98 protein-coding genes (2 of these 98 cut by a window edge) are annotated in these 115,343 nt (G+C 41.0%); 68 read left to right on the forward strand and 30 right to left on the reverse strand.

Features of this window, described 5'->3' with window-relative positions; genetic code table 11:
- The 3 genes from purL to CH352_RS04845 all read right to left on the reverse strand — a co-directional run.
- On the reverse strand, nt 1-642 hold the 5' portion of the coding sequence (gene purL / locus CH352_RS04835) for a phosphoribosylformylglycinamidine synthase subunit PurL (protein WP_100705415.1). Its footprint begins 1,590 nt before the window's first position; 642 of the gene's 2,232 nt are visible here — the first part of the coding sequence; it begins with the start codon at nt 640-642; the stop codon falls past the left edge of the window.
- A gap of 70 nt (nt 643-712) precedes the next feature.
- Nucleotides 713-1,192 (reverse strand): flavin reductase family protein, encoded by a 480-nt coding sequence (locus CH352_RS04840; protein WP_100705414.1) that lies wholly within the window; start codon nt 1,190-1,192, stop codon nt 713-715.
- 57 nt (nt 1,193-1,249) lie between these two features.
- Nucleotides 1,250-2,740: an amidase gene (locus CH352_RS04845; protein WP_100705413.1), complete on the reverse strand. Its 1,491-nt coding sequence runs from the start codon at nt 2,738-2,740 to the stop codon at nt 1,250-1,252.
- A gap of 207 nt (nt 2,741-2,947) precedes the next feature.
- On the opposite strand from CH352_RS04845, the gene CH352_RS04850 reads away from it, so the two are divergent.
- Together CH352_RS04850 and CH352_RS04855 are read left to right on the forward strand one after the other, a co-directional pair.
- Nucleotides 2,948-3,916, forward strand: a complete 969-nt coding sequence (locus tag CH352_RS04850) for an ankyrin repeat domain-containing protein (RefSeq protein ID WP_100705412.1) — start codon at nt 2,948-2,950, stop codon at nt 3,914-3,916.
- A 147-nt stretch (nt 3,917-4,063) separates the two neighbouring features.
- The gene (locus CH352_RS04855; RefSeq protein WP_100705411.1) at nt 4,064-5,767 is read left to right on the forward strand and encodes an HsdM family class I SAM-dependent methyltransferase; all 1,704 of its coding nucleotides are present in this window, start codon (nt 4,064-4,066) and stop codon (nt 5,765-5,767) included.
- A gap of 6 nt (nt 5,768-5,773) precedes the next feature.
- Here the strand turns inward: CH352_RS04855 and CH352_RS04860 are convergent, their stop codons facing one another.
- Nucleotides 5,774-6,199 (reverse strand): MarR family winged helix-turn-helix transcriptional regulator, encoded by a 426-nt coding sequence (locus CH352_RS04860; RefSeq protein WP_008594860.1) that lies wholly within the window; start codon nt 6,197-6,199, stop codon nt 5,774-5,776.
- A gap of 16 nt (nt 6,200-6,215) precedes the next feature.
- Nucleotides 6,216-6,680 (reverse strand): MaoC family dehydratase, encoded by a 465-nt coding sequence (locus CH352_RS04865; protein ID WP_008594866.1) that lies wholly within the window; start codon nt 6,678-6,680, stop codon nt 6,216-6,218.
- Between the two features lie 337 nt (nt 6,681-7,017).
- Between CH352_RS04865 and CH352_RS04870 the strand changes: the two genes are divergently transcribed.
- From CH352_RS04870 to CH352_RS04935, 14 genes are read left to right on the forward strand one after another with little or no spacing between them, the layout of a single operon-like run.
- Nucleotides 7,018-7,395 (forward strand): NADH-quinone oxidoreductase subunit A, encoded by a 378-nt coding sequence (locus CH352_RS04870; protein ID WP_036089115.1) that lies wholly within the window; start codon nt 7,018-7,020, stop codon nt 7,393-7,395.
- A complete protein-coding gene (locus tag CH352_RS04875) occupies nt 7,386-7,946 on the forward strand; it encodes an NADH-quinone oxidoreductase subunit B (protein WP_100705410.1) in 561 nt (186 codons plus the stop codon). Before CH352_RS04870 ends, CH352_RS04875 begins: the two co-directional genes overlap by 10 nt.
- On the forward strand, nt 7,943-8,464 hold the full coding sequence (locus tag CH352_RS04880) for an NADH-quinone oxidoreductase subunit C (protein ID WP_100705409.1): 522 nt from the start codon (nt 7,943-7,945) through the stop codon (nt 8,462-8,464). Before CH352_RS04875 ends, CH352_RS04880 begins: the two co-directional genes overlap by 4 nt.
- 10 nt (nt 8,465-8,474) lie before the next feature.
- The gene (locus CH352_RS04885) at nt 8,475-9,689 is read left to right on the forward strand and encodes an NADH-quinone oxidoreductase subunit D (RefSeq protein WP_100705755.1); all 1,215 of its coding nucleotides are present in this window, start codon (nt 8,475-8,477) and stop codon (nt 9,687-9,689) included.
- On the forward strand, nt 9,689-10,168 hold the full coding sequence (locus CH352_RS04890) for an NADH-quinone oxidoreductase subunit NuoE family protein (protein WP_100705408.1): 480 nt from the start codon (nt 9,689-9,691) through the stop codon (nt 10,166-10,168). Before CH352_RS04885 ends, CH352_RS04890 begins: the two co-directional genes overlap by 1 nt.
- A gap of 11 nt (nt 10,169-10,179) precedes the next feature.
- Entirely contained in the window at nt 10,180-11,475 is a 1,296-nt protein-coding gene (gene nuoF, locus CH352_RS04895) for an NADH-quinone oxidoreductase subunit NuoF (RefSeq protein ID WP_086448364.1), read from the forward strand.
- Nucleotides 11,476-11,478: 3 nt separating this feature from the next.
- On the forward strand, nt 11,479-12,537 hold the full coding sequence (gene nuoH, locus CH352_RS04900; protein WP_100705407.1) for an NADH-quinone oxidoreductase subunit NuoH: 1,059 nt from the start codon (nt 11,479-11,481) through the stop codon (nt 12,535-12,537).
- Entirely contained in the window at nt 12,531-13,142 is a 612-nt protein-coding gene (locus CH352_RS04905; RefSeq protein WP_100705406.1) for an NADH-quinone oxidoreductase subunit J family protein, read from the forward strand. Before nuoH ends, CH352_RS04905 begins: the two co-directional genes overlap by 7 nt.
- Nucleotides 13,139-13,474, forward strand: coding sequence for an NADH-quinone oxidoreductase subunit NuoK (gene nuoK / locus CH352_RS04910; protein WP_020768973.1), 336 nt, complete (start codon nt 13,139-13,141; stop codon nt 13,472-13,474). Before CH352_RS04905 ends, nuoK begins: the two co-directional genes overlap by 4 nt.
- A 4-nt stretch (nt 13,475-13,478) precedes the next feature.
- Nucleotides 13,479-15,410, forward strand: coding sequence for an NADH-quinone oxidoreductase subunit L (gene nuoL, locus CH352_RS04915; RefSeq protein WP_100705405.1), 1,932 nt, complete (start codon nt 13,479-13,481; stop codon nt 15,408-15,410).
- Nucleotides 15,411-17,060: a complex I subunit 4 family protein gene (locus tag CH352_RS04920; protein ID WP_100705404.1), complete on the forward strand. Its 1,650-nt coding sequence runs from the start codon at nt 15,411-15,413 to the stop codon at nt 17,058-17,060.
- Complete coding sequence (locus CH352_RS04925; protein ID WP_100705403.1) at nt 17,057-18,535, forward strand: NADH-quinone oxidoreductase subunit N; 1,479 nt, start codon at nt 17,057-17,059, stop codon at nt 18,533-18,535. Before CH352_RS04920 ends, CH352_RS04925 begins: the two co-directional genes overlap by 4 nt.
- Nucleotide 18,536: 1 nt before the next feature.
- The gene (locus tag CH352_RS04930; protein ID WP_100705402.1) at nt 18,537-19,049 is read left to right on the forward strand and encodes an SseB family protein; all 513 of its coding nucleotides are present in this window, start codon (nt 18,537-18,539) and stop codon (nt 19,047-19,049) included.
- A 24-nt stretch (nt 19,050-19,073) separates the two neighbouring features.
- Nucleotides 19,074-19,694: a hypothetical protein gene (locus CH352_RS04935; protein ID WP_100705401.1), complete on the forward strand. Its 621-nt coding sequence runs from the start codon at nt 19,074-19,076 to the stop codon at nt 19,692-19,694.
- On the opposite strand, the gene CH352_RS04940 is transcribed toward CH352_RS04935, so the two are convergent.
- Nucleotides 19,678-20,193, reverse strand: a complete 516-nt coding sequence (locus tag CH352_RS04940) for an MAPEG family protein (protein WP_243396218.1) — start codon at nt 20,191-20,193, stop codon at nt 19,678-19,680. The two genes, CH352_RS04935 and CH352_RS04940, sit on opposite strands and share 17 nt — an antisense overlap.
- Before the next feature lie 83 nt (nt 20,194-20,276).
- Here CH352_RS04940 and CH352_RS04945 point away from each other — a divergent pair, with 83 nt between their 5' ends.
- A complete protein-coding gene (locus CH352_RS04945; RefSeq protein ID WP_100705400.1) occupies nt 20,277-24,116 on the forward strand; it encodes a PAS domain S-box protein in 3,840 nt (1,279 codons plus the stop codon).
- A 15-nt stretch (nt 24,117-24,131) separates the two neighbouring features.
- On the opposite strand, the gene CH352_RS04950 is transcribed toward CH352_RS04945, so the two are convergent.
- The 3 genes from CH352_RS04950 to thiL are packed head-to-tail and all read right to left on the reverse strand — an operon-like array spanning nt 24,132 to nt 27,603.
- Nucleotides 24,132-25,295, reverse strand: coding sequence for a DUF418 domain-containing protein (locus CH352_RS04950; protein WP_100705399.1), 1,164 nt, complete (start codon nt 25,293-25,295; stop codon nt 24,132-24,134).
- A 9-nt stretch (nt 25,296-25,304) separates the two neighbouring features.
- Nucleotides 25,305-26,633, reverse strand: a complete 1,329-nt coding sequence (locus CH352_RS04955) for an MFS transporter (RefSeq protein ID WP_100705398.1) — start codon at nt 26,631-26,633, stop codon at nt 25,305-25,307.
- Nucleotides 26,634-26,682: 49 nt separating this feature from the next.
- Nucleotides 26,683-27,603, reverse strand: coding sequence for a thiamine-phosphate kinase (gene thiL / locus CH352_RS04960; protein ID WP_100705397.1), 921 nt, complete (start codon nt 27,601-27,603; stop codon nt 26,683-26,685).
- 58 nt (nt 27,604-27,661) lie between these two features.
- Between thiL and CH352_RS04965 the strand changes: the two genes are divergently transcribed.
- Nucleotides 27,662-28,306 (forward strand): YceI family protein, encoded by a 645-nt coding sequence (locus tag CH352_RS04965; protein WP_100705396.1) that lies wholly within the window; start codon nt 27,662-27,664, stop codon nt 28,304-28,306.
- A 49-nt stretch (nt 28,307-28,355) separates the two neighbouring features.
- Here CH352_RS04965 and CH352_RS04970 read toward each other — a convergent pair whose 3' ends face one another.
- The 4 genes from CH352_RS04970 to CH352_RS04985 all read right to left on the reverse strand — a co-directional run bounded on the left by CH352_RS04970 (nt 28,356) and on the right by CH352_RS04985 (nt 31,234).
- The gene (locus tag CH352_RS04970) at nt 28,356-28,916 is read right to left on the reverse strand and encodes a hypothetical protein (protein ID WP_243396216.1); all 561 of its coding nucleotides are present in this window, start codon (nt 28,914-28,916) and stop codon (nt 28,356-28,358) included.
- A gap of 207 nt (nt 28,917-29,123) precedes the next feature.
- Nucleotides 29,124-29,702 (reverse strand): hypothetical protein, encoded by a 579-nt coding sequence (locus tag CH352_RS04975; protein ID WP_243396215.1) that lies wholly within the window; start codon nt 29,700-29,702, stop codon nt 29,124-29,126.
- A 111-nt stretch (nt 29,703-29,813) separates the two neighbouring features.
- Complete coding sequence (locus tag CH352_RS04980; RefSeq protein ID WP_243396214.1) at nt 29,814-30,449, reverse strand: hypothetical protein; 636 nt, start codon at nt 30,447-30,449, stop codon at nt 29,814-29,816.
- Nucleotides 30,450-30,550: 101 nt separating this feature from the next.
- Nucleotides 30,551-31,234 carry a hypothetical protein gene (locus CH352_RS04985; RefSeq protein WP_125169469.1) on the reverse strand — a complete coding sequence of 228 codons (684 nt, stop codon included), beginning with the start codon at nt 31,232-31,234 and terminating at the stop codon, nt 30,551-30,553.
- Between the two features lie 138 nt (nt 31,235-31,372).
- Between CH352_RS04985 and CH352_RS04990 the strand changes: the two genes are divergently transcribed.
- From CH352_RS04990 to mpl17, 6 genes are all read left to right on the forward strand, one after another.
- A complete protein-coding gene (locus CH352_RS04990) occupies nt 31,373-32,152 on the forward strand; it encodes an LA_0442/LA_0875 N-terminal domain-containing protein (RefSeq protein ID WP_425268937.1) in 780 nt (259 codons plus the stop codon).
- A 67-nt stretch (nt 32,153-32,219) separates the two neighbouring features.
- Complete coding sequence (rplM, locus tag CH352_RS04995) at nt 32,220-32,669, forward strand: 50S ribosomal protein L13 (protein ID WP_100705391.1); 450 nt, start codon at nt 32,220-32,222, stop codon at nt 32,667-32,669.
- A gap of 13 nt (nt 32,670-32,682) precedes the next feature.
- The gene (gene rpsI, locus CH352_RS05000; RefSeq protein WP_100705390.1) at nt 32,683-33,081 is read left to right on the forward strand and encodes a 30S ribosomal protein S9; all 399 of its coding nucleotides are present in this window, start codon (nt 32,683-32,685) and stop codon (nt 33,079-33,081) included.
- Nucleotides 33,082-33,164: 83 nt separating this feature from the next.
- On the forward strand, nt 33,165-35,924 hold the full coding sequence (alaS, locus tag CH352_RS05005; protein ID WP_100705389.1) for an alanine--tRNA ligase: 2,760 nt from the start codon (nt 33,165-33,167) through the stop codon (nt 35,922-35,924).
- A 1-nt stretch (nt 35,925) separates the two neighbouring features.
- On the forward strand, nt 35,926-36,420 hold the full coding sequence (locus tag CH352_RS05010) for a YajQ family cyclic di-GMP-binding protein (RefSeq protein ID WP_086448387.1): 495 nt from the start codon (nt 35,926-35,928) through the stop codon (nt 36,418-36,420).
- Nucleotides 36,421-36,457: 37 nt separating this feature from the next.
- On the forward strand, nt 36,458-36,853 hold the full coding sequence (mpl17, locus tag CH352_RS05015; protein ID WP_100705388.1) for a cell surface protein MPL17: 396 nt from the start codon (nt 36,458-36,460) through the stop codon (nt 36,851-36,853).
- Nucleotides 36,854-36,959: 106 nt separating this feature from the next.
- On the opposite strand, the gene CH352_RS05020 is transcribed toward mpl17, so the two are convergent.
- Together CH352_RS05020 and CH352_RS05025 are read right to left on the reverse strand one after the other, a co-directional pair.
- Nucleotides 36,960-37,379 (reverse strand): lipoprotein, encoded by a 420-nt coding sequence (locus CH352_RS05020; RefSeq protein ID WP_100705387.1) that lies wholly within the window; start codon nt 37,377-37,379, stop codon nt 36,960-36,962.
- 17 nt (nt 37,380-37,396) lie between these two features.
- Entirely contained in the window at nt 37,397-38,017 is a 621-nt protein-coding gene (locus CH352_RS05025; RefSeq protein WP_207766640.1) for a hypothetical protein, read from the reverse strand.
- Between the two features lie 95 nt (nt 38,018-38,112).
- On the opposite strand from CH352_RS05025, the gene CH352_RS05030 reads away from it, so the two are divergent.
- From CH352_RS05030 to CH352_RS05105, 16 genes are all read left to right on the forward strand, one after another.
- A complete protein-coding gene (locus CH352_RS05030; protein WP_100705385.1) occupies nt 38,113-39,690 on the forward strand; it encodes a M16 family metallopeptidase in 1,578 nt (525 codons plus the stop codon).
- Nucleotides 39,687-41,120 carry a M16 family metallopeptidase gene (locus tag CH352_RS05035; RefSeq protein ID WP_100705384.1) on the forward strand — a complete coding sequence of 478 codons (1,434 nt, stop codon included), beginning with the start codon at nt 39,687-39,689 and terminating at the stop codon, nt 41,118-41,120. Before CH352_RS05030 ends, CH352_RS05035 begins: the two co-directional genes overlap by 4 nt.
- Entirely contained in the window at nt 41,120-41,950 is an 831-nt protein-coding gene (locus CH352_RS05040; RefSeq protein ID WP_100705383.1) for an MBL fold metallo-hydrolase, read from the forward strand. The genes CH352_RS05035 and CH352_RS05040 overlap by 1 nt, the downstream gene beginning before the upstream one ends.
- A 3-nt stretch (nt 41,951-41,953) precedes the next feature.
- Nucleotides 41,954-42,640: an O-methyltransferase gene (locus CH352_RS05045; RefSeq protein ID WP_100705382.1), complete on the forward strand. Its 687-nt coding sequence runs from the start codon at nt 41,954-41,956 to the stop codon at nt 42,638-42,640.
- Nucleotides 42,641-42,694: 54 nt separating this feature from the next.
- Complete coding sequence (locus CH352_RS05050; RefSeq protein ID WP_100705381.1) at nt 42,695-43,450, forward strand: hypothetical protein; 756 nt, start codon at nt 42,695-42,697, stop codon at nt 43,448-43,450.
- 134 nt (nt 43,451-43,584) lie between these two features.
- Nucleotides 43,585-44,904 carry an N-acetylmuramoyl-L-alanine amidase gene (locus CH352_RS05055; protein WP_423789683.1) on the forward strand — a complete coding sequence of 440 codons (1,320 nt, stop codon included), beginning with the start codon at nt 43,585-43,587 and terminating at the stop codon, nt 44,902-44,904.
- A 306-nt stretch (nt 44,905-45,210) separates the two neighbouring features.
- The gene (locus tag CH352_RS05060) at nt 45,211-48,342 is read left to right on the forward strand and encodes an Lcl domain-containing protein (protein WP_165780143.1); all 3,132 of its coding nucleotides are present in this window, start codon (nt 45,211-45,213) and stop codon (nt 48,340-48,342) included.
- Nucleotides 48,343-48,600: 258 nt separating this feature from the next.
- Nucleotides 48,601-50,097, forward strand: a complete 1,497-nt coding sequence (locus CH352_RS05065; RefSeq protein WP_100705752.1) for a TolC family protein — start codon at nt 48,601-48,603, stop codon at nt 50,095-50,097.
- A 29-nt stretch (nt 50,098-50,126) separates the two neighbouring features.
- Nucleotides 50,127-51,905 carry an Ig-like domain-containing domain gene (locus CH352_RS05070; RefSeq protein ID WP_100705378.1) on the forward strand — a complete coding sequence of 593 codons (1,779 nt, stop codon included), beginning with the start codon at nt 50,127-50,129 and terminating at the stop codon, nt 51,903-51,905.
- Nucleotides 51,906-52,604, forward strand: a complete 699-nt coding sequence (locus tag CH352_RS05075) for a lipoprotein (protein ID WP_100705377.1) — start codon at nt 51,906-51,908, stop codon at nt 52,602-52,604.
- 114 nt (nt 52,605-52,718) lie between these two features.
- Nucleotides 52,719-53,210, forward strand: a complete 492-nt coding sequence (locus CH352_RS05080; RefSeq protein ID WP_125169467.1) for a tetratricopeptide repeat protein — start codon at nt 52,719-52,721, stop codon at nt 53,208-53,210.
- Nucleotides 53,211-53,264: 54 nt separating this feature from the next.
- Nucleotides 53,265-54,785: an efflux RND transporter periplasmic adaptor subunit gene (locus tag CH352_RS05085; RefSeq protein WP_100705375.1), complete on the forward strand. Its 1,521-nt coding sequence runs from the start codon at nt 53,265-53,267 to the stop codon at nt 54,783-54,785.
- Complete coding sequence (locus tag CH352_RS05090) at nt 54,786-57,875, forward strand: efflux RND transporter permease subunit (RefSeq protein WP_100705374.1); 3,090 nt, start codon at nt 54,786-54,788, stop codon at nt 57,873-57,875. It abuts the gene before it with no gap.
- Between the two features lie 5 nt (nt 57,876-57,880).
- Nucleotides 57,881-60,814 (forward strand): efflux RND transporter permease subunit, encoded by a 2,934-nt coding sequence (locus CH352_RS05095; RefSeq protein WP_100705373.1) that lies wholly within the window; start codon nt 57,881-57,883, stop codon nt 60,812-60,814.
- A 169-nt stretch (nt 60,815-60,983) separates the two neighbouring features.
- Nucleotides 60,984-61,811, forward strand: a complete 828-nt coding sequence (locus CH352_RS05100) for an MORN repeat-containing protein (RefSeq protein WP_100705372.1) — start codon at nt 60,984-60,986, stop codon at nt 61,809-61,811.
- A 2-nt stretch (nt 61,812-61,813) separates the two neighbouring features.
- Entirely contained in the window at nt 61,814-62,503 is a 690-nt protein-coding gene (locus CH352_RS05105; RefSeq protein ID WP_100705371.1) for a hypothetical protein, read from the forward strand.
- A 229-nt stretch (nt 62,504-62,732) separates the two neighbouring features.
- Here CH352_RS05105 and CH352_RS05110 read toward each other — a convergent pair whose 3' ends face one another.
- Entirely contained in the window at nt 62,733-63,677 is a 945-nt protein-coding gene (locus CH352_RS05110) for a hypothetical protein (protein ID WP_125169466.1), read from the reverse strand.
- A gap of 349 nt (nt 63,678-64,026) precedes the next feature.
- On the opposite strand from CH352_RS05110, the gene CH352_RS19245 reads away from it, so the two are divergent.
- Complete coding sequence (locus CH352_RS19245) at nt 64,027-64,353, forward strand: GIY-YIG nuclease family protein (protein WP_100705369.1); 327 nt, start codon at nt 64,027-64,029, stop codon at nt 64,351-64,353.
- Nucleotides 64,354-64,525: 172 nt separating this feature from the next.
- On the opposite strand, the gene CH352_RS05120 is transcribed toward CH352_RS19245, so the two are convergent.
- Nucleotides 64,526-65,065 (reverse strand): hypothetical protein, encoded by a 540-nt coding sequence (locus tag CH352_RS05120; protein ID WP_100705368.1) that lies wholly within the window; start codon nt 65,063-65,065, stop codon nt 64,526-64,528.
- Nucleotides 65,066-65,372: 307 nt separating this feature from the next.
- Here CH352_RS05120 and CH352_RS05125 point away from each other — a divergent pair, with 307 nt between their 5' ends.
- The 11 genes from CH352_RS05125 to CH352_RS05175 all read left to right on the forward strand — a co-directional run bounded on the left by CH352_RS05125 (nt 65,373) and on the right by CH352_RS05175 (nt 84,414).
- Nucleotides 65,373-68,054, forward strand: a complete 2,682-nt coding sequence (locus CH352_RS05125; RefSeq protein ID WP_243396211.1) for an Lcl domain-containing protein — start codon at nt 65,373-65,375, stop codon at nt 68,052-68,054.
- A gap of 116 nt (nt 68,055-68,170) precedes the next feature.
- A complete protein-coding gene (locus CH352_RS05130) occupies nt 68,171-68,641 on the forward strand; it encodes an Lcl C-terminal domain-containing protein (protein ID WP_165780142.1) in 471 nt (156 codons plus the stop codon).
- Nucleotides 68,642-68,667: 26 nt separating this feature from the next.
- Nucleotides 68,668-78,528, forward strand: a complete 9,861-nt coding sequence (locus tag CH352_RS05135) for a TIGR04388 family protein (RefSeq protein ID WP_125169465.1) — start codon at nt 68,668-68,670, stop codon at nt 78,526-78,528.
- 45 nt (nt 78,529-78,573) lie between these two features.
- Nucleotides 78,574-79,125: a hypothetical protein gene (locus tag CH352_RS05140; RefSeq protein ID WP_125169464.1), complete on the forward strand. Its 552-nt coding sequence runs from the start codon at nt 78,574-78,576 to the stop codon at nt 79,123-79,125.
- A gap of 33 nt (nt 79,126-79,158) precedes the next feature.
- On the forward strand, nt 79,159-79,596 hold the full coding sequence (locus tag CH352_RS05145) for a hypothetical protein (RefSeq protein WP_100705364.1): 438 nt from the start codon (nt 79,159-79,161) through the stop codon (nt 79,594-79,596).
- A 349-nt stretch (nt 79,597-79,945) separates the two neighbouring features.
- Complete coding sequence (locus tag CH352_RS05150; protein ID WP_100705363.1) at nt 79,946-80,158, forward strand: hypothetical protein; 213 nt, start codon at nt 79,946-79,948, stop codon at nt 80,156-80,158.
- A 5-nt stretch (nt 80,159-80,163) separates the two neighbouring features.
- A complete protein-coding gene (locus CH352_RS05155; protein WP_100705362.1) occupies nt 80,164-80,703 on the forward strand; it encodes a hypothetical protein in 540 nt (179 codons plus the stop codon).
- A gap of 288 nt (nt 80,704-80,991) precedes the next feature.
- The gene (locus CH352_RS05160) at nt 80,992-81,531 is read left to right on the forward strand and encodes a hypothetical protein (protein WP_243396210.1); all 540 of its coding nucleotides are present in this window, start codon (nt 80,992-80,994) and stop codon (nt 81,529-81,531) included.
- A 46-nt stretch (nt 81,532-81,577) separates the two neighbouring features.
- Nucleotides 81,578-82,207: a hypothetical protein gene (locus CH352_RS05165; protein WP_100705361.1), complete on the forward strand. Its 630-nt coding sequence runs from the start codon at nt 81,578-81,580 to the stop codon at nt 82,205-82,207.
- Nucleotides 82,208-82,569: 362 nt separating this feature from the next.
- Nucleotides 82,570-84,045 (forward strand): MASE3 domain-containing protein, encoded by a 1,476-nt coding sequence (locus CH352_RS05170; RefSeq protein WP_100705360.1) that lies wholly within the window; start codon nt 82,570-82,572, stop codon nt 84,043-84,045.
- Nucleotides 84,046-84,051: 6 nt separating this feature from the next.
- Entirely contained in the window at nt 84,052-84,414 is a 363-nt protein-coding gene (locus CH352_RS05175; RefSeq protein WP_100705359.1) for a response regulator, read from the forward strand.
- Between the two features lie 10 nt (nt 84,415-84,424).
- Here the strand turns inward: CH352_RS05175 and CH352_RS05180 are convergent, their stop codons facing one another.
- The 3 genes from CH352_RS05180 to CH352_RS05190 are packed head-to-tail and all read right to left on the reverse strand — an operon-like array spanning nt 84,425 to nt 87,156.
- Nucleotides 84,425-85,858 (reverse strand): OmpP1/FadL family transporter, encoded by a 1,434-nt coding sequence (locus tag CH352_RS05180; protein WP_100705358.1) that lies wholly within the window; start codon nt 85,856-85,858, stop codon nt 84,425-84,427.
- Nucleotides 85,859-85,909: 51 nt separating this feature from the next.
- Entirely contained in the window at nt 85,910-86,269 is a 360-nt protein-coding gene (locus CH352_RS05185) for a hypothetical protein (RefSeq protein ID WP_100705357.1), read from the reverse strand.
- Entirely contained in the window at nt 86,266-87,156 is an 891-nt protein-coding gene (locus CH352_RS05190; RefSeq protein WP_100705356.1) for a patatin-like phospholipase family protein, read from the reverse strand. Before CH352_RS05190 ends, CH352_RS05185 begins: the two co-directional genes overlap by 4 nt.
- A 211-nt stretch (nt 87,157-87,367) precedes the next feature.
- On the opposite strand from CH352_RS05190, the gene CH352_RS05195 reads away from it, so the two are divergent.
- Genes CH352_RS05195 through CH352_RS05205 form a run of 3 tightly spaced genes read left to right on the forward strand, consistent with a single transcriptional unit; the run spans nt 87,368 to nt 91,248 of the window.
- Nucleotides 87,368-88,996: an FAD-binding dehydrogenase gene (locus CH352_RS05195; RefSeq protein WP_100705355.1), complete on the forward strand. Its 1,629-nt coding sequence runs from the start codon at nt 87,368-87,370 to the stop codon at nt 88,994-88,996.
- Nucleotides 88,997-89,012: 16 nt separating this feature from the next.
- Nucleotides 89,013-90,746, forward strand: a complete 1,734-nt coding sequence (locus CH352_RS05200; RefSeq protein WP_100705354.1) for a thiamine pyrophosphate-binding protein — start codon at nt 89,013-89,015, stop codon at nt 90,744-90,746.
- 10 nt (nt 90,747-90,756) lie between these two features.
- Nucleotides 90,757-91,248: a copper resistance protein CopD gene (locus tag CH352_RS05205; protein WP_100705353.1), complete on the forward strand. Its 492-nt coding sequence runs from the start codon at nt 90,757-90,759 to the stop codon at nt 91,246-91,248.
- Between the two features lie 23 nt (nt 91,249-91,271).
- Here CH352_RS05205 and CH352_RS05210 read toward each other — a convergent pair whose 3' ends face one another.
- Entirely contained in the window at nt 91,272-91,856 is a 585-nt protein-coding gene (locus tag CH352_RS05210; protein WP_243396209.1) for a Crp/Fnr family transcriptional regulator, read from the reverse strand.
- 253 nt (nt 91,857-92,109) lie between these two features.
- Between CH352_RS05210 and CH352_RS05215 the strand changes: the two genes are divergently transcribed.
- Genes CH352_RS05215 through CH352_RS05245 form a run of 7 tightly spaced genes read left to right on the forward strand, consistent with a single transcriptional unit; the run spans nt 92,110 to nt 98,295 of the window.
- Nucleotides 92,110-92,556, forward strand: coding sequence for a c-type cytochrome (locus CH352_RS05215; RefSeq protein ID WP_100705351.1), 447 nt, complete (start codon nt 92,110-92,112; stop codon nt 92,554-92,556).
- A gap of 54 nt (nt 92,557-92,610) precedes the next feature.
- Nucleotides 92,611-94,491, forward strand: a complete 1,881-nt coding sequence (nosZ, locus tag CH352_RS05220) for a Sec-dependent nitrous-oxide reductase (RefSeq protein ID WP_243396234.1) — start codon at nt 92,611-92,613, stop codon at nt 94,489-94,491.
- 12 nt (nt 94,492-94,503) lie between these two features.
- Nucleotides 94,504-95,112 (forward strand): hypothetical protein, encoded by a 609-nt coding sequence (locus tag CH352_RS05225; RefSeq protein WP_100705349.1) that lies wholly within the window; start codon nt 94,504-94,506, stop codon nt 95,110-95,112.
- On the forward strand, nt 95,099-95,536 hold the full coding sequence (locus tag CH352_RS05230; RefSeq protein WP_100705348.1) for a nitrous oxide reductase accessory protein NosL: 438 nt from the start codon (nt 95,099-95,101) through the stop codon (nt 95,534-95,536). Before CH352_RS05225 ends, CH352_RS05230 begins: the two co-directional genes overlap by 14 nt.
- A complete protein-coding gene (locus CH352_RS05235; protein ID WP_100705347.1) occupies nt 95,520-96,806 on the forward strand; it encodes a nitrous oxide reductase family maturation protein NosD in 1,287 nt (428 codons plus the stop codon). The genes CH352_RS05230 and CH352_RS05235 overlap by 17 nt, the downstream gene beginning before the upstream one ends.
- The gene (locus tag CH352_RS05240) at nt 96,803-97,513 is read left to right on the forward strand and encodes an ABC transporter ATP-binding protein (RefSeq protein ID WP_100705346.1); all 711 of its coding nucleotides are present in this window, start codon (nt 96,803-96,805) and stop codon (nt 97,511-97,513) included. Before CH352_RS05235 ends, CH352_RS05240 begins: the two co-directional genes overlap by 4 nt.
- A complete protein-coding gene (locus tag CH352_RS05245; RefSeq protein WP_100705345.1) occupies nt 97,510-98,295 on the forward strand; it encodes an ABC transporter permease in 786 nt (261 codons plus the stop codon). Before CH352_RS05240 ends, CH352_RS05245 begins: the two co-directional genes overlap by 4 nt.
- Nucleotides 98,296-98,347: 52 nt before the next feature.
- Here CH352_RS05245 and CH352_RS05250 read toward each other — a convergent pair whose 3' ends face one another.
- The 6 genes from CH352_RS05250 to CH352_RS05275 form a co-directional block, all read right to left on the reverse strand.
- Entirely contained in the window at nt 98,348-99,505 is a 1,158-nt protein-coding gene (locus tag CH352_RS05250) for a transporter (protein ID WP_100705344.1), read from the reverse strand.
- Between the two features lie 61 nt (nt 99,506-99,566).
- A complete protein-coding gene (locus tag CH352_RS05255) occupies nt 99,567-100,349 on the reverse strand; it encodes a hypothetical protein (protein WP_100705343.1) in 783 nt (260 codons plus the stop codon).
- A gap of 79 nt (nt 100,350-100,428) precedes the next feature.
- Nucleotides 100,429-100,881 (reverse strand): LIC_11090 family protein, encoded by a 453-nt coding sequence (locus CH352_RS05260; RefSeq protein ID WP_100705342.1) that lies wholly within the window; start codon nt 100,879-100,881, stop codon nt 100,429-100,431.
- Nucleotides 100,882-100,975: 94 nt separating this feature from the next.
- A complete protein-coding gene (locus tag CH352_RS05265; protein WP_100705341.1) occupies nt 100,976-101,965 on the reverse strand; it encodes a sterol desaturase family protein in 990 nt (329 codons plus the stop codon).
- 76 nt (nt 101,966-102,041) lie between these two features.
- Nucleotides 102,042-103,220, reverse strand: coding sequence for an NnrS family protein (locus CH352_RS05270; protein WP_100705340.1), 1,179 nt, complete (start codon nt 103,218-103,220; stop codon nt 102,042-102,044).
- 59 nt (nt 103,221-103,279) lie between these two features.
- Entirely contained in the window at nt 103,280-104,404 is a 1,125-nt protein-coding gene (locus CH352_RS05275) for a hypothetical protein (RefSeq protein ID WP_100705339.1), read from the reverse strand.
- Nucleotides 104,405-104,582: 178 nt separating this feature from the next.
- Between CH352_RS05275 and CH352_RS05280 the strand changes: the two genes are divergently transcribed.
- The 4 genes from CH352_RS05280 to CH352_RS05295 all read left to right on the forward strand — a co-directional run bounded on the left by CH352_RS05280 (nt 104,583) and on the right by CH352_RS05295 (nt 108,957).
- On the forward strand, nt 104,583-105,857 hold the full coding sequence (locus CH352_RS05280; protein ID WP_100705338.1) for an SMP-30/gluconolactonase/LRE family protein: 1,275 nt from the start codon (nt 104,583-104,585) through the stop codon (nt 105,855-105,857).
- 96 nt (nt 105,858-105,953) lie between these two features.
- Entirely contained in the window at nt 105,954-106,748 is a 795-nt protein-coding gene (locus tag CH352_RS05285) for a helix-turn-helix transcriptional regulator (protein WP_208861346.1), read from the forward strand.
- An 86-nt stretch (nt 106,749-106,834) separates the two neighbouring features.
- A complete protein-coding gene (locus CH352_RS05290) occupies nt 106,835-107,722 on the forward strand; it encodes a M24 family metallopeptidase (protein ID WP_100705337.1) in 888 nt (295 codons plus the stop codon).
- Nucleotides 107,719-108,957 carry an SMP-30/gluconolactonase/LRE family protein gene (locus tag CH352_RS05295; protein ID WP_100705336.1) on the forward strand — a complete coding sequence of 413 codons (1,239 nt, stop codon included), beginning with the start codon at nt 107,719-107,721 and terminating at the stop codon, nt 108,955-108,957. The genes CH352_RS05290 and CH352_RS05295 overlap by 4 nt, the downstream gene beginning before the upstream one ends.
- Nucleotides 108,958-108,987: 30 nt before the next feature.
- On the opposite strand, the gene CH352_RS05300 is transcribed toward CH352_RS05295, so the two are convergent.
- Nucleotides 108,988-109,515 carry a hypothetical protein gene (locus tag CH352_RS05300; protein ID WP_100705335.1) on the reverse strand — a complete coding sequence of 176 codons (528 nt, stop codon included), beginning with the start codon at nt 109,513-109,515 and terminating at the stop codon, nt 108,988-108,990.
- Between the two features lie 81 nt (nt 109,516-109,596).
- Nucleotides 109,597-111,654, reverse strand: coding sequence for a PP2C family protein-serine/threonine phosphatase (locus CH352_RS05305; RefSeq protein WP_100705748.1), 2,058 nt, complete (start codon nt 111,652-111,654; stop codon nt 109,597-109,599).
- Between the two features lie 136 nt (nt 111,655-111,790).
- Here CH352_RS05305 and CH352_RS05310 point away from each other — a divergent pair, with 136 nt between their 5' ends.
- Together CH352_RS05310 and CH352_RS05315 are read left to right on the forward strand one after the other, a co-directional pair.
- Nucleotides 111,791-113,650: a PAS domain S-box protein gene (locus tag CH352_RS05310; RefSeq protein WP_100705334.1), complete on the forward strand. Its 1,860-nt coding sequence runs from the start codon at nt 111,791-111,793 to the stop codon at nt 113,648-113,650.
- The gene (locus tag CH352_RS05315) at nt 113,647-114,852 is read left to right on the forward strand and encodes an EAL domain-containing response regulator (RefSeq protein WP_100705333.1); all 1,206 of its coding nucleotides are present in this window, start codon (nt 113,647-113,649) and stop codon (nt 114,850-114,852) included. Before CH352_RS05310 ends, CH352_RS05315 begins: the two co-directional genes overlap by 4 nt.
- 61 nt (nt 114,853-114,913) lie before the next feature.
- On the opposite strand, the gene CH352_RS05320 is transcribed toward CH352_RS05315, so the two are convergent.
- A protein-coding gene (locus CH352_RS05320; protein WP_100705332.1) for a glycosyltransferase family 2 protein crosses the window boundary here: on the reverse strand, nt 114,914-115,343 show its 3' portion. Its footprint extends 302 nt past the window's final position; 430 of the gene's 732 nt are visible here — the last part of the coding sequence; its start codon lies beyond the right edge, outside the window; its stop codon occupies nt 114,914-114,916.

A 115,343-nucleotide genomic window follows, 5' to 3' on the forward strand; every position in this document is an offset into this window, starting at 1 on the left:
ACCTGTGGTGGAGCCGACGATGAATACCGCGTTACCCACCTTTCCTCCGGTGGTTGCGCTTGCCATCTGGTCATGTCTGACAATTCCAACAGTCATCGCATTCACTAAAGGGTTCTTGGAAAAACATTCGTCTATGAACAGTTCTCCACCTGAGACCGCGATACCTAATGAGTTACCGTAATCTCCGATCCCTTTGACCGCTCTGGATAATAAGTATTTATTTCTAGGTTCGTCCGGGTTGCCGAATCTAAGAGAGTTTAAAGATACGATGGGTCTTGCTCCCATTGTAAAAATATCTCTCATGATCCCGCCCACTCCTGTGGCTGCACCTTGGTAAGGTTCCACTGCAGTAGGGTGATTATGACTTTCTATTTTGAAAACAACTGCCAGTCCTTGGCCAATGTCCATGGCTCCGGCATTCTCTTCTCCCGCTTGGGCCAAAAGTTTATCAGACTTTGTTGGAAGAGTTTTTAATTGAAGGATAGAATTTTTATAAGAGCAATGTTCCGACCACATTGCGGAGAAAATTCCGAGTTCTGTGGAGTTAGGGGTTCTGCCTAGGATTTCCTGGATTTTGCTAAATTCTTCTGAGGTAAGACCGTGTTCGAGAGCGTCTTGGAGGGAGACGGATTCTTTTTCCATTACGGGACCAGTTTTTCTGACTTGGCCCCCAATGAAAACTATTTTAGAGCGGAAATACCGCCCTTATGGTTCAGATATTGTAGTAGTTCCTACGGTAATACAAAAGAGGTCTTTTAGAGTCATCGGATACGGCAGATATGACTCTACCGATCACTATCGTATGATCTCCTCCATCCACTTGTTTTTCCAGTTCACATTCTATCCTGGCCAAGGTGCCGTTTAAGAAAGGCACTCCGTTATGCCCCAGATCGCAGGCTAGTTTTTGGATCAGTTCATGTTTGTCTATTTTGCCGGACGCAAATTGGTTGGAAAGTTCCTGTTGGTCTGAAGATAGAATATTCACTGTAAATAGACCGGAAGCAAGCAATGGATCGTGACTTGCTATGTTCTTTTGGAGATTAAAAAGTACCAGAGGTGGATCTAAAGAAAGTGAGCTGAAACTGCTAACGGTCAATCCTCCGGCTCTAGTGGTATCGGAAAAAGTCACCACAGTTACCCCGGATGCAAAATGAGAGAGTGAATTTTTGAATTCGTCCGCGCTGAAAGACATAGTAAGTAGATCCTTTTTTTTGATCCTATTTGTAAAGTGAATTGTCCTAAAAAATTTTTAGGACTTCTTAATATCCGCCCAAGGTCTTTCCTTTTCCAATTGTCCCGCTAGTCGGAAGAGTATATCTTCTCTTCCTCTTTTGGAAGTGAATAACATCCCGATCGGTAGACCAAGAGTCGTTTTAGAAAGAGGAACAGACATGGAAGGCTGCCCCGTAAGATTTGCTAACTGAGTGAACGGAGTTCTAGAAAGATTTTTTTCCACAAGCTGGTCCACCATACCGGTGGCCAAAAGTAATTTACCTGTTCCTATTCTTCCGATGATCTGCATTGCAATTTCTTCATATAGTTTAGGAGCAAGTTCTCCGATTTTAGCAGGAGGTTCTGCAGTGGTCGGGGTCAAATATAGATCATAATTTTCTAAAAAGGTTTCCGAGATATAAGCGGCTTCGTCCCAATACCGAATTGCAGATACAAATTCTCCCGCGGATATGGATCGTCCTAATAATCCTAAGATCCAAGTTGTGGATTCCACATCTCCCATCTTCGCTTTTCTACCCAAAACTTTGTCCAAACGAGAGATCTCGGAAGCGACTTCTCCGAAATACATGGTCACATACGCCTTTGCTATACGTTTTCCGTCCACCTGAGGAGAATTTTCTTCTAATTTATGGCCCAATGATTTTAAGAGTTTCACTGTGTCGTGTAACGCGTCTATGTGATCTTGGTTCACCGGTGTCCCGATCGGAGAAGCGAATGAATATGCTATCTTAAGTTTGCCCGGCGACTTCTTCGCCTCGGAAAGATAAGAAGTTTTATTTTTCTCCATAGAAAATGCTTCTTCTATCCCTGCACCTGAAACTATATCTAAAGCGGCTGCGCTGTCTCGAACGGATTTAGTAAGAACATGATCTTGAGAAGCACCTTGCCAAACTCTTCCGTAAGGACGAACTGGAACTCTTCCTCTACTAGGTTTTAATCCGAATAGTCCACAATAGGCAGCAGGGATCCGAATCGATCCTCCACCATCTGAACCTGTTGCAATAGAACTCATTCCGGATGCAACTGCAGCTCCCGCTCCACCGCTAGAACCGCCAGGAGTTCTTTCCGGGTCCCAAGGATTTCGAGTTGGTCCATGAAACTTTGGCTCAGTAATTCCCATTAAAGCAAATTCAGGAGTATTCGTAGTGCCTATAAAAAGAAATCCGGCATTCCTAAGCTTAGAAACAAATACACTGTCCTCGGATGGAATATAATTCTTGTAAGCCCTGGAACCTGAAGTGATGTTTTGTCCCTTCACATGATGTAATAGATCCTTAATGAGAAGTGGAACTCCGTAAAAAGGTCCCTTAGGTATCTTACCTGATCTCAACTCTTCCCTTGCTTTGTCGATCGTGTTCAAGACGACAGCGTTCAGTTCCGGATTGAATCTATCTATCTTAGATTCAGAAAAATCTAATAATTCCTTGGGCTGGATCTTCTTCTTTCTGATTAAATCAGCAAGACCGATAGTATCATAAGAATCGAATGGGAATTTTGTACTGCTCATATTCTTCCGCCAGAAGGGATTTAGGACTCGGTCGAAGTGGCAAATCCGAGGCAGAATCCTGGGAACCATTTACCGAATAAAACGCTCTAAGGGAGAGAGGCATAAGGCCTAGCCCACTAGGGTCAAGGATATTCCCCAGCCAAAGGGAATTTTCATTTATAGAATCGCAGCTAAAATCAGGATGGGTAAATATCGGTGATCGGAATAATGGATTTATTGGCAAAATACGGCAAACTTAGACGCGGAAGCTGGGCGGTGCTCGTTTTCGTATTCAGTTTGGCAATTGAAGCCGATACCGAGCTGGACAAGCAATTTTTATCCGCGGTTAAAGAAGGGGACCTTCGCAAGGTAGAATTACTTTTGACCCAAGGCGCCACAGTGGACGCTAAGGATGATGATGGTCGCACGGCTATCATGCTCGCAGAAGGTGAGGACGTAGTCGAGTTTCTCATCAAACACGGAGCAAATATTAACGCCCAAGATGTGGATGGGAATTCCGTATTATTCTATCGTTTACTTCCCATCTTAAAAGTAAAAATTCCGGATATGGACGATCTTGCCGAAGCAAAACGATTGATCGAGTCCGGCGCATTAGTAGAATACACCGCTCGAAAAGGTGAGGATCAAAAACCGGTTTCCCTTCTCAATATGGCGATCCGGAACCAAAGCCTAGTTTTAGTAAAATTTCTGATAGAGAACGGTGCTAACCCAAATCATGATCCGGGCGGGATCGAAGAATATCCACTCTTCTTAGCCGTGGGAGGCGCTTCTTCTCCTTCTAATTTGGCGATCGCAGAATATTTGTTAGCGAATGGTTCAAAAGCAGTGTTCACTAGCAGATTAAAAGATGTTCACACTCCTAATGGGACTCACCAAGTCGGTGCAAGAAACGCTTTTCATTATGCTACAGAGGCTAAACAAACTGACCTGAAAATTTTGGATGTTTTAGCTAAAGCTGGAACAAATCTAAATCATAGAGACGCAGAAGGAAAAACTCCTCTTATCGAAGCCATCCTGAGAAAAAATATTTCTGCAGCTCAAAAATTGATCCAACTCGGATCAGACCTTACACTTGCGGATAACCAAGGTAAGACGGCACTAGATCTGGCAAAAGAATATCATCTGGATGAAATAGAGCGGATTTTGGCCGAAAAACTTTCCTCCAAGACACAATAATTCAAAATCTTTTTAGTATACAGTTTTTAGAGTATACCGAAGTAACTTTTAGGTATACGATTCTTTTTTCTAAAAACCTCTAACAATTGTAAGGTTGTCATGTAGATTCGTCGTCATATCAACGTTATATAGGCGAAAATTTCTTTCATGATCGTTCCATGCGAAGACCCTCCTCTAGAAAATCCGGATACTAAAGCCAAAGAGAAAGCTTTAGGACAATTCTTCACGCCTTCTGCTTTAGTGAGTCCTATGTTGGAATGGGTTTCCGAAACCAAAGCCGCTTTAGAAGGAAAAAAACTAAAAGTTTTGGATCCGGGAATGGGAGAAGGAATTTTTTTCCAAGAATTCCAGGATCGTTTTCCAAAATTAGATAGTGAGTTTCATGGTTGGGAGATCGATCCAGTCCTACATGAAAAGTGTATACAAAACCTGGAGAGAGCCGGTATATCCAAAAATCGTTTTCATTTGGTGTTAGGGGACTTCCTACAAAACGAAAAGAAAGAAAACTACGACATCATACTATGCAATCCTCCGTATCTCCGCCTCAGCCATTCTAAACACGGGAAAAAATTGATCCGTCAATTCGCGGAGGACATTAAAGATGAGATTCCAGGTACTGCAAACTTATATGTCTTCTTTCTACTCCGTATACTAAGGATTTTAGGACCCGGAGGAAGGGCTTCCATACTTGTGCCTTACGAATTCTTGAACGCTGGATACGGAGTTCCGATAAAAAAAGCGATTATTCAATCCGGATATCTTCGTCGTATACTTATCTTAGATTCTTCCTGGTCTTTGTTCACTGGAGCTGTAACTTCTTCCTGTATACTATTCTTGGAGAATTCAAGAACGAACGAAGAAGGTTTTCTTTGGTCTAGGACTTCATCATTCATTAAAGGAGAAAGTATAGAGCTATCCGAAATGGTCTGGAGAAAAATCCGTCCCGATGCCGAGGCAAAGTGGACTAGATTATTGAGCGACGACTCGGAACCGATACAAAACATAAAAAATGATGATAAAAATTCACCTAACAATAATTATGTGACTATGTCCGAAGATATTAGTCAAGGATGGGTCCCTATTAAGGAATTCGGAAGTTTTAGAAGAGGAATCGCGACAGGGGACAACGGATATTTTCTTTTATCCGAAAAAGACGCTTCGAACTTATCCATTCCTCGAAACTATCTCAGGTCCTCAATTCCGAAAGCTCAGTACGCACTTTCTCCATTTTTTACCGGAGATGATTGGATCACTTTGAAGTCCCAAGGAGCCAAGGTATGGTTACTCGACGCAAAGGAAGTCCCGAACAATAATGAACAAGAAGGTATTAACAAATATCTGGAGGAAGGGATCAAACGAGGTGTGCCTAAACGTTTTCTTCCTTCCAAAAGAAAGCCTTGGCATTCTCAGGAAAACAGAGGGCCCTGCAGGATCTTAGCCACTTCATTTCATAGGGAAGAAGTTAGATTCGTGTTCAACCAAAGCCCTGCAGTTCATCTCACTTGTTTTCACGGATTTTCCGCGAAACCGGAGTATGCTCATTTCGAAGAATATTTATTTGCTTATCTGATCACTCCTCATGTTCGCAAAGAATTGGAATCTAGAACTAGGGAATACGCTCAAGGGCTACGAAAAGTAGAACCGGGAGATCTGAATTCTCTTCTTGTTCCCGATTTTAGAAAATTAAAAGAAGCGGAGAAGGAGAAGATCGGAAAATTACTCCATAATTATAGGAATATGATCCGTCCTTGGACTCCAGGTCGTAGACAGAAAGGGGAAAAAGGTATCAGAAACCCGGATGAAGAAGCGATACTTAAGAGTATCGAGACCGAATTCTTAACCGGGTTGTAAGAGTAACTACTTTAGATTTTTATAAAGTTTGTCTAAAAGCCGGACCAGGTCTTTCTTTTCCGGCTCGGTAAAACCTTTATAAAGACCAGCAAGCAATGATCTGGAGATCCCGAGCATAACAGGTCGGATCGAGTAGGCTTTGCGGGTAAGTTGCAGGTTGACCACTCTTTGGTCCTGAGTATCTCTGACCCGTTCCACATAACCAAGATCTTGCAGTTTATCCACAAGTGCTGTCAGAGTGGATTTATCCCTATCTATCATCCGAGCGATATCTTGCATCGGAACCCTTTTCGACATTGCAAGCGCGAATAGAATATCCGCATGAGTAGTGGTCAATTGGCCCAGACCCTTGTCTTTCAGTTCCGAATTCAAACGTCTATGGAATTCGTCCCTGATCCTAGAAATCAGATAAATGATCGTACGAGGATTCATTTTGAATACCTGCCGATTAGGCGAATTGGTAAAGATAGATCACTTCGCCGATAGCAGCAGGTTTTGCAGCACCTTCTACTTCGAAGCTGAGCTTTAAGGTCATTCTTGCGGTCCCTCTCAGGTCCTTCAATTCCACCAATTCCGCTCTAAGTTTCAGCTTGGAACCCACCTTAACTGGATCTAAAAAGCGGAGCTTTTCCATTCCGTAGTTGATCCCCATTTTGATGTTTCGTAATTCTAAGATTTGGCTCAAAAGATAAGGAGCCATAGAAAGTGTAAGATAACCGTGAGCGATAGTAGTCCCGAAAGGGGATTCTTTAGCGGCTCTTGCAGGATCTGTATGGATCCATTGGTGGTCCAGAGTCGCGTTTGCGAATGTGTCGATCTGTGCCTGGGTGATTTCGTGAGCGTCGGATACGCCTAATTCTTTTCCTTCGTATGCTTGTAATTCTGCGAAGCTGGATAGTACGAGTTTAGCCATTTAATTTTGTCCCTGGTATCTATATGTCCAATACCCTATGGCCTTAAATAGTTTTGTCACCAACTTTTTGGGAAAAACCAGAACGACTGTTCTGTTGGAGATTCAATTTTTTTGGGATGCCGAGACACAGTATTTTAGGAAAACTTAAAGTTCTTTTCGGAGCGATAGAACACTCGTTCTGCTTTTTTGGTTTCTATTGAAAAACGTTCTCATTTCGGAAAAAGGTTAATTGTAAAATTCGAAAATGATAGAATTCGGTCTTCCGATCTCTTCCAAAGGCCCCTTTCGGGATTTTAGATTGACATAGGTGAGTATGGGAGTTTGATAGAAGTTAGATATGGGAAGTTCGCCGGACCACCTAGGCCCCCTGCTGATTCAATTCCTCTTGGGAGTAGGATTCTCCGCTCTCATACTCGGACTCGCATTCCTTCTAAACCCCAAAAAAAAATCCAAACCTCACGACACTTTTGAGTGCGGGGTACCGTATTACGGGGATGCAAAGGGATTGTTTAATATCAAGTTTTACTTAGTCGCAGTTCTGTTTATACTTTTCGATATAGAAGCGATCTTTCTTTTCCCGTACGCCGTGAATTTAAAATCATTCAAAGAGGCGGGACTTGGTAATTTTCTTCTGATAGAGATGTTTGTTTTTATTTTCACCCTCGTGGTTGGACTGTATTATATTCGGAAGAAGGGGGCCTTAGAATGGGATTAAATGAACAACTTGCTCAGCCCGGATCGTCTTACGGAGATTCTTTTCAGATCGCTACGGTTGATTCCGTCATCAATTGGGGAAGAAGCTACTCCTTATGGCCTTATCCTTTCGCGACTGCATGTTGCGGGATAGAATACATGAGTACTGCGTGTGCGGACTACGATATCGCCAGGTTCGGAGCAGAAAGACCTTCTTTCTCTCCTAGACAGGCGGATATGATCTTAGTTCTTGGGACTATCACTTACAAAATGGCTCCGGTGCTTCGCGAAATTTACGACCAATTGGCCGAGCCCAAGTTTGTGATCAGCTATGGGGCCTGCGCTTCTTCCGGTGGAATGTTCCATGCTTACTCTGTTCTGCAGGGAATCGATAGGATCCTTCCAGTCGATCTATATGTTCCGGGTTGTCCCCCTAGACCAGAAGCACTTTTGGACGCTGTAATCAAACTTCAGGAAAAAGTAAAAACCCAAGGGTTAGAAGCCAGAAGACAGGAAGTAATGGATAAGATCCGGGAAATGAACGAAAGAAACAAACCCCTGGTCGTCCAATGAAAGAAACAATCCAGAGTTTCCTAAAAGACAAATTTTCTTATTTTATTTCCAAGGAAGAAGAAATACTCACGAATCTTCCTACATTCTTCTTGAAACCGGAAGGAATTGTCCCTGTTCTTTCCACTTTAAAGACAGCTCCCGGGATTGAACTGAATTATCTAAACGATCTGACTGCAATAGATTGGCTGGGTAAAAAAACTCCCAGATTCGAAGTCTGTTACCTTCTCCGCTCCGGAAACAAATCTTCCACAAGAGTACAATTCCGCGTAGCATTGGAAGAAGGTGAAGAAGTTCCAAGTATTATTAACATCTTCAAAGGTGCCAATTGGCCGGAGAGAGAAGTTTACGATCTTTTCGGTATCCGTTTTACAGGCCATCCTAGAATGGATCGTCTTATCATGCCTGATAATTTCCAAGGTCATCCATTAAGAAAAGATTATCCTTTAGAAGGTTTCGGTCAGGACTATCTGGTAGAAGACCTTCTCACCATTCACTTAAAAGAAGATATGGAGGCTTAAGATGACAGCGATGTACGAAAAAACCGCGGAACATTTCAGCCTCAAACAGAAAAAGCTCCCGGAAGGACATCTACTTGTGAACTTGGGACCTTCTCACCCTTCTACTCATGGGATCTTGCAGAATGTGATCCAACTGGATGGGGAAAGAGTGGTGGATGCAGAATCTGTGATCGGCTATGTGCATCGCAGTTTCGAAAAATTAGGAGAACGTTATACTTATAATCAGTTCTTAGTTTGCACCGACAGGATGAATTACGTATCCACTCCTTTGAATAATATAGGATGGATCTTAGCTGTCGAAAAAATGCTCCAGATAGAAGTTCCGGATAAAGTAACTTACGTGCGTATGATCGTTTCCGAACTTTCTCGAGTAATGGACCATATTATCTGCAATGGTATTTTGGGAGTGGATCTTGGGGCATTCTCCGGGATGTTGCATTTATTCCATCATAGAGAGAATATCTATCAGGTCCTGGAAAAACTCACAGGCGCAAGACTTACCACTACATTCTGCAGAGTTGGCGGACTCGAAAAAGATATTTATCCTGAGTTTGAAAAAGATGTTAAGACGATCATCAAGGGTCTTCGTCCTGCGATAGAAGAGTTTCAGTCTTTATTAATAAATAATAGGATCTTTATGGATAGAACGGAAGGTATCGGAGGGATCTCGGCTGAGAACGCGATCTCTTACGGTTATTCCGGTCCTAATTTGAGAGCAGCAGGAGTTCCCTGGGACACTCGTAAGGACGATCCTTATATGTTCTATGATAAGGTCGACTTTGATATTCCTGTGGGAGAGGACGGTTCCGTTCTTCATAGGACTCTTGTTCGCATGGAAGAGATGAGACAATCTCTTCGTATCGTGGAGCAGCTCATCAATGGTCTTCCTACAGGTCCGCATCACGCAGATATTCCTCATATTTATCTTCCTGATAAGAGCAAGGTTTATAAGAATATGGAAGAGTTGATCTACCATTTCAAATTGATCATGCACGGGATTAAAGTCCCTAAAGGAGAATATTATATGGCGACCGAAGCTGCTAACGGTGAACTCGGATTTTATATCGTTTCCGAAGGGGAGAAGTCTCCTTGGAGAGTGCATGTTCGTAGGCCATGTTTCTGGTTTTATCAGTCTTTTCCTGAATTAGTAAAAGGTTCACTTCTTGCGGATACGGTCGCTACGATGAGTTCTATGAATGTGATCGCAGGGGAGCTGGACTGCTGATGAGTTATCAATTTTCTTCCCAATCGGTTGCCAGACTGGACAAACTATTGGAGATGTTCCCGGATAAAAGAAGTGTGATCCTCCCTGGGTTGTACCTCCTACAAAAAGAACAAGGGTTTGTAGATAGAGAAGGAATGGAAGCGCTTGCGGAGAAGATAGGTTCTCCTATTTCTCTTGCTCAAGTATATGGTGTTGCTACCTTTTATACCTTATACAACAAAAAGCCTGTAGGAAAGTATCATATCCAGATTTGTGGGACTTCTTCTTGTTATATGAGAGGAAATGATAAACTCGAAAAGCATATCTGCTCTAATCTCGGAATAGAATTGGGAGAAACTACTCCCGATAAGAAATTCACTTTGGAAGAAGTGGAATGTCTGGGTGCATGTGGATACGCTCCAATGGTCCAGATCAACGATGCATATTATGAAAATCTAACGTTCGAAAAAATGGATGAGATCCTGAAGGATTTGACCTAAGGGGAAACGTTATGGCAGAAATGAAAATCCTAACTAAATTTATAGACGATCCCCGTTCGAACGAATTGGAATTTTACGAATCGGTCCACGGTTACGACGGGATGAAAAAGGCGCTGTCAATCGCGCCGGAAGAAATTATAGAGATCGTTAAAAAATCAGGTTTGAGAGGAAGAGGGGGAGCCGGTTTCCCTACAGGACTCAAATGGTCCTTTATTCCTAAAGATATTCCAAAACCCAAATATTTGATCTGTAATGCGGACGAGGGAGAACCTGGAACATTCAAAGATCGTAAACTAATAGAGAACCTTCCCCACCAGATCATTGAGGGGATGGTAATTGGTGCAAAGGCGATCGGTGCAAACAAAGGATTTTTTTATATCCGTGGAGAATTTAACAAAGGGATCGATTCCATGCAGAAGGCAATCGATGAGGCCTATGCAAAAGGATATCTTGGTAAGAATATCTTAGGTAGCGGATTCGATTTTGATCTGGTACTGTATGCTGGAGCAGGTGCTTATATCTGCGGAGAAGAAACTGCACTCATCAATTCTTTGGAAGGTCGTAGGGGTCATCCAAGATTAAAACCTCCATTTCCTGCGGTTTCCGGTTTATATCGTTGTCCTACTGTGGTTAATAACGTGGAAACTTTTTCCACTGTTCCTCATATTTTGGACAAGGGTGCTGACTGGTATTCTAAGATCGGGACTGAAAAATCTCCAGGAACACGTTTATTCTCCGTTTCCGGTCATGTGAAAAGGCCTGGAGTTTATGAGATAGAATTAGGAACTCCTTTATTAGAATTAGTGAATGATCTTTGCGGTGGAATGCTGGACGACGTCCCGTTAAAAGCGGTGATCCCAGGCGGTTCTTCCGTTCCGATCCTTACCGCAGAAGAGTGTAAAACTGCAAATATGGATTTCGAATCCATGGCGGCTCATAAGACGATGCTTGGTTCCGGAGCGGTGATCGTGATCGGCGAGGGCACTGATCTTGTGGAAACCACGTATCGATTTGCAAGATTCTACGCGCATGAATCCTGCGGACAATGTACTCCTTGCAGAGAAGGTACTCATTGGGTAAGGGACCTGCTACATAAGATCAGAGAAGGAGAAGGAACGAGTGCGGACTTGGATCTTATTCTTTCCTTAGCTAGAAATATGGAAGGTGGAACAACCATCTGTCCTCTTTCTGATGCCTGTGTAGGGGCGGTCAGACCGACTATCTTAAAATTCAAACATGAATTCGAAGCCAGATTAAAAGACAAAGCAGGCAAAGAAGAACAAATTCCTGCTCGGACTGGAGTCTGAACCATGGATTGGAATTTAGTTCTACTCTGGTTATTAAAAAGTGCGCTTTTTTTCTTAGTGTTCATTACTGCTTGTGCATATTATACATTAGCAGAACGTAAAGTAGCCGGATTTATCCAGGACAGAAAAGGCCCGAACCGTGCGGGGCCTCTCGGTCTATTGCAACCTTTGGCGGACGGGATCAAGTTTTTAACCAAGGAAGAGATCTTTCCTCAGAATGTGAACAAGGTCATGTATTTGGTCGCTCCTGCGATCTCTATGACCTGTGCTATTATGGCCTGGGCTGTGGTTCCTCTGGGTGGAACGGTTATGTTACCTGAATGGCTTGCGAAAGAGATCGGTTCTCCATATTTAGATCTTCAAATTGCAAATCCTGATACGGGGATCTTGTTTTTATTTGCGATCTCCAGTCTTTCAGTTTATGGGATCATTTTAGCGGGTTGGTCCAGTAATAATAAATATTCTTTGATCGGCGGGATCCGCGCGACGGCTCAGATGATCAGTTACGAGTTGCCTCTTGGTCTTTCTGTGGCGTCTATCGTGATCTTGACCGGATCTTTAAAACTCACCGATATCAATGATGCTCAGATCGGCCTTTGGAATATTTTTAAACTTCCTGGCTTTATTGCGTTTTCCGTTTTCGTAGTCGCAATGTTTGCAGAAACAAATCGACTTCCTTTCGACTTGGCCGAAGCCGAATCCGAATTGGTAGTAGGGTTTCATACGGAATACGGAGCATTCAAATTCGCATTATTCTTCATCGCAGAATACATGAATATGATCACTATGAGTTGTGTGGTTACCATTTTATTCTTTGGTGGATATCATCTACCTTTCGGTTGGTTAAGCGGCTCTATCTGGCAAGCTTGGGCTGGACTCGGGTTTTTCGCCCTTAAGGTCCTATTTTTCGCATTTTTATTCATGTGGGTAAGATGGACCCTGCCTAGATTCAGATACGATCAGTTGATGACGATCGGCTGGAAAAAAATGATCCCTTGGGCTGTGGCAAATATTTTGATCGCAAGCGTTTACGTTGGTTTGGATGGTTTCTGGAAATGGTAGGGATATTCGATAATCCGGGGCTTCTGCTCTTTTTTATATTTAGCGGAGTATTGGTTGCCGGAGCCCTAGGAGTTGTTTTCCATCCGAATCCTATTAGCTCAGCTGTTTTACTTGTGCTTTCTTTTTTTGCGTTAGCCGGAATTTATGCGGTCATCGGTTCCGTTTTTGTGGCTACCATGCAAGTTTTAGTTTACGCGGGCGCTATCATGGTGCTTGTAGTTTTCGTTCTGATGCTTCTCTCCTTGCATGACGAAGGAATTGCAAAACTTTGGAATCATCCTCTCAAAAAAGTTTTGGTTCTTTCTGTGGTTGTATTACTTGCAATCGTGCTTATCCATTCCGTAAAGGAAGGTATTCCGAATACGGAAGCTTCTCCTAAAGGATATTCCGAGTCTGGTTCTTACGAGTATACATTATCCAAATCGGAAGAAGGAAAGGTCGGCGTGATTGCGGAAGGGAATACTGCTGCGGTGGGAAGTTCCATGTTTTTGGATTACCTTCTTCCTTTCGAAATCGTTTCCATATTACTTTTAGCCGCCGTACTCGGTGCGGTTATATTAGGAAAAAAGAATTTAGGTAAAAAAACAGAAGAAGGGGAGCCATGAATCCGGGAATTCTGAAACCAACTCTTGCAGGAATTCCAGTGGAATATCTGCTTATTCTTGCCTGTATTATTTTTTCCATCGGTGTCGCCGGTGTTTTATTTAGAAGAAGTGCGGTTGTCATCTTCATGAGTATAGAACTCATGCTGAATTCCGTAAATTTGGTATTCGTTGTTTTTTCAAAATCGCTTCATCAGGTGCAGGGAGAAGTGGTAGTTTTTTTTGTGATGGCAATCGCCGCCGTGGAAGCGGCGATCGGTTTGGCTTTAGTGGTCGCAATTCACAGAAAGAAAAAGACGAGTTTCGTAGACGAAATGAATTTAATGAAATGGTAATGCGATGAGTTGGGAAATCCTAATATCCGTTCTAGTTTTTTCTCCTCTTCTTGGATCCGTATTAAATACATTATTCGGAAGATATTGGAAGGGTTTTTCCGGTGCGATCGGGACCTTATTGTCTTTTGTTGCTTTTGCTGCGAGCGTATTCGCTTATCTGCAATTTCATCCTTTAGAAAGACAGGATGCTCAAATTGTAACTCTATTCAATTGGGTAGAAGTCGGGAATTTTAAAGCGGATCTTGCTTACCAAGTAGATCAACTTTCTCTTTTTATGGCTCTGATCATCACTGGGATCGGAAGTTTGATCCATTTATATTCGATCGGATATATGAAAGGAAACCCTGGGATCGGAAGATTTTTTTCCTATCTGAACTTATTCGTATTTTTCATGCTCCATTTGGTTTTAGCGGAAAACCTGGTAGTTCTATTCTTCGGTTGGGAAGGCGTGGGACTTTGTTCTTATCTTCTGATCGGTTTTGATACTCATAAAGAAAATGCAGCACAGGCAAGTATTAAGGCTTTCGTTACAAATAGGATCGCTGACTTAGCAATGATAGGTGGGATTGCTCTCACTTATTGGCTTTCTGGTTCTGTTTCTTTTATTGCAATTTCTGAATCTTTGCCTCAAGCAAAGTTTTTACTGAATGCACTTCCCTTTGTCGCGATTTGCTTCTTTATAGGCGCAATGGGTAAGTCTGCTCAGTTCCCATTCCATGTTTGGTTGCCGGACGCAATGGCTGGACCAACTCCGGTTTCCGCTTTGATCCACGCGGCAACAATGGTGACTGCTGGACTATTCCTGATCGCAAGATTGAATTTTATTTTTATCTTAGTTCCTAAAGTAGGTTTTTGGATCGTTTGTATCGGAACATTCACCGCGTTCTTCGCAGCGACCATCGGTGTTTATCAAAACGATATCAAAAAAGTTTTAGCTTATTCTACAGTTTCTCAGCTGGGTTATATGTTTGTCGCAATGGGAACAGGAGCATATGTAGCTGGACTCTTTCACTTATTGACTCATGCATTTTTCAAGGCGCTTCTTTTCTTGGGTTCCGGTTCCGTAATCCATGGCTTGTCCGATGAGCAGGATTTGAGAAGAATGGGGGGACTTAAAGATCAGATGAAGATCACTTGGTGGACCTTCCTCTTGGGAACCTTGGCCATTGTAGGAGCTCCACCATTTAGTGGATTTTTCTCTAAAGATTTGATCTTAGAAAAGGCATTCTATTTTCATCCGGTATTTTTCGGGATGGGAATCGCTACGGCTTTCTTAACTACATTCTATATGTTTCGCCTAACGTTCTTGGCATTTACCGGAAAATCAAGAGTCTCTTCTCATGTGCATCCTCATGAATCTCCTTGGACCATGACCGTACCTTTGGTGATCTTGGCATTGGGTGCCGCATTCTCCGGATATTTATTGGTTCCCGAATCTTTAGGTGGTGGAATTGATTTCTTAGAGAAATACTTCTCACCTGTTTTTGCGAAAGGATTACTGTATTATTCTCAGCAACAGGGGGCTTTGGAAGTCCATCATTTGAGCCATGAGTTGGAACTCCTACTAGCTGGATTTTCCTTAGGAGCGATTTTACTTGGGGTCGGGATTTACTGGTTCTTTTTCGGTAAAAAAGAGAAACTACCTTCAGATGAATCTTCATATACAGGTTGGAGAATTCTTCCTGCAAACAAATACTACATAGATGAAATTTTTAAAAACGTTTTGATCGGGCCGATTTCTGCTTTCTCTGAATTTTTATCTGAAGTGGTGGAGAAACGTTTGATAGATAAAGTTTTAACCGGAACTGGAAAGTTTTCCGGAGGAATCTCTTCATTCCTACGTAGGATCCAGACAGGAACAGTAGTAGATTACGCTTTTCTAATTGTCTTAGGGACTGTTTTGATTTTGTCCGTATTCTTATGGAGGGGAATCTAAGTGCCCCAGTACTATTTAAGCATTCTGTTATTTTTGCCCGTTTTAGGGATCCCTTTTTTATTCATCTCTAAAAATGAAAAATGGGTTCGCGTTTGGTCTTCGATCGTAACTCTCGGAGTTCTCGCGATGACGATTCCTCTCTTTTTGGAATTTCTAAAAGGGGACAGTGGTTTTCAATTTTCTCATCGTATCTGGAACTTTATAGAATTACAGTCAGGAGGACTGGACTATCATATTGCGATAGACGGGTTCTCTTTGCTGTTAGTCACGATGTCGGCTCTTCTATTCTTTCTTTCGGCTTTATCCGCTTTTTCTAATGTAAAGGAAAGGGTCAGAGAATTTTTTATACTTCTTCTTTTGGTAGAAACAGGAGTGATCGGAGTATTTCTTTCGGTCAACCTGATCCAATTTTACGTTTTCTGGGAATGGATGGTTCTACCTTTCACGTTGATGGTGGGAATTTGGGGAGAGAAGGGGAGAATTAAGGCTGCAATGAAGTATCTGGTATTCTCATTTACCGGATCCGTTTTCATGTTAGCGAGTATTTTGGTATTATATCATTACACTCACACATTCGATTTGGAAGAATTGGCAGTGGTCTCTTTGAATTCTATTCCTGCAAATATTAAGTTTTGGTTATTTGTCGGATTTAGTTTTGCATTTGCGATCAAGGTACCTTTATTTCCTTTTCACACTTGGATGCCTGATGTTCACGAAGAAGCGCCGACTGTCGGGTCCGTTGACTTGGCGGGTATTCTCTTAAAGATCGGACTATTCGCATATGTTAGAGTGGCGATCCCACTTTTCCCTCAGGTATTTTTAGAATATCGTAATCTACTTACCGCTCTTGCAGTTGCAGGAATTGTTTACGGGGCTCTCGTTGCGCTAACCCAGAAAAACAGCAAACGTCTGGTAGCTTTCTCTTCTCTTTCGCATATGGGATTCTGCATCTTGGGAATCTTGACTCTCACGGAAGAAGGAGTAGCAGGCGGAATGCTCCAAATGGTGAATCATGGATTCACCTCCGGGCTTTTGTTCTTTATATTAGGATTCTTGCATGAAAGAACTGGAACCAACGAATTGAAGGATTATTCCGGTCTTGCTAAATCCGCTCCATTTTTGGCAGTAACGATCGGCCTTGCTGCTTTTGCGAGTGCTGGGCTTCCCGGCACAAATGGATTTGTAGGAGAATTTTTAGTCCTAATCGGAACTTTCAAATATAGCCTTCTTTACGGATTTTTAGCGGGCACTGCAGTGATCTTTGCGGCTGGATATATGTTATACTTTGCTCGAAACTTGCTCTTTGGAGAACCGAATTCCTTATCTTCCGGTCTTTCTCCTTTAAATGTGCGAGAGAAGTTTATAGTCTCTATAGTTGCAGGAATTATAATATTAACCGGGATTTTTCCGAACATTCTACTGACTTATTTAAAACCTAGCGCGAGAGTCGTGTTGAATCTGACTTCTAAGCAGGCTCTACAAGAAAGAGCCTTTTTGGAACAAGAAGGTAATTTGAGAAACACCAAGAAGAAATTTATAAATTATAGGACCCTGGGTGCAGAGCCTCCTAGTTATGAGGATAGGATCAGTTCCGGAAGAGGAACGGGGATCCCCGGTAAAAAGACAGTGTCCCAAGAGGCGGAAGAATGAATTTAATTCCAAATTCCAACGATCTAATTTCTATTCTTCCTATCTTGGTTCTTTCAGGAGGAGGGATCTTATTACTCGGATTGCAATTCATTTTCCAAGGATTCGAATTTAGGATCGTCAGATTTACTTCCGGTCTGGTTTTGATCGCCGCATTCTTTTCTTTGTTTATTTCTCAGTCAAATCCAGGACTTGGATCTTATTTTTCAGGACATTATGAAATTTCCACCTTAGGTTTTTGGTTTGGGGCGTTGTATTTAGTCGCAGCATTCTGCACCGTTCTTGCTTCTCCAAGAGTATTAGAACAACATAATATGGAATTTCCTGAATTCTATCCTCTTCTTCTTTTCTCGGTGGTTGGAATGTTCCTGATGACTTCCGGAACAGATACGGTTACCATCTTCGTCGGATTAGAATTGATGTCGGTTTGCTTGTATGTTCTGGTAGGAATGGCAAGAAGTGACGTGTATTCTTTAGAAGCCAGCTTGAAGTATTTTCTTTTGGGAAGTTTTTCCACAGGATTTTTCTTATTCGGAATGGCGTTTTTGTTCGGTGGATCCGGAACAACCCATTTACAAGATTCTTTAAAACCTTTGCTTAGTTCGGGATTTGATTCCAATTTTACAAAGATCGGATTATTACTTTTATTAACCGGGATCTCATTCAAGATCGCGTTGTTCCCGTATCACTCTTGGACACCTGATGCTTACGAAGGTGCACTAACTCCTGTTACCGGATTTATGGCCACGGCATCTAAGTCCGCTTCCATGGGATTATTGCTTGTCGTTTTTTCAAAATTTCCTGCTCCAATTTCCGGTGGAGAATGGACCTGGATCATGGGAATTTTAGCACTCATGTCGATGACTTACGGAAACTTTGTGGCTTTAAAGCAAACAAGTTTAAAGAGAGTTTTGGCATATTCTTCCATTGCTCATGCCGGCTATGTGGTCGCAGGAATTTCTTTGGGCGGAAAAGAAGAAGCATTATTTTATCTGATCATTTATTCTTTCATGAGTTTGGGGGCATTTGCAGTCCTTTCTTTCTTAGAAGAAGGCAATCAGCACGTAACGTATGATTCCATCGCCGGACTCGCAAAATCCAGGCCTTGGACTAGCTTTGTATTATTCATCTTCTTCCTTTCCTTAGCTGGAATTCCTCCTTTGGGCGGATTCTGGGCAAAATTATTTTTATTCCAAAAGATCGCAGAAGGAACGGATTTGATCTCAAGATGGTTACTCATCGGAGGGATCGCAAACTCCGCATTAGCGTTATATTATTATGTAAAAGTGGGAATATTCGCCTACATGAGATCTGAAGAAGGAGAAATTTCTAAATTAGATTCTCCTAAAGCAAGTTACGGTGTCATATTCGTATCTGCAATTTCTTTGGCGGCAGTATTAGTGGGATGGTATTTTATCCAGCCTAAGGATCTGAATAATTTAAAGTTCGCAAGCAAGTCCGCAGAATTACAAAAGTAAGATGTCTAGTTTCAAAAACGTTCTATCCTCCATTAAAGAATATTTTGAGCCTATCCCCAAGTTTGACGGAGAAAATGCTAATTTCAGAGAGGCGATCTATCTCTATTCTAAAAATCGTTCCGAGAAGAATTTAGAAAAACTTTCTGCCGAACTTACCAAAGCTTATTTTTTGATCCCTCATGCTGGAGCGGAAGCAACGGCTAAAAAGGCAAAACCTAAAAAGAAAGCAGCTGCTAAAAAAAAGAAGAAAAGCCCTAGTAAAAAAGGACCGGAACCTATCGTATTATTATACGTAAGCGATGAACGTGGCAGAGTATTCTTGCCCGCATTTTCCCATCCTTCCGAATCAATCCGCTATTTTAAAAAAGAGACCGCGCTTGTTCCTATCACAGCAAAAGAATTATGGGCCTTGGGCCTACAGAACAAGGGAGTTTCTGGGGTGGCTATAGATCCGGGCTCTACGTTATGGTTGCTCTCTAGAGAACATTTGGAATTGTTGCAAAAAGAAAAATAATCTCTCTTTTTAGCGAACTCACCCATGTATTCTTCTTTTCGAATATATACTTTTCACCTTCTTCTCTTATCCGTCTTATCCACGAACTGTATCCTTATTTCTAGATCGGAACTTTCTTCTCCCTCTAGCTTGAACGAGGGAAAAGTATTAAAACATTATAAAAAAGTTTCTATTAAAGTGATCTATATTCCCGAAAAGGATGATCGCGCTTATAATCTGGAAGAAGAAGAGCAGAAAAGTAGGGAAGAAATTTGGACGGAACTTTTGGTTTCCGCATATGAGGACTCTGGGTTGTTTAGAGAGGTGGTTACTTCTACTGATGGGGATCTGAAGGTCCAAATTAAGATCGTAGAATCGCAAGCGGAAGATCGGGGAATGGATTACGTATTTTCCAAAGGTTGGGGTTTTCGCCCATATAGAGAAGAAGGCTCGTTTGCAATGAGTACTGACTTTTACAATTCTAAGGGCGAACTTTTAGGTTCAGTAGACTTAACGGAAACATACGATTTCTATTATCAGGTTTTCTTTATATTCCTGGCACCTTTCTATTCTCCCGGCGGAGAATACGAAAGGTTGGGACGTTTTATGGGATTAAAAACTTTAGATAGGGCGTTATCTAAGGAAATTTTTATCCCCAAAAAATGATCTCCAAAAACTTGCCGAAATAGTTTACCCAAATCCCAAACAAGACCAAATTACTCACCGCAAAGATGGCCAATCTGTGGATAACGTTGTTATAAGTGAGATGGATTAGGCTATGTAAAACTCTAAGTCCCACATAGACCCAAGATAGTCGAAAATTCATTGGATCGCTAAAATTCGTTAGATATTGTATGAGACTGATCAAGTAGAACAATAGTGGCATTTCCAATAAGTTCATATAATTCCGATTTGCAATAGTTACCCACCCCGGAACATTTTTGGATTCTCCAAACTTGAAATCGTCCGGGATTACCTTACCGATGAAGCCTGCATAAAAACGTCGGATAGGTATTTGCAATAATACGAGAAAAGTCAGTAGAGCTAACGCTCCGATCGGAAGAAGCCAATATTCTTTCTGCATTTCTGAACCTTTTGGATCGAAAAGAATTTTATATGGAATAGTTTCGTTTTTAATCTGCAAGCAAAAGATGATAAATTTCATACGGTTTCTTTTTCATTTTCATTGACTCGCGACGTTTCTTCGGTAGTTTTAAAGCCCTTTCAATTCGTCTCTTACTTATAAAAATGCGGGAATCACTCGAAAAGGCAGTTTATCGACAGATACAATCCGATTGGGAAGTTTTCCAATTTGTCCAAACCGAAGGGATGGATGGGATTTGGGCCTTGGATCTTTCGGATCGAACTAGATTTTGGATCAATCCTAAATTCAGATCCGTCTTAGGGTTTCCTGCACAGGATCAAGATCTTGCCTCCCTTTCTTGGAAGGATCTCTTTTCAAAAAAGGATGACGAGCTGATCAATCATCAGTTGGGGAAGACTTCGGAATCTGCAATTATTCCTATCCGCTATAAGACTCTTTTCGGTTCCGAGGTGGAGACGGATACTAAACTAAAAATCTGCAAAGATCCATCCGGTGATCATATATGTATTGGGGGGATTCGGGTCGTAAAAGGATCTGAGTTGAATTCCATAAAAATGGAATTGGACTTTCTTTCTTTGATCAACGCTTTGCCGGATATGATCGGCTATTGGGATTCTAAACTCATCAATAGATTAGCGAACGATGCATATCAAAATTGGTTCGGAATAGACGCCAAAAAGATAGTGGGCTTGCATATGAGTGCGGTTTTAGGTGATGAGCTATTCAAATTAAATTTTCCTTATGTTCAAAATGTTTTGAAAGGTGAAACTCAATTATTTGAAAGAAGAATTCCTTCACCCGACGGAGAAAGTTTTAGATATTCTTTAGCAAAATATATACCGGATTTTAGGAATGGGGAAGTAGTCGGTTTTTCCGTTATAGTAAGCGATATTTCGCAAATTAAGAATGCAGAGGCAGCGAATCTAAAACTAGCAAGGATCGTGGAAGCTTCCGACGACGCGATCATCGGGAAAGATCTGGATGGAACGATTAACTCCTGGAACCGTGGTGCCGAAAAGATATTCGGCTACAGCTCCAAAGAGATTTTAGGATCAAATTTTGATAGATTGGTTTCAAAAGAATCCAAGAATTTGGAATCCAAAATCAATCAAAAGGTGATCTCTGAAAAAGAGACATCTAGTTTCGAATCCGTACGCAAATCTAAGGATGGTCATTCTATCGAGATGTCCATTACTCTTTCTCCAATGTTTGATTCAGAAGGGAAGATTATCGGTTCTGCAGAAATCGCCAGAGATATCGGTGAAAGAAAAAGAATGGAGAGCTCATTTAGGAGCGCTTTCGAATATTCTGCAATCGGCATGGCAATCCTGGATCCGAAAGGGAGATGGATCCAGGTAAACGGAAATTTGATCAAATTGTTAGGATACGATTGGGAAGAATTATCCAAACTGACCTTTAGGGATATAACCTATCCGGACGATATCGGAAAGGATATGCAGTTGCTAAAGGAAACTTTAGAAGGAAAACGATCAGGATATCATTTAGAAAAACGTTATATTAAGAAAAACGGAGAGATCATCTGGATACTTCTCTCTGTGGCTTTGGTGCGCGATGCCGACGGAATGCCTAACCACTTTATCTCTCAGATCATGGACATCGATGAGATTAAAAAAACGGAAGAACAATTACGTCATGCCAAGGAGCTTTTAGAGCAGACGAATAAAATGGTTAAGATCGGTGCCTGGGATATGGATCTCAAAACCGATGACCAAACCTGGTCCGGTGTAATGAAAGAAATGTTCGAAGTCCCTATGGATTTTGAGCCGGATAAAGAGGGAGTATTAAGATTTGTTAAAGAAGGAGATATCCGAAATCAAATTAGAGAATTGATAGATAGGCTTAAAATAATGGGCGAGCCGTACGATCTGGAGATCCAGATTATTACTGCGAAAGGGAAAGAACTTTGGGTCAGGACCGTAGGTAACGCAGAGTTTGAAAACGGAGAATGTGTCCGGATCTACGGAGCATTTTATGATATCGATAAGAGAAAAAAAGCGGAGCTGGAATTATTTAGAGAAAAATCCAGGTTATCCGCATTTGTCGAACATGCTCCTGCCGCAGTCGCCATGTTCGATACGGAGATTAAATACGTTGCCGTAAGTGAAAGATGGTTATCAGAATACCATTTGTTCGGAAAAAATATCATAGGACTTTCGCATTACGAAGTATTCGGAAATATTTCGGAAGAATGGAAAAATATACATCGAAGATGTTTATCCGGAGAAGTTTTAAAGAATGATGAAGATGTATGGAGACCAGATGGTTGGGAGCATGATCAATATCTTCGCTGGGAAGTAAGGCCCTGGTACCAGTTGGACGGTTCCATAGGCGGGATCATGATGTTCACTCAAGACATCACAGAAAGTTGTCTACAAAGGGAAGAATTAAGAAAAGCAAAACTAGTTGCCGAACAAGCAAATAGAGCTAAGTCGGACTTCTTGGCAAATATGAGTCACGAGATACGGACTCCTCTGAATGGGATCATAGGGTTCTCAGATCTTTTACTACGGACTTCCATGGATTCTACTCAACATCAATATATGATGACCGTATTCCAATCCGCCGAGTCTTTACTGGATATTATTAATGATATATTAGATTTTTCTAAGATTGAAGCGGGAAAGTTAGAGTTATCTTATGAAAAGACAAACCTTTTGGAACTTTGTAGCCAGATCGTAAATACGATCAAGTTCCAAGCTCAAAAAAAAGGATTGGAAGTTATCGTAAATGTTGCTTGGGATGTACCCAGATTCGTAAAAGTGGATAGTGTTCGGCTTAGACAGGTAATAGTAAATCTATTCAGCAACTCCGTAAAATTTACGGAAGAAGGTGAAATCGAATTAAAGATAGAACTTCTCAAAAAAAATTCCGAAACAGAAGGAGAGTTCAGATTCTCGGTAAGAGATACGGGAATCGGGATCGCGCCTGATGCGAGAGATAAAATATTCGAAGCATTCACCCAGGGAGATGTTTCTACCACTCGTAGATTTGGGGGCACAGGCTTAGGGCTTGCTATCTCTAATAAACTTTTATCTATGATGGGAAGCGGACTCCAGTTAAAGAGTGAGTTAGGAAAAGGAAGTATATTCTATTTCGATCTAAAACTGAATATCTCCGAAATAGTGGGAGAAGATTGGATCAGACTTCGTTCTATCAAAAAGGTTTTGGTTGCGGATAAAGATCAAGAAAACATAAAATTGATCGGAGAAATGTTATCTATGCAGAATATTCCCGCGGACTTCTCCAAAAACGGAGAAGAGATGTTACAAACATTATCCAGCGGAAATAGATACGATATGATCTTGATGGATTCCAACATGCCGGAAGGAGACGGCCTGGAGTTAGTCCGAAAAGTAAGAGAAGATCTAAAGATCAGAAGCGAGGACCAACCGATCGTACTGATCGTGAATCCAGAAGAAGGAGAATCATTTACGGAAAAATCCAGAAAGTTGGGGGTCCAAGAGGTGATCTCTAAACCGATCCATATGCAGAAATTATTCGATATTCTTGCTAGAAATCAGATCTTTAAGGAACCTTTTGAGTTTCCTTTGAATAGAAGAGATCAAGAAGGTGCTCCTAGCATTCATAAAACCGCAACCGTCTTAATTGCAGAAGACAATTCAGTAAATATGATGCTCGCTAAAAGTATCGTTAAAAAAATCCTTCCGAAGGCAAAATGTATAGAGGCTCAAACAGGAAGAGAAGCAGTCGATAAATTTAGAGAAATTAACCCTGATCTGATCTTTATGGATATCCAAATGCCTGAAATGAATGGATATGAGGCTACTAAAGCAATTCGCGTTCTGGAAAAAGACGGACGTAGGGTCCCAATCATTGCAGTGACTGCCGGTATAGTGTCCGGAGAAAGAGAAAGATGTTTAGAGGCTGGGATGGATGATTATATCAGTAAGCCAGCGGTAAAAGCGGATTTTGCTCGGATTATCTTTCGTTGGATGAGTTGATCATCACTTAATTTTCTAAAAGATCTTGATAATCTTCCAATAGGTCCAAGATCTCAAGATCCATTCCATAGGACCTAAGTTGAAATATCTTTTCCATGCTAAGGAAAATGCTCCAAAGAAAATCCAAATCGGAACAGTCAATAGCAGAACGATATAACTACCTAATTGATCAAAATACCCGAGTCCCCAACCGCAAAAGATCCACGTGCAAACTAAAGATTCTCCCAAATAACAGGTCAAAGAAAATTTTCCCATTGCCTCAAACCAGATCCGATCTGCAAAACTTCTTCCTGAGTTATAATAATTCCCGAGCAAATACACATAACAGAATGTGAGTGCAGGGGCGCTAAAAGTATCCGAGATTGCGTAGATAATTTTCAAGAATATGCTTGGATTTTCCGGGAGAATATGACGAGAATATAATGTATAAACAAGATTTCCTAAGATCCCAAAGAGTAACGCCCAAGGAAAATATTTTTTAAATCCTGGTTTGATTCTCTCCCAGTCAGTAAAGAGCGAATTTTTGGCTGCATAAAAACCCAAACAGAACATGGAGAAAACTGTCGGCCATTGATAAAATACCAAAAATGGAATGGAGAGAATAGTATCCTTCGTCCTTTGTACATTACTTTCCCAGAAACCTCCTAAATATGCCTTTCTAGTTTCTTCCAATAGACGGGGAAGATTTGCCGTCAGTTGAGATTTTAATTCTACTTCTGCCAAACTCATTCCTATTCTGCAAAACACAGCTATCACTAAACATAATAGGGAAAGTTTTAGCAACCAGGAGGAAGATTTGTTTCTCAAAAACCAGAGCAATGCTCCTAAAATTGAATAAGAAAGAAGAATGTCCCCGATAAATAAGAAAACTCCATGCAGAAGTCCTAATATTCCTAAACCTAATATCCTTCTGAAATATCTGGATTTTGAGTTTGCTTCCGTATTATTCTCCAATTGGATAAAAAAACCATAACCGAATAAAAAGGAGAATAATACATAAAATTTTGATTCAAAGAAAAACGCCACGATCCAAGAGCCTACGGAATCCAATAGAGTGGAATTTTCCCCCAAGGAAGCTACTATAAACATCGGTTTTGAAAAATAAGGTAGGTTGACAACGAGTATCCCTAAAAGTGCAAATCCTCGTAAAAAGTCGATGAATCCGATCCTGTTTTTCATATTTATCCTTTAGTGTTTCGGTTTCCAGTTCCAGGTGAATGCAAGCAGAATTATGGCCAAGATGGCGGAAATAAATATTATAGATATTGAATATTCCCAGCGAAACCAGGAGAAGGAACTCATCCATCCTAAACCTTTAGAAAGCGCTGTTCTTCCTAAATAACCGAATAGGCCGATAAATCCTGCCGCTGTCCCGACCGCTTTTTTAGAAGTGAAATCCAGTCCAGCTACTCCGAGTAACATAACAGGTGGATATATAAAAAATCCGACCACACCGAATAGTGTAAGATCCGCCCATAAATATCCTGGCGGAACAAGTAAGATCCCGAACAATGCGAATAAGATTGGTACCATACAGACCAAGCTGACTAATCCTCTTTTTCCTCCCACCTTGTCGGAATACCAACCGACAAGCAAAGTGGAACCTATTCCCGCGAATTCATAGATTAGAGTGCTGATCCCTCCTTTTTCTAAGCTGGCTCCTTTAGCGAACTTTAAGTAAGAAGGACCCCAATCCGTAAGACTATACCTCACTATGTACACGAAAAAATTTGCTATGGCAAAGACCCAAATATACTTATTTAAAAGTACTAGATCTATAAAAATTTCCTTAAAGCTGAGTTCTCTTTCTGATTCTGAAACTTTTGCTGAGTCGGTTTCTGTTCCGGTATATTCTTCAATGGAGGGAAGTCCGACAGATTGAGGAGTATCCAATAATCTAAAATACAAATAGATGGCAGTTAAAAATGAAAGTGCTGCAGGAATATAAAATGCGTTTCTCCATCCAAACCAGGAGGCACTATAAGCTGCGATCACTCCAACCAATCCGCCTCCAACGTTATGTGCGATGTTCCAGACTGCGAATTTTTCCCCTCTTTCTTTGACGGAAAACCAGTGACCTAAGGATCTTCCGCAAGGAGGCCAACCCATCCCTTGAAATAAACCGTTGAGTCCCCATAAAATCAAATGTGTTTGGTAATCGGAAGAAGCTCCGAAGCATATATTACAAATCCCTGTTAGGATAAGACCTAATGGCATGAAGACTTTCGGATTACTTCTATCCGATAGAGCTCCCATTAGGAATTTTCCGATCCCGTAGGAGATAGCAGTGATCGCTAAAATATTTCCGATTTGTTCTTGGGAATAAGAGAGTGCTTGTCCAATTTCCTTGGAAACTACCGGAAAATTGTTCCGGACAGTATAAAAGACGGAATATCCGAGAAAAGTGGCTTCTAAAATTCTCCAACGAAACTTTGGATATATGGAACGGATCTCCGACTCGGAGCGTAACGGTTTAGGCGGACTAGGTAGAATCCAGGATAGTAGACCTTTTCTCATCGATCGGGAAGAATGATTGGTATATGTCGGACGCACAAGTAGAATTTGATTAAAAATGCCTAAATCCGGATTCTTTAGGAGAGTAAGATTTTCCTTCGTAAGAGTATCTTACTTGGGGAGATTCACCTTTTTCCAAAGCAAAGACGGTTCCTATCTTACTGATAGAGATCCCTTCCCAGGACGAAGGTAGTTCGTCAGGAGATAAAAATAAGAGTTCTAATTCTTCACCTGAAGTTAAAACTCCTTCTATCCCGATAGCTTCTTTAACTCCATTCTCGAAAGGGAGTTTATCCAGATCTAATTCCATCTTAACCCCGGAAGATTTAGCTAATTTGAATACATCTTGTTTGAGTCCATCGGTCAGATCCATTCCTGCATGTATTCTGTTTCTTGAATATAAAGAACGGCTTAAGTTCAATCTGGATTTAGGCCTTAAATGTCTATCCAATGCGATCTTTTTGACTTCCGGAGAGAGTGAAATATGGGCACCTTCTAATATTTTATAACCTAAGAGAGAGGCACCTATATGACCGCTTAAATATACATTATCTCCGGGTGTTCCGCCCTTTCTATCTACAGGGGAGCTTGACTTTCCTAATAGAGTTAAAGTTAAGTTTAGCTCTTGTGTCCTATAGGTGTCTCCACCGCAGAGCTCAATCTCGTAGTAGTTTAATGCCTTCTTAAATGAATCAATAAACGGTTCTAAAAATTCTTTTCGGTTACAGGAAGGAGAAAGTCCGAAATTAAAAAATGCCTTTTGGGGTGTTCCGTTAGCCGCGGCTATATCCGATACGTTAACTTCCACCAACTTGTGGGCCAAATCTTCAGGACGACTCCAGTCCAAACGAAAATGAGTTCCTTCTACTATCGTATCTGTTGTGATTAAGTTTCCTTCTTTGTCCGAATAACAGTCGTTTTCCTGTTCTTTGCCGGGAGGATATAAGGAGGAGATGAGTTCTTCTTCGTTCAAGCGTTTTCCAATATCTAAAAATCTTGACTTTGTTTTATTTCAACCCTAGTATAAGACCATGAAATCACGTATAAATTCTTTTTATCAATCCGCACTGATTTTTTCAGTATTCTCCCTTGCTGGAAGTTTGCAATTCAATTCGTTATCCGCTGAAACTTCTTGTAAATATTCCGTGAGCCAAGAAGCAACTACTCTAGATTGGAAGGCTTTTAAATTCACTGAAAAAACGGGAGTGGGTGGCAAGTTCACCAAAGTAAGTATTTCCGGGGCTAAATCGGCAGCTAATGTTCCAGATTCATTAAAGGGATTAAAATTCTCTATCGATCCTATGGATCTGGATAGCGGAAATGCGGAAAGAGATCCAAAGATCAAAGGTGCATTTTTCGGAAATTTGAAAAAGAACGGAAAGATAGAAGGATCAGTATCTTCTGTAAAACTAGAAGCAGATGGAAAATCCGGAACCGGAGTTGTTAAACTTGTCTGGAATGGAGTGAGTAAAGATGTTCCTTTACAATTTACTTTAGCTGAAGAAGTTTTGGAAGCAAAGGGTTCTTTGGATGTAAACAATTGGAATGCAAACAAGGCCTTAACTGCGTTGAACGCAGTCTGCAATGATCTACACAAGGGTAAGGACGGAAAGTCTGTTCTTTGGCCCGATGTAGAGATTACTATCAAATCTACTTTAAAGAAAGATTGTAAATAAGATTGAAATGCGGGGCGGAGCTCCGCTTAAAATAAATTTCAGAATGTCCTTAGCCACCCGAAGTAGGAACATAGCAAAGACAGAGAATTGAATGCAATTCCGAGCAAGAGCGAGTACCTGTGTTGAACCAGCTTGCTTGGTTCTTCAAGGCTGTAGATCCCGCCGATCCGAACGTCGACAGAGAACCGTCATCATCTCCGTTAGAACAGTTATTTGTAGTATCATAAACGCCGTTGCCGTCCGAGAAACTCCAGACGGTTTGGTCTGCTATACCTGCGGATACCATAGTATCCTCTAGATCAACTGCAAATAAGTTGGCATAATCTTGGGCGATAATGGTACCGAAGGGTCCCCTGATTGGAACTCCGGTCGTAGGAAAGTCCGAATAGGATGTATTAAGAGAAGCAGCGGGAGTAAGAGAAGTAGAAACTAATGGAGCGTATTTAGAACATTTAGTATCTATAATATTCGAAAAGATTCTTTGCTGGCCGCATATAAAGTTTAAGCTGGGATCCAGGCTCCCAGTTCCCAAAACAGCTAACTTTCCATTATAGCTGGTGTTCGTCGCATATAGATAAATCCCGTCTGGCGCCGAGACAAGAATACTCATTAATATTGCTTGTGGACTACAGCCTCTATCCTGGTCCGAGCAGGTTTTGTCGGAAAGGCAACCACTAGATAAAACACAAAAAAGTAAAACAGGAAGAATGCGAGGAGTCATCTAACCTATGTTAAAATTACGCAAATCCCTAAGCAAGAAATTATATCTTCTGTTTTAGCTAAAACCTAACTTCCTAAACAACTTTCCCTTCTATTTTTAATAACAAATACAAATGATCTGATGAGACTCCGAACACACCGGAGCTCCCGATAAGAGCCAGACGTTAGTAGCATCCGTCGGGGATCCAATTCCGCCGGTGGCCCCGGTGCTCGTTCCGTTAATACAATTGTCCGCAGAATTATAAACCCCTCCCGAATTGGAAAATGTCCAAAACGGTTGCGAAGTGACGCCTGCTTGTTCCATGGTCATGAGTAGTGCGGAAAATATATTTGTCCATGAGGTGGCAATCATATCTCCTCTTGCTCCTCTAACAGGATACGCTGTACTATTCGGAATACCATATAGCGAGGCAAAATTATAAAGTGCATTTGTAGAAGTTGAAACTAGAGGAAGAACATTCATACAACTTGAATTAATGATCGATGCAAATACACGATTTGTAGTGCAGATATTATGGAGACTTTCTTCGAAGGTAGATCCGTAGACCGCCAAGTTTCCTTGGTAGGTGGCTTGAGTTGAATATAAATATATCCCTTGAGGAGCGGAGATCATAGAATATATCTGCTCTTGAATGCTACAATTTTTGTCCTGATCGGAACAAACTTTTGAACTCATACATGCGTTCGAAGAAAGGATTAGCAAGAAGAAGGAAAGTTGAAGAAAAAATTTCACCGTATGATTAAAAACCAAACGGACTCTTTTTGCAAGAAATTTACTTAGGAAAATTTAGTAACAAAAGCATAGGATTTTTTTATACTGATCACAAGTCGCAACATTAGCACCCACCCAAGTATTACTTTGATCGATCGGATTTCCAGTGGTCCCGTTATCGCCGGTGCTCTTGGAAAGCCCATCGAGGCAACTTGTCGAATAACCCCCGCCTGCAGCGGTAAAAGTCCAGAATTCTTCAGTCGTGATTCCTGAATTACTTAGGGAAGCAACATCAGGCCCAATTGCTATCAGCCAGTTAAAACTCCGAGAAATGATATTTCCTTTTGATCCCCTAATTATAAGATTGTCTCCATCAAATGCGGGGAAATTTACAGGATATTGATCGATAGACATTAGATCACTTGAAACTCCCGGAAGAACATTCATGCAAGAAGATATGATTGGCGCAAAGATCCGATTTGCTGTGCAGAGATTCATGAGGCTATCGAATAGGGTAGGTCCGTAATTGGCTAAATCGCCTTGGTAAGAATTGAAAGAGGAATAAATATATATTCCGGGAGGTGGAGCGATAAATGAATATAAAATTTCGGTAAAGCTGCACGCTCTATCTTCTTTAGAACATACATTCTCTTCGGTACATGTATTGAATGAAAAAAAGGCCAAAAGAAGAAAAAGGACAATCGATTTCACATCTATATACGGATCTACTTTACTTTTTATGCAAGAAGTTTCCGAAAGAAACAATCAATATTAAGATTTTCTTTCGATAAGAATATTTTAATAAGAAGAATCTATTGAGCTTGAGCGCTGGAAGAATCCGGAGTGAAACAAACACAAAGCACTCGATGTCGAGTATCGCAAGTAGCTGTCGCAGCACTCGGGTTCAGCCAGTCTGTGTTTTTACTTTTAGCGGAACCGGTTGCACCCGATACTATATTTGTATTATCAGATCCGATGTTACAATTGTTCGCGGCAAGTCCACCTCCCGGAGTCCCCGCAAAAGTCCAAAAATCATCTGTGCCTAAGCCGGCGTCCGATAGTGGTCGATCCAAACTTACTGAACCGAGTGTGAAATTATCCCAGGTAGAAGCAAGCTGGAGGCCGGTAGGGCCGAAGACAGGGAGATTAATAGGAGCGGAGAAGGAAGTAGCAAAAGAAGATAAAGGAACAGATTCGGTTGAAATGAATGCCCACACATCCGGACAGAACTGATTCACAAGGGAGGAGAATAACTTTTCTCCTCTGCAGATATTTTGGCCGCTGATCTCAGGAGTGCTGTCGAAAGCGGCAAGATTACCCTGGTATGTTGTAAGTGTAGAATAGATATAGATCCCGTTCGGAACGGTTAGGGCAGAAGTAAGTAGAGCCTGAGTGCTACAGCTTTTATCCTCGTCAGAACAGGTCTTATCACCCAAACAATTGTAATAAAAGGAAGAACACAAAAAGGTAATAAGGATCAGATTCCGACTTCGCATAATACAACACTCCCTAGAGGACTATACAAAGTTCAAGGAATTTATCATAACACTTGACTAAATTGTCCAAAAGTTTTTTATTCTGCCAAGATGCGTCCAAAACTTAAAGCCCGTTCTATAATTTTTTTCCTATTGGCAATGTTCCTAACTCCAAGCCTATTATTTGCCGATCAGACCATTCTTCTGCGTAAAGGAGGTAAGGTGATTGGTAATGTAGTAGGTCAAAATGAGAAGACGATCACTGTTCAATCTGAATCGGGCAAACAGACCATCAACAAAAGAGATATATTAAAAATTATTTATAAAGATATTACAAAAGAAGAAGAGAACCGCATTCGTAAGGAAGAAGAGAAGAAGGTCCAGGAAAACCCTCAAGTAGTAGAGGAGCCTGTCCAAGTCATCGAAACTCCTCCTACTTCTTCGACCATTTCGGGACCGAGCAGGAACAGATGGAGTGCAGTATGGCGCTCCGCAATTCTTCCTGGCTGGGGACAATGGTATACTGATAATAAATTGGAAGCAAAGATCACAGGTGGAGCATTCCTGGGCAGCTTAGCACTCGCAGGTTATGCCAGATCCGAAGCAGAATCTGCGAAAAGTAAATACGACGACGCAGTCTCCAAGAGCAGCACAACCGGCTCATATATATATGGAGGCGGGATTGCAAACTTTTACCTTCTCACTGTAGTTCCAGGAGCAAGAGCTGATTATGAAAGTTCCGTCCAAGCTTATAATACTTCTGTATATGTATTGGGTGGCGTGTATCTGGCTCAATTGGTCCGTACTTATTTCCTGGGAAAATCTTGGGAACAGGGATCTTCTGTTAATCCTGTGGCTTGGACAGTCGTACCTAAGCCTGATTGGTCTGCAGGCAGAATGGGCTGGGGCGCAGAAGCAAGTTTTAGCCTTGGTTTCTAGGAATTTTGTTCGTATTTCCTTGACCCCTTAGGCCGGTACGCGAAATTGGCCAATACAGGACATACCCATGCCAATCGTATCTAAACCGCATAGAACTCCTACCTTGAAAAAGGAACAAGCTAATAAGGCTTGGTTCGTAGTCGACGCTGAAGGCAAAACCTTAGGTCGTCTCGCTTCGGAGATCGCAACTAGACTCCGCGGTAAACATAAACCTACTTTTACTCCCAACGTTGATTGTGGAGATAATATCATCGTTATTAATGCCGCTAAAGTAGCTGTGACTGGAAATAAAGAGACTCAAAAAGAATATTTCCATCACTCTCGTTATCCAGGTGGTATGACAGCTACTACTCTCCAAAACATGAGAGCGAAACAACCTGAAAAAATCTTATACGAAGCAGTGAAAGGTATGCTTCCTAAAAGTAAACTCGGTGCTGAAATGTTAACTCATTTCAGAATTTTCCCAGGAACCGAGCATAATCTAGGCGCTCAAAAGCCGATCAAACTGGAACTCTAGGAGATATTAGAATATGGCAAGCGCTAAGGAAATCTGGGCAGTAGGTCGTCGCAAAAACGCAATCGCCCGCGTAAAATTAAAAGAAGGTTCCGGAAAGATTGTAATCAATGATAAAGATTACAAAGACTATCTGCAAAACAGCCGTTCTAATATTAAAGAAGCTGTAACCGCGTTAACTCTGATGAACGTTACCGAAAAGTTTGATCTTAAGGTAAATGTTTCCGGAGGAGGGATCATCGGACAAGTCGGAGCGATCCGTCATGCACTTGCAAGAGTGATCTGCCGTTATAATCCCGAGTTCAGAGCTACTGTTAAAAAAGAAGGCCTTCTGACTCGTGACCCACGTATGGTGGAACGTAAAAAATACGGTCTACACAAAGCACGTAGAGGAACTCAGTTCTCTAAACGTTAATCTACGCTTTTTAGATCTATTTTTGGGAATGCCTGAAGTTCTTGTTAGCAAGACCTCGGGCATTTTCTGTTTTTAGGGGTATCATGAATTTTAAAAAAGTTTCCGAAGTCCGCAAAATCTTTTTGGATTATTTTAAGGAGAAGGGCCATACAGTAGTTCCTTCTTCTTCTCTTTTACCTGCGGGAGATCCTACACTTCTATTCACTACTGCAGGAATGGTTCAGTTCAAGCCTTTGTTCACCGGTGCAGTGGAACTTCCTTATACAAGAGCAACTTCTGCTCAAAAATGTCTTAGAACAACTGACTTGGAGAATGTCGGTAAAACCGAAAGGCACTGTACATTCTTCGAAATGCTTGGAAACTTCAGCTTTGGAGATTATTTTAAAGAAGAAGCAATCGAATACGCATTGGATTGTTCCGTAAATTATCTTGGATTTCCTAAAGAAAAGATCTGGATCACAGTATTCGAAAATGATGATGAAGCAGAGAAGATCTGGGTCTCCAAAGGTATTCCTAAGGATAGGATCACTCGTTTAGGTAAAAAAGATAATTTCTGGGGACCGGCTGGAGATAGTGGTGCTTGCGGACCTTGTTCCGAGTTGTATTTGGACAGAGGACCTGAAAAGGCTTTTCCGGATTGTGGAGTCAAATACGAGTGCAAGCCCGGTTGCGATTGCGATCGTTTTTTAGAATTTTGGAATATAGTATTCAACCAATTCAATCAGGACACCGAAGGCAATCTTCATCCGCTCAAACAAACCGGAATTGATACTGGCTCCGGATTGGAAAGAGTCGCTCTACTCTTGCAAGGAGTGGATTCGGTTTATGATACCGACGAACTTCGTAGGATTATTACGGAAGTAGAAAAGATTTCCGGCAAAACTTATAACGAATCCACAAAAGTCCCGTTCAGAGTGATTACGGACCATATTCGTTCCGTGTTATTCACAGTGTCCGACGGGATCTATCCGGACAGAACAGGAAGAGGATACGTTATACGTCGCTTAATTCGTAGAGCGGTATTGTTTGCGCGAAAACTAGATTTGAGAGAACCTTTCTTACACAAGCTAGCCAGATCGGTGTGTGATATTTATAAAGAAAGATATCCCGATCTTGAAAAACATATCTCCTCAGTGGAAAGAACACTTCTCGCAGAAGAGGAATTATTTCTCAAAACCTTAGAGATCGGTTTGGAAAAAATAGAAGTTCTGGTTTCCAAAACTAAGTCGGAAGGTTCCAGCACATTCTCCGGAAAAGATAGCTTCTTACTTTATGGAACTTACGGATTCCCTGCGGAGATGACGGAAGAGATCGTAGCAGAACACGGCCTTTCTTTTGATAGAAAAGGTTTCGAAGAAGAATTGGAGAAAGACAGACAATCTTCTCGCGAGACTTGGAAAGCAAATAAGGTTTCCTTATTCACAGGGATCAAAACAGATAAGACCCGGTTTTTGGGTTACGATGTTTTAGAAGCTGAGTCGGATCTTAAATTTTTATTCTCAGATAATAAGCAAACTTCGGCGCTTAAAGAAGGTGAATCCGGAGTATTAGTATTTTCTTCCAGTCCATTCTATCCGGAAGGTGGGGGACAGGTTGGAGATATAGGATTCATTCGAAAAGGACAATCTGTCTTTAAGGTTTTGGATACTCAAAAAGAGAATGATATCATTCTTCATATCGGAACTGTTCTTTCCGGAAGTTTCTCGGCCGGAGACAAGGCTATGTTGGAAGTGGAAAAGGAAAGAAGAGAAAGACTTAAATTCCATCACTCCGGAACTCACTTATTGAACGGAGCTCTTAGAAATCTTCTTGGAAATCATGTTCTTCAAAAAGGATCCATCGTTTCTCCTGAATATCTGCGTTTCGACTTCTCTCATCCAAGCCCTTTGAGTGCAGAAGAAATTCGTAATATAGAATCTTGGGTAAACGAAAGTATTGTCCGCCATATTCCTGTGGATACTAAGGTGCTTCCGATAGAAGAAGCTAAGAAGACCGGAGCAGTCGCCGCCTTCGACGAAAAATACGGAGACAGTGTAAGGGTCCTTCAGATGGGAGATCGCTCCTTGGAATTCTGCGGCGGGACCCACGTTGGTAATACCGGAGATATCGGATACTTCTTCATTAAAAAAGAATCCAGCCCAGGTGCAGGAAATAGAAGGATAGAAGCAGTGGCAGGCCCTCTTGTTGTGGAAACCTTCCAAAACAGATTTGCAGAATTAACGGAAGCGGTCCAAAATTTGAATCTTAAGATCAAAGATGAGTTAGGGGCAGAAGGAAGTTCACTTTCCATCAAAACAATAATCCCAGGACCCGATGAGATCAGATCTTTGTTTGCATCCAAGGGGGCGGATGCCGTAGTTTCGCTTAGAGATCTTTCCGAAAAACTATCCGTAGAATTGGAAGAGACTCAATCCAAGTTTTTAAAAGAGAAGAAGAACAGAGAGTCCAGAGACTTCGAGAATAACCCCGAAGTGATCGCAAAAGTATTCGAAAATTCTAAAGTGATCGGATCTGTTAAAATTGTTTCTGCGATTTTTGAATCTAAGGATGCAAAGGCGTTAAAAGGACTTTCTGATAATATCAAAGTCAGAGAAAAAGAAATAGTGGCCATTCTTGCCAGCAAAAACACGGAAGATGCAAGTATCGTAATCACTTGTTCTTCTTCTTTGGTTGGAAAGATCCACTGCGGAGAACTAGTCAAAACTGCCTGTGAAATTTTAGGTGGAAAGGGCGGCGGAAAACCGGATATGGCCCAAGGCGGAGGAAAAGAAGTTTCCAAAGTAGAAGAAGCAGTTCAGTCCGCATTAGAAAAGGCAAGTTCCAGTTTGAACGGGGGAAAATAAGATGAGCGATCCATCATTTGATGTTGTTTCCGAGATAGATAGACCTGAATTACAAAACGCGGTTACTCAAGCGATTGCGGAAATCAAGAACAGATTCGACTTTAAAGGTTCCAAGTCGGAGATTAAACTGGAAGAAGAGAATCTGACTCTTATTTCCGATAACGAAGCAAAGTTGGAAAGTGTGATCGATGTCCTCATCAACAAGATGGCTAAAAGAGGGCTTGGCCTAAAATCTTTCGATTTTAAATCAAAGTTAGAACCTGCTACCGGCAATACTGTTCGTATGAAAGTGAAAATACGTAACGGTCTCGAAAAAGAACAGACTAAAGAAATCACTAAGATCGTAAAAGATTCTAAGTTAAAAGTGATCCCTACCATCATGGGAAATTGTGTCAGGATCCAAGGTAAGAAGAAGGACGATCTTCAAGAGATTATGAAACTCTTAAAATCTGCAGACCTTCCTTTTGACGTTCAATTCCAAAATTTTAAGGGTTAATAAAAACATTCGGAAACGATAAGGGTCTAATTTATATATGAAACGTTTTCTATATCTCGCAATTATTTCTATTTTTCTGATCTCAGGACTTTCGGCAGAAGAAGAAAACCCGATCAAATTCAAGATAGAAAAATCCTCACCTTCCGGTTATCTTTTAAAGGTCGTTTATCCTGAAAATTTCGGGGTCCAAAGAGAAGCTCCGCATCGTATCTTGCTCAATCCCGGGTCCGGATTAAAAGTTGTTTCTGCAGATTTAAAGTTGAAAGGTAAGACTTCTGTCCGCAAAAAAGAATATTTCGAATCTGTAGAACCTATGCAATTGAAATTAGAAGGAAAAGGTGAGTTGGAAATTCACGCAAAAATTTTCTACTGCGATTATAACAGGAATATTTGTATTCCTGGAAAGATATTACAAAAAGAAATTATACAATAACCGAATATTGTTTCGATGTGAAAAAAGCGGCCGAGGCCGCTTTTTTATGTGAATCTATTTTAAGAGATAAACGTTGTAGGATTTCCTGTATACGCAGGATTTCAAATCATTTCTTAATTTCTATCTTCAGATCCGGTTGAGATACGTGAAATAGATAGTATGTCTTTCCGTTGATCGGTTTAGAAACTTTTACGATCTTACCTTTTGAGTCTACTAACTCTTTCAGGAATTTACGGTCAGTAGCGCGGAATGAATCTCCCTTCTCCGCTATAAAAAGATTTAAGGCTCTTTTTTTGGCTAGATCTAATGCCTCGCCTTCATTGCTATCCAGGGAAGATACAACAACTTGGTAAGTAGAAGAGCTAATGAAACCTTCGGTTGCTTTTACAAATTGGTCGTCTTCGGTGGGAGCGGATTCCTCCACTACATTCTTCGGAGTTTCTTTTTTAGGCTCTTCCGTTTGCGGTGTTTTACATACTGAAATGAGTGAAACGACGAGTAACGTAAAAATCGTTTTTATATGCATAGCGTTAGATTCCTTTGTTATGGAATTATTTTAGATTCTAAGGTTCGCTTTAGTAAGTCCGCATCCACAACCCTAAAAACGAAAGTACAACTCTTAGGGTCGCTATAATCTTCTCTGTATAAGAACAGTTTATCTAAAAGCCAAGCGAAAGAAGCTCGGTAAGTTAGATAATCAGCATTTACGATTTCCGTCTTCTTCTTTTCTTTTTTTTCTTCCGGAGAATCGTCCTCAGCCGGCGTCTGTATATTTTGGGTCGCGATAGAAGCAGCACCCATAGGAGAATTAGACTTGGTCCGAACCGCTTGGGGTGGTCCAGGAAGAGGCTCATACTTTGGAACTGTAGAATTGACTCCGACCCCGATCCAAGTTTTTCTTTCTTCCGAGACCTGGGCTAATAACAAGTTCACCGACATCTCGTCTCTTTTTCGGATCGCTCTCGCTTTACAATCTTCTCTCAATAGTATTAGGGGTTTTTCTTGGTTTGGGACTGGAACTGTCACCACTACTTGGAAGTAATCGTGGGAAATAAAACCTGAATCGCTTACATTATCCCAAACCTTTCTTCTATATTCCGGATCTGCTGGTTCGCAATACCCTAAAAAAAAAGTCAGGAATAAGACCGACAAAACCCGCAACATAGTTCCTAGTTTAAAGCTCCCCTGTACAAAAACCAGCGGGATTTTTTCTAGGTAATATCTGGACAACATAACTTTTAGAGGAAATCTTGTTGGTTATGTGGGAATATCTTTCCAAGTCAGTCATTTCTCGTTTCAGCTTTTTGTTTTTTACTCTTTGTTTATTTATTAACGTCGAAGCTTCCGCTAACGAAGACATCTTCTCAGAGATCCGAACTACTTTGGAGTCCAGAGTTAGGAAGGTGACTTTGAAGAATGGGATCAGGCTTCTCATGATGAAGAGGGCAGATTCTCCTACTGTTGCAGTTTATACCAAATTTTTAGTGGGAGCTGCGGATGAAACTCCTGAGATTGCGGGCACAGCCCACCTTTTAGAGCATATGCTTTTTAAAGGTACGAAGAATATCGGGGTTACTGACGCTCAAAAAGAAAAAGTATACCTGGATCAGATCCGTGTTTGGGGAAAACGTTTAGATTCTTATCGTTTACAAGAAAGAGAATTGGCTGTTAAAGGGGAGCCCGTTCCTGAAAAACTGATCAAAGATAAAAATATTTTAGAGATCAGATTCAAAAATCTGTTGGAGCTCCATCGTAAATTCGTGGTTTCCAATGAAGACTCTTATATTTACGAGAAGAATGGCGGCACAGGTTTTAACGCGTATACCACAAACGATGTTACTAATTATCAAATCCTTCTTCCTGCAAATAGATTAGAGATTTGGGCAAAACTGGAATCTGATAGATTAAAAGATCCTATATTAAGAGAATATTATACGGAAAGGGATGTTGTCCTGGAAGAACGCAGGATGAGAGTGGAAAACCAAGGAATGGGTATCTTAAGAGAAAAGTTTTTAGGGGCGGCGTTCCCGAAACATTCTTATGGAATGCCTGTGATAGGTTACGAATCCAATCTTCCTTTTTTGGACATTGATAAAACGGAAGAATTTTTCAGAAAGAATTATAGACCCCATAAAATGGCGATCGGGATCGTAGGAGATCTGGATTTCGATAAGACCGAAAAACTAGTTAGGAAATATTTTGAAGATATTCCGGATGGGCCTTCTCCTAAACTTTCTCATGAGCCGGAAAGTTTTGATCATGAAACCAGAAGAGTGAGCGTAAAACATTCTTCCGGGCCTATGAAGGTGATGGGTTGGTTGACTCCTGCTTCTCCTCATCCTGATAAACCTGTTTTTGAATTGATAGACGCGATCTTATCTCAGGGAGAAACCGGGAGACTGTATAAGAGATTGGTACTAAGGGATAAACTTGCACAAAGAGTTGCTTGTTGGACCGGAGAACCAGGCGAAAGATACGCGAATCTTTTCGCGGTCTATGTGACGAATGTAAGAGGTGCCGACCCGGATAAGATTGAATCTTCTATCTTGGAAGAAATTGAAACTCTCAAAAAAGAGCCAGTTACCGAAGAAGAATTAGCGAAGATCAAAAATCAGATCGTTGCGGATTATATTCGAGGTTTAAACAGTAATTCTAAACTTGCGGACGTTCTTACTTATTACGAATTAGTCGCGGGGGATTGGACTGAAATTTTCGACGATTACGCACGTTTGGATAGAGTCACTCCGGAAGATATTATGAGAGTGGCTCAGAAATATTTCACGCCTAGAAATTTGACTGTGGGCGATCTGATCAATTCAGACGGAGAGAAAAAATGAATATTATAAAAAGATTAACTATTTCTGCCGTTGTTTTTTTATTCGCTTTTGTTAGCCTCGAGGCTGCTCCGGGAGATTTTGTAAAGGACGTAAAGATCCCAGCTTTAGAATTCCATTTTCCTGAGATTAAGGAAATCGGCAAGGATCCGAATACTCGAATTTTATATTTGGAAAACTCCGAGTTTCCGATCAAAACTCTGGAGATTACATTTTACTCGGGACCCGATTTTTATACTAAAACACCTTTTGAGTTAGTGGAAATTTTTCCAGAAGCTTGGAAGAAGGGAGGCACAAACTCTCATCCCGGTGAAAGTTTTGCGGAAGTCTGGGAATCTTACGGTTCTAAGCTGAGAGTGGACTCCGATCTGGACACAGTAACTTTGACATTCTCCTGGCTTTCCAGATACGACCAAGAGTCCAAGGCATTGATCTCCGAGTTTTTAAAACAACCTCTCTTTGGAAAAGAAGCGTTCGAGCTCGCAAGATTACAATTGGGCGAACAGATTAAGAGAAGAAACGATAATATAGTAGGACTCGCTTTTAGAAAGGCAAACGAGCTTGTTTACCATGGAAAAGTAAAAGGAAAAACTCTTTCCTTATCCGCGTTAGAGCAATTAAAAGAAGAAGATCTGGAAGAATATTATAAAAATCAATTATTAAGTTCCAGACGTTCCATCTTGGTAAGCGGTAAATGGAACCAGGAAGAGATTCCTCAGTTTTTAGGAGATATTTTGCCTACATTCTCGGGAACACCTATAATTGAATCCCAAGGCTCCAGTCCGGAAGAATTGAATAAAAATCTAAAACAAAAAGAGATCAAAAATCTGATCGTAGATAAGGCAAATACACAAAACGTAGTCTTGTTTTTAGGTGTAGGTCCTGCTCATAACGATAAAGACTTTTATGCAGTCCAAGTTTTGAATTATTTAGTCGGGGGTGGAGGTTTTACTTCCTACTTTATGAGTAAGATCCGCTCGGATAAGGGGCTTGCTTACTCTTCTTCCAGTCATCCAGTGTTTGAAAAAGATCATTCTGTGATCTACTTTTTTACTCAGACGAAATCCCAAAGTACCACGGAAGTTTATAATCTTATGGGAGAAATTTTGGGAGATTCTACATTCGCTAATATCAGTGAAGATGAATTAAAAAATGCAAAAGAGGCTATTTTAAATAAGTTTATCTTCTTATTTACCGACTCTGTGGAAATTCTGCGCAACGAAGTCCGATTCAGAGAACATAAAATGCCTACGGATTATCTTAAGAATTATAGGGATAAAATCCAGAATGTCTCTCTTGCGGATTTGAGAAGAGTGGGTAAAATGTATTTTAGAAGAGATAAACTCACTGCAGTGATCTCAGGACCGAAATCTTCCGTCTCTTCCGACCTGCCTGGACAAAAAACGATCGGTCCGGAAGATCCTATTCCGTAATGGATTGTAAATTCGAACATAGAGGATATTTATTCGAAGGAATTTCAGAGGGAGGAATTCGTACCTCCGTTGTCATGCCTCGTTTAAGTTTGATGTTCGATATAGGACACCAAAATCCGAATCGTATCAATATAGAAAGATTATTATTGACCCATGCACATTTGGATCATTCTGCCGGGCTTCCTTATTATATTTCTCAAAGGTCCTTACGTAAATTAGGGCCTCCTAAAATTTATCTTCCTAAAACTTTAGAAGCTCCTATGAGGGAGATTTTATCACTCTACTCCAAGATTGAGGATTTTTCCTACCACTATGAAATGAAAGGGTTGGAAGAAGGAGAAGAGATCGAGATAGATGCATACCATTTTTTTAAAGCTTGGAAAACATTCCATAGAGTGGATTCGCAAGGTTATACGATCTACGAAAGAAAGAAAAAGTTGAGATCCGAATTTGCGGGATTAGATCGAAATGACCTTTTAAAAAAGAAAGAAGAAGGGATTGAGATCAACGAAGTTCATTCTAAACCCGTGGTCAGCTTTTCCGGAGATACTAAGATCGAATACGTTCTTTCTCATAAGGATGTTGCTGAATCCGAGATCCTATTTTTAGAATGTACTTATATAGATCATGAAAGAAACATAGAAGATGCCAGAGAGTGGGGACATATACATCTGGATGAGATCTTACATCATCTTTCTTCCTTTAAAAATGAAAAAATAGTCCTTATACATTTTTCAAAACGTTACCCTCCTTCCTATATTCGGAAAATATTATATAAAAAAACCCCTCCTTCGGAAAGGGATAGGATACATCTTTTCCTTCCGGATTAATTTATGGCTTCTCAAAATCCGAAACAGAAATACGGGACTTCTATTTATAAGGAAGGATTGGAAGATTGGATCCATTCCGAGCTGGTAAAACGTCCTTATGATTGGTTGGAGAGTCTTGAGAAGAAGGCCGCTCAAGATAAGTTTCCCGTTTTGACACCGGCTTCCGGGGCAGTTCTCGCATTTTTGGCTTCTTCTTGGGATCCTGATGTAGTTTTGGAATTGGGTACAGGTTATGGGATTTCTTTATTCTGGCTCTTATCCGCAGTTCGCAAGGATACAAGACTCCAAACTGTAGATAGAGAAGCAGACTTTATAAAAGTTGCGAAAGAATTTTTTGCCAAACTGGAGCCGGACTCTAATAGAGTTGAATTTACGAATGCAGACTGTTCTGAGATCGCAAAAGAGTTTTTGGAAACTTCTTCTTTGGGCCAAAAAGAACTGATGTTTGTGGACTGCGACAAGGTCCGTTACCCGGAAATTTTGGAAATGATCTTGGAAAAAGGCATGAGCAGAAATCTAAGAGTGATCTACGATAATGTTCTCTGGCACGGAAGGATCGCAGATCCTGAAAACCAAGCTCCTTCTGACCTAGCGGTGCGCAAATTATGGTCACTAATCAAAAATTCTAAGATAGAATACACCTTATTCCCTGTCGGTGACGGAATATTATGTTTCGATTTTAGGCAATAAAAAGCTTGTTTGCTTCTTAAGCGTTGTGTTATATTACCGCGAAGGGTCGATCACATGACAAAAATTTCTTTCCCTCGGATCGTCGCGGTTCTTGCGGCATTCTTCTTAATTTCGTACGGCGTAACTGCACAAAATAAACCTACAAGTAATGACGGTAAGGGTTCTGCCTTGGCCAACGCGGCCGAAGATCCTAAATACCAGGGAGATTATTTGGAGGAATTCCATTTTGCTCGGACTATAGATTCCACTCAGAACAAGATCAAAGGTGATTTAGGTGCCTTAGAGGTGGTTGTAAAAAATTTCGGATCTCAGGTCCAGAATTCCCAACAGGACTTCGATACGATTTGGAAAAAATACAACGAAGCTTATCGATATTCTTTAATGCGCAAGTATGTTGTTGCCGGCCGCAAGATGAAAGAAACGGAAGACGAGACCAACAAACTGTACGGAAAATTCTCCGATCTATATAACCAAAAAGTGGATCAGTTATTGGGAGAATGTGCTGATGCAATCGTTTCCATAGAGCAAAAGTCCGGGCCTGGCGCTGCAGCGAAAGGATATGCAGGAAGAGAAGTTTCCAATAACCAGCATAAACTTCAGATCGCTTACTACCAATTCATCCAAGCGGAGAAGATGAGAAGGGACTCCAGATTTAAGGACAGCCTCATGCATCTTAGGATCGCGAAAGAATACGGAATTTCTATCCTCAGCAAATTAAAAACTGAAGAGGAAAGTAAGAATGTCCGGGAGAAATATAAAATAGATCTGAGCGATAACCGCAATATGGTGTACGCAGAGACCAAACTTTAAAAATTTTCCGGAGGGAAAACATTCGGATTCCTTCCTTGACGTATCACATGGGGATAGCAGGCTGTGCCTGATATCCCCGGAGAAATAAATTTCCATACGTGATACGAAAAATTTTATTCATTCCTTTACTCCTAATTTTTTCATTCTCCGTTTCTTCTCAAGAAACAACCCCGAAAAGAACCTATAATATAGTCATAGATCCGGGCCATGGAGGTTTGGATCTGAAACCCAAAGAGGAACATGGGGATAAATACGATCCGATCTCCAATAAATATCTGGAACCTTATAAGGCCGGTGCCCAAACAAAATCCAGAAGAGAAAGTGAAGTAGTACTCGCTCTTGCAAAAGAAGTAAAAGAAATTTTGGATCTTACCAAAACTCCGGAAGGATTCGAGACATTCAGATCGTACGCGAAAAAATTTACAAACGATACACTTCCTTGGATACGAATAGATTCAGACCTCACAAGAGAAGAAACAGCAAAAGAAGAAGGAGCCGATCTGGCTTCCGACCCGAATGCTTTTTATAGATTGTATGATTATCCGGATAAAAAATCCGGAAAGCTCAAACCTGGAAGAATTTCCAGGATCAACGCTGCTCGACCTTATTTAGTCCTATCTTTACATTTGAATCCAAGTTGGAAGGGACATCCTGGAGGAATGGCTGCAGTACTTTCTCCTTCTTATCGAACATTCTATTCTTTAAGAAAAATTTCTGAAGGAAAATCTTCCAAGTCTTTCGAAGAAGGACCTTGGAGCGAATGGATGCGTTTCAAAATGGAATGGTCCCGTTTGGAAAATGCAGTGGCGGATGCTTGGATCTATTTTAACGGTTATTGGCCGAATAAATCCGGAAAAAAAACAGACCTTTCTAATTTCGAAGGGTATCGCCAAAACATGGTGACTTGGAAATATGCGGATCCTTCCGGTTGGATCGATAAAGCAGTGTTAGATGGCCCCGGCCCTTATGCTAAAAAACATTCCGAATATTCCGCTAAAGGAAAATTCTGGGATAGAGAAAGAGCAGAGCCTGAACTCTGGAGAAGAGAAGACGGCGCAGAAGGATTCGGAGGAGACAATCATTACGCCGCAGCGGAACTCATGAGATTTTTGCAATATGGTTTGAGGACTATACCTAATTCGGAAGAAGAATTATCCAACCCCGGTCCAATCAATAAGCCTTATATTTCCACTTATAGTCTTCCTACATTTATCAATGCAATCTCCGCTTATTTAGAGATTGGTTATATTGATAAGGAGAAGGATATGAAAATCCTAACCCAAAGAAGAAAGGATACCGCGATCAGTTTGGCGGTTGGTGTTTATTCCTTGTTCCACGGCATCAAAATAAAATCAGCAGATCTACCTTACGTTCCTAAAGGTAAGAAAATAGACTGGGCACGTTATGAGAACTTGAAAGAAGGAAATTACTTTAGAGTGGTGAGGGATGAGTAATTTTCATTCCGCTAACTTTGTAAGTGTGCTATCGTTTCGGTGTTTTTGATATCCCAAAAGGGATGGATTTATTGAATTATATCTAAGTTACGCTGTATTATAAAAATGTTTCGCGTCTAACGCTCCTTTCTGTTAGGAACTCGTAAGTTCGATTCTTTAAGGAAAAAAAAATTTATCCACTGATTCTTGTTGCGAAGATTCGTTTTGCTGGAAGATGGTAAATTCATGGCAGAAAAAGGAAAGTTTTCTAATCTCTTTTCCTTTCTGGAATTTGGTTTTCCAACCCAAGCAAAATGCGACCGATTTATGTCTAAACTCTCCATTTCTTTTTTTGCCCAATTCATTTTAGTCTTATTGCTATTTGTCAATTGTGGACCGGAAAACCTTCAGAGTTCTATTCAGTCCGCTTTACTTCAATTATTATCCGAAAGCCTAGGGGCAACGAATGGAAACTCGATAACTCCAGGAAAATCTATTAGCCTGAACGGAACACGTGTTCCGCCTCTTGTCGGTAGCGTACTGGATCCTAGTAATAATGGAACGACTGTTGGAATTGCTACTGAGAATACTTCCGTTCCGAATTTGATCCTGTTGTATGCTAGTAATGGTAAACCCTTTGCCGTGGATGCAAATGGGGACGGTATTTTAGACTATTATCTTTGCTTTGGGGGAAGCGGGAGTGTTACTTTAAATACAGGAATTAATTGTTCGGGTGGGCAAGTGGTCGTATTGAATACTCGCGGATTCGATACGAATTTAGATGGGGTGGCGGACAACCCTATTCTTTCCGATATGGCAGGTGACTCAACTAGTCCCAGCAGTTTGATTAGTCCTACTCCAGGTCTTTATGGTGGAAGCCAATCCGTAACTATCAATTGCTCTGATAATGTAGCCCCAGGCAATATAGTTTATACTACCGATGGTTCGGTCCCCACCTTCTCTCCTTTGAACGGAAAAGTTACCAATCCTCCTCGAGCTTCATTTGCTGTTGGCGGAGCAGGAGACGGCAGTTATACGATTAAATATCGATGCAGGGATTTTGCCGGAAATGTTGAGAGTGTCCAAACTGCAGTTTACCAGATCAATCATAATATTCCGATTATTTCCATCACCAGCGCTTTAACCTCCGCATATCTTAGTGTGAATTCTGGTTCGATCCAATCTGCAAATGTTTCTTGGCAGTCCAGTCAATCCGGTTCCTATTCGATTCGTTTAAATGCGACTAACTGTAGCGATGGAACCGTTTTAAATAGCGGTACAGCGACAGCAAATACCAATATTCCATCCACAATCTCCGCAAGTCAGTTGAGCTTAGGATCCAATTCAATCTACCTTTGCGTTACTTCGGGTTTAAGCGGACATTCGATCTTAACTATTACCAGGGATGATACTGCGCCATCTATTACTCCGAATCCAGGTGCCGGAACTTACGGATCTTCTCCTCAGAACATTCAATTGGGTTGTAACGATACAAGTAGTTGTAAGATCGCTTATACGTTAGACGGTTCGGATCCTTCTATCAATCCGACAACAGGCGTAATATCGAACGGTAATCTTTATTCCGGTTCTTCGATCGGGCTCTCGAACGGTTCAACTGAGATCAGATCAGTCGCAAGAGATAGCGCGGGGAATATTTCAACCATTCTTAGTTCTACATACGCTATTAATTCTTCGGTTGCGACTGTGACAGTAAATGCTTATATTCCTGTGAGCAAGGCGGTCAATTCTAACTCTAGCTCCACTGTTCGAATCGATTGGCAGGCGAGTCTATCCGGTTTTTATAAAATATACATCGGATCTTCCGCTACATGCAATTCTGGTACTTTGGCTACCGGAACGAATGTGGGTGGTACGGCAACTGCAAACGTCCAAGTATCTTCCATTTTAGATAATTCCAATTTTGTAAACGGTTCCAATACGGTTTTGATTTGTATTGCGAATGCTAGTTTGGATCCTCAATACGGAAGTTTGAGTACGACGATTACTAAGGATAGTGTGTTGCCCACCGTTTCTTCTTCTACTCCGGCAAACAATGGATTGAGCATTGCGGTATCACCTGCTACATTAACGATCCAATTTAGCGAACCGATGGACGCCACTTTGATCCCTGCAACTGATTCCAATCTTTGTCCTTCTTCAGCACCTACGACTCCCGCTGCGATTACGGCTTATGTATACGATGGATTAAGTTTGAATTGTACGGATGTCTCTGCAAAATTCACTTGGGCTGACGTAAATAAGACTAAGCTTGTGGTAGATCTTTCTTGGATTAATTATCCGGAGAATACTAAGGTTTTGCTTTCTTTTCCGAATACATATATCAAAGACCTTGCCGGAAATGCGATAGCTTCCGATGTGAACGTAAGCTTTACAACCACGAAAGAGCCGAAAAAGTTCCCTGTATTGAAGACTAGCCAGGCTTCCTGTTCAGATGCTAATGGAAATCCTATTCCATGCACCGGAACCGGTCAAGACGGCGATTATACAAGCAAGAACACTAACAGAAGTTATACTGGACCTACAAATATCGGCTCAGGGTATATTACTACCGATGTATCCACAGGGTTAGTTTGGAAAACTTGCGCTTTGGGATGGGAAGTGCAAACCGGAACTCCGGATACATGCGTAAAAAATACATCCGGTTCTTTAGGCCCTTGGCCTTTCTATAATGACAATAGCCAAACCACGCCGCTTCTTTCTGCTGTAAATGCCTGTTCCACTTTGAATCTTTCCACTTACGGTAATATCTCAAATTGGAGATTACCAACCGCTTCCGAGCTTGCGACTCTGCCTACCTACGGTTCCGGAAGCACGCCTGCAATCGATACTAACGCATTTTTAAGTACTTCCAGCGGTTCACTCTCCACATATTGGGCTAATTATTGGAGTGCTACATCTTACTTTGGTGACCCGTATTATTCTTGGGCTACTGTCTTTAGCGATGGTTCCGCAACAACCTCTGTTAAACCTACTTCTAACGGGATCTTTTGTGTCTCTTCTTCTAATTCTCATTCGGCACAGATATCTTTCACGATCAATAAGGTCGCCGGAGTAGAAGATGGTACAGTTACGGATAATGTGACCGGTTTGATGTGGCAAAAATGTACAAACGGATTATCCGGAACGAGTTGTAACACAGGTTCGGCGACTAGTTCTACTTGGACTGCAGCTTTAGCAAGTTGTAATGCATTAACTCTTGTTGGCAAGACTTGGCGATTGCCAAATATCAATGAGTTGAGATCTATTATGGATTACTCAAAGGCCAATCCTTCGGTGGATGCAACTTATTTCCCCGGTACATTATCAAATTATTATTGGTCTTCTACTTCCTATTCACCATCGCCTTCGAACGCATGGTATGTTCATTTTAATCGAGGATTGGTTAGCCCTTTTGCAGCGAAGAGTAACGCGTATTTCGTACGTTGTGTTACCGATTAAGCGAATTGGAAAAATTATATTGCGAATATTGCCGTCATTTTCAAGAGTCTTCCAAAAGAGGGATGTGAATACTAAGGATTGACATAAGTAGCAATTCTTTTTCGGAGTGGTATGTCGTTGAGGAGTTTTATGAGGATATTTTCTGACAAAATAGATTTTTCTAAAAAGAGAATTCATTTTAGTCGCTTCCAAGTGATTCAAGTTTTTATAATATTATCTTCCCTCTTTTTGTTTCGTTCGATTTTTCCTCAAACCGTTATGCAGAATCGCGGGAACGTAGAAAGAGTTAGGATCCATATGAATATGGACCAAGCCGTTTTGATCGGGACTACGAATAATATTATTCTGCGAACCCTGGATTCCAAAAAAGAAATCGCAAAGATGGTAATTGCCGAAAGATGGAGAGAATTTCTTCCTAAGGTCGGAGTACAGTATCTGGGTTTACGGAATGTTAATACCGGTTCTTCCGATAACCTATATAACGATGTGCGCTTAACAGTCCAGCAGCTTGTCTTTGACGGAGGAGAAGCCAGTCTCCAGGTAGAAGTCGCTAAATTAAACGATCTTTTGAACGAACAGGATTTTAAGATCAACTCAACAAAGGTCAAATTGGAGATTCAAAAGGCTTATATGAAAGCCTTGGCTGCTAAAGGAAAAATCTTATTAGGCCGCAAATCGGTAGAGAAGATGGAAGAATCCTTGAGGAAGTCTAAGGTCGAATTTAGCCAAGGACTTATTACGAAAGTCCAATTGATGGAAGTTTCGAATAAGATCAAACAGGCCCAATTTACTTTTCTGAAATTTAAGAACGAGTCTAATCAAGCGCTTTTGGAATTGAAGCAGGTTTTGTCTTTAGACTTCCATGTGGATATCGATCTAGAAGAGAATATTTATACAGATTTCGCAATTACCGAACCTGTTTTCGACACGGAAGAAACGATTATTCGAGCTATTAACACTAGAGAGGATTTGAAAAAATCCCAGGTTATCGTTCGAAAACTTAAGAATGAGAAAAAAATAGCGGATAACTACTGGATACCTAAGCTCTATTTAGGAGGTTATGCAGGTAAGAACGGTAATGAATTTCCGTTACGTCACGATATTTATGGAGTTAATTTCAATTTCGTTATGCCGCTCGGTAGTTCCGTCGTTCAATCGAACGGGAGTATGGGTGTTCAGAAGGATGGAACCGGTATCCAAACATATCCCGGTTTTGGTAACCAAACTGTCGGTCCCGGTTTAAACGGATATGAATCCAGCACGATCAAGTTTTTCGATAATATGGCCTACTCCCGTAAGATCATGGAAGGCGAAGTGCAATTATCGGAAGCGGTCTTAAGTCTTAAGAATATGGAAAACCAAGTCGCGGTCGAAGTGCAAAAGAGTTTGGACCGTACTACGGAAGCCTGGGAGCTTCTGAAAATCTCCAATTCTAGAGTTCTTTTGAATTGGGAAGCATTAAAGATTAGTAATACTAAAATGAATGTAGGTCAATCTAAGAAGGAAGATCTTTTGAATTCCGAATTGGATTTTGTCCGTGCGGAGCAGGAATTGACCGACTCTTTAGTTGGCTATATGATTAGCTGCTACGAAGCGGCTTATATTGCGAATGTGGATGTAACTCAGAGAAAACTGATCCAATTCCAAAAAGGGAGAGGAAACTCTTTGATCGGTGCATTATTGCAAGGGAAAGATCCAAAAAAAGCAGCGGCTGTAGATTCCAATGATGGGGCTTCTTTCCCCGGTGCGAATTGAGTAAAGGGAAACGAGGAAAGTATAAATATATGAAGAGATTTTTAATCATCGGATTGATCATCGTTTCGGCCTTAACTAATTGTGATTCGGTTGCGAAAAATTTATTGAAGGTGGATCCTTTTATAGGAGAGACAGAACCGCCCAAAGTTATTTTCAGTAATCCCGCTTCCGGTATGCAAAATTTGCCGACTAACCAATCTTTTTCCATCGGTTTTAGTCGACCTATGAATATCAATAGTTGTCAGCTTGCGTTTACGATTTCTCCGTCGACTCCCGGATTTTTTAGCAATACTGCAGGTTTAATTTTAACCTTCACTCCTACTTCCGCTTTGAATGCAGGGACATATACTTTCAATCTTACGAAAGCATGTGAAGATCCGGATGGTATGGATATTCAGAATCCGTTTAGTGCCTCCGTAGCTGTAGGAACTTCGACAGGAAGTTTGGGTTCTAATCCGACGATCTCCGGTATGTATGTGTATGCGGGCACTTCTTCCGCATGTAACACTTCAAATGCTGCGTTAACCGACTTTTTGAATGGGAACGTGCAGAATGCCTGTATGGGAAATCCTTCTCAGAATCAAATTCTGATCAATTTTTCTCGTCCGATGAATACTCAGACTACGAATTCGGCGATTTCGATCAGTCCTAGCGTTTCTGGAAGTTATACCTGGACCTCTAATACAATTCTTACGATTACTTTAGACTCTGCGCTAAACCTGAATCAACGTTATACTGTCGTAGTGGGAGCATCCGCTACGGATCAGAATAATATCGCAATGAAACAATCAGTTCAGTCAAGTTTCTACGTCGGGTCCGGTAATGCCAATCCAGGTGTTTCTTCCATGACAGTTTTGAGCGGTTCGCAAGCAGGTTGTCAGGCTGGGATCGGAAGTGCGACTAATTTCTTAACTAGTACTGTGAATAACGGCTGCGTGGGTAATCCTACTAATAATACGATTACATTCAATTTTACTACTCCGATGGATACTCAAAGTACTCAAAATGCCGTTTCTTTTTCTCCTAGTATTCCTGGTAGTTTTAGTTGGTCGAACGGTAACCAGACTCTTACTCTGGTTTCGGATTCTACCTTGTCGTTCGGTACTCGTTATCAAGTTGGTGTAGGAACCTCCGCACAATCATCCAGTTTGATCTCGATGCAGCAAGCTGTAGTCGGAAGTTTTGTGGCGGGGGCGTTGAACTCGGCTCCGATCGTTCAAGCTGTAGGGTTAGCTAGTCAAACTGGTGCGCCTGGTTGTTCTACTACTTATCCAGGAACAGGGAGTTCTACCGGTGGAGACTGGAATTTAGGATTCTGTTGGTGGGATTCTTCTTTGCCGGTTCTTTCTCCGAGTTCGTATAAGTTTAGAGGTGGAGATGACGGTGCGGCGACGGCCACTTCCTGTGCGGATCAAACCACAGACGATTTTAGATTGGTCTTCAATAACTATATGGATACGGGGACCACTGCTAGTGCGGTTTCTTTGAGTAGAGTTTCAGGGACTTCTACAGTAATTCGTCTATCCACTTGGAGTTGGAGCGATTGCCAGGTCTCTTATCCATTCGGCTGTAGAGTTTTAGATTTGAAATTTGCCGAAATCGAAGCCAGTTGCGGTGGTAATGGTGCGTTCGGTGCTTCGGGAGATTATAATCTAACAAAAGCGGGGTTGGATTTTACGAACGCATACGCTCCGATTGCAGTCGACCCGAATAGTCCGGTGTATACGATCGAGGTCAATAGTTCTGCGACTGATGTCAACGGTCGTAGTTTGAGTTCTCCATTCACATTCTCCGCGGTGAGTCAGTAAATGTTTTTTAATAAGTACATATCTATTTCGATTATTCTAATATTCTTTTCCGTAAATTGCTCTTATTCCGGTTTTTTGAATTCCGGCTCAATGAGGATTGCGATTAAAAAAGAATCGGTCAAATCTACCTATCTTTTGGGTTATATAGAGAACCGGGATAACCATTTCGATCCATACAATACTAAGAACTTATCAAATATGCTTAAGTTCGAACTTTTGAATGCAGGTTACGGTATTCTGGTTTTGGACGACTATATCAAGGTTACCGAAGATTCGGCTTCAAGGGAGATCGGAAGCAAGAAAGAACCTAAAGATATTTTGGCTCAATTGGCGGAAAACGCTAAGATGAGCGGAGGCGGGGTAAGCCCTGGCGGACAAGATTCAGGCTTTCTATCTCCGGATTACAGTTCTAAATTATTAAGAGAATCCGAAATTAAAACGGTTCAAGCAGTTACACATTTCGATTTTTTTATCCAGGGCGCTCTCGCGATGAACGATAATCGTAAAATACTGGATAAGATCGAAAACGGGATCCTGTTTTTGGAAATATTCGATAAAAACGGAAAATTTGTGAGCGGTATAAACTATACAGTCGAGGGTAGAACCTTAACTGAGGCGGAACTTTTGAAATCCATTTGCAGTCGAGTCATCGACAAATTGGAAAAAAGAGAAGATCCTAAACCGTGGTGGAAATTTTAACCAACATATATGATTTTGCGACGACCATTTTTATTTCTTTCTATTCTATTCCTACTTTTTGCCTCCTCCTGCGGAAGTAACGATAAAGCCTTAGAAGAAAAATACGCTAAGGCTATGAATCTTTTTTGGGTCAATAAAAGATCAGAAGCTTTGAAAATCCTAAACGAGATCCATAAGGAAAATCCTGGATATAAGGATACTTTATTCGTTATGGGAAAAATCAACTATTACGATCTTAAATTTCCCGAAGCCAAGAAATACTTCGAAGAAATATACGATAAGGATCCGGAAAATTTAACGGCGTTACTTTGGATCCTAAAATGCCAATTTGCTTCCGGGGTTCGTGACCAGTCGGTTTTCGAGAATCTTCAGGCATTTATGAAAAGAGATCCGAATAATCTAGAGGCTTTGTATATCGGTGGTAGGCTTTTGGAAGAAGCAGGTAAGACGGATTTGGCAATCCAGAATTATTCGCAAATGATTTTGCAGACGCCGCAGATAGCCCTCGCACATAAACAGTTGTCGGGAATTTATAAAAGAGCGAATGTCGCCCAGAAGGCCGATTTTCACTTTAAACAGTTCCAGGCTTTTACAAAAAAAGAATAAGCAGTCGAATTTCCGACTAATCGCTTTTCGAACGGATAGTTCGCAGTGAATATTATGGATTTATTTAAGTTATTATTTTCCAATAAAGTTATTCGATATATCGCGATTGGTATCACGGTTTATTTGGTTAGCTTTTTCATCTATTCCAAGGCGACTAGAGGAGCTCGGGCCAATCAGTTTGTAACTAAGGCCGGAGATTTTGTGTTCAAGCCTGCTCATGCGGTTTTCGGAAAGCCGAATCGGTCCGAAAGTTTCGAAGAGAGAGGGTTTGGGGGAGCTTTTGGAGAATCAGACGACGCTCAAAATGTTCCATCTATAGGCGCTCTAAAAGTCGAGCAACGTATGATCTCTCCGAATATAGATGTGTCCGGTCTAGTCGATTTTGAAAGTAAGGCGGATATATTCTCCAAGATCGGCGGAAGACTGGAAAAGATCTTCGTTCAAGAAGGTGAGGAAGTCTCTTTAGGACAGAAGGTGTTCCAAGTCGAAAGCCTTCAGATGGAACTGGAGTTGATGAAACAGCAGGCGACTTTAGAAGCTTCCCGATCCCAAGCTCGTTTGGCGAGAGAGAAGTGGGAAAAAGCCAAAATGAATGTATATGGCTTGCTCCAAGAAAAGGAAAAAAGCGAGGCTATCTTCGAAAAGGCAAGAGAAGAACTCGAAAAAGCCAGAGCTACTTTTTTCGCAATAGAAGAGGTTTATAAGGTCGGTGGTCTTAGTAAGGAAGAGTTCGAGACCGCCAAACTTGGGTTAACTACAAAGGAAACAGCATTAGGAGTAGCTAAAAGGGATAAGGAAATCCGTAGTATAGGATTGACCGACGAGGATATCGTTCAGAACGGTTATGTACTCCCGCGTTCTAAAGAGGAAAAACTCAATCTTTTCAAGGAAATCAATACTAAAATAGAAAGAGCGGAATACGAGGCGATGGAAGGGGTATGTAGATCCCACGAAGCGCAAGTGAACTCTACCAAAACTATGCTGAAGGAAGTCATAGTTTATTCTCCTATGAGGGGTGTAGTCGCTAAGAAGTATAAGTCCGAGGGAGAACTTCTGGGAGGTTCGTCGGGAAATCCAGCGGTTCTTACTATCATCAACATTAATAAAGTATATGCAGTTTTTAATATTACGGAAACCGAATCTACAGTTTTGAAAAAAGGAATGCGTGTAGATTTTTTTGCAGATGTTTTTCCTGATATAAAATTTTCCGGGAAAGTAACTTTGGTGAGCCCTCTGGTGGATCAGAAAGCGCATACTGTGGAAGTCAGAGCGATCGTAGAGAACGTAGGTAAAAAATTAAAGCCCGGAATGTTTATCAGAGCGAACATCGTTTTGGGAAATCCGACTCCTACTATTCTTCTTCCATCGATCTCTTTACTTGCTAATGAAGGAGATAAATCTTCAGTTTTCGTTTTCAAAGACGGTCGTTGTTATAGCACTGAAGTTAAAGTTGGAAAAAAATACGGGAATGATGTAGAAATTCTCCAAGGGCTCCAGCAGAACGATGTTGTTCTTTTGGAAAAACTTTCCCAATTGAGGGACGGCATGCCCGTGACGCCTTCTTTCAGTAGATAAATGAAAGCGATCCTTCGGTTCTGCATCGGTAGACCGGTGACGGTTGCCATGATTTGGTCCGCTCTCGATATTTTCGGACTTATCGCTCTAGAAAATCTAAAAATCAATCTAATGCCCGATCTGGAGTTTCCGAAAGTAACTATCGTTACCGGTTATCCTAATTCGTCTTCGGATGAGGTAGAGAGTCTTATCACAAAACCGATTTCAGATGCGGTTAGTACGATCGGCGGAGTGGAGTCGGTTCGTTCGGAGTCGATGGAAGGTCTCTCTACTGTTACAGTCCAATTTTCAAATCATACTTCAGTAGACTTTGCAATCATAGAGATCCGAGAGAGGATCGACTTAGTAAGGGACTCTTTGCCTCAGGATGCGAATCGACCTATCGTCATTCGTTTCGATCCTTCTCAATCCGCTTTTCAGGAGATTGCGATCTTTCCAAAAGCAGGAATGAAAGACCAGGAATTGAGGTCTTTCCTGGCAGACAGTGTGAAGGTTTATTTCGAAAGAGTGGAAGGACTTGCTGCGGTCCAGTTTTCGGGAGGATTCAAAAAGGAAGTATCGATTGAGATCGATTCGGAGAAGATGAACTCCTATAGCATTTCCCTTTTTGATATCAGAAAAGCGATTTCGCTTTCGAACGTTAGTTATCCTGCTGGTACTTTGCCGGTGGGTGATAAGGATTATTTGATCCGTGCAGTAGGAGAATTCAAGTCAGTCGCAAATATTGGCGAAACAGTAGTCGGCAACAATTCCCAAGGTGTTCCGATCCGTTTGGGCTCTTTTGCGGATGTTCATGTAGGATTTAGAGAACAGACAGGTATCGCAAGATATAACGGTAAAGACTGCGTTATAGCCTACTTATATAAGGAATCAGGTAGAAATTCGGTCGAAATTTCCGATCGTATTAAATTAGAATTAAGTAATATTAATCAGAAATTCGGAAAAGAATTATCCGCGGAAATCGTATACGACGAATCCAAATTTATCAGAGAATCGATTTCAGGAGTTACAGGCTCTTTAATTACGGGGATGATCCTGGCCTTTTTGGTTTTAGTATTTTTGCTTCGAAATTTGAAAAGCCCGATCATTCTGCTTACCGTTATTCCTGCGTCGCTTTTTTCGACACTTTTGCTTTTTTACGTCTTCGGAATTTCCTTAAATATGATGTCTTTAGGTGGGATGGCTTTAGGTATCGGTATGCTTTTCGATACGAGTAACGTCGTTTTTTCCTCGATCGAAAGGAATCTTTCCAGAGGTGTTCCGATCAAGGAAGCTTCTCTGAAGGGAACTGCGGAAGTTACGGGTTCCGTTGTATCCGCTACTCTGACTACAGTGATCGTTTTTTTGCCGATCATTTTCTTTAAGAGTATGATCGGTATCGTTTTCGGAGAGATGGCGCTTGCAATTACGATCTCTCTCTTGATGAGTCTACTCGCTTCCTTGACCCTAATCCCTATGATGACTTCCGTTTTGTATTCGGTTTCTATGGAACCGAAATTCTTAAAAGAAGTGATCTTTAAACGTTCCGAAGAATTTCACAGAAATCTTTTGTCCAAATATGAGACTAAGCTGATTTCCTATATCGAAGAACCGAAACCTTTGATCCGATCGATTTCTATTTTATTTATAGTTTCGGTAGCTTTTCTATTTATACTTCCGAAAGAGTTCGTTCCGAGAGTAGACACCGGAGAATTTTCGATCTTTATCAAAGCTAAAAATGGATCGGGGCTTATTCATACCTCGGAAGTCGTTTCTTCTTTGGAGTCCTCTTTGCTGAAGGATCCGGATGTGAAGAGTGTAATTACTCGTATCGGTTTTGAAGAAGATCAATTGGGCTCTAAGAAGAGGGGAAATTGGGGTTCGAATAGGGCTGTTCTAAGAGTGATCTTGAAAGAGGGTTCCTGGTCTTCGTCTGCAGAATTTATCTCTAAGTTTAGGAAGTCGCTACGTCTTTCGGAAGAAACGGAAATTCATTTTGAAAACAGTGGGGATGTCTTGGCTTCTGTAGTTTCCGCTGAAGGGAACGGTCTCAGTTTAGAAATTTTAGGGGAGAATCTCCAAACTTTAAAGGAAATAGGAAGTAATTTAAAATCCAGACTTTCCAAATTGCCGGGGATCAAAGATACTCGGGTTAGTATGGAGGATACTTCGGTCGAATACGATCTGAGCTTTGATTCCATTAAGGCAAGTTTCTTTAATCTGAATAACGACTATCTATCCAATTATCTTCGTATGGCAAATTTCGGTTCCGTAGTGACTAAAATTAAATTGGAGAATCGGAATAGAGACGTTAGACTCTTCTTTAAAAAAGGAGATGTAGATTCTCTGGATAAGGTACTAGGGATGAGGATCCAATCACCGAATGGGAATTTGGTCCAACTTTCTCAGATAGGCACCATTAAAGAAACTCAGGCTCCGGTCTCTATCATTCGTTCCGGAAATTCCAGAGTGAATTTGGTTACTGCGGAGGTGGATTTCAGCGAATCTAATAATCCGTATGATGATGTTAAAGATGTAATCTCCAAAATGAATTTGCCGGAAGGATATCGGGTTAGGTTTGCGGGAGAACAGGAGAATATCGATAGGTCTTTCGGCGATCTGATCTTTGCGTTCATTTTAGCGATCGTTCTTATCTATATGTTACTTGCGAGTCAGTTCGAATCTTTACTGTATTCTTTGATTATGATCTGCACGATCCCACTTATGTTTATCGGGGTGTTTCCCGCTTTGTATCTTTTCGGTAAGAGCTTAAACGTTAGTTCCTTTATGGGTTTGGTCTTACTTCTCGGGGTAGTCGTAGATAACGCTGCACTTTATTATGAGTATGTTCATCTACTCTCTAAAGAGAATATTCCTTTGCGTAAGGTTATCGTGGATAGCGGCAAGATTGTTTTACGTCCGATCCTGATGAATAACGCGACTACAATTTTAGGTTTATTGCCTATCATGTTGGAGCTCCAAAAAGGGACCGAGTTCCAGTCTCCTATGGCGATCGTTAGTATCGTAGGTCTTTTGACCTCCTTCTTCTTTAGTCTTTATCTGATCCCTGTTCTCTTCTTTTATCTTTTGAAGAATAAAGAAAGGGCTTAGTCGTTATGACCGATCTAAAAGTCTTTTTTAGAGAGCACATCCTGAGTATGAGTATGCTTTTTTCCGGATTTTTGCTTTTCGGGTTTTTAGCTTTTTTTCAAGTTCCGATCACTCTATTCCCGACGATGGAGTATCCAGGTTTGACCATTTCGGTCGAGTATCCAGGCGCGGATGTTTTGCTTGTGGAGGAACTTTTGACTGTTCCCTTGGAGGAAGCGGTTTCCGGGGTAGGCGGGATAGAAGAGATCCGTTCTTATGCCGAGAGAGGTAAGACGGAAATCAATTTAGAATTTCGTAAAGGAATCAATATCGATCTAAAGAGTTTGGAGATCCGGGAAAGGATCGATATGGTCTCGAGTAATTTTCCGAGAGAAGTCCATAAGCCGTTAGTGTTGCAGTACGATCCCGATCAAAGACCGGTGATGATCCTTTCTGTCGAAAGTCAGAAGTTCGATTTTGCAATTTTAAGAAGTATCGCGGACAACGAAGTGCGTAGGTATCTAGAGAATGTGGAGGGAGTGAGTAAAATCTCCTCTTCGGGTGGTAAGGTCCGAGAAGTTTTGATCGGCTGTGACCTTCAAAAATTAAGAGCTTACGGCCTCGGATTGGAAGATATCCAAGAAGCGGTCCAACATAATAACAAGGATGCCTCCATCGGAGCTGTAGAAAAATCGGGCCGGAAGGTCCAATTGAAAGTTTTCGGTAAATATTCCAGTTTGAGAGATCTTCAAAAGCAACCTTTCCATTCGAAGGAGTTGGGAAGAATTTTCTTTTTGGAGGATTTTGCGGAGGTTTCTTTCGCTTATAGAGACGAGGAAAGCTCTTCTAGGATCAACGGAAAGGAAACTGTGAGCGTTTTCGTTTATAAATCCTCGCTCGGAAATACGCTTCAAATCGCCTCATCTATTCGGCAGAAGTTGGAAGAGTTGGTCCTTCCGGATGTTCATTTTAACGTTGTTTACGATCAGTCCGAGTCTATTCGTAAGACATATCAGAATATTATAATTTGCTTTTTTGTCGGAGCATTACTTTTGGGCGGATTTTGGTATTGGAGAAGAAGGAGAGGTAGAGATGAGAATTACATTACTCTTTTTTGTCAATTGCCACTGAACTTCTTTTTGGTGGAATTCGTCCTTTTTATATCTAAGATAGACTTCGATATAGTTATCGCGTGTTCCGTTATCGTAGGCTTTGCGCTTTGGCTGATAGTTTATCAGTCTCTCTCGAAGGATGAGGGAGTTTTTTCCCTGCAGAACACTATAGGAGATTTCTTTTCCTTAGTGGTGATCGTTCTTTCTCTTTGTTTGCCGTTATATTATTTGGATCCGGATACGGGACAATCCACGATGAGACTTGGGTTATTCATCGTATTGTATTTGTCTTGTTCGTATTTTCTTTTTTTACCTTTGCATTTCGTTATCGGACGCATTCGAGCATTACTTATCGGTTCTTACGTTTCGGTCCCCGATTTTTACAAGAATTCGGATGTTCTAAATTCGAATTTCTCAAGTCCGTTCCGTTTCAATTGGAATGTTTCGGAAAGGGTTTTCTGGGGATTGTATATTATAGTTTTGTTATTCGGTCTGTTTAGGCTAGTGAAAAGCGAGAAGGAATTGTTTTATTCCATAGAGAACAAAAGAATTCTGGGTTTTGTAGAATTTCCGTCCGGTTTTAATTTTCCTCAGACGAACGAGGTTGTGAAAAAAGTAGAGAGTAAGATCGCCGAGGCGGAGGGCTTTGCGGAAATCACTTCGAAGATCGACCCTGGACATGCGTTTCTTGTGATCACTATAGACGAATCTAAAATTGACGGGGATAAATTCATTCAGAATGTCAGAGCCTCCATAGGGGATATCAGCCCAGCTTTTTGTTATTTTTCGAGAGAATCGGAAAATTCGAAATTCAAAGATATTCGGATCGATATTCTGGGAGACGATCTAGACAAGTTAGACGAGCTTGCTAAGAACGCTGCGGGAAAAGCTTCGAAAATTCCTGGAGTCGGCGACGTAGTTTTGAATTATAAATCGCCGAGGGATGAATTAGAACTTTCTCTGAATAATAATAAGGCTTCCGGTGCTTCCTTAAATAATGCGGAGATTGCAGGCTTTTTGAAAACGGCAATCCAAGGCTCGGTTATCTCAAAGTATGTGGAAGATCATAGAGAGCTGGATATAAGATTAAGGGCATTGAAAGAGTTTCGCAATTCGAAACAAAGTTTGGAAAGATTCGTCGTGAAAAACCAAGTCGGTAAGTATGTGCCGATCCCGGAAGTGACTACTCAAAAAGAATCTCATTCCCCCACTAAAGTATTTCGTAAAAATAAGAAAAGGGTATTGTCCTTTTCTTTGCGACTTACTAGCGGTTCCTATATTTCAGTTAAATCTAATATAGTGCAGGAGTTGGAGAAAGATCTTCCTGAAAATTATTATATCGAGCCGGGCAGGAGTATGGAGAAAATTTGGGAAACGGAGAACCGTCTTTACGGTGTTATTTGCTTTTCTTTGGTTTTGATCTATATGGTACTCGCTTCTTATTTCGAATCGTTTAAGGAACCGTTTGCAGTTTTGTTTACTGCGGTATTGCCTTTTTTTATCACTCTTTCGGCAATGAGTCTGGTTTTTGGGACTTTGTCCTTGCCGATCTATTTGGGGTTGCTGTTGACGATCTCGATTTCGTGTTTTCACGTTATGAGGATACTTAAAACGGGAGAAGCGATCGGGTCGGGGTTTAGGAAGAGATCTGCGATTTTCGGGATCTTGGCTTTGTGTATTCCTCAAATCGTTTTTGCGAGGGAAGGGGGAAGGTTTTTGATGGAGTTCGAGCTCACTATAATCGTAGGTTATAGTTGTTCTCTTTTCATAACTACTAAGGCTTTGCCGTACATTCTCTCTGGCCCCCCTCGACTCGTCCTTCGGCAGGCTCAGGACGGGTCTCCCTAGGGCTGAGTTTATCGAAGTCCCTGGACAAGCTTGCGCTGAGCTTGCCGAAGCGCTCGGGACAAGCCCCTCGACTCGCTTCGCTCGCTCGGGACAAGGAATTGAATATGATTGTTGTAATTTTAGATTTTATTAATGAAGTTTCGTTTAGTTTCCGGAAAGTAGGTGAGGCGTGATCATAAAGATATTTGATTTTTTTAATAAATTAGTTTCGTTCATTCGAGAATCTTTCGTGTTTAAGAAGGTAGTCGCTTTTTATACTCCGTTTTCTTGGAAAAGGAGTTTGGGTTCTTTTGCGGTACTTCTTTTTCTGGTCGGAGCATATTTCCGGATCTTTGACGATGCTACATGTTTAGAAGGAAATTGTAAGGATAGTCTTTCTAAGATCCAATTCCGTAACGGAGATATTTATCAAGGGACCTTTGTGGATTCTAAGCCTCAAGGTTTTGGAGCCTTTTGGAGTCAAAAGGGAGATTATTATCAGGGCAGCTGGTTCCGTGGAATGAAACACGGTAAAGGGAAATATGTTTATCCTAACGGTACCGAATATGTGGGAGATTTTACCTTCAATAAAAAAGAAGGCGTAGGAGTTTTCAAATGGGCGGACGGAAGCACGTTAGAGGGTTCTTGGATCGGAGATCGTCCACAGGGCCAGGGCGTGTTGAGTCTGCCTGGCTCGCGTAAGTTTGTAGGTTATTATCAGAAAGGTTCTATTTACGATGGAGAGGGAGTGTTTATCTATTCTGACGGTTCCAAGTATTTAGGAAGTTGGAAAGCAGGTATGAGACATGGCTTTGGGGTTTTGGTCGCTCCAGGCGGGATCGTTTTGTTCAAAGGAATGTGGGAAAATGATCGAAAGGTTTTAGGACCCCTCGACAAGCCCTTCGCTATCGCTCAGGACAAGCTCGGGGCGGGCTCTTCGACGGGCTCTGGGCAGGTCCTTCGGCAGGCTCAGGATAAACACACTAGTAAGGCAATTAAAAAGAAGAAAGGCAATTGATCATGAATCGAATACTAGAAAGATTAAAGGAACTTGTTCGGGATAATTTTTATACGAGAGCATTTAAGAAAAATCTTCATTATAATCTTTATCCGGAAACTATTTTGAAAGAAACTCCGAAGGAATTTTTTAGAGGAGTTTTTAGAGCCTTTCTTTTGTTTTTAGGGACCTATGTTGTGTTTAATCTACTGGTCTCTTTGACGAACGCGGCATATTTAGTAGAGTACGGAAATCGAATGAGGGAACTCTACGATCAGGGAAAGGTTTCTTTTACTCTTTACTTGATGAATTCATTTCCGAATAGCATTTTCATGCTTGCCGTGCTTTTTCTGATCTTCCAATTCTATTTTGCGAGTCTTAGTTATTTTGCTCTTTGGGTTTTGGGAGAAGGAGAAAGATCGTTTCGTAGGATCTTGGGAATCGCATTTTCCACCAGTCTTTATGTTCTTTTAGCGTTTTATCCTATATTAGTTCTTTTTAATATAGTTCCGAACTCTTTTAAGAAGGACCCGTTCTCTATGGTATTATTCTTGAGCCTGAACGGGATTTTCTTTTTCGGATCCATTATTGTGCAGTCCGTTTTTTACGTTAGAATGTGCAGAAAGGTTTTCGGTCAAAATTTGGGTAGGGCTTTGATCACTTGGTTTTTGCCGTTCTTTTTGTTTGCGACTTTTATAATTTCTAGTTTGTAGCCCTCGCCCCTCGCCCCTCGACATGCTCGGGGCAAGCCTACATGGGGGGAGGGTTGTCGAAGCCCCTCGACTCGCTTCGCTCGCTCGGGACAAGTTCTTGGGCTGAGCTTGTCGAAGCCCCTCGACTCGCTTCGCTCGCTCGGGACAAGTTCTTGGGCTGAGCCTGTCGAAGCCCCTCGGTGCGCTTCGCTCGCTCGGGACAGGTTCTTGGGCTGAGCCTGTCGAAGCCTCAGGGCAGGCTCGGTTCGGTAGTGATCTCTTTGGTCAGTTCGGAGGGTGTGGGTTTGCGGATATGGTCTTTCCAGAGGATGGGAGGAGTGGTGTTCGTTTGGGATGCAATACAGCGGACGGAGCCGGATGATGAAGCGGCGAGTCTGGCACAGAAGGAATAACGGATCGTAGCCGGTAGTTTCGAAATAGCCTCGTCTAACGTACTGTAATAATTCACCGTTAGGACGTGTGGATCCGTAGTGAAAAAATTCGCAATGTAAGTGAATGGGAATGCATGGTAAGTTGGATAAAAACTATGACGGGCGAGTGTTTTGATATGAGGATCGTCGTTATCGTCCAGGCATTTGCTTACTGAATAAGGGATCCGATGTGCAGCTCCCATCCATAAGATTTTTAGAATGTCTTTGGAAGAGCGGGTGAAGGTTGTGAGTTGGACGGAAAATCTATCCTGGCATTCTCCTTTTTTACTTTGTACGAATACTACGAATTCTAAGAGACCACCTTTTTCGTCCGCTAAGAGTGAGCCGATCGGGACGGCGATCGCTTTGACCCCCTCGACAGGCTCGGGGCGAGCTCCTTTGGCAGGCTCGGGGCGAGCCCCTCGGGGTGGGGTTGTTGAAGTTCCCTCGTCCCTCGACTCGCTTCGCTCGCTCGGGACGAGTCCCTCTTTTGGTAGGTTTGGGGTAAGGGTTTTTTGGAATAGTTGCGCTTCTTCCCAGGTGATGGGGGATGAGGTCCATTGGTTGAATAGGGTTTTACCGCCCTGGTCCAACATGGGGGAAAAGGTTTGTTGCGTGTAGGCACTCGGACGGATCAGTTTCCATTCTATTTTGAGAGCTTCGGGTTTGGAGATGGGTAGAGGGTTTGGTAGTTCCGAGTTGGGATGATAGCAGGACAAGAGGGATAACGTTAGAAGTGAGAAGAGGTTGGTATTTCGGATCATGTTTTTTCCCTCGACTCGCTTCGCTCGCTCGGGACGAGTCCCTCGGGCTGAGTTTATTGAAGTCCCTCGATTGCCCTTCGGCAGGCTCAGGGCAAGTCCTTCGGTGCGCTTCGCTTTCTCAGGACGAGTGTTGTTGTATATTGATGGGAAGGGAAATCAATTTTTATTTCCCTCGACTCGCTTCGCTCGCTCGGGACGAGTCCCTCGGGCTGAGTTTATTGAAGTCCTTCGGTGCGCTTCGCTTTCTCAGCACAAGGGGCTTGCCCCGAGCGGAGCGAGGGGAATTGTTATTCCGGGTTGTTGTTGGGTTTTTTATTGCGTTCTGTTTTAGGCTTTTTGTTTTCTCTTCATGTCCTTCGTTTACATTCTTCTTTGTTCCGATCTGTCTTTTTATACTGGTTGTACTTGTGATTTAGATAGGCGTTTGTATGAACATAACGCAGGTATTGGTTCCTTATACACTAAGGTGCGTAGGCCTGTTTGTTTAATTTATTTTGAAGTATTCTCTGTTGCGGAGGAGGCTTTTCGTCGCGAACGGCAAATTAAAAATTGGAGTCGTGCTAAGAAGATATCGTTGATCCAAGGTGATTTTAAATTGCTTTCTGAGTTGTCTCGCCCCTCGACTAGCCCTTCGCTAACGCTCAGGACTAGCTCGGGGCGAGCCCACTCGGACTGAGTTTATTGTCGATGCTTCGGCAGGCCCTTCGATTAACTCGGGGCAGGCCCCTCGACAGGCCCTTCGCTAACGCTCAGGACATGCTCGGGGCAAGCTCAGCACGAGTCCTTCGGCAAGCTTCGCTTTCTCAGGACAGGGGCTTTGTCCCGAGTGAGCGAAGCGAATCGAGGGATTATTGGATCTCGAGGGTGATGTGGTAGTTGGGGTCTGGGGCGCCGATCAGGTCATATTTTACTATGTAGTCGCCTGCGATTTGAACGGTGTATGTAGTTCCGTCATCGGTTTGGTCACCTACCATTCCGGGATCGATATCGGAGGTTGTTGCAGGCATATTTATTTGGCCAGTAGTTGTAGAGAAGGGACATTCACCTTTATAGGCTCTGAATGAAATCGTATCCGTAGCGGGTAGACCGACGGTGATCACATCTCCTACTTGCAGGTTGGGCATGAGTACGAAGCCCATGTAATTTGCTCCGCTAGAATTTTTAACCTCTATGTTAACAGGGCCACCACCTTTGGTTGCAGTTACTGCAGGATATACGGATTTCGCTCCATAATAAACGAAGACACAACCGCCGAAAATTCCCGGATCTAAGGTGTAAAGGGTGGTCAGGTTGTTTAAGGTGTCGTCCCCTTTGTCTCCGGGGCAGTTGGTGAATAAAGAAATTGCTACTAAAAGGATAGAAAGTTTGGTAAGTAAGATTTTTTTCATATATATAGGTCGCTCCCTCATGGACAAACCAACATAATCGGTCGTATTCGTCTATTAAAAATAAGGAAATAACTTAGTTTTGCAAGAAACACTTATCCTATGTGGAATAAGGAATCGTTTTTCACAAAAAGATCCATTTCTTGTCACAAAAATTGTTTCTCTCATTTTTATCTTACGTTAGTTTGACAGTAGTCTTCCTTTCTTGGGAGAGCCCCCTCCTTTGTCGGGGGAACCAATCGGGTTTAACGCAACTGTGAGATATTCATTTCGCCATTTTTCATTTCCCTTCGACAGGCTCAGGGCATGCTTGCTTTTTATTTTTTTGGTTCAATGCGGTCCACATTCTGCGGATTATAAAGTTTTAGCTGCTATAGAGAATTTTCTTGTGGAATTGGGGACTAGTGTAGGTGGGGGAGGTGGAATTCTTCCTCCATATACGGGGTCTTTTTCTTTTTCCGTCGGGGATTCAGTCAACCTGAACGGAAATTCCGGTAGCGCGGGTAACGGGACGATTTTGGACCCGGGTAATTTGGGAAGTACTCTTGGTTTTGCTACGGAAGGTAATGGCGTCCCGAATTTGATCTTTTTGTACCAAGGTTCGAGCACATCACCTTACGCTGTGGATGTGAACGGTGATGGTACTGTGGATTATTATATCTGCTATCATTCGGATGGATCGTTGACTTTGAGCACGGGCATCAATTGTGGAGGGAACCAGGTTTTGGTCCGTCCAGGGCTTGGATTTGATACGAACGGCGACGGCGTGGTGGACAATCCTATTTTAGCTCTTTTGGGAAGCGATGTAACTGCTCCGAGCGTTAGTGTTTCTCCCCCGGCGGGTATTTATGGTGGGGCTCAGACTGTTACAGTTACATGTGCGGATAATCTTGCTCCGGGCAATATCGCTTACACGTTAGACGGTACTACTCCTAGTTTCAGTCCGATAAACGGTCATATTGCGAATCCGCCTTCTACCGGTTTTACCGTGGGTGGGAGTGGGGATGGGGATTATACTGTCCAGTACCGATGTAGGGATTTGGCGGGAAGGATCGGTAATGTAGGTACTGCGGTTTATCAAATCAATCATAATGTGCCTAACGTTACTATCTCGACGGCTTTCTCCTCGAATTATGTGAGTACGAATTCGGGCGCGGTAAATCTTTCTAGTTTCTCTTGGAGATCGAATCAATCGGGTTCTTATTCGGTTCGTCAGGGCGGGACCGGTTGCAGTGACGGAAATGTGATCGATTCCGGGGTTGTTTCGGCTAACGCTAATAATACATCTTACGTACAGGCAAGTCAGTTGTCTGTGGGTTTAAATACACTTTATATTTGTGTTACCGCGGGGCTTACGGGTAGGACAAGCATTTCTATCACTAGAGACGATACACCTCCTACGTTGACCGCTTCTCCTGGAGCGGGGGCATATGGGACTTCTCCAGTTAGCGTGCAGCTTGTTTATAGCGATAATAGCGGGACTTCCAACGGTTATAGCGTGGTATATACGTTGGACAATTCGAATCCGACTATCAATTCGGCGACCGGGACTGTGGGGAACGGAATTTTGTATAATTCTGCGACTCCGATCTCTCTTTCTCAAACCACTACCATTCGGTTTTTAGCGAGGGACCCTGCTGGGAATTTGACCAGTTCCGTTCAGTCCGCTGTGTTTACGATAGATGAGTCTCTTGCCACTATCACGTTTAATTCTTTTTCTCCTTCTTCCAAGGCTGTGAATGCGAGTTCAAATCAAAGCATTACTTGGCAATTTTCGGGTAATGGTGCCGCGTATAAGGTACTGTTAGGCGGGAATAATTGCAGTAGCTCTACAAATTCAAGCGGCTCTACAGTGTATCAAGGTAATTCAGGGACAAGTTATTCGAGCCAATCGGATTGTGAGTGTAATAACGGTTCTGCTCCGACGGGATCGGCGACTGCGTTTAAGAGCGGGAATGTAGTTTCTGCAAGTAGTACTCCTACTGGGTCGGAGATACAGGCGGCAGTAGCTGTGACTACGGTGTTAGATAATCTGAATTTCACCGTGGGTAAAAACATGGTACTTATCTGCGTGTCAAATCAGACCAATCAGCCTCATTATGCGAGTGCGACTACTCCTATTTGGAAGGATACTCTTCCTCCTCAGGTCACTTCTACGATCCCGACGGGAGGTTATACAGGTGTGGATCCTACTCTTGGGACTATCACTGTTGTGTTTAACGAGCCGATGGATCCGAATTTTAGTCCTAGTATGGTATTTGAGGCGTACGATGGTAGCACTTGGAAGACTTTGGATATTACAAATCTTTCCTTCCGTTGGGATAGCAATCAGCCGGATACAGTTGTTGCGGTATTGCCTTGGGTGTATTTCCCGGAGAATGCTTTGATCCGTTGGAAAATTTTGCAGGGGAGTATGAAGGATATCACCGGGATTGCGCTCGGTGCGGACGTGGTCCTGTCGTTTATGACCACCACTTATTCCTCCGCTTATGGGTACGGGTTTACAGTATTCAAAACAAATTCGGATGACGCAAGTATCGGTTTAGGGGTAGCGAGAAATTACGGCTCCGGTCCGGTGGCATTGTCCGCTTCTTTTCCGAGCGATCTTGTGACTGCGGATGCGGTTACCGGTTTGAAATGGAAAAGTTCGGAACAGTCGGGTTCTTACAGTTATTACGATGCACTAAATCAATGTTCTAGTTTGAATATCCAAAATTCGGGAGCAGGTTATGCGGGGCTTACGAATTGGAGGGTTCCGAGCGTTCAGGAACTAGAAACTTTGTCGTTATATCTATCCGATAACAGTTATCCGACTGTTACTTTGGCTAAGTTTACGAATTTTTCCGCCGTCCCGTTTTGGTCTTCCACTTTGTTTACTGCGAATCCGACTAACGCTTGGTTCGTAGGATTTTTGGATCCGGATACATATTTCAATCTGAACACTAGTTTGTATAAGGTGAGATGCGTTTCAGGAGTGCCTAAGGCTCATTGAAGGTTTTTATGTTCGATTTTTTACAATATAAAAGTCTTGGGCGTATAGGATTTTCTATTTTCCTAGTTTTTTGTTTTTTGAGCGTTTCGGAGATTCAAGCAGGACCAACTAGGTTTGTGCAAGTGAATTCTTCGGATGCAAATGTGATCCAAGATAAGTCTACCGGTTTGTATTGGCAGAAATGTATTTATCCGATGAAATGGGATACTTCTACCTCTACTTCTCAATGTAAGGTCCCGACTCCTGCTCCTACTACCCCGTATATAAATGCTTACGCGGTCACTTGGAACCAGGTGAAGAATAAGAGTCTTTGTAAGTATTACGGTTCGAATTGGAGGACTCCCACCATCGCAGAATTAAAGTCTTTGGTGGAACGATCCCAATACAATCCCGCTTTGGACGGTATTTTTGATCCGGGGGCGGCGGCTAGTTCTTCTGGTATTCCGGATTTCTTTTGGTCCAGCACTTCGTACGGAGCGGATTCGAACTACGCTTGGACAGTGAATTTTTATTACGGGTATATCTATCATACTTCGGCCAAAGTGAATAATTATTATCTTAGATGCGTAACTAACGTTTATCCTTGAACAAATATATCAAAGGTGTTTTCCGAATGAATCGATTGAAGACTCTATTCTTAGCATGTGTACTTTTCGGAGCGATCTTTCCATTTTCGGACGGTGCCAATTCACAATCGGTGAGTGTGCCTGATCTGAATGTGCAGAGTTTTAGTCCGTATTGGCAACAGCAATTGCAGGGTTCTTATTCGGTCGCTAATTCGATGCAGGATGTGACTCATTGGGATTCTTTTATTCTGCAAAGTTATTCTATTTTGCAATCGGAATGGCAGGCACAGGTCCAGGCTCAGATCCAAGCGGCAGTTGCAGGGATCAATACTCAGGATAGTTTTCAGAGTGTTCAGGATTATAAAAATTATGTGTACGATTCTATGGAGAGCCAGGCTGCCGCTTTTCTTTCGACCTGGCAGGTTGCTGCAGAGGCATCTATTGAGGCTCAGAGAAATACTTTTATAGATACGTATTATAGCGGAAATGCGGCTCAAGTTGCGAATTTAAAGAGCCAATTCGACCAAGAGTTTTCGGATCTGATCAATGGAAATAATCCGACCGTAAGTTCAGGTTCTAATTCGGATACTAGCTTTTTGACGAACGCTCAAACTTCTCTTTTGCAATTGGAGCAACAATGGTACGCCCAATTCAATTCGAATTTGTCTAACGGTCTTTGGAATTACGAGCAGGCTTTACAGTCTTTGACTTCTAATTACCAGGATCTTTTGACCCAAATCAATAATACGGAAGCTCAGTATCAGGCAAATCTTGCCCAGATCCAATCGTATCAGAATAATATTAAGGAACAGGTGAAGTCCACAATGGACGGGTACCAACAATTCCTGAATGGAAACGATCTATTTTGGAATTCAGTGAGTACTTTGTACGATACAACTGCAAACGGGTATGTGGTCCCTACTTGTAGTTCGGGAAATTGTACGGATTATACTTACGATTCGACTAGTCATCAATTCGTTTCCAGCTGTAGCAGCGGAGACACTTGCGTGCAGTTACGTTATGATAATGTGAGTCATGCATATTTGAACCCTAGTTGTCCAACCAATCATGATTGCAGCGCGAATTCGAGTCATCCTACAGTTTCTATCCATACTTCTTTGAATACGGACGGTCAGACTTTTCAGAATCTGATCAATAGTATAGAGAATGCGATCATTAACGGTAAATCCACATACGCGATCTTTGACCAAACGACTGCAGAGATGCTTTCTTATCCTCAGAGTTGTTTGTCGGATTCCAGCAATTGTGTGATCGGTTGGTACGATAGTACTCAGTCAAAGTTTATTCCCTCGGCAAGCTCGGGACAAGTCCCTTCGGCAGTGGGCGGGGGGTGTCCGGCGGGAGATGTTTGTTATCAGGCGATTGTGGATGCGACGAATTCGAGTGCACTGACGGGTTTGTATTACGCGAATTCTTGTCCGGCGGGAGATACGTCATGCGTGGTTTGTCCTAGTACAAGTTCAAGCCAGGATACCTGTCAAATCCAGAGTATGGATGCTTCTCTTGTTTATGCTGCGACTGCGATGTCGAATTTTTTACAGAATGAGCAGGCGATCGCTCAGAATCAGGTGACCGCCTACCAAACAGGGCTCACTCCACAAACCCATACGATCGATACTTCGATTAGCTTATCTGGTTTATTGAGTCAAGACCATTCTGGTGCAAGCGGTTTGGCAATGGAGGTGATCGGTCTTTTGACTGGCCAAGTGACTTCGGAAGAATTTGCGAATTGGTTGATGAATACATATTCTGCGGGCCTTGTCGGTTCCTGTAGTTCTGGTTCACCAGACTCAGATCCGGCTTGTTTGTTGGGTAGTCTGGCGGGTTTGTCTCCTGGGACAACCATCACTTCCGTTTCGACTGTGGGAACGGATTTAGAGGCATACAATGGTGATCTGTCTACTTGTCACGATTGGGCGGGTTGTTCTCCTTTTCCGTTTACTATCAATACTGTAACTTTGTTTATAACTGCTGATCCTTGGTATGTGGGAGAGGCCTATGGACAGAAGTTTAGCGAGAATCATACTTGGGGACAGGCGGACGGCAATTTTTATAATTATACGGAGATCCAGAACTGGGGAGTTTTTGGGATCTATTATGGAGCAGCTCCTGTTTTGTCCTGGGAGGACAGGATAAAAGTCACCACTTCCTATACTACGGTGGATAATAATGCACATGCGGATGCTACTACCTGGCAGGATCTGAATCTGCAGTTACAAAGTTTTTCGTACAATTGGGCTCAGAATGTTTTGCCTGCTATCTTGAATTGGACCGGTCAGGTGAGTTCTTTTGAGGCTCAGTATGCTGCTTGGCAACAGACAGAGACTAGTCTTTTGGCTCAGGCACAGCAGGACTATATCGCTCAGTTGCAACAATTGCAGAGCAGTGAGACGGCTTGGCTTGCACAGATGAACTCTTTGCAAAAGGAAGCGAATTCGGATTTTACCACTGCGAATAATAAATTGAGAGACGGTCAAGACCAGTCGAACGCGGGATTTTTAGCCCAAGAAATTTTGGGAAATCTAAAGTTACATGCGAATAGTTCGGGCAAGGAGATCTCAGAGTCGGCTACTTTGGATTCTTCCGGTCTTTTTAGTTCGCTTATAAGTAAGATAGGCGAGGTGGATCCGAATAGCGGGTTACCGAATTTCGGTCTTTTAGCATCTTTTAGTAATTCTTTCCAATCCGCTGTTTCAGGAGCTACGAATCTTACTCTTTTGTCTTCGACGAATAACGCTCTTTTGAATAGCAGAGCCAATTATATGCAACAATTGGCGGATTCTTTGGCTCATGAAAGGACTTTTACCCAAAACGGTCAAAGTGAACTTTTGAGACAACATGGGGATTATTCCGCCAAGGAAGTGGAAGGTAAAACTTACCTTATCAATCAGAACGGGAATTTTGTTCATTGTGATGCGAATGGAGCAAATTGTAGTGCTTGTACGGGCGGGGTTGCCGCTGCTGATTGCGGAACAGGCGGAGCCACCGAACTGGGAAATTATATTACAAGCATTTGCGGTCAAAATTTGGACGCAGATAAATGCGGCAGTTATACTACTTTAAAATATTCTAATGTTCATGTGGATGAGAACGGGGATCTGGTCGCAGACGAGAAGATCTATAACGGAAAAGCGAGTCTTTGTCAAAATGGAAATGCGACTAACGCGGGAGATTATTGTTTCCAACAGACTTTAGAACATTTGACTATTAAGGCTCCTTCCGCTTTCGGTTTGGGTTTTGGGGGATCTTCTCTAGGTAACGTTTTTGATTCGAGCAAAGAGGCGGGGGATCGAATTAGCGCCGCAATCGGTAGAAGTTTTGCGAGCATGAACGACTTTTTCGTTAATAACGGTTATACGAGTGCGATCATGGCGGATCTGCGGGCTGCGGATATGCATAATAATATGAACGCAACAATGGCCTCGAATTCGGCAGCCCAACAAGCGCAGAATGCGAATTTTGTCGCAGATTTTGTTTCCATGATGGTCTTTGGAGGGGCAACCACCCAAGAGTTTATGGCGCATGAAGCTCATCAATTCGTGCAAAATGCTATCACTACGTTCCTTGTAAAAACTTTCGATATGTCTCCGGAGGTCGCGGCTTTTCTTTCCGGCGGTCTTTTAGATCATATGGCTTATAAAGAAGCTCAGCATACTTTGAACCATAACGGTTTGAATTTCATGAAGAATAATCTAGGTTTAGGTGGTGACCTCGTTTATAAAATTGCGGGAGGTCTTTTTTATAAAGACGATCTGCAGGCTTTAAGTCAATGGAAAGACGATCGCTACCAAGTATACGGTTTGGCTGTAACTGAGTATGGTAAGTCCCAGAACTGGGACTCACAAACTATCCAATTGGCTTCCCAACTGGCAGTGGATTATCTGAGACAGAGAGATGCAAAGATGGAACTCGGGATGAGAGGCTCTATGTTTTCCATCAGCAGGCTTGAGGGGATGGTCAATTCTCTTGCTGCTTCTATAGAAGGTCCGATCATGGAAGGTGTAGGGGCTTTCGCAGAAGCTAACGCTAGATATTTAAGAAATGTTCATGTAATTTCCAAACGAGAAGAGAAGGAATTCGGCGAGAACCTTCGCTACGCAATCAACGATATCAAGCTTAAGGACGATAAGGACGCGATCAAACTCTGGAAAGAGGACCAAGCACAGACTGCAGTGTTCGCAGTGGGTCAATACGGAAAACAACATGGCTGGACTCAAGATGAGATCGGCCAGATGGAAAGATTCGCTTACGATTATGTGAAGAATAAGCAAGCGGATCGAGAATTCGGAGAGACATCATCATTATTCTCTTTGGGTAGAGTAGAAGGGCAATTGAAATTGGTTGCAAGTGACGTTGGCGGTATCGCAGCCGAGGGAGTGGGTGCTTTCGCAAAGTTAGCAGGAGAAGGTCTTAGAGATTTGCATCTGATCACAAATGCAGACGAGAAACGTCTAGATAATTCTCTACGCCAGAATATAGATGCGACTAAGATGAGAGAGTATAAGGACGCTCAGAAAGTCTGGCATGCAGATAAATCGGAACTTGCAAAAACTGAAGTGAGCCTGTATGGACATGCGAACGGTTGGAGCGACGCTCAGATCGCACAGATCTCGGACCTAGTAGGGAACTACGTTATACGACAACAAGCCAAGGCAGATCTGAGAAAATTACAGGATACAGAGACGATATTAACTCTAGGCATAGGGACCGGATTAACGTATTTGGATCGTCAGGCGTTCAAGGGTGGACTCTTGAAAATGACTACGCAGCTTGGCCGGGGTATCTTGACCACAGTAGCGGATATATTCAGAGATACAGGTCTATTGTCTAAGGAAGACACTAAATATTTTTATAAACAAACCAAGGATTGGTCGGACGATGTTTCCGGATCGGCGTTCGAAGCAAAGACCCATCAAGGAAGCATAGATAAACATTGGTTCAAAGAGCAAGAAAGAGAATTAGTCTTTGACGCGTTAGGCAAAATGTTAGATCCGAGCGGGCCTCCTGAACAACAAGAAATGTTTAGCCAAGTTTTAAAGGCATACTTCGATCATAAGGAACAGAAAAAACAAGAGAAGGAAGCAAGAGAGCAGCAGGCAGAGATGGCAGTGGAACTGGCAGCCTCTGTATTGATTACTGCAGGATCCGGAGGAGCAGGCTCGGGAGTACTCATGGATCTACTCATCGAAGCAGGAGAATTCTTGGGTTATACAGAGGAACTAACAACTGCAGCAGAAATTTCGACATACCTTGATAAGCTTGTTGATGTGGCGGATATGATTAAATATGGGGCCGCAGCAGTAGATATAGGAGCCCAAACATATTTCGGTTATAAGGACGGAGGAACGAATGGGGCTGTAGCCGGTTTTGTAAACGGAGTATTGAGTGTTGCTACAGCACTTAAAGAATGGCCAGTTACAGGCTATGTATCCTGGACTCCGCATCAAAACGGGGATATTTTACTCGGAGAAGATGCGAGAGCAGGAGGCTGGGGAGGAGGCCTGACAGGCACATTAGGAAATGTGAATGGAGGAGTGAGTTTTACCCCCGGTTCCGGAATCGATCTGAATATAAATTATAATTTCGACGGAAAAGGATCAGTCAAACAAGGAACGTTTATAGGATTTGATTATAGTGCAGGAAACGGGGGCTACTCAGTCAATGGAGGATATGATTTTAATCCAAATGGAAATAATCATATAGGCCTAACAGGATCAGCAAGCAGCACAGGCTCGGCTAGTATAGGAGCATTTTATAATTATAGTAATAGCAATCGTTCCCATAATGCGAATGGCCTCGGTGGAACCTTAAACTATTCGAATGATGGAACGATCCGAGGAAGTGCACAATATAGAGGAGCAGATACCTGGTCGTTATCCTACAATACAGAGACGCATAAGTTTGGAAAAATAGAAGCAAACGAAAATTTCCAAAGAGATTATAATAACTCAATAGCACAAGAGCATGCAGGAGAACATAGAGGGACAGCCTTAGAGCCAATCATTACAGGAGTGTCAGAACATTTAGTAGCGAATGGAGTGATGAGTCGTGAGCAGGTACATGAGTATTTGCAGAGCGGAAAAGGAGAACAGCTACTCCAGAAATACCAAGAGCATAAAGCGGAGATAGTATCTCAAAGGGATGGGAATGAGAAATTCAAGGCAGAGATCCAAAAGACATCAGATGCGTTAGCAAAAATCGGTTTAGAAGGTACTCCAACAGAAGCAGTTCTCGGAAATAAATCAGCAGAAGGCGTGTTTGAGAAGATTTGGTCTGGAATCAAAGGTGAAGCAAAATTAGTCTTTGGAATGAGCGATACAGGCCAAATCCGAGTGAATGAGAAAGGCCAGTTAGAGTTTGATACATGCTTTGTAGCAGGGACTTTAATCAGAACGAAAGAAGGATTCACCTCCATCGAAAAGTTAAAAGTAGGAGACTATGTATTATCTCATAACGAGAAGACAGGGCAACTCTCCTACAATAAGGTCACAGAGACATTCATCCATGATGTACCAGCAATCTACAAGATCACGTATACAAATGGAACGGAAGTAGAGACCACCTGGAATCACCCATTCTATATCAAAGGAGAGGGTTGGACAAAGGCTAAGTTCTTAAGTCCAGAACAGAGATCGGTAACAGTATCTAGTATTCGTAATGCAGCTATACTACAAGAGATGAGCAGCAGATCTCAAATGAGTATCTCACTAGCAGCGCTAAATAATAAGGCAACAACTACACCTTGGAATGAGTTATATGAAGGAACTGCAGGGATTGCAAAGATAGAGAGAGTGATCCACCCAGAGAAGGTGTATAACATCGAGGTAGAGGGAGATCATAGCTACTTTGTGACGAGGGCCGGGTTGCTAGTGCATAATTATCCGAAGGATGATACGATGCTTACCGTTGGAGCCCGAGAGATATTAGATAAATTTAAGACAGTTAACAAAGAAGGTGGTTGGCTCAATAGCAAAGGAGGAGATCCTGAGTTGAGTCATCTTCGCCAAGAAGGTAATAACTTAGTTGAGAGATTTGATAGAACGAACGCGATCTCTGAAGCAGAGCGCGGAAGTTATGTAACTGCGAAAGGCGAGAGCGAATTGCAGGTCAGAGTAGCAGTAAATCAGAATAAACAAATCATAGAGAGAGTCCAAAAGGAATTAGCGCAGGTAGCTAAGAATGTACCTGGTCTCCATGAAATTATAGAACTGGTGAAAAATGTCGACCCATCGAAAGGTTTTACGATAGCTGAGCGTAAGAGGATCCAAGATTGGGCGAAGACATCGTTGAAGGATGTCCCATTTCATGATCGTAGCAAAGTACAGGAGACCTCCTTTGGTCAATTTCTCTTAAAGCAATCCGGCAAAGAGAGTCCTCAGATGAGCGTAGCAGAGCCTAAGAAGAACTGGGGTAATGCTTGGTCTGAATATTTTGGCCATGGAAAGACCAGGTTAGATATAGAGGGACATCAGGAGAAGATAGCGGCAGCGAATAAGAAAATAGAAGCTGTGGACGCACGTATTAAGATCGAGAAGTCTATGAACCGCGAGGCTATCGAGCAACATTTTGATAAGATGTTGAGTTATGCGAATGATAAGTTCGGTACTAACAAGGAATATACTGCTTTATTAAAAGAAGCGAAGGCATTCAAGAATGCGAATTTCGATAAGAATGTTCCAATGTATGCCGGTAAGGATTATCAGAATCGTGCAGCTTACGAGATAGCAGAGGGATCTCAAAGGTTTAAAGAAAACGTTAAACTATATGAGAAGCTGAAAGATAATTTGCCTGATGAGTTGCGAAAGAAATATGATGATAAAATCTCAGAAAGGCAACGTTTAGTAAAGGAACTAGATATCGAAGAACGCAAGAATACAGCCGAACTTCTTGCAAAAGATGATAAAATTTATACCGACCATCAAAAGAAAAGTGAAGAACTGCACACAAAATATGATGCTAAGGTTGTGGAAATCCAAAGAAAGAATGATGAACTAACTTTAGCTAAGGGTGATAAAGACAGAACTTCATCGTTAACCAAAGAATTAAAGACTTTGGAAAACTCTCGAGATAATCTTAAACAAGAATACGTTAATTCGGAGAATGGTAGAAAGAATCGTTTAACGGAACTGGCAAGGAAAATTGAGTCGACTCCAATTGAGAAAGGTCGATCTGCCTCAATGGCTCTTAGTGAAGCTATTTACTCGAAGGAGGTAGTAGAGTATGATAAGAAGATCGGGAAATTGCTTCAAGAGAAATCGACTACGAGGGGCGAATCTGCGATTTCTCTTGAAAAGCAAATTAGTGAGCTTAGCTCAGCTCGAGAAAATGAAGTTTCTAAACAGTTAGAGAAATCGTATAAAAATATGCCGGCGAAAGAAGCGGAATTGTTGAAGAAACTCCGAACTTACGACTCCGAGCTTGCATCAGCTTTAAAGGGTGAGATTCTTTTAAATTCTATTGGCAACTCGTTAGATAAAACGAATGCTTTTGCCGGTGATTACAAAAATCTGAATACGGATGATCCTATATTAGTAGCAAAGACTAAAGAAGAAGAAAAGCATGTTATCAAGCCGTCAGAGCCTGAGATAAATATGAAGTCGCTTGCTCGTATAGGCGAAGAAGGCATGCCTAGTGCAATGGATGTCCAACGAGCTAAAGAAAGATTACATATGCCATTGGTGGATGCGAACGGTAAATTGAACCCTAGCATGTCACGTGAGAATTTTAATAGAGCTGTTGATAATGTCTTTAATACGCCAATTGAGCTACGAGAACTAACCCCTAAGCAGCGGGAGCATCTCAACACTCTTGGTGCTGAAGTTAAGTCGATTGTTTCTGATCTCCAATTATTAGCAATAGAGCTACGAGAAGCGAAAGCTGGGAATGATAAAGAAAAAATTACCAGCTTAGAGCGAAAAATAGACGCGAAAGATTCTGAGTTCAAAGTCAAGCAAGAAGAATATTTAAAGCTGGATCCTCATGTAGAAAGGTTAAGTAAACTAAGCGATAACTCCATATTGAATCAAGTTGCTAATGGGGGCATGTCTGTACAAAGTGCACTTATTATTGAAACTTTAAGAGTTGCCGGTAAGGAAAAGTTTAAATTATCACCAGAGTTACAAACGCAATATGATAAAATAAACTCTGAGCGTGCTGAGAGAATGAAGAAAATTGATGAAGATCCTATGATTGATTCATCTAAAAAGATAGATTTGAAAGGGAAAATCCAGAAAGAAAAGTATCCGGCTAGAATTGAAGAGTTCTTTAAAATTAAAGAATGGGTATTTTCTGATAAGACTTCTCAACAATTGGGTAATGATATCGCTTCCGCAATTTGTAAAGTGTATAATGGGTATGCTCACACTGTTGATAGTAACCTAACTCAATCAAAATTTGGGGAATTCTTAATTCATAAATTTAGAAACGGTGACGTTGCCTTTGGTGGAAACTCTGCTCCCGTGTTGGACCAGAACGGAATGAAGGGCTACAACATGAGCATAAATAAAAGAGAGGATATCAGTGGAAATGTAATTCGAAACGACATGGATACGATTGCCCTTAAGAAAGGGGCAAATGGTAAAGATACTCTGACTGGGGTAACGAATCCACTTCGTTTTAATTTCTTAGAGAGATTGTTAGGTTATGATCAAGCCGGTACTACTCTGGAAGAGATTCCAGATAACACAACAGTCCAGATTTATGGCGATACTAACGAAAAATTCGGACCTAACCATTATTGGCTGAGCCGTAAAATAAATGGCGTCATGTATGACTTTAATAACAACACGAGTCGGACAAACGGGATTCCTGAAATCTTGCATTGGGATATCGATGATCAAAAGGCAAAAGGAATCTGGGGAATTTTCTACTATAAACCTAAGAAGTGATAAAAACCAATTGCGGATAAAAGCTATTTACATGAATACTGGAGAATGAGGTTTGCTTCATCTATGAATTTTTCTTTTAGAATTTTCCCTTTTTTATTCTTGTTCGTAATGCTTTTCGCAACATGCAAGAAAGAGGAGCCTAAAAGGGAAGATGGATTGAAGCAGGAAGATTCATTTGAGAGTCTAGAAGACCTTACTAATCAAGAAGTAAAGGACTTTGTGGGTACATACAATGTTCATGGATTCGATGATGATTTTATTAAAGTCTTTGCTCCAGGCAGTGGTCTCAAATGGCATTCGATATATCAGTGCGGGAAAATGGAATCGAATGGTAAAATATTTCGGATTCGAATAACAAATAATGATAAAGACTTGGTTTTTGATGTAAAGAGAAAGGACCAATACACATTTGTCTTTAAAATTAATGGGAAGACCCTTGATGTAAAACACTACGGGCCTGGAAGTTTGGATAAGATTATCTGGACCGATCTCTCGGGTCGTGAGTGGAAGTCGAGTGCGGGTAGAATTAAGGATGATGTTGATTATTACGAAGAGTGTATAGAAAATTATTTGGGCGTGTGGAAAAGCGGTGGTTAAGTTACTTTCTATTAGAGATCAATTTACAAAAATATGAAACACGTAGATAAGATTTTCTTTGGTTTTAATACAATTCTCTTCCTAATTTTGAGCTATTTTGGTTATTTTATCTATCGTAACTTCGATCACCCAGATAAAATAGAATATAGCCGAAAGGATGTTAGCAAAGGGCTTGAATTCCTTTTATTCAAAAGAGCAAAGAACTTTTTCGGTGGCTATAAATACTACTTTGGTGCTCGTCCCCTTAATGATGAATCTCCTTTTATAATGAAATATTTTCCTGTGCTTGATACGGATAAGGATTATTTTGATAGCATTCAGTCACTGGAGCCTTGTGGCAACGATACGTATGTGATTATAACGCAAAAAGGTCCACGAGAGGATTACAAAAAGTTTAATATATTTGATAAAGAATCCCAATTGATAAATGAAGAGTTGTTAGAGGACTGTAAACGCGAGAAGTTAAGATAGATGCATCTGAAAATGAATGCGAAGTGTAAGACTTTTGAAGTTTAAGCTCTTTATTAAGTTGTCTTTAATATCAAAAAAAACAAGAAAACCCGCTCTTGAAGCGGGTTTTCTTGTTAAATAAGCTCACATTGGTTATTCGAATTTGGAAAAAATTCCTTTAATTATGGAAAGGCTGCGAAAAAGTTATTTTCACAAGATAAAATATAAAGAAATAATTATAAAGAAAAACGGAATATTCCATTGAATGATTGCGCTTGATATGTGGCAAAACGCTCCTTCTCTGAGAAAAGAAGAGATTTGGCAAGAGATTATTTAAGAACAGATTCTTCAAAAGCTCAAAGATGAAGGAGTGCAGGCCTTCAAAGTTTGGATAGACAAGACCAATGCAAATTGGGACCTTAGTGGCCAACATTATTTCTTAGTTGTTTGGGATGAATCTAAGGGAATTTATAAAATGATGGACCATAATAATAATGGCAAATATCATAATAAGCCTTTAGAAGCGGAGTTCTTTAAAGAATTTCGTAAGATCACTTATTTTAAACCAAAAGGAACAAGGTGATAAATATGAAAAAAATTGTATATGGTTTCTTCTTATTAGTTTTTCTTAATTCTTGTAAAGATTGTGCCTCAGGTAAAGAGGATCTCGTGATTTCTTTCACTGAAGAAGGAATTTATAGTATACGTCCTGAAAAAGCCATATTTGGTAGTTTGACTGCTGGAGAGGATTCAATTAATTACGGTGGAGTTTGCTTGGAAATTCAGAACCCAGATGTGTTAATCATTCGGTTTGTTGCACCTGAGAAAACAAAAGACATCTCTATGAGATGGTCTAAACTCGCTGAAGGGAAATATAGAATTAACTATAAAGATAAAGTCGCGTATTTTTATAGTCATAGGATTGATCGGGATCCGAAGGATCCGGATTTAGCATTTATGTTGAGCTTGAAGGACAGTAAGCCAGTCCCAAAAGATACGGAGGACTATGTACTTATGACAAGAATATTTAATTATCCTACTTTAGATTATTGTGCTGAATCTGAACAAAGAGAGCTAAACACCCCTCCCGATCCAGGCCCTGAAAATAACTGGGGCAAAGATAAATAGGAAACGCAAAGTATTCTTTTTCATAGGGAATCTGTCTTTAGTTTCGTTCTTTTTTAAAATACTTTAAAAAGAGAATATAACTCCGAGATGCGAGAAAACCCCGGAAGGTAGGCGCATTCTTTCAATGGGAAACAACGTCGATAAGAGCAATAATCTGTAGGAATCGGGAATACGCCTACATGCTCACAATGAAAACTGACCTAAAAGAAATTCAATATCTTTGATATAGAATCAAAATAGATGGACGAAAAATTGCTTAATGTATACAAGAGGCAAGGAGATTAGGAATTGAAACTGAGAGCAAAGTTACTGTGCATCGTTTGTCTTATTTTATTATGTGTTCCTGCATCTAGTAAAGAAGAGGATTCATTTAATATTCTGCGTTTTGATACAACGGAAGAGTATGTAGATTTCTATTATGCACTTGAGTCTCTTCTTCGTCAGGTTTATCCAAAAGTTACATTGGCCTGGATGCAAAGAAATACTTCGCAGTATGAATCGGATCTGGAAAATATTATTCAACTTGCAAATTCTGATTTTGCGGAAGGAAAGAAAGTGTCTCCCGTAAAAACTACCTCGACTGGTGACTTAGGTGTTGCTGTGGTGCCTGTGATATCTCGCGGAGTGCTTTTGATGGCAAAGAGAAAGACAGTAAAGCCCACTGAGGCTGCCTGGGTCGTCGTGATCGGTTACTTAAACCAGGGAAAGGTTTTGATTGTAAATGATTCAAAGCTTGGCGCTTCACTTGAGATACCTGGATCCGATATAAATGTTATTTACCATCTGTTTGTGCAAGACAGTAAGTCTTCAGCGAAATCGGTGAAATAATACAAAATCTCTACTGTAATAGAATCCAATCAGAGTAAATTAATAGATGAAAAAAATATTAGTGTTCTTTTTTAGTATCTTGATTGCAGCATCGAACTGCCAGTCTTTCGGCCAATCAAAGTCACGAGAATTGACTGAAAGCTTTAAAGAAGTATTGCGAAACTCCGGGGTTTTGATCCGGCAAATAGTACCTCCGAACTTTACACCCGTGACTATAGATCCGAACGTTCTTTTTCGATACAATTATGCAATCAAATCGAATGTGGATGGGGTCGAGATCCGATATCGGGTGGAATCAATTCCGGAATATTTGAAGGAGTTCGAAGATTTCAAAAAGAAGAATCCAAAGGCAATACTCGTCTCTCCCAAAAAGGAGGATTATTTACAGGAATTCGTAGTCAATCTTCAAAACTTGGCAGGTAGTCCGGAGAATATCTATTCATCGAGACCATTCCCTTCAAAAGCAGTTAAGGACGAGTTTGGAGCGGATTGGGGCAGCAATTCGTTTTTAGATCTAAATCCTGGATATGAAGAGCCTTATAAGCATTGTCTATTAGTGGCATTGCATAAGGACGGCGTTGCGAATGTTTATATCATGTATTTATCTAACGACAAAGAAAAGTTATTAAAATTCGTTAAGGGAACCTATTTGTTTTATAACATAAGATTTCAATGAACAATAATTTTCATAGTTTTAAGAATCATAAAAAACCCGCTTACGTTCAGTGGGCGGGTGTCAGTAATAGAATACCAGTTGTTGAGTAACCATTATATTAGAGTCCTTGGTCAATGATTGCTGTAAGATACTAATGCAGAACAGATTGTTGATATATGTCAACATCCCAAGCCTCTAGCTACCATAAGAAATATGAATGACAAAAACCGATTTTATCCATACATACGTTAAACTCATTTTTCAAGTTATTCTCCTTTGATGGAGAAATTCCTGAGGAAAAATGGATGAAAATCCGTCCGTTGACCTAACAGAGCGAAAATTTCCTCGTATTGTAAATGAATTTCAGGTCGGAATTGGCGGTAATGGATCAAGAAACGAATCGTCATTGGATGAACGTTATTGTCGCGTTCTTTCTTGCTTCTCTTCCTATTCTGATCATCCAAATTCTACACCCTTACATTTATTTCGAATCTGAGATCCCTCCTTATCTTGTTTTTCATAATATAGCCGAGTCATTTAGCATTATTGTATCTATGTCTATTTTCGGAGTAGGCTGGTTTACTTACGCGCAAAGTAAGGATAAACATACTCTATTTTTAGGGACCGCTTGTTTGGGGATCGCCTTGATGGACATGATGCACATGCTCGGATACACCGGCATGCCGGATTTATTTACTCCGAATTCTCCCAATAAATCCACTCAGTTTTGGATCATTGTTCGTTTCTTTGCTGCGATTTCGTTTTTGACGAGTGCGTTTATTCCAAATGAGAACGGGTCATTTAAGCAGAGAAGTTGGTTGCTTCTTGGATCGATTTCCGTTTCTGCATTTGCGTTTGTTTCAGTTACTTATTATCCGGATCTTCTTCCTGTCACCTTTTCTACCGAGATCGGTTTAACAAATTTTAAAAAGGTTTCGGAGTTTGTTATAATCTTTGTGCTGATACTTGCTTTGATCGCATATTGGTTCAGAATACCCAGGTTTGGCTGGGATCATACTAAATATTATTTATATGCATTTGTATTTGGTATATCCAGCGAGCTCGTATTCGCAGTATACACTACTGTATTCGATATATATAATGTATTAGGTCATATCTACAAAATCATTTCCTTCTTCCTTATTTACAGAGGTGTTTTTATTTCCTCTATCAATAGTCCTTATCGAAATGTTTTAGAAACCAACGAGAAGTTGTCCAAGTCTTTGTCTGAAAAAGAGAATCTAATTAAGGAGGTGTATCATCGTTCCAATAACACTTTGCAAGTAATTGGCAGTCTGATCTTTCTGCAAGCGGAGGCATATCCGGATAGTCCGGAAATTAAGACAATAGTAAATAGGATCCAGGACCGTATACAGGCTATCTCTCTTGTTCATAGATTACTATTTTCCGGGCAGGATCTTTCTTCCGTGCCGATCAAGCAGTATATCTCCGAGTTATCAAATTATGCTTTGCAAACCAACGGTAATAGTTCCTGCAAGCTGAACCTTAATTTGGAAATAGAGGATCGAAAACTACTTTTTGATGCCGTAATTCCTATAGGCTTGATCCTTTCCGAACTTTTGAATAATTCGATTAAATATGCTTTTCCGGAAGCTTCTTCCGGAAATATCTCGATCACTTTTTACGAAGGTCAAGATCAAAGATTTCACTTAACGTATTCTGATGATGGAGTAGGAATTGAGGAAAATTACAATTTTAAGAACAGCAGTTCTCTAGGTATACAGCTTGTGCAAGGGATTGCGGAAAGCCAATTATCCGGAAAGGTCCATTTTAAGACCGGTCCGAAATTTCAATGTGAGATCGATTTTCCGATCAATCTATATAAGAAGCGAGTGTAGTCGGAAATGAACAATCTAAACGTACTTCTTGTAGAGGATGAAGTGATAATAGCGATGGTGATCCGAAGAGAATTAAAGAAGATGGGATGTACTGTAGTAGAACTCGCCACTTCAGGAGAAGATGCGATCCGAATTGCGAAGGAAGATAGGCCTGATCTGATCTTAATGGATATTACTCTTGCTGGAGAGATAGACGGGATCACCGCAGCCTCCGAGATAAAAGAGGACGCAGACATTCCTATCGTTTTTGTCACTGGATACCAAGATAAAGCAACTAGAGAAAGAGCGGCTTCGATCAAACCATTAGGATATTTTGTTAAACCTTTACAGATGGACCAATTGAAGAATCTGATAGATTCTCATTTTTGATCCGAATCGTTTAAATATTTTTTTCAATCCCAAAACTTATGCTTAATACGGAAACGGATTTGTTGAATTGGAATTGAGCCAATTGTATCTCTTTTGCAGAAAAAATCGAGTGTGAGAGAGCCCAATCAGAGGACTCGCTTCCTTTCATTGATTTTGGAAATGCATATTCTACCGCTAAATGGAGAGCAGAGCCATTTGAAGTATAGTATCCCAAACCTCCGGCTAGATGATGCTCATTTGTGGTTCCGAGCATTGGATTTAATCCCTGAGGAGTCATTGGAGTTTTAGCATAACTGTATCCTCCTCTAAACCTAAATCCATATTTCCATTCGTATTCCGCTCCTAAAGCGAAACAATATTGATCTCTCCATCTGAAATTCATCTGCATTACGTTTGATTCGAGACCGATTGGAGTAGTTACTAATGGCTGGTCCAAGACAAAACGATTTGTTCTAAAACTCCGGGACCAAGGAATAAACTTAATATCAAAATCGAAGATCCAAGAATTTGTTCTGTAAGAGATCCCGAAAATATGTCTATCCGGCCAAACCATATATCTAGATACACGGGATCCATTTTTGATGATCGGATCTTCTCCTTCTACTTTTATCTGCCCGTCCATATGTAAAACATTTCGTAGAGTGTATGAGTAAGCGATTCTGACATTCGAGGAAAGATCATAAGAAAATCCTAATTTTCCTCCGTAGGAATAAGCTGGATCGCTATTATATGCAATGCTTCCGGGAAGTTCGATTGTTCGACTCAGATCCAAGTTTGTCTTCTTCATTTCCATAAATGCATAAGCAAGATCAAGGCCTAAACCTACGGATAGATTTCCGAATCTGTATCCGGCACCTATGGTCAGTTTTGTAAGCATAAATTTGAATTTAAGATCTTCCTGTATTTTTCTTTCCGTGCCGAAGGGAACATCGCCATTTAATGTATCGTTTAGAGATTGTTTACCTGGTGAGATTCGAGTGATATTCGAAAAAGAACCACCACCTCCGCCTTGTGTATACAATGCAAATCCGATCCCGAGTCGATCCGTAACAGGCTGAATATAGCCTATATAAGGAAAGACTGCCCTTGGAGTTTCTACGATCTTATTTTGATAAGAAAGGTTTGGGTCTTGGTCCATAAAGGAATCTGAATATTCTATTCGAGCAAAATGAACTGAAGTCCCAAACTCCCATTTCGGAGTAGTGAGTCTTGCTAAGTGAGATGGATTGGATTCTAAGTCCATAACGGATCCGCCAATCGCTTGGAACGCACCTCCCATCCCAGCTTGTCTTGCTCCGAAAGAAGTTGGCATAATGCCTTGGAATCCATGCACTGAAGAGTAGTTTAGGGAAGAGAAGAACAATAGAATGATGAAAAGCGAGACCAAGCCTCCATTTGATCGGGGAAATTTGTTTCTTTTTATGATATTAATTCCGAGATTCATTCTCAAATTTTACTAAATGCTGTAATAATTGCATTGATCCAGGTCAATTTTTCAGAATCTGGTGAGGTAAACCATCGGTTCCGGATAGGAGGGATAACGGATTGAAAATCTGGATGCAGTATTCGTTTTTCTTCTATCTTCGGGAAAACAAATGAATTCGATCCGGAAGTCTCGGATCTCCATCTCGGGAGGTTGGATCCCATCTATAAAATCCATCCACTCCCAAGTTGGAACATTGATAAAAAGAAGTCCCCCCTCCGGGAATTCATAACGCGGCTCTTTCTTATATTCCTGCGAATTCCATTCTAAATGAATATACGCTCGTGGGCGATGTTCTTCGAAGTCCATTATCAATTCATAATTGATTCGATCGAGTGCCGGTTTCAGAGAGGGGAAGGAGATGGTTTTCATAGTTTTCGTTTTAAAAATTTCGCGGCCTTTCTTCCGATTTCTTTTCCTAATTCTACTGTTTCTTCTAATCTGGATTGTTTAGTAGTGATTAGCCCTACTGGGAGTTTAGTTTCCGGAGCGATAGTATAAATGCGGACTCCCTTCGGAGGATTAGACGCGATCTCTCTCGCTTTATTATAATTTGTATGATGTGAAAATTTCATGATTTTAGACAATTTTCTATCTAAAGGAAATGATAAAAATCTGCTAATAGAGGTGAGTGGAGGCGAAGAATGTTGTATAGGCGAATTTAATACTACCGTTATGTCCTTATATCCGGCTTGGATTAGATCTTGTAATGGTAAAGGGTTCAGGATCGCTGCATCGGAAAGATATTCTCCTTCTACCTTATATTTTCCTTTGGTTGCGATAGGCAGAGATGTTGCGGCCTTTAATAGATCGAAAAGATTTTCTTTTGTAGCTTTTCTATATTCTATGGATCTGGAGCGAAGGTTACTTACGGCTATCCTTAGTTCAGGTAATCCTTTTTTTCCTAAATTTTCGGTTAAGATCCTATATTTTTTTCGGAATAGATAATCTATTAAGTATTTCTGATCTAAGAATGGTTTTCCGAAAAGTGGATGAAAGACTGAGATCAATTTTTTACCCGCAAGTTCGTATTTCCAGATAGAAAGAGTATGATCTCCCGAAACCGGTTCAGGATCGGGAGTGGTCGCATAATAAGCTGCGCAACAAGCTCCTGACGAAACGGCCAGAACTAGATCGAAATTTTTGGCAGGCAGAATACAATTCAAAGAATGTAAAACTCCTCCCGCAAACGCCCCTTTCATTCCTCCTCCTTCTACCAAGAGTGCTCGCTTTCCTTTTTTTGCTTTAGGAAGTTCCATGATTTCTCCTTTGTCGGAAACTAAGAATTTTATCCTTCATTTCCTGTTTACAAAAGATAAGAGATCATCTTACCCAAAAAGGTTGCAAATTCAAGATGACTCCACGGTCCATAAATTCATTTCAACTCATTAAACATGATAAATGTTAATACGCACATTGATTTCAATCAATTGCGTTAAAAAGATTTTCAGTTAAAATTTTATCCTGAAAATGAAAGAGAATAAGAAAGAAAAAATATCCTTATCCACAGAAGTATTAGTGATCGGAGGAGGTCTTGCCGGGATTGTTCTCGCTTTGGATCTACTAGATTCAGGAAAGAGAGTGACTTTGGTTGATCGAGATTCTGAGGATCGATTGGGAGGCCTTGCCAGGCTTTCTTTTGGCGGCATCTTTATGGTGGATACTCCGATCCAAAGATGGAACGGAATAGAGGATAGTGTTTCTTTAGCTCTTTCTGATTGGAATTCCACTGCTGAATTTTCTAAAGAAGACCACCTTCCTAAACTTTGGGCAAAAGAATACGTTAACCGATCTTTAGAGGATATTTTCTATTATTTGAAAGGAAAGTCCGTAGGCTTCTTCCCTGTTGTACACTGGGTGGAAAGAGGATTGTTCAAACCGGGAAATAGTGTTCCTAGATTCCACATGGTTTGGGGAACGGGGGACGGTTTGATCTCCGCATTAAAGAAAAATTTATACGCTCATAAAAATTTAAATCGACTTCGTTTTCTATTCGGCACTCGAGCTACGGAACTGATCCGTTCCGGAAAGAAAGTCAAGGGTTGTATTGCTGAATCTGAAACGGATGGAAAAAGATACGAGATCTTAGCGGAACATACCGTACTCGCTAGCGGCGGAATTGCCGGTGATATGCAGAAGATCAGGAAACATTGGCCTAAGTCTCTTGGTAAACCTCCCGAGACCATTTTGAACGGTTCACATAAATATGCGATCGGAGATCTACATACTGCTTCCGCAAAGATAGGAGCGAATCTAACTCATTTGGATAAGATGTGGAATTATGCTGCGGGCGTTCATCACCCCGATCCGAAATGGGAAGGAGAAGGATTGAGTTTGGTCCCTCCTAAATCTGCTCTTTGGTTGAATTCAAAGGGAGAAAGGATCGGACCGATCCCTTTAGTTACCGGTTTTGATACACGCTATCTTGTGGAAAGGATCTGCGCTCAAGAGGAAAAGTTCTCTTGGCAAATCATGAATTGGAAGATTGCAGTAAAGGAACTTGCCGTTTCCGGTTCCGAATTCAATGACTCGATCCGTAATAAGGATTTCTTAGGATTTTTGAAGACGGTATTTTTCGGGAATGAGCCTTTCATAAAAAAGATCAGCTCTGAATGTACCGATTTTGTAGTGGCGGATTCAATTTCAGAACTCGCAGAAGGGATGAACGAATTGAATGAAGATCGTTCAATCGACGCGGATAAATTAGAAAGAACTATTTTAGAATATGATGGGATGATCGAAAGGGGAGAATCTTTCTATAATGACGATCAACTCAGGAGGATCGCGCAACTTCGTAATTATCGTGGAGACCGTGCTCGAACCTGCAAATTCCAAAAGATCCTAGATCGAAAAGCGATGCCTTTGATCGCTATACGTGAATTTATTCTTACTCGAAAATCCATGGGGGGGATCCAAACGGATCTAAGATCCAGAGTTTTAGACTCTAAAGGAAATCCTATAGAAGGCCTGTACGCGGTAGGAGAAGCAGCGGGCTTCGGTGGAGGAGGGATCCACGGAAAAGGGGCCTTAGAAGGCACCTTCTTAGGAAGTTGTGTGCTTACCTCCAGAATTGCAGCACGTTCCATTATAAAACCTTAAATAAAAAGGATTCAATATGAAGAAGACCGGAGCAGAATTAATAGTATACGCCTTGGAACAGATCGGAGTGAAATTTACTTTCGGGATACCGGGCGTTCATAATACGGAGTTGTACGACGAATTGAACATATCAAAGAGTATTACTCCGTATCTTGTTACCCATGAATGTGGTGCTGCGTTTATGGCGGACGCAATTAGTAGGACTTCCGAGTCTATCGGAACCCTGGTCATTGTTCCTGCAGCAGGCGCGACTCACGCGTTAAGTGGTATCGGAGAAGCTTACTTGGACGGGATCCCGATGCTGATCATTTCAGGTGGAGTGAGAACGGATACCGGAAAAAAATTCCAATTACATCAAATAGATCAGTCCGGCTTCCTAAAAGGGATCACGAAGAAATTCTTCCGAGTAGAGACTCATGAAGAGATCGTTCCAATCATATTCGAAGCCTTTGAAATTGCAACAGAGGATGAAGCTGGACCTGTCTTTATTGAAATTCCTGTAAACATACAATTGTTCTCGGGAACGGTGTCCTATATTCCTAAGTTCACGCCGGAAAGGAATGTTTGGAAGATCGACGAGGCGGCATTAGAAGGAGCATGTGAACTTTTAAAGAACTCTACGCATCCGGGGATTTTTGCCGGTTGGGGAGCAAGAGAAGCAACAAAGGAATTGATCGAACTCGCAGAACTTATAGGTTCTCCGGTTGCAACAACCTTGCAAGGATTAAGCGTATTCCCGGCGGATCATCCGCTTCATACCGGGATGGGATTCGGTGAGTATTCAGTTCCGGCAGGAGAAGCCGCATTCGAAAATTGTAATTGTCTATTAGCGATCGGGACAAGATTCTCCGAAATCCCGACCGGAAGTTTTAGTATGAAGGTGCCTGAAAATCTGATCCATATAGACGTAAATCCTGACGTATTTTCAAAAAACTATCCGGCCAAATTCGAGTTAGAAGGGGACGCCAAACATATATTAGGCGCCATACTTGAAAAATTGAAGAAGGATGGAATTCAGAAAAAAGGATCCGAGAGAGTAAGGGAACTGATCCTGAAGAAAAAAAGAGAATACACGGAAGAATGGGAAAAACATTCCATTCCGGATAAAGTCAATCCTTCCGTTTTCTTTCGAGAGTTGCGTAAACAAATGAAGGAAGAAGATATCCTGGTAGTAGACGACGGGAATCATACTTTCCTAGCTGCAGAACTATTCCCATCGATCCGTTCTAAGACATTCATCTCTCCCAGCGATTTTAATTCTATGGGATATTGTGTGCCTGCATCTATAGGAGCTAAGATTGCGAGCCCGGATCGGAATGTAGTTGGGATCGTAGGTGACGGCGCCTTTCTAATGACAGGACTTGAGTTACTCACCGCGACTACAAATTCTGTAGGAGTAGTCATTTGTGTATTTTATGATGGGGAGTTGAGCCAGATCTCCCAAGGACAACAGATACCATATTCTCGCAAAACATGCACTATTCTGGGAGAATTACAATTAGAAGGTATAGCCAAAGGAACAGGTGCCGCTTATCTTTCCCTTGAGTCTAACGAAAATATAGAGTCCGTGCTACAACAAGCATTTCGAATTTCTTCGGAAGGTAGACCTGTCATTGTGGATATAAAGATAGATTATTCTAAAAGGACTAGATTTACTAAGGGAGTGGTCCAGGCAAATCTAGGTAGATTTCCTTTAGGAGAAAAATTCAGATTTATCGGTCGTGCTCTTTGGAGAAAATTGACAGGCTGAGTTCCTCTTCATGTATTTTATAGCCCTATTATTCCATTTTTTTGCTGCCGCCTTTTGGGTAGGTGGAATGCTTTTCTTCGTGCTGATCTTTCGTCCGGTATATAAGGATAAGGAACTTTCAGATGTTAAAACTCTGTTATTGCTTAAGATTGCACTGCAATTTAGAAAAGTATCATATTATGTGTTCATAATATTGATGGGTTCTGGGATCAGTATCGCGTATTTAAAAGGATATTTCGAGGTGTATTCTCAGATTTCTTACTGGGTTTCTTCTCACGGGGTAGTCTTTCTAATTAAAATGATCTTGTTCCTTTTTTTACTTCTTAGTTCTGTTCTTCATGATTTTTTGATCGGCCCGAATGCGTTTAAGGACATGCAAAATGGGATTAGATCGGATAGTCGGAGTCGGAAATATGCGGCCATTTTTGGAAGGATCAATCTTCTGATCTCTTTATTGATCGCAGTTCTGGGGCTTGCGTATTCTAGGGGTTTTACTTTTTAACGGACCTTCTGCCCAAATAAATATTAGAAAAATTTTCTTAATTCTTCTTTTTGTAAAACCTCTATCAGACCTCTTTCGGGGTTGATAATGCCTTGGTCCTTGAGTTGTTTTAGTGCTCTAGAGAAGGTTTCAGGCCGTAGTGCGAGCATAGAAGCGATCTGAGAATGCGCAAGTGTTGCTTGGCTTTCCGGAAGATAATACAGGAAGTGAGCGACCCTTTGCAGAGAATCCATAGTCATTCCACGATTGATGGAAAGATTTAATGCTTGGATCTTACTGAACAAGGATTGGATCAAAAGATGATTTAAGCGAATATCCGTTTTTATCCTTTCTCGCAACTCTTTAAAGGGAAGAGAAAGTACAGCCCCATCAGTAACGAATCTACCTGAGGCAGGAAATGGGATCCCGTTGATGAGCGCAAGTTCTGCGATCATGGAAACAGGCTGAAAAAAGTTTAAAGTGACTTCATTTGAGCTGGAATCATATTTGAATATTTGTAATTTACCTTCCGTAAGAAGATGCAAACAATCCGTCTCGTCGCCTTGATGAAACAGGAATTCGTCTTTTTTAAGAGTCCGCTTCCTTCCTTCGGAAAAGATGGATAACATCTCCTCCTTAGATATTTCATCGAATATCATCAATCCCATATCTTACTCATTATCATTCGATTCTCTTATATTAGTTTTGACGATCTGAAAAAGGTCAAATCGGTTGTTCGACCTCATGACAATTATCATCCGTAGGTTTTTAGATAGATTGACCGTGATCAAGGAGCTTCTTTCCCGAACGTAGTTAGATGAATGAAAGTTCGGCCACTGGGACTAATCACAGAAATCTAAAGAGCCGGACGCTCGGGTGTTTATGAAGATAATTAAGAATATCATAAAATTCGGTAAGATCACTCCGGTAATCTTAGGTTTAATCGCTTTCTCCTATTGCGGGAAAGAAAAACCTGCAGAGGCCGAGAGTTCTGTCGGTAGTAAGGGGATCGGGCCGGTCACTTCCGTTACGTTAGGCACATTAGATGAAGGGATGGCCCAAAAAGGGAAACAAAACTTCGAAACAAAATGTAGCGCCTGTCATAAATTCGAAGAGAAGGTCGTAGGACCTGCATTAAAGGGAGTAACTGAGAGAAGAACTCCGGAGTGGATCATGAATATGATCTTGAATCCTATGGAAATGACACAGAAGGATCCGATCGCTCAAGAACTTCTCGCAGAACATCTGACTCAGATGACGTTCCAAAACGTAAAAGAATCTGAAGCCAGAGAGATCCTGGAATATCTTAGAAAAATGGATAAGAAATAAGGGAGGAAGAAAATGAGAAAACACGAATTCAGGAATCTTGTACCTATCGGACTGATGATCCTCATCGGTCTAGGATACGGATGTAAGGGCGGGGCTGCAACTGCTGCGCTCGCTTCGGACGCGGCAAAACGTGTATATGTGGCGCCGGGAGAGAAGGATGAAGTCTATGCCTTCCTTTCCGGAGGATTTAGCGGGCAGATGTCGGTCTATGGAATTCCTTCTACCCGTTTATTCAAGATCATTCCAGTCTTCTCGGTCTTTCCAGAGAACGGTTATGGATATGATGAAGAAACTAAGAATATGCTTAGAACCACTCATGGATATATTCCTTGGGACGATAGTCACCATATAGAAGCATCCATGACGGACGGAAAGCAGGATGGTCGTTGGTTGTTCTTGAATGCAAACAACACACCTAGACTTGCTCGGATCGATTTGAAGTCTTTTGAGACTAAAGAGATCATCGAGATCCCGAACAGTGCGGGTAACCATGCTTCTCCATTCGCTACTGAAAATACCGAGTATCTGATGGCGGCGACTCGTTTCTCCGTTCCGATCCCTCAGGCAAGTGTTCCAATAGAAAATTTTTCTAAAGGAGATTTTAAAGGAACAGTCACCATGGTGAAGGTAGATCCTAAATCAGGAAGACTTTCTCTTGAACTTCAAATACTTGTACCAGGTTTCGATTACGATCTATCACATTGTGGAAAAGGAAAATCGCACGACTGGTGCTTCTTCACTTCTTATAACTCTGAACAAGCATATAAGATGATAGAGGTAGGAGCTTCCAAGAATGATAAAGATTATATCTTAGCATTCAACTGGGTTCGCGCTAAACAATGTTTGGACCAAGGAAAAGCGTCTAACTTCGGCGGAGAATATTATAGAAATTATCTACCGGAGAACCAACCAGCCATTTCCGAAAAGTTAAGTGGAGTGAAAATGCTTCAACCTAAGGACTGTCCGGGAGTTATGTATTACATGCCAACTCCTAAGAGTCCTCACGGAACAGACGTGGATCCTACGGGAGAATATATCGTAGGAGGAGGAAAACTTGCTACAGTTATTCCGGTTCACTCTTTCTCTAAACTTATGGATGTGAAGGATAAACCTGAACATAGATCAGGAATGATCATGGATATCCCGATCTTAAAATACGAGTCCACTCTTGCTGGAGAAGTAAAGAAGCCTTGTTTAGGTCCTTTACACACCGAGTTTGATGGAAAGGGATATGCTTATACTTCCTGTTTCGTAAGTTCGGAAGTTGTAAAATGGGAATTGGGAACCTGGGAAGTGCAGCAACATCTACCTGCTTACTATAGTGTTGGTCACCTTTCTATCGTAGGAGGAAGTTCCAAAGATCCATACGGAAAATATCTGATCGCATTGAATAAGATCACTAAGGATAGATATCTTCCAGTAGGTATGGAGTTACCTCAGAGTGCTCAGCTCTACGATATTTCCGGAGGTAAAGCGGAACTACTTTCCGATTTCCCTACGGTGGGAGAACCTCACTATTCTCAAATGATCCCTGCAAAACTTCTCATGGATAAGGCAGCAAAAATTTATCCGTTAGAAGAAAATAAACATCCTTATGCGATCAAGAATGAGAAGGATGCGAGAGTTGTTCGGGAAGGAAATACCGTTCGTGTATATATGACACAGATACGTTCTCACTTTAAACCGGACACAATCGAAGTAAAAAGTGGAGACACAGTATTCTTCCATGTGACTAACTTGGAACAAGACTTTGATATTCCACACGGTTTTGCAGTGAGTGGGGCGCCTGAAATGCCTAACCTTCTGATCATGCCGGGACAGACCAGGACTTTCAAATGGAAAGCACCTAAGCCTGGAATATATCCGTTCTACTGCACGGATTTCTGTTCGGCTCTACACCAAGAAATGCAGCAGTACATAAGGGTGCTTCCTTAAACGAGGGATCTTATGCAGAAACTTCTCTTAAAGAAGATCTCCAAAATGAACCGACTCCTAATTTTAGGAGTCGGTCTTTTGTTGGTATCAGTTTATTTTTTGCCGATCTGGCATATCTCCTTGGATGCTCCTCAGTATCCGGAGGGTTTAGGAATGAAGATCTGGATCGATAAGATCACCGGCTCTTCTACTTATGATCTTCAGAATATCAATCTTCTGAATCATTATATAGGAATGCATGAGATAGTTTCGGAATCCGTTCCTGAACTGTTGTTTATGCCCTATGTATTAGGATTTCTGATATTCGGGGCATTCGTAACTTTTCTATATCCGAGAGTATATCTTACAATTTTAGGAATTCTGAATATTATAATATTAGGGATCCTGGGAATGTATGATTTTTGGAGATGGGAATATAATTACGGACATAACCTGAATCCGGATGCTCCAATCGTGGTTCCGGGAATGGCGTATCAACCTCCACTTTTGGGATGCAAGGAAATGTTAAATATTACAGCCTGCAGTTTTCCTTCTTGGGGAGGGATTATTCTGTTTGCATCTCTTGGAATTCTGGCCTTTATCGTATGGAATGAGAAGAGGAGGATGGATGTTTCGAAATAGATCCGGTTTCCCGGTTATCATCTTGTTGTCAGTATCAATCTCGGTTTTCTGTTCTAAAAGAGAACCGATCCTTCCTGAATTTGGAAGAGAGCTTTGTGCTCATTGTTCAATGGCAATCGTGGATAAACGTTTCCACGCTCAGTTGTTAACCGAAAAAGGGAGAAGGTACTATTTCGATTCCATAGAATGTTCTCATTCTTTCGAAAAGTCAGCAGGAAATTCTTCCGGAACTATTTGGTTTGCGGATTTTGAAAATCCGGACCGAATGGTCCCTAAAGAAGCGGCAGTATTGGTCCGTTCTTCGGAACTGCGTTCACCAATGGGAGAAGGTCTTGCGGCATTCTCCTCTTTGGAACGGGCAAAGAATTTTTTGAACACTCATAAAGGCTCTATTTGGAGTCAGAACGATGAAAAAGATCATTGATTTGAATAATGGGACTTTTCGGATCAACTTCGGATTTTCACTATTTGTTGCCTTCTTCATATTTTGTTTAACCCCATCCGAGATTTTTTCCAGAGAAATAGAAGTATGTAAAGAGAAGTGTAACTTCTCCTCTATTCAATCAGCGATTAATTCAGCAAGTCCTGGAGATATAATCCGGGTTAGAAAAGGCCTCTATCAGGAAGGTATGATATCGATCTCAAAACCTTTAGTTTTGGAAGGTTCTACCGGAGTAGTTTTGGATGGACTGAAAGAAAAACATGTACTGGATATTCGATCAAATAATGTTACAATCCGAGGTTTTAGTATCACAGGAAGTGGAGTTTCCGATACCTCCGAGTATGCGGGAATACATGCGGAAAAAATAAAGTTTTGTGCAATAGAGAATAATACTTTTGAGGACAATGCATACGCTATCTATCTGGCAGAAGTAGAGGATTGTGTTGTTCGTAGGAATACCTCTTCGGGAAATGCGATAAACGAAGTCTCCGGAGGTAATGGGATCCATCTTTGGTCTTCAAAAGCGATAAGAATAGAAGGGAACGAACTAAAAAAACATAGAGATGGGATCTATCTCGAATTTTCAAGTAATCTAAAGATAGAGGAAAATTTTTCCCACGATAATATCCGTTATGGAATGCACTTTATGTTTTCTTCGGATAATGATTTTAGGGGCAATAGGTTTGAAAACAACTCTGCTGGAGTTGCGGTGATGTATAGTAAAAATATACTCATCGAAAATAACCGCTTCGAGGATAATTGGGGAGATAGTTCTTACGGACTCTTGCTAAAAGAAATCTCGGACAGTATTCTTACAAAAAATGCATTCGTACATAATACCGTTGCAATCTTCGCAGACGGATGCAATCGAAATTATTTTACTCACAATGATCTGAAAGATAACGGATGGGGAGTGAGAATATTAGGTAATAGCGAATCTAATCAATTTGTGCAGAATGAATTCAAAGAGAATGTATTTGATATTAGCACAAATACCAAACACAGCACGAATTCGTTTAAAGAGAATTATTGGGATAGTTACGACGGTTACGATCTGGATCTGGACAAATTCGGGGATATTCCGCATAAGCCTGTCCACTTTTTTGGATATTGGGTAGTAGTTTATCCTTTTCTAATGGTTCTTTATAATTCTCCCGTAGTGAATTTTTTACAGGCGATTGAAAAAGCATTTCCAATAGTTACTCCAATAGATCTGGAAGATCCAAAACCGAAAATGAGGGGCCATGTATGATGCAGGTAAAAGATTTAACCGTTCAGTATGGAAAATCGCTCGCAGTTAAGGGGGTTTCCTTCGATGCGGAAGAGGGAAATATTCTATCTTTGATCGGTCCCAACGGTTCCGGAAAAAGTTCCGTACTCAAAAGTATCGTAGGTTTAGTAAAACCTGTCCAAGGAAAGATAGAGTTTAAAGGAAAAGAAGAAGGTAACACGAATTCCAAGATCGGATACATGCCCCAAGCTCCTCTGTTCCCTAAGAATGTAAAGGTGTCCGAGCTAGTTGATTTCTTGAAACGTTTGGAATTTTCCGATCCGAAAGAATTCCAGGAACTGTTCGATCTACTAGGTTTAAAGGATTATGAAAACGTAAAGTTTGGATCCTTATCCGGTGGAACGAAACAAAAAGTCAATATTCTGCAATGCTTTTCAATTCGCAAGCCTGTGTATATCGTGGATGAGCCTACTGCTAGTTTGGATCCTTATATTTCGAATCTTTTAAAGGAAATATTACTCCGAAAAAAGAAAGATGGGGCATTACTTGTTTTCTCCACTCATATCTTAAGCGAAGTAGAAGAGATCGCAGATCGTTTTTTACTAATGTCGGAAGGTTCTCTGTTGATCGACGATTCTCCTGAAAATTTCATAAAGAACAAAGACAAAGGGAATCTTCAAAACACGTTAATGGAATTTTGGAATAAGGAGTATTCAGAGAGAAGATGAATGAATTGATCCTATTCGAGCTAAGAGAAAATATCAGAAGCAAATGGATGTTTGTGTTTGCAGGCTTTCTTGCAATTTCCGCCGGAGCGCTCAACTATTTCGGAGATGAAAGTGGTGGAAGATTGGTTGTAAGCCAAATGAATCTGGTTTTATTCGTAGTTCCTTTGTTCTCCATCACATTTGCCGGATTGACATTTAACGATTCACTCCCTTTTGCAGAAGTGCTTCTTTCCAAATCATTAAATAGATCCCAATATTTTTTTGGAAAATTTTGCGGTGTAAGTTTATCTCTTTTTTTAAGTTTTCTGGTGGGGCTGGGAATTCCGGGAGTTCCTCTGTTTTTCAGTGAGCCCAAACTTGCGATCCTATTTCTTGAACTGGTCCTTTTCGGAACTATACTGATCTTAGTATTCGTTTCTCTGGGATTTTTATTAGCTTCTTTTTTTAAAAAAGGAGAATTAATCGTTTCCGGCGCCTTACTTATCTGGCTGTATTTCTTTTTACTTTTCGATTCATTCGTATTTATGTTGAGTATCTATTTGGGGGATTATCCCGTAGAGATCCCTGCGTTACTTGTCATTCTGTTTAATCCGGTCGATCTGGTAAGGATCTTGATCATTCTTCAGACAAAGGCTTCCGTGTTACTCGGATTTTCGGGAGCGTTCCTGATTAGAAGCCTGGGCACTTCGGTTGTAGTGTTATTATCCATTTTGTTTTTGGCTTTTTGGGTTATGATGCCTCTGACCATTTCTTACAAAAGATTTTTAGTTCGAAACTTTTAAGAAAGAAGAAGGCCCGCAATGCAAACTGATTCGGGCCTTCTTCGATTATATATTAATTCAGATCATAACGAACAAATACATTGAACATTGTTTGCATGGCGAGCTGAGGTCCGTTCAGATGTTGGTGGAAGGGTTTTCCTGCTTCGAACCCGAATCGAATTCCTTCTCCTAAGAGGAAGTTCATACCGACTAACGCGTCCGTGCGATTTCCACCTTGTCGATTCGGATCGTTTTGAGGATCCATCTTAGGATCTAATGAACCGTCTTGTCCTTTGATATTGTCCCAATAAACTGCTTGCACCCGGATCGAAACGCTTGTCCAAGAAAATATGGAGTAAGCGATCCAGGAACTTAGTTCGTATATATTCCCAAAACGATATTGGTTCTGATTTTTGGAACTACGCAGATTGGCATTTCCTCCTAATCCCCAAGAAAATCGATCTAACTTTCCTGAATATGCTATTCCAGGTAAGTAATTGACCGTGCCTGTTCCTGGTTGCATATTATAAGGAACTTTTTGGTTTCCCATCATCGGCATCCAGTCACGTTCATCAATCGAACCTGTAGGAAGAGAGAGCCCGAAGTTTAAAAAGAATTCGTGATCATTTCTTTTGAAGATACGATGAGCGGCAGAAAAAGAAATATCCCCAACTCCCCCTGATTTCATTGCAGAAGAATCGAAGTTGCTAGTCTCCATCATCATTTGGTTTTTTACGACCGGAACCATGAACATGATCATTGTGTCGTCCGAAATTCCATACATTGCACTCGTCATATAACTTTCCATCAGCATGGACTTAGGGACTGACATATAACGGTACCCATTGACAGAAGTTTGAGGAATGCTTGGCCCTCCGGTCAGCAGGCTTCCTGTAGGCATGGAAACACTCGGATCGAATTGGGGAAACCAAAGAGCTTCGTAGGTTCCCATGGATTTGCTCCCATTCAGAAGACCGGACATCTGCATTCCCATATAACGAAAATCTAAAACCCAAGAGCCTTTTTTATGCACGTGAGGGAACATTAGTCCTGCAGGAGCAATCTGATCCGCTCTCAATTCATGTTGATGACCTTGGTCTTTGGATTCTTTGCGGTGATTTGCGTGAGGATCTACCTCTTCGGTAGACTTAGGAACTTCTACCTCATCCGAGAAAATATTCTGAAAAGAAAATATAATTAAAATAATTATTATAGAAACGTGATACTTCATGATTACCTCCGAGTATCCCTCTCAAAAAAAGAGGGCCGCGAAGCGGCCCCAGTGGAAACGATCAATCGACTTGGGACAAAATCGAACCAATCGTAAAGGACGTTAGTTTTGCTCCATTCAGAATGAAGCCGACCCGATTTCCGGAATAAGAAGGTACACTCATCATTTGCATGACTGGGAACATCATCATAGAGCTTCGTTCTGATTGGGTCACCTCGGAACATGCTTTTGGCCAGGCATTGATCCATTGTTCAGAACTTGCATATTGAAAATCGATGCAGTATGTGTAGTTCGTATCGGGGGACAATGCAGCGGTTCCTTTACTTACCATTTCGAAGTTTCCGGACATATCTGAGTAGAATTGCTCCTTGCTAGAGTCCGTTAGTCGAAATGCGGGACCTGAAATTGGAGTTCCCGACCCGTAAACATAAGCGGTCAGGCTTCCTCCGGATTTTAAGGAGAAGGAAACTTCTAAATTTGTCCCTCCATTCGAAGAAGAAAGAACGACATTTCCAGAGCTTGAAAGTGTTGAATCAGAGGAATTACCGCTCAGTCCTTTTTCAAGTTGTGAAGTATTCCCGGCAAATCCGAGTCCTTCTAAATCACTGGGAGCGCAATTTTGAATATCATATCTTGTGCGCTGAGGATGCACATAAGAAAGAGTATTTGAAATTGGAGTTAAACTTTGGATGGAACATCCTGCCTTAGCAGACACTCCGAGAACGAGAGTCTGCATAAGTTGTTGCTCTGAAGAAGTTCCGTTCGACAGGGAACCCAACTGGGAGCAGTCGAAATGAAAGAGTGCGAGAATAATCGCGGTTATAGAGATATAACGGGATAACATATTAACTTTCCTTTATATAGTAAATTGAATACTTAATGTTTCTCCTGAGCTGCGTGAGCTGTTTTTGGAGACGACAAGGTTAGGCAAAGGAAATATGTTTTGGGGGACGTTTTAGTTTTTGGTTATGAGCTTTGGATAATTCTCCGGAAGATAGATCCTTCATTTCGAAGGCAGATCCGAGAATTGGAACAATATAAATGCTGGGAACGATTACATAATAGGAGAAAACCCTAATTTGGGAGAAGATCCGATCTGAATTTTCTTTTTTGCACGCACATTCATGAACTGATGTTTCAGGATCGGAATGACAGTTTGGACGATCCTGTTTTTCGGAACTGGAAGACTTAGATGCCTCCGTTTTAGTCCTGAAAAAATCATCTTCCTTGCTTGGATGAGTTTCCCGGCTCGAATTGTGATTACAATGGCAGATGGAATTTCCTAAAAATAGTTTTTCGAATACGCTTCCTTCCGCAGGAACGAGCAAGCGCGGAAAAAAGATCAGAGTTAAAAACCAAGCCGTAATCGTTTTCATTTAGAGAGACTCTAATGAATTAAGTTTAACCTCAGATGCGCGTAAAATGCATTGACAGTGATCAATAAAAACCTTTCTGCGATTTTGATTTATCTCAAGGTTTGGAGTCGTGTTTGGAAAGAAGGATGATCCTATTCAGTATTTTTCCGAAAGGTAAAAAGTAGATCTTAAACAAATTATGAAAGTCGGAATCTTCTTCTTCCTCTAAGCCGAAAACTGTACGTTCCGCTTCTCCTTCTTCCGGAATATAGAGGCTTCCGAAAAGAATATCCCAAAAAGCAAAAGACACACCTATATTCTTGTTCTGGAGATTGATGTTTGTACTATGATGGATCTGATGTTGAGCGGGGCTTAAGAGGATTCTACTCAACCATTTAGGAAATCGAAGACCTATATGAGAATGTCGTAAATTAGCATATAGATTGAATATGAAAATTCCAGCATTCACTCCTAAAAAAGACAACATGTTGATCCCGTTCGGAAATAGAAAAATTGCAACGCCTGTCACTATCCCGGAACAAAGAGCACCAAATGAATTCACTAAGATCGCTTCTACTGGATGTACTCTATACACTGTGAGAGGATTTAATACTTTCGCAGAATGATGCAACTTATGGAATTCCCAGAGAAAAGTTTTATGAAGAAGCCAATGAGCGAAAAATCTGCCGAAGTCGTTTGCTAACCAAAATAAGATGGAATAAAGTAGAATGAAAAATGTTCCGGACGAGTAGGGATAATTAGTTTCGCCGAATATTTTAGATAAATACCCGCTGACAAAAGCGGATACACTCGCACCTGATATAACGAAATAACCGAAGAAGAGTGCAAATAGGAACGTATTTATTAAATAGTACTTATAATCCAATCGGGCGGATTCGTGGAACCAGATCTTTTTAGATAAATTCTCACGCAGATAATCCTTGGATCTAAATCCTTTTTCCTTCCAACCTCTCCACGCGATCAATAGAAGAGTGATCAGGATCGAACTTAAAATATAGAACCAATATATCTTTACGGAAGGCAAAAATACGATCCGAATCGGACTAAGAAGAGAACGAAAAATCTCTGTGAAATACGCCTGCATGGGACCCTATTTGAATTGTCTTTATTGAAAAGAGTTCAGGTCAAATGGAAATCTTGGGGCTTAGATCTGAAAAATCTCAAGAATTGGCGAATGCTCTTGGACTTATTAGGATCTTAGAATATTGAACAACGAAGATCAGAAATGCGCTTATCCAGAATATCGCGGAGAATAAATAGGCTTCTCTATATTTGTTCATTAAAGGAAGAAATACCCTGGCGATTACCGCCAAGTTGATCAAAATATAACCTAGTACGATTAATTTCGAAGCTCTAATTGCTCTGCCTGTATGTCCAAGAGAGACTCTTGTAATCATACCGTATACGAAAACTCCTATCCCTCCCACGGTAAAGATATGGAAAGCGGAAGAAGTAGGAAAAAACCCTAGATGAGAAAGTCCATAAGCTAAGAATCCGGAACACAACCAAAAATAACCTAAATGTAAGATCCAAAGGATAGGCACCTTTTTTGATTTCCAAGGTTCCCAGAAGAGCCAACGAGAATAGTTTAACATTCCGAAAGCGAGACAATATAATCCTGCAAATGGAACGATCTGAGGAAACCAGAAAGCGAAAGTTTCTATCGCTAAAAAAAGGAACCCTCCATATCTTATTAAACTTTCTAATTTCAGAAATCTTTTCGGATTCGAACCTGGGATAGCAGCTGACGAGAAGAACGGCATAATCCTTCCCCCGATCAAGATCACGAATTGAAGTATTACGAAAAGAGAAAGATGGATGAAATGTAGGCTCCATCCTTCCGGTAGAATACTTAAAAATGAAAATGCAGTTAGTATATGAAGTAAGAAAAGAAGAAAGTAAGTTACTACTACAACACGATTATGTTCTTGGCCTTTTGCAAATAGAGGAGGTGTAAGATAGAAAAGGACTAATAGATCACAGTATAGATCTGCAGTAAGTGCAATATAGGAAAGATATGGATTGGATAAGAATCCGAATCTACCTAAGAACCAGAGTCCGAATAGAAGCGCCAAATATCCTTCTTTAGCGAGAACTTTTTTTGTCCAATTCTGACCTGCAGTAAAAAGAAATCCAATAATTGCCCCTCGTCCAAAACCGAAAACCATCTCATAGGAATGGATCTGAATTCCTCCAGTTAGAAACGGAGAAGGAATGATTGAGAATAGAATTAAGATCCAGACAAGAACTGCAAATATAGCATGAAATGAACTGACTAAAAAAAATGGGCGAAAAGCAACTGACCAGATTGCAGAACGAAAATCCAGAAATGATTTCATCCTTCCTATTATAAAACTAATCCATTATTTTGTCTTTGATCTGGATCAAAAATACGGGATCAATTTACGGCTTGAAATAGACCATCACTACAATTGCTGCTAGCAGCTGCGGGGGTAACTGGATTTGATGAATTCGAATAAGTTGTTCGAGTTACAAATTCATAATTCCAAAAAGAAATAAATTTGAATGTAGTACATCTTCCTGATACAGTGAGCCCCGGATTTCTTTGAGCACAGGTTTGTGTTGCACTCCAGGTGCCATCGCTATCATCACATATGCCAGCTGTCATAAGTGTACCAACAACGTGATCAGTACAACCGTAATTGTCAAAAAAAGAACCAACGTTATTGCAGCTTCCTCCACCAGATATGGATGTGTTTTTTGCCTGGATTGTGAACGAAAGAGGAGGAGAACCGGCATTGGCAAGTAGAATTTCATAATCTCCAGTTACCTTAGGATAATGGATCGAATTCCTAGGGGCTATATAGTCTCCTCTACTCATGGCTTTATTTTTCATTAAATCAGATCCATTCGTGTTTGGAGGATATAGAGAAGCGTAAATATAATCTATCTTGTCCAAGGTAACGCCGACTATAAAATCTTTATATGTTGGTCCTACATTTAGTTTGAAAAGTTTTTCATCTGTTGCAGAATCGATTGAGCCGCTTAGAGCGGGGCCATTCATTACTAAAGAAGAAGCAGTTGAATGAGTAATTACACTTTCCAAAGGTTCTGACTTGGCTATAATTTGATTATTTACCATAAGAGCAAATTGGTAATTCCCATATGGCCAAGAAATGGAATTAAAGTAGCTAGTAAAATTTCCTATATCTTGAGTCTTGTGCCAATTGCTTGAAGTATCACTCGTTGATACGCAATATCCCGTACAATTATTAGAATCTGTAAGAATGAAATCAATTGGTCCTGTCCAATCCCCCGTTCCTATCTGAGAGATCTTATAATCGACAGTAACTAAATCTCCCGGTTTATAATTTTTAGGACTAATAGAAAGAATTTCAATCTTAGGAGCTTCTTCCGGAAGTTCGATTTGTTTGCCTGCAGATGAAAAGTTAGTGATCCCTGCAATCGTAGCAAGTTGCCGATATTGAGGATTGCCGGAAGACTGGAAGCAAGATGTAAATATTACAAAAAAGAATATAATAGAGAGTATAAGTTGATACATTATCCGAAATTCCGACAAACTTGCTTTCAGTAGCTTAGTATATAGAATTTTTGGGGTTGGTTCAGAACAACAAAATTAAAATTTACCGGAAATGCAAAATAACCCAAATAGGTCATAACCTTCTCCGCATACCGGAATCATTCAAGCGAATCCGCAATCTCTCTGCTAAGATCTGTGGATGAATCGAAAACGATCTCTCTATCTACTCATTCTATTTCTTTTACTTGCGCTTATAAGTAGCCAACTTTCCTATCCGGAAGAATATTTCAAAGACCAAATCCAAGAAAGTGTAAATTTTACTTATAACTCTCAAATTGAGCAAGCAAAGGACTCAAAGGATCTTTCTCAGAGAGGGATACAAATGCTCATTCCGAATGTTCCGGCTCAGGATGAGATCATATTACAAGAAGAGCTTGGGAGAGCATTCGTTTCTTCCATGGATGGTTTTATTTGGATACTGGATCTAAAACAAAACAAGGCAGAACCTTTTGTAAAAACTCCTTTGATGCCCGCAGGGATGGTGGCCCATCCTAAAAATTCGGATCTACTTTATTTTTGTGTATCGAGAGGTAAGAAGGAAGATCCTATCCAGCCAAACGGGCCGGGTATATACGAGCTAAAAATTTCTAACAAATCTATTCGTAAGATAAGCAATCGTGTTCCAAAAATCCCTCCAGGTCAAAGTGTAAATACTATCAGTACATTAGGAAAACTTTATGCAACTGAGAGACAATTGGCCATTCGTATTTCCGAGATGAATGATTCCAATAGCAGACAAATAGAAAAAGCGGATGACCTTGCGATCAGCTCAGATGGAGAAAGGATCTATTTTACGGAACCTTACGATCATCCCGGTGCGATTTTAGGCGTAAGCGATCAATCTAGAAACGAAGCTTTGAGTTTAGGAAAGAATGGTAATGTTTGGAAGATCGATCTGAAAAACGGAACTTCTTCTCTTGTCGCTCATAATTACTCTTATGTTGATGGGATCTTGTTGGAATATTCTGTGGGGCATAAGGAAGAGGTCTCCATTTTGTTAAACGAAGTGTCTCGATTTAGATTGATCCGAATGTATCTATCCGGAGAAAATTCCGGAAAAGATGAGATAGTGATCGATGGATTGCCTGGATTCCCTGATGGAATGGATAGAGATCCTCAAGGAAGAGTCTGGGTGGCCCTAGTGATCGAAAGATCTAAACTCGTAACATGGTTGCACAACCATCCTTTCTGGAAACGTCTCGTATTATATATTCCGCAAAAAATCCAACCTGTGTCTAAAAGAACAGGTCTACTTGTTCTTTCAAAAGATGGAAAAACTCCCTTGTATTATGGAATGCACGATGGATCTAAATTTTCTACTCTGATCGTAGTGATCCCAGGAAAGGAAAAAATCTACTTATCCGTTTATGAGAAGGGCTATAAAGGTATCAATATTCTACCTTATCCTATTTAAAGAGTATTCTAATATTTTTACTTGATCTTCCTCTTTTTGCGAGAAGAATCGTTCTCCTTGTTTCTATAGTGCAAGGAGGACGGGTTAGAATCTTAGATGGATTTTACAAGCAGAGGAATTCTCTATTTATGGAACGGTCGTGTGATATTTGCGACAAATTTCATGCAGACAGATTTCCACTCGCATTATGCCGCTACCTTAGCGATTTCCTTAAAAGATAATATCCATATCGAAACTGAAAAAGGAAAAGAAGAATATCGTGTGGCCTTGGTCGGGCCGAATACATATCATAAAACTGTTTCTCCCGGAGTGGAGATGGTTGCATTACTTATAGATCCGGAAACTTACGAATATTCTTCCATCTCTGAGTTTGCTAAGGTAGGAGAAGTGAAGAAGTTGGACATTTCTACTTTCTTACCTCTGATAGAAAGACTATGGGAATTATATTATGGAAACTTAAATGATGAGGAAGCCTGGGAATTACATTTAGATTTGCTTAGATCCGTTTATCCTTTCCGAAAATTGGAAAAGATAATTGATGAAAGAATTGCCCGGATCGCAAATACGATCCGAAAGGAAATGCCTGATAGTATTAGAATGAAAGAGATAGGTAAAAATTTTTCCGTATCAGAAGACAGGCTCATTCGCCTTTTTAAAGAAAATTTAGGGATCCCGATGCGTAGATATTTATTATGGGTTCGGATCTTAGAAGCGGCAAAACTTTTGAAAGAGGGAAAAAGTCTCACGGAAGCGGCACATTCTGCCGGTTTCTCCGACTCAGCTCATTTCACTCGAACCTTTAAGGAAAATTTTGGATTTGTTCCTTCTTTATTTTTCGGCCATCTAAAATCGATCGAAGTTCGATTTTGTGAATCAGGAGATCTGATCTAATTAAAATTTCTTCTCATACCGGAATCGTTCAAGCGGAACCTTCTACTCTCTGTTACTCTTTTCTCATCCGAGCTTAGAGAAACTATATGCCAATAGAAAAACGAAAAGGATTTTTATCCAAACTCTCCTCCAAAATTTCCAGATACACTTCCAAATCTATCCATTCTCCTACCCAAGAAGAGAAGGAAGGATTTTTAAAGGCACAAAGATTGGCCTACCAATGTGTTACCGAGACTGAAAAGGAAATGCAAGAAGGTTGGACCGAACTCCAAGCAGTGAGGCGAATGGAAATATTCTTAAAGGATCATGGGGTCAAAGCATTCCTACATCGTCCTTTCGCTTGGTTCGGAGAACATGCAAGATTTGACGGTTATAAAAGATTTACTCAATTTCATCCGAGCAAAAGAAGATTACAAGCAAACGAATCTTTCATCTTAGATGTGTCTCCAGTCGTGGACGGATATATCGGAGACATAGGATATTCTTCTTCCTTAACCAAAAATCCGGAGTTGGATAACGGAATGAGATATCTATTAAAGCTCAGATCGGAACTTCCTAAATTGTTTTCTTCTTCCATGAGTTCTTCAGATATCTGGCATAAAATAGACCAGGACTCTAAACTAAATGGATTTGATAACGTTCATTCTTTGTATCCATTTGCAGTTCTTGGGCATAGAGTATATAAAGTACATTTACCTAATATTTCTTTTCCTATTCTGCCGATCAGTTTTGCGAGTTGGTTCAGTCTGCAAGGATCTTTCGAGTTCTTAAGCCATAAGGTTCTTCCTGAACTCTTGACCCCCGATCATGAAGGGGAGAAGACAGGTCTCTGGGCAATCGAACCTCATTTGGGAAGAGGCAAAACAGGTTTTAAATTCGAAGAGATCCTTGTGGTAGAAAAGGATAAGGCATATTGGTTGGACGACGAGGTCCCGCATGTACAAAAATACGGAAAATTATTGGAAGCAGTATGAAGTTAAATCATAAAATTATAATATTTTTGACTCTTTCGATTATAAATGTATGTAATCCATCCGGAATTAAAATAGGAGAACCTTATAAATTAGGAGATGTTCCTTCTTCCATTTCGGAGGTCCAAGACAAACGAGATCCTTTCTTCAATGGACTTAAAGTGGAAATGATCGATTTGCCAGGGCATGATGATCTAATTTTCGATCGTGCTAAAGAGTTTGGATACGCTTCCGGAATGGATGGCTGGATCTGGAGACTAAATTTTAAGACCGGAAAAGCGGAACAATGGATAAAACCGCCCGTGAATCCGGCTGGGATGCAATATTCAGATAAGACCAAGAATAAAATTTTAGTTTGTGCCTCCAGGCTCGGAGGAGAAACCTACGGCGAAAAAGATAGAGTCGGTCTTTACGAAGTGGATATTGAAACTAAAAAGATAGATCCGATCATATTAGATCTTCCTAAATTAGAAAAAGAAGAATTCGAAAAGGTATACCCTTTTTCGGAAATGCCGATCTTTTCCCTTCAGGATCTAAATTCTTCCAATTCGAGACCGTTCTCTTTATGTAATGATCTGGCTGTATCCGAGGACGGAAATCGTATCTATATCACGGAACCTTTCGAAAGACTTGATGCGGCGATGGGAAGTGGTGCAGTTCCGGAAGCGATAGGCCTTTATCCACACGGAAAACTTTGGATGTTAGATCGAAATAAAGAAACGATCTCGCTCGCTTTAAACGGATTTACTTTTGTGGATGGGATACTTCTCGAAAAGAGTGCCGATGGAAAAGAAGAGTCCGTCGTATTTACGGAAACCACTAAGTTTAGGATCATCCGAGCTTTCCTATCCGGAAAGGATCGGGGAAGTTTCGAAATACTTTTCGAAAATCTTCCCGGGCTTGCTGATGGATTGGAAAGAGATCAAAATGGAAGGATCTGGACAGGAATTATCAAGAAAAGATCCGGACTTGTGAACTTTGTGCATAAAAATCCATGGCTCAAGAAAGTGATCCTATCGTTGCCTCAGAAAATTCTGCCTATCTCTCATAATACCGGAATACTTGTGATCGATCCGAGCGGCAAAATACCTCTCTATTATTCTATGCATGATGGTTCTAAGATTAAAGATATTTCGGTATCGGTTCCTTTTGAGGATAGAGTATATTTTCCTTCTTTCGATAAAACTTCGAGAGGACTATATTCTTTGCCTATATCTTCTTTGGAAATTAAGGAATAAGAAATATATATTATATAAATATGATATATATTAGAACATCGGAGGGATGGTAACCGAAATACTTCCAGCATTTGTTCCGGTTTGTAAGTCCGTTCCGGAGCTGAAAGTAATGGTATGGGTCAAGGAACAGACTTGAGTGGCTCCTCCTCCGTCCCCGAGCCCGACTAGATCCATAGAAATAGAATACAGGTCGCCTGACGTAAACGATACTGTGGCAGGAAGACCGCCTGAACCATTGAGAGAGCCTATATAGCCGGAACATCCAGTTACTTGAAGATCGAAAGTGAATTCATTCAGGTACCAGGAATCAGGTATATTACGGACCCGCGCTAAATAAGAGCCCGTACTTGGATCGGATGAAGTAGGGGCAACGAGCACTAAACTGCCTGGAGAGATCTCTACATAAGGTTTGCCAAAATGATTCGTGAAGCCTAAAAGAAGTAATAAAACGCTAGCATCATTCTTTCGGGAAGTATCTAAGTCCTGCATGAACAAGAGAACGGTCCCACAATTGAATTGAGCTAAAATACAAAATAGGATAAAACGAGACTGCAACATACCGGATTTTTTCCATCTAACATAGATGTTACGAAAAATAACTATGAAAAAAAAGTCTGCCGGGAAGTATTCGTGAAATTTTTAATGAACTTCGACTGCAAGAAGTGTAACGTCATCTTGGAAACCTCTTGGGCCTACAAAAATTTGTAGTTCGGAGATCAGATCTTCCGCTACTTCCTGGATACCTGTATTCCTGCTCAGAATGGATAAAACTCTGCTCTCTCCGAATTCTTTTTTTTCCTGATCGAATTCTTCGAAAATCCCATCCGAAAAGAAAAAGATCCTATTCCCAGGAAGAAGAGGTACAGTCACATTCTTATAAGTAGCTTCTTTTTTCAGGCCTATGATGGGTCCTCTGGAATACAGATAATCCGCTCCTTCTTGTTTTTGTTTCAAGACTTGAGGAGGATGTCCAGCGGAAGAATAATACAGAACATTATTGTTCAAATCTATATCCGCCAATACTGCGGAGAATATAATATTGATACTTTTGTATTTTTGACAACAGGCTGTATTTAATAATTCTAATATACGAGAAGGTTGGGCTTTGGCGAATTTAATGCTTTCGAATTCCGCCTTAATAGTCATTGTAAGAAGCGCGGCCTGGACCCCATGACCTGTCGCATCCACTAAGAACAAACGAAAATAACCGGGCTCCAATTCAAAAATATCATAATAATCTCCTCCTATTTCGGACATAGGAAGATAATATGGATGAATAGAAACATTCTTACCGTTCAGGTTGAGAGTAGGCAATGTCTTTTGCTGTAACTTTTTAGCGAGAGAAAGGTCTCCTTTTAAAAGTTTCAAAGACTCATTTAGATTTTCCGTTCTTTCGACTACGATCTGTTCCAAGTTTATATTTAGTTTTTTGAGTTCTTCTCCTAGATCTTCCGCGAGCACAAAACCTTTGGAGAATCTTGAAGCAAGCAAGACGCATTGAGAAAGCACAAGTGCCAAAACTCCGTATGGGACCATATAGAAAGAATCTATAAACTTATTTAAATATAGTACATCATTTGCAACAGTGATCAAGTTAACGACTAGACTAAAAAAGCAAATTCTGGCTCCTTCTACCCTTTTTAAAGACATGAACGCCAGTCTGAAAAATAGATAGGTCAAAATTCCCAACATCATTAGTTCCAAGGAGTTGATGAAGAAGGACATGGTAAACAATTTTGTAGGAAAGAACGCGGCAGAAAAAACCAGAAGAATACTTAAGTAAAATGTAATGTTAAATACTCTGTCCTTTTTGAATTGTTCCTTGAATATGGATTGGACATACAGAATTGTTCCTGGCAAAAGTAAAAATAGGAATAGTATCTCTCCTCTTACCGAAAACTCGTAGTTTTTAAAGATCGGGAATACATTATAAAATATCCTTTCTCCATAAAAGGAAACTCTAAGAGCTATACACAAGCAGAGCACTGCAAAGAATAAAGCGGATGGGTCCCTTCTTCTCATTAAATAAAACGTAAAATGATATAACGACATCACAAACAAGGTCCCGAATGTGATGGAATCCAACATGGTGGCTCTTAACGAAATCTGTTGTATATCGGATGTGTTTCCTAACTGGATCGGATTCCAGATCCCGGAACCGTTCGAATATTTGAAATTCGAAACATGGATCAGGATCTCGAGTTCAGGTTTGTCTGAAATAAAGCTAAAAACTCCCGGTTTATATCCGGGAGAATATTCAGATTCTTCTTTTCCTACATTCCCCCCTCTGGAGATCTCCTTTCCATTTACGAACAACGTATAAGAGGAGCTGATGGAAGAGATCTTAAGACTGAGCTGCGTATTTGATTCAGGCAATAATACTTTTGCCTTATAAGTCGCGAAGCCGTGGCTCGGGTATTTATGAGTGACGTTACGCCCTTTGTCCCATTTTGCGGGGACTTTTATATAAGAGATTGAGGGTGGTTGCGGTTTAGATTTGAGATCGGGAAGAAGCTCATTCCAATAAAATTCCCATTCTCCATCTAAACTGATATTGCCGTCCTTTTGGAAATTCCATTGTCTTAGGTCCAAGATACCTTGTATGACTTTAGGGCTTTCCTTCCCTGGTTGACAGCCTAAAAAGAAGAAGAATAGTATAGATCCTAAGAACCAATGCGGTATTCTATTCTTGCCCAAAATCCGGATCTTCCTGCTAAGAAATTTCAATAGGCTTACGCTCTATATAGATTTCTGATAGCTAAAAATATTCGGATCGGATTTTTTTTAGGAAGAGAAACGCGGGTTAAGCTCTTCGTTTTTCGTCGAATGCCTGATGCGGTCCAGTATTTTAATCATAGAAGATAGCGAAGAAGAATACAAATGGATCCGAACTTTATTAGAAGGTATCGAATCCTTTACTCCTAAATGTACCCGGGTTTTGGATTTTCAAGAAGCCTTGAATAAGACCAAAACCGAGTTTTTTGACGTTATACTATTCCAATACAATTCCCAAAAAAGTTTAGAAGTTTTGGAGAAGTCCCGGATACTTCCTCCTCTTATCGCTATTGCAAAAGATCAGGAAAGTAAAGAATTACTTAAAAATTCCAAGCGCGACTTTGCAGATCTATTACTTAAACAGAACGTGAGTTCTGACCTTTTGGATCGATCTTTACGTTTAGTTTTACAAACAAGAACGACGGAAGAAAATCTAAACCTTCTTAAGATCGGGATTGAAAGATCCAAAGATATTTTTCTGATCACAGAAGTTTCTCCTATAGATGGACCCGGACCAAGGATCGTATATGTAAACGGTGCATTTGAAAGACTGACCGGTTATAAAAGAGAAGAGGTATTAGGAAAAACTCCTAGAATTCTACAAGGCCCTAAAACGGATAGGATTGTTCTCGATCGGATACGAAAGGCAATCTCAGAGGCCAAACCTTGTTTCGAAGAGCTCATTAATTACGACAAAGATGGAAAAGAATATTGGATTGAGATGGATATCTTTCCAATCGTGAATGAGCAAGGTATAGTCACTCACTTGATGGGAATAGAGAGAGACATTACGGAAAGACGAAATTCTGAAGAAAGACTTAGGCATTCTCAAAAAATGGAAGCAGTTGGACAACTCGCCGGCGGAATGGCGCATGACTTTAATAATTTATTAAATGTAATATTAGCAAATCTAGATCTTCTTGAAATGAAGTTGAAAGATTCTGAAGATCTAATGAAAAGGGTTCGGTCCGCACAAGACGCCATACAAAGGGGAGTCGAGATCAATAAAAGGCTTCTTGCTTTTTCAAGGAAGCAAGCTTTGAATCCTGAATCATGCGACGTAAACCGGGTATTGAAGGATTTTATTCCTATTCTGGATCGGATCAGAACTGAAAAAATAGAAATAGAATACGAGATTGCCGACGAAAAGACGGTTTGCGACATAGAAAAGACCGGACTTGAGACCGCTGTGCTCAATCTTGCTTTAAATGCAAGGGACGCTATGCCAGAAGGCGGTAAAATATTTATTTCTACCGGATTTGTGCGTAATGGAGATACAAAAGGACCTAAAATTTCCGGTTTGGAAGCAAAGGATTACCTTTTGGTTAACGTTACCGACACAGGGACAGGCATGGACGATAGTACTAAGGCTCGTATTTTCGATCCATTTTTTTCGACCAAAGGTGGTGGAAAAGGAACCGGTTTGGGATTGACCATGGTTTATGGTTTTGTAAAACAATCGAACGGTTTTCTAAAAGTTATCACCGCGCCGGAATATGGTTCTAGTTTTCTAATATTCTTGCCGGTACATGAGCAGGCAAAGAACGAGCAACTTATCGCAACCAAAAAGAAAACTTTGGTTATGGAAGAAAATCGAGAAACCGCTGAATTGGCCTGCGTATATTTGAGAGAACTGGGTTACGAACCTCATGTGAGTTCGGATATGAAACGATTGGCAAAATTTTTCTCAGGCGATCCAGAAATCTCTTTCGTATTGTTGGACCTCCAACTAGCGGATTCTAAAGGGATAGATCTGAAAAAAGAACTGGAAAGATTTGGCTCAAGAAAAATAATCGCTACCTCTTCGGGCCGGAAAGAAAGTTTAGAACTTCCTAATACTATTCCTCTGGTACGAAAACCTTATACCAAAAACTCTTTGAAAGAAGCGGTTCGCAAAATCGGAGAAATTCTTCCATGACGGATCTAAGAAATTCTAAAAAACTTCTGATCCTTGACGACGAAGAAGAGATCGCAAAGATCTTGGGAGAGATCGCTGTAGATTGCGGCTTCTCCGTTTCCTTATCCCATACAGCTCCCGATTTTTTAGATAAAGTAGATCCAAGTTTCGATTGTGTGATCTTAGATTTGATGATCCCTGGAATGGATGGAGTGGACGTAATCCGCTTCCTATCCGAGAAGGACGTTCACCCGGATGTGATCTTGATCTCGGGTGCGGACAGAAGGACGCTTCATAGTGCAGAAACATTAGCCGGAGAATATGGACTACATATCGCCGCGGTCATGGAAAAGCCCATCCGAGTTTCCGATATTAGAAATACATTATCTGCGATTGCTGAAAAAGAATCGGACATTTCTTCTCGTACTAAAACGGGCGGCAAAGGAAATTCGGGGCCTACCTTCGAAAAGGAAGAAGTTTTAGAAGGAGTTCGTTCCGATCAGTTCATATTATTTTATCAACCTAAATTCGATCTAAAAACAGGAAGGGTAGAAGGTTTCGAAGCCCTGGTGAGATGGAACCATCCCAAATTAGGATTGGTATTTCCTGATTCTTTTTTACCTCTGATGGAAAAAGAAACCAATATCTTAAATCTAATGACCGAGAAGATCATCGATCTTGCACTGGATGAGACAAGGATCTGGCATACGAATGGACGTAAACTTAGAGTAGCGGTTAACGTATCTCCTGTTACTTTGACTGAGCTGGATTTTCCCGAAAGGATACTTTCTAAAATTAAGAACAAAGGGATCCCTCAAAGTCAATTTCAAATGGAAATCACTGAAACTGGGTTTTTAGAGAACATTCGCTTTACTCAAGATATTTTAACAAGACTTAGGATCAGAGGGATCGGACTTTCCATCGATGATTTCGGTACAGGCTATTCTTCCCTGAAACAGTTGCATAGATTTCCATTTACTGAATTGAAGATAGATAAGTCCTTTGTTATGGATTCCCCAAGGGATAGAGAATCCTTGTTTATTTGTCAGGCTTCCATAGATTTAGGTCATAAGTTAGGAATGAATGTAGTCGCAGAAGGAATAGAGACTGCGGAAGTGGAAAGATTGATGAAAGAAGCTGGTTGTGACGTAGGGCAAGGCTATTATTATTCCAGACCTATTCATCCGGAAAAAATTCCAGAAATTCTTTCCAAATTCGGTTAACAATAATACCTTTGGTAAAATGTCCTCGGGAAAGAGTAATAAACTATCGGAACAAGCTCCGCTACCTCGACTTGCTCTCGAAAAAAGTTAACTTAAAGAAAATATAAAGTATTTTTACTCCGGCTTTCAGACTTCCGATCAGATTTCCACTGATCTTCGACTTCCCACTCTTTCGTGTTCGATAATTGACAGGAACTTCTTGGATCTTAAATTTTTTCCGGACCGCTTTAATTTGCATTTCTAAGTTCCATCCCCAAGTTGGATCTTGTAGATCCAAATCCAACAAAGATTGCCACCTTAGAACGCGAAACGGTCCGAGATCAGTGAATCTTATTCCGTAAAATATTCGGATCAAAAAGCAGGAAAGCCAATTTCCGAACTTCTGCAAGAATGACAAAGAACCAGGCTCCGCATTTCCTAAAGTTCTGGAACCTATCACAAAATTTGTATTTGGATCTTCGGAAAATTTAGAGAATAAGTCCTCTAAATTT

The sequence above is a fragment of the Leptospira hartskeerlii genome, from assembly GCF_002811475.1.
GTDB lineage: Bacteria > Spirochaetota > Leptospiria > Leptospirales > Leptospiraceae > Leptospira_B > Leptospira_B hartskeerlii.

What these genes read in the sequence shown, in the direction of transcription:
- CH352_RS04855 (WP_100705411.1), top strand. Translation starts at nt 4,064, where the DNA reads ATGATCGTTCCATGCGAAGACCCTCCTCTAGAAAATCCGGATACTAAA.
- CH352_RS05210 (WP_243396209.1), bottom strand. Translation starts at nt 91,856, where the DNA reads ATGTTATCCATCTTTTCCGAAGGAAGGAAGCGGACTCTTAAAAAAGAC.
- CH352_RS05095 (WP_100705373.1), top strand. Translation starts at nt 57,881, where the DNA reads ATGACCGATCTAAAAGTCTTTTTTAGAGAGCACATCCTGAGTATGAGT.
- CH352_RS04925 (WP_100705403.1), top strand. Translation starts at nt 17,057, where the DNA reads ATGAATTTAATTCCAAATTCCAACGATCTAATTTCTATTCTTCCTATC.
- CH352_RS05045 (WP_100705382.1), top strand. Translation starts at nt 41,954, where the DNA reads ATGGCTTCTCAAAATCCGAAACAGAAATACGGGACTTCTATTTATAAG.
- CH352_RS05140 (WP_125169464.1), top strand. Translation starts at nt 78,574, where the DNA reads ATGAGGTTTGCTTCATCTATGAATTTTTCTTTTAGAATTTTCCCTTTT.
- CH352_RS04865 (WP_008594866.1), bottom strand. Translation starts at nt 6,680, where the DNA reads ATGGCTAAACTCGTACTATCCAGCTTCGCAGAATTACAAGCATACGAA.
- CH352_RS04885 (WP_100705755.1), top strand. Translation starts at nt 8,475, where the DNA reads ATGTACGAAAAAACCGCGGAACATTTCAGCCTCAAACAGAAAAAGCTC.
- nuoF (WP_086448364.1), top strand. Translation starts at nt 10,180, where the DNA reads ATGGCAGAAATGAAAATCCTAACTAAATTTATAGACGATCCCCGTTCG.
- CH352_RS05075 (WP_100705377.1), top strand. Translation starts at nt 51,906, where the DNA reads ATGTTTTTTAATAAGTACATATCTATTTCGATTATTCTAATATTCTTT.
- rpsI (WP_100705390.1), top strand. Translation starts at nt 32,683, where the DNA reads ATGGCAAGCGCTAAGGAAATCTGGGCAGTAGGTCGTCGCAAAAACGCA.
- CH352_RS04850 (WP_100705412.1), top strand. Translation starts at nt 2,948, where the DNA reads ATGGATTTATTGGCAAAATACGGCAAACTTAGACGCGGAAGCTGGGCG.
- CH352_RS04935 (WP_100705401.1), top strand. Translation starts at nt 19,074, where the DNA reads ATGTATTCTTCTTTTCGAATATATACTTTTCACCTTCTTCTCTTATCC.
- CH352_RS04940 (WP_243396218.1), bottom strand. Translation starts at nt 20,193, where the DNA reads ATGAAATTTATCATCTTTTGCTTGCAGATTAAAAACGAAACTATTCCA.
- CH352_RS05030 (WP_100705385.1), top strand. Translation starts at nt 38,113, where the DNA reads ATGTGGGAATATCTTTCCAAGTCAGTCATTTCTCGTTTCAGCTTTTTG.
- CH352_RS05270 (WP_100705340.1), bottom strand. Translation starts at nt 103,220, where the DNA reads ATGAAATCATTTCTGGATTTTCGTTCTGCAATCTGGTCAGTTGCTTTT.
- CH352_RS05175 (WP_100705359.1), top strand. Translation starts at nt 84,052, where the DNA reads ATGAACAATCTAAACGTACTTCTTGTAGAGGATGAAGTGATAATAGCG.
- nuoK (WP_020768973.1), top strand. Translation starts at nt 13,139, where the DNA reads ATGAATCCGGGAATTCTGAAACCAACTCTTGCAGGAATTCCAGTGGAA.
- CH352_RS05190 (WP_100705356.1), bottom strand. Translation starts at nt 87,156, where the DNA reads ATGGAACTTCCTAAAGCAAAAAAAGGAAAGCGAGCACTCTTGGTAGAA.
- CH352_RS05040 (WP_100705383.1), top strand. Translation starts at nt 41,120, where the DNA reads ATGGATTGTAAATTCGAACATAGAGGATATTTATTCGAAGGAATTTCA.
- CH352_RS05050 (WP_100705381.1), top strand. Translation starts at nt 42,695, where the DNA reads ATGACAAAAATTTCTTTCCCTCGGATCGTCGCGGTTCTTGCGGCATTC.
- CH352_RS05105 (WP_100705371.1), top strand. Translation starts at nt 61,814, where the DNA reads ATGAATCGAATACTAGAAAGATTAAAGGAACTTGTTCGGGATAATTTT.
- CH352_RS05315 (WP_100705333.1), top strand. Translation starts at nt 113,647, where the DNA reads ATGACGGATCTAAGAAATTCTAAAAAACTTCTGATCCTTGACGACGAA.
- CH352_RS04970 (WP_243396216.1), bottom strand. Translation starts at nt 28,916, where the DNA reads ATGAGTATTCTTGTCTCGGCGCCAGACGGGATTTATCTATATGCGACG.
- CH352_RS05295 (WP_100705336.1), top strand. Translation starts at nt 107,719, where the DNA reads ATGAAGTTAAATCATAAAATTATAATATTTTTGACTCTTTCGATTATA.
- CH352_RS05010 (WP_086448387.1), top strand. Translation starts at nt 35,926, where the DNA reads ATGAGCGATCCATCATTTGATGTTGTTTCCGAGATAGATAGACCTGAA.
- CH352_RS05255 (WP_100705343.1), bottom strand. Translation starts at nt 100,349, where the DNA reads ATGTTATCCCGTTATATCTCTATAACCGCGATTATTCTCGCACTCTTT.
- rplM (WP_100705391.1), top strand. Translation starts at nt 32,220, where the DNA reads ATGCCAATCGTATCTAAACCGCATAGAACTCCTACCTTGAAAAAGGAA.
- CH352_RS05070 (WP_100705378.1), top strand. Translation starts at nt 50,127, where the DNA reads ATGAAGAGATTTTTAATCATCGGATTGATCATCGTTTCGGCCTTAACT.
- CH352_RS05265 (WP_100705341.1), bottom strand. Translation starts at nt 101,965, where the DNA reads ATGCAGGCGTATTTCACAGAGATTTTTCGTTCTCTTCTTAGTCCGATT.
- CH352_RS05195 (WP_100705355.1), top strand. Translation starts at nt 87,368, where the DNA reads ATGAAAGAGAATAAGAAAGAAAAAATATCCTTATCCACAGAAGTATTA.
- CH352_RS04930 (WP_100705402.1), top strand. Translation starts at nt 18,537, where the DNA reads ATGTCTAGTTTCAAAAACGTTCTATCCTCCATTAAAGAATATTTTGAG.
- CH352_RS05310 (WP_100705334.1), top strand. Translation starts at nt 111,791, where the DNA reads ATGCGGTCCAGTATTTTAATCATAGAAGATAGCGAAGAAGAATACAAA.
- CH352_RS04955 (WP_100705398.1), bottom strand. Translation starts at nt 26,633, where the DNA reads ATGAGAAAAGGTCTACTATCCTGGATTCTACCTAGTCCGCCTAAACCG.
- CH352_RS04845 (WP_100705413.1), bottom strand. Translation starts at nt 2,740, where the DNA reads ATGAGCAGTACAAAATTCCCATTCGATTCTTATGATACTATCGGTCTT.
- CH352_RS05250 (WP_100705344.1), bottom strand. Translation starts at nt 99,505, where the DNA reads ATGAAGTATCACGTTTCTATAATAATTATTTTAATTATATTTTCTTTT.
- CH352_RS05170 (WP_100705360.1), top strand. Translation starts at nt 82,570, where the DNA reads ATGGATCAAGAAACGAATCGTCATTGGATGAACGTTATTGTCGCGTTC.
- CH352_RS05205 (WP_100705353.1), top strand. Translation starts at nt 90,757, where the DNA reads ATGTATTTTATAGCCCTATTATTCCATTTTTTTGCTGCCGCCTTTTGG.
- mpl17 (WP_100705388.1), top strand. Translation starts at nt 36,458, where the DNA reads ATGAAACGTTTTCTATATCTCGCAATTATTTCTATTTTTCTGATCTCA.
- CH352_RS19245 (WP_100705369.1), top strand. Translation starts at nt 64,027, where the DNA reads ATGTCCTTCGTTTACATTCTTCTTTGTTCCGATCTGTCTTTTTATACT.
- CH352_RS04985 (WP_125169469.1), bottom strand. Translation starts at nt 31,234, where the DNA reads ATGCGAAGTCGGAATCTGATCCTTATTACCTTTTTGTGTTCTTCCTTT.
- CH352_RS04875 (WP_100705410.1), top strand. Translation starts at nt 7,386, where the DNA reads ATGGGATTAAATGAACAACTTGCTCAGCCCGGATCGTCTTACGGAGAT.
- CH352_RS05245 (WP_100705345.1), top strand. Translation starts at nt 97,510, where the DNA reads ATGAATGAATTGATCCTATTCGAGCTAAGAGAAAATATCAGAAGCAAA.
- CH352_RS04965 (WP_100705396.1), top strand. Translation starts at nt 27,662, where the DNA reads ATGAAATCACGTATAAATTCTTTTTATCAATCCGCACTGATTTTTTCA.
- CH352_RS04880 (WP_100705409.1), top strand. Translation starts at nt 7,943, where the DNA reads ATGAAAGAAACAATCCAGAGTTTCCTAAAAGACAAATTTTCTTATTTT.
- CH352_RS05280 (WP_100705338.1), top strand. Translation starts at nt 104,583, where the DNA reads ATGAATCGAAAACGATCTCTCTATCTACTCATTCTATTTCTTTTACTT.
- CH352_RS05060 (WP_165780143.1), top strand. Translation starts at nt 45,211, where the DNA reads ATGTCTAAACTCTCCATTTCTTTTTTTGCCCAATTCATTTTAGTCTTA.
- CH352_RS05080 (WP_125169467.1), top strand. Translation starts at nt 52,719, where the DNA reads ATGAATCTTTTTTGGGTCAATAAAAGATCAGAAGCTTTGAAAATCCTA.
- CH352_RS04870 (WP_036089115.1), top strand. Translation starts at nt 7,018, where the DNA reads ATGGGAAGTTCGCCGGACCACCTAGGCCCCCTGCTGATTCAATTCCTC.
- CH352_RS04860 (WP_008594860.1), bottom strand. Translation starts at nt 6,199, where the DNA reads ATGAATCCTCGTACGATCATTTATCTGATTTCTAGGATCAGGGACGAA.
- CH352_RS05120 (WP_100705368.1), bottom strand. Translation starts at nt 65,065, where the DNA reads ATGAAAAAAATCTTACTTACCAAACTTTCTATCCTTTTAGTAGCAATT.
- alaS (WP_100705389.1), top strand. Translation starts at nt 33,165, where the DNA reads ATGAATTTTAAAAAAGTTTCCGAAGTCCGCAAAATCTTTTTGGATTAT.
- nuoH (WP_100705407.1), top strand. Translation starts at nt 11,479, where the DNA reads ATGGATTGGAATTTAGTTCTACTCTGGTTATTAAAAAGTGCGCTTTTT.
- CH352_RS05065 (WP_100705752.1), top strand. Translation starts at nt 48,601, where the DNA reads ATGCAGAATCGCGGGAACGTAGAAAGAGTTAGGATCCATATGAATATG.
- CH352_RS05215 (WP_100705351.1), top strand. Translation starts at nt 92,110, where the DNA reads ATGAAGATAATTAAGAATATCATAAAATTCGGTAAGATCACTCCGGTA.
- CH352_RS05135 (WP_125169465.1), top strand. Translation starts at nt 68,668, where the DNA reads ATGAATCGATTGAAGACTCTATTCTTAGCATGTGTACTTTTCGGAGCG.
- CH352_RS04840 (WP_100705414.1), bottom strand. Translation starts at nt 1,192, where the DNA reads ATGTCTTTCAGCGCGGACGAATTCAAAAATTCACTCTCTCATTTTGCA.
- CH352_RS05145 (WP_100705364.1), top strand. Translation starts at nt 79,159, where the DNA reads ATGAAACACGTAGATAAGATTTTCTTTGGTTTTAATACAATTCTCTTC.
- CH352_RS04890 (WP_100705408.1), top strand. Translation starts at nt 9,689, where the DNA reads ATGAGTTATCAATTTTCTTCCCAATCGGTTGCCAGACTGGACAAACTA.
- CH352_RS05225 (WP_100705349.1), top strand. Translation starts at nt 94,504, where the DNA reads ATGCAGAAACTTCTCTTAAAGAAGATCTCCAAAATGAACCGACTCCTA.
- CH352_RS05110 (WP_125169466.1), bottom strand. Translation starts at nt 63,677, where the DNA reads ATGATCCGAAATACCAACCTCTTCTCACTTCTAACGTTATCCCTCTTG.
- CH352_RS04950 (WP_100705399.1), bottom strand. Translation starts at nt 25,295, where the DNA reads ATGAAAAACAGGATCGGATTCATCGACTTTTTACGAGGATTTGCACTT.
- CH352_RS05090 (WP_100705374.1), top strand. Translation starts at nt 54,786, where the DNA reads ATGAAAGCGATCCTTCGGTTCTGCATCGGTAGACCGGTGACGGTTGCC.
- CH352_RS05260 (WP_100705342.1), bottom strand. Translation starts at nt 100,881, where the DNA reads ATGAAAACGATTACGGCTTGGTTTTTAACTCTGATCTTTTTTCCGCGC.
- CH352_RS05035 (WP_100705384.1), top strand. Translation starts at nt 39,687, where the DNA reads ATGAATATTATAAAAAGATTAACTATTTCTGCCGTTGTTTTTTTATTC.
- CH352_RS04990 (WP_425268937.1), top strand. Translation starts at nt 31,373, where the DNA reads ATGTTCCTAACTCCAAGCCTATTATTTGCCGATCAGACCATTCTTCTG.
- CH352_RS05185 (WP_100705357.1), bottom strand. Translation starts at nt 86,269, where the DNA reads ATGAAAACCATCTCCTTCCCCTCTCTGAAACCGGCACTCGATCGAATC.
- CH352_RS05285 (WP_208861346.1), top strand. Translation starts at nt 105,954, where the DNA reads ATGGATTTTACAAGCAGAGGAATTCTCTATTTATGGAACGGTCGTGTG.
- CH352_RS05020 (WP_100705387.1), bottom strand. Translation starts at nt 37,379, where the DNA reads ATGCATATAAAAACGATTTTTACGTTACTCGTCGTTTCACTCATTTCA.
- CH352_RS04975 (WP_243396215.1), bottom strand. Translation starts at nt 29,702, where the DNA reads ATGAGTTCAAAAGTTTGTTCCGATCAGGACAAAAATTGTAGCATTCAA.
- CH352_RS05025 (WP_207766640.1), bottom strand. Translation starts at nt 38,017, where the DNA reads ATGTTGCGGGTTTTGTCGGTCTTATTCCTGACTTTTTTTTTAGGGTAT.
- nuoL (WP_100705405.1), top strand. Translation starts at nt 13,479, where the DNA reads ATGAGTTGGGAAATCCTAATATCCGTTCTAGTTTTTTCTCCTCTTCTT.
- CH352_RS04905 (WP_100705406.1), top strand. Translation starts at nt 12,531, where the DNA reads ATGGTAGGGATATTCGATAATCCGGGGCTTCTGCTCTTTTTTATATTT.
- CH352_RS05240 (WP_100705346.1), top strand. Translation starts at nt 96,803, where the DNA reads ATGATGCAGGTAAAAGATTTAACCGTTCAGTATGGAAAATCGCTCGCA.
- CH352_RS04945 (WP_100705400.1), top strand. Translation starts at nt 20,277, where the DNA reads ATGCGGGAATCACTCGAAAAGGCAGTTTATCGACAGATACAATCCGAT.
- CH352_RS05155 (WP_100705362.1), top strand. Translation starts at nt 80,164, where the DNA reads ATGAAAAAAATTGTATATGGTTTCTTCTTATTAGTTTTTCTTAATTCT.
- CH352_RS05085 (WP_100705375.1), top strand. Translation starts at nt 53,265, where the DNA reads ATGGATTTATTTAAGTTATTATTTTCCAATAAAGTTATTCGATATATC.
- CH352_RS05230 (WP_100705348.1), top strand. Translation starts at nt 95,099, where the DNA reads ATGTTTCGAAATAGATCCGGTTTCCCGGTTATCATCTTGTTGTCAGTA.
- CH352_RS05235 (WP_100705347.1), top strand. Translation starts at nt 95,520, where the DNA reads ATGAAAAAGATCATTGATTTGAATAATGGGACTTTTCGGATCAACTTC.
- CH352_RS05165 (WP_100705361.1), top strand. Translation starts at nt 81,578, where the DNA reads ATGAAAAAAATATTAGTGTTCTTTTTTAGTATCTTGATTGCAGCATCG.
- CH352_RS05300 (WP_100705335.1), bottom strand. Translation starts at nt 109,515, where the DNA reads ATGTTGCAGTCTCGTTTTATCCTATTTTGTATTTTAGCTCAATTCAAT.
- nosZ (WP_243396234.1), top strand. Translation starts at nt 92,611, where the DNA reads ATGATCCTCATCGGTCTAGGATACGGATGTAAGGGCGGGGCTGCAACT.
- CH352_RS05290 (WP_100705337.1), top strand. Translation starts at nt 106,835, where the DNA reads ATGCCAATAGAAAAACGAAAAGGATTTTTATCCAAACTCTCCTCCAAA.
- CH352_RS05180 (WP_100705358.1), bottom strand. Translation starts at nt 85,858, where the DNA reads ATGAATCTCGGAATTAATATCATAAAAAGAAACAAATTTCCCCGATCA.
- CH352_RS05200 (WP_100705354.1), top strand. Translation starts at nt 89,013, where the DNA reads ATGAAGAAGACCGGAGCAGAATTAATAGTATACGCCTTGGAACAGATC.
- CH352_RS05275 (WP_100705339.1), bottom strand. Translation starts at nt 104,404, where the DNA reads ATGTATCAACTTATACTCTCTATTATATTCTTTTTTGTAATATTTACA.